This is a genomic window from Pseudomonas sp. MIL9, from assembly GCF_016887925.1.
Taxonomy (GTDB): domain Bacteria; phylum Pseudomonadota; class Gammaproteobacteria; order Pseudomonadales; family Pseudomonadaceae; genus Aquipseudomonas; species Aquipseudomonas mohnii.
Genome location: NZ_JAFEHE010000016.1, coordinates 1 through 115,343, shown reverse-complemented (window position 1 = coordinate 115,343; position 115,343 = coordinate 1). Strand labels below are relative to the sequence as shown.

Annotated in this window: 91 protein-coding genes, 2 tRNA genes, 1 pseudogene and 1 riboswitch (1 of these 95 running past the window's edge); of the genes and pseudogenes, 26 read left to right on the top strand and 68 right to left on the bottom strand. The window is 59.7% G+C overall.

Annotation, left to right across the window (positions count from 1 at the left end; all coding sequences use genetic code 11):
- The 9 genes from JQF37_RS18210 to rnr form a co-directional block, all read right to left on the bottom strand.
- On the bottom strand, positions 1 to 975 hold the 5' portion of the coding sequence (locus JQF37_RS18210; protein WP_130204913.1) for a transglutaminase family protein. 2,298 nt of this gene lie to the left of the window's left edge; 975 of the gene's 3,273 nt are visible here — the first part of the coding sequence; it begins with the start codon at positions 973 to 975; the stop codon falls past the left edge of the window.
- A 220-nt stretch (positions 976 to 1,195) separates the two neighbouring features.
- On the bottom strand, positions 1,196 to 3,496 hold the full coding sequence (locus tag JQF37_RS18205) for a YgiQ family radical SAM protein (protein ID WP_130204915.1): 2,301 nt from the start codon (positions 3,494 to 3,496) through the stop codon (positions 1,196 to 1,198).
- A gap of 191 nt (positions 3,497 to 3,687) precedes the next feature.
- Entirely contained in the window at positions 3,688 to 5,085 is a 1,398-nt protein-coding gene (gene dnaB / locus JQF37_RS18200; RefSeq protein ID WP_077045379.1) for a replicative DNA helicase, read from the bottom strand.
- Between the two features lie 134 nt (positions 5,086 to 5,219).
- Positions 5,220 to 5,666, bottom strand: a complete 447-nt coding sequence (gene rplI / locus JQF37_RS18195) for a 50S ribosomal protein L9 (protein ID WP_007939577.1) — start codon at positions 5,664 to 5,666, stop codon at positions 5,220 to 5,222.
- Positions 5,667 to 5,685: 19 nt separating this feature from the next.
- On the bottom strand, positions 5,686 to 6,579 hold the full coding sequence (locus JQF37_RS18190) for a hypothetical protein (protein WP_047536780.1): 894 nt from the start codon (positions 6,577 to 6,579) through the stop codon (positions 5,686 to 5,688).
- A gap of 36 nt (positions 6,580 to 6,615) precedes the next feature.
- Positions 6,616 to 6,846, bottom strand: a complete 231-nt coding sequence (rpsR, locus tag JQF37_RS18185; RefSeq protein WP_002551829.1) for a 30S ribosomal protein S18 — start codon at positions 6,844 to 6,846, stop codon at positions 6,616 to 6,618.
- 28 nt (positions 6,847 to 6,874) lie between these two features.
- Positions 6,875 to 7,297, bottom strand: coding sequence for a 30S ribosomal protein S6 (gene rpsF, locus JQF37_RS18180; protein WP_008035342.1), 423 nt, complete (start codon positions 7,295 to 7,297; stop codon positions 6,875 to 6,877).
- A gap of 314 nt (positions 7,298 to 7,611) precedes the next feature.
- Positions 7,612 to 8,379, bottom strand: coding sequence for a 23S rRNA (guanosine(2251)-2'-O)-methyltransferase RlmB (gene rlmB, locus JQF37_RS18175; protein WP_130204917.1), 768 nt, complete (start codon positions 8,377 to 8,379; stop codon positions 7,612 to 7,614).
- Positions 8,376 to 11,012, bottom strand: a complete 2,637-nt coding sequence (rnr, locus tag JQF37_RS18170; protein ID WP_130204919.1) for a ribonuclease R — start codon at positions 11,010 to 11,012, stop codon at positions 8,376 to 8,378. The genes rlmB and rnr overlap by 4 nt, the downstream gene beginning before the upstream one ends.
- A gap of 225 nt (positions 11,013 to 11,237) precedes the next feature.
- Here rnr and JQF37_RS18165 point away from each other — a divergent pair.
- The 5 genes from JQF37_RS18165 to JQF37_RS18145 all read left to right on the top strand — a co-directional run bounded on the left by JQF37_RS18165 (position 11,238) and on the right by JQF37_RS18145 (position 14,428).
- Positions 11,238 to 11,324: transfer RNA gene (locus JQF37_RS18165), tRNA-Leu, on the top strand.
- Between the two features lie 166 nt (positions 11,325 to 11,490).
- Positions 11,491 to 11,577, top strand: a tRNA-Leu gene (locus JQF37_RS18160).
- Positions 11,578 to 11,599: 22 nt separating this feature from the next.
- Positions 11,600 to 11,791 (top strand): hypothetical protein, encoded by a 192-nt coding sequence (locus JQF37_RS18155; RefSeq protein ID WP_130204921.1) that lies wholly within the window; start codon positions 11,600 to 11,602, stop codon positions 11,789 to 11,791.
- A gap of 61 nt (positions 11,792 to 11,852) precedes the next feature.
- Positions 11,853 to 12,863, top strand: a complete 1,011-nt coding sequence (locus JQF37_RS18150) for an extracellular solute-binding protein (RefSeq protein WP_130204923.1) — start codon at positions 11,853 to 11,855, stop codon at positions 12,861 to 12,863.
- The gene (locus JQF37_RS18145) at positions 12,863 to 14,428 is read left to right on the top strand and encodes an iron ABC transporter permease (RefSeq protein ID WP_130204925.1); all 1,566 of its coding nucleotides are present in this window, start codon (positions 12,863 to 12,865) and stop codon (positions 14,426 to 14,428) included. The genes JQF37_RS18150 and JQF37_RS18145 overlap by 1 nt, the downstream gene beginning before the upstream one ends.
- Before the next feature lie 46 nt (positions 14,429 to 14,474).
- Here the strand turns inward: JQF37_RS18145 and JQF37_RS18140 are convergent, their stop codons facing one another.
- From JQF37_RS18140 to JQF37_RS18085, 12 genes are all read right to left on the bottom strand, one after another.
- A complete protein-coding gene (locus JQF37_RS18140) occupies positions 14,475 to 16,409 on the bottom strand; it encodes a methyl-accepting chemotaxis protein (RefSeq protein WP_130204927.1) in 1,935 nt (644 codons plus the stop codon).
- Positions 16,410 to 16,559: 150 nt separating this feature from the next.
- Positions 16,560 to 17,852 carry an adenylosuccinate synthase gene (locus JQF37_RS18135; RefSeq protein WP_130204929.1) on the bottom strand — a complete coding sequence of 431 codons (1,293 nt, stop codon included), beginning with the start codon at positions 17,850 to 17,852 and terminating at the stop codon, positions 16,560 to 16,562.
- A 54-nt stretch (positions 17,853 to 17,906) separates the two neighbouring features.
- Positions 17,907 to 19,094 carry an ATP phosphoribosyltransferase regulatory subunit gene (locus JQF37_RS18130; protein ID WP_130204931.1) on the bottom strand — a complete coding sequence of 396 codons (1,188 nt, stop codon included), beginning with the start codon at positions 19,092 to 19,094 and terminating at the stop codon, positions 17,907 to 17,909.
- Positions 19,095 to 19,398: 304 nt separating this feature from the next.
- Positions 19,399 to 20,268, bottom strand: coding sequence for a protease modulator HflC (hflC, locus tag JQF37_RS18125; protein WP_090465431.1), 870 nt, complete (start codon positions 20,266 to 20,268; stop codon positions 19,399 to 19,401).
- On the bottom strand, positions 20,268 to 21,440 hold the full coding sequence (gene hflK, locus JQF37_RS18120; RefSeq protein ID WP_204149734.1) for an FtsH protease activity modulator HflK: 1,173 nt from the start codon (positions 21,438 to 21,440) through the stop codon (positions 20,268 to 20,270). Before hflK ends, hflC begins: the two co-directional genes overlap by 1 nt.
- A 96-nt stretch (positions 21,441 to 21,536) precedes the next feature.
- Positions 21,537 to 22,838, bottom strand: a complete 1,302-nt coding sequence (gene hflX / locus JQF37_RS18115) for a ribosome rescue GTPase HflX (RefSeq protein ID WP_130204935.1) — start codon at positions 22,836 to 22,838, stop codon at positions 21,537 to 21,539.
- Between the two features lie 12 nt (positions 22,839 to 22,850).
- A complete protein-coding gene (gene hfq, locus JQF37_RS18110; protein ID WP_007902656.1) occupies positions 22,851 to 23,111 on the bottom strand; it encodes an RNA chaperone Hfq in 261 nt (86 codons plus the stop codon).
- A gap of 94 nt (positions 23,112 to 23,205) precedes the next feature.
- Positions 23,206 to 24,177: a tRNA (adenosine(37)-N6)-dimethylallyltransferase MiaA gene (gene miaA, locus JQF37_RS18105; RefSeq protein ID WP_130204937.1), complete on the bottom strand. Its 972-nt coding sequence runs from the start codon at positions 24,175 to 24,177 to the stop codon at positions 23,206 to 23,208.
- Positions 24,177 to 26,075, bottom strand: coding sequence for a DNA mismatch repair endonuclease MutL (gene mutL / locus JQF37_RS18100; protein ID WP_189340289.1), 1,899 nt, complete (start codon positions 26,073 to 26,075; stop codon positions 24,177 to 24,179). The genes miaA and mutL overlap by 1 nt, the downstream gene beginning before the upstream one ends.
- Positions 26,076 to 26,083: 8 nt before the next feature.
- Positions 26,084 to 27,514, bottom strand: coding sequence for an N-acetylmuramoyl-L-alanine amidase (locus JQF37_RS18095; protein ID WP_130204941.1), 1,431 nt, complete (start codon positions 27,512 to 27,514; stop codon positions 26,084 to 26,086).
- Complete coding sequence (gene tsaE / locus JQF37_RS18090; RefSeq protein ID WP_047536712.1) at positions 27,515 to 27,985, bottom strand: tRNA (adenosine(37)-N6)-threonylcarbamoyltransferase complex ATPase subunit type 1 TsaE; 471 nt, start codon at positions 27,983 to 27,985, stop codon at positions 27,515 to 27,517.
- On the bottom strand, positions 27,973 to 29,472 hold the full coding sequence (locus JQF37_RS18085) for an NAD(P)H-hydrate dehydratase (RefSeq protein ID WP_130204943.1): 1,500 nt from the start codon (positions 29,470 to 29,472) through the stop codon (positions 27,973 to 27,975). The genes tsaE and JQF37_RS18085 overlap by 13 nt, the downstream gene beginning before the upstream one ends.
- A 63-nt stretch (positions 29,473 to 29,535) precedes the next feature.
- Between JQF37_RS18085 and queG the strand changes: the two genes are divergently transcribed.
- The gene (queG, locus tag JQF37_RS18080; protein ID WP_130204945.1) at positions 29,536 to 30,606 is read left to right on the top strand and encodes a tRNA epoxyqueuosine(34) reductase QueG; all 1,071 of its coding nucleotides are present in this window, start codon (positions 29,536 to 29,538) and stop codon (positions 30,604 to 30,606) included.
- Positions 30,607 to 30,680: 74 nt separating this feature from the next.
- Here queG and JQF37_RS18075 read toward each other — a convergent pair whose 3' ends face one another.
- The 5 genes from JQF37_RS18075 to orn all read right to left on the bottom strand — a co-directional run bounded on the left by JQF37_RS18075 (position 30,681) and on the right by orn (position 42,323).
- Positions 30,681 to 35,423, bottom strand: a complete 4,743-nt coding sequence (locus tag JQF37_RS18075) for an RHS repeat-associated core domain-containing protein (RefSeq protein WP_223272641.1) — start codon at positions 35,421 to 35,423, stop codon at positions 30,681 to 30,683.
- A gap of 91 nt (positions 35,424 to 35,514) precedes the next feature.
- Entirely contained in the window at positions 35,515 to 36,549 is a 1,035-nt protein-coding gene (locus JQF37_RS18070) for a hypothetical protein (protein ID WP_223272642.1), read from the bottom strand.
- Positions 36,550 to 36,906: 357 nt separating this feature from the next.
- Positions 36,907 to 40,695 (bottom strand): DUF6543 domain-containing protein, encoded by a 3,789-nt coding sequence (locus JQF37_RS18065; RefSeq protein ID WP_223272643.1) that lies wholly within the window; start codon positions 40,693 to 40,695, stop codon positions 36,907 to 36,909.
- Positions 40,696 to 41,024: 329 nt separating this feature from the next.
- The gene (locus tag JQF37_RS18060) at positions 41,025 to 41,636 is read right to left on the bottom strand and encodes a trimeric intracellular cation channel family protein (protein WP_130204948.1); all 612 of its coding nucleotides are present in this window, start codon (positions 41,634 to 41,636) and stop codon (positions 41,025 to 41,027) included.
- Positions 41,637 to 41,780: 144 nt separating this feature from the next.
- Positions 41,781 to 42,323 (bottom strand): oligoribonuclease, encoded by a 543-nt coding sequence (orn, locus tag JQF37_RS18055; protein WP_130204950.1) that lies wholly within the window; start codon positions 42,321 to 42,323, stop codon positions 41,781 to 41,783.
- A gap of 107 nt (positions 42,324 to 42,430) precedes the next feature.
- On the opposite strand from orn, the gene rsgA reads away from it, so the two are divergent.
- The 4 genes from rsgA (at position 42,431) to JQF37_RS18035 (ending at position 45,534) form a co-directional block, all read left to right on the top strand.
- Positions 42,431 to 43,462 carry a small ribosomal subunit biogenesis GTPase RsgA gene (gene rsgA / locus JQF37_RS18050; protein ID WP_047536692.1) on the top strand — a complete coding sequence of 344 codons (1,032 nt, stop codon included), beginning with the start codon at positions 42,431 to 42,433 and terminating at the stop codon, positions 43,460 to 43,462.
- A 211-nt stretch (positions 43,463 to 43,673) separates the two neighbouring features.
- Entirely contained in the window at positions 43,674 to 44,081 is a 408-nt protein-coding gene (locus tag JQF37_RS18045; protein ID WP_130204952.1) for a TIR domain-containing protein, read from the top strand.
- A 2-nt stretch (positions 44,082 to 44,083) separates the two neighbouring features.
- A complete protein-coding gene (locus JQF37_RS18040; RefSeq protein ID WP_130204954.1) occupies positions 44,084 to 45,043 on the top strand; it encodes a caspase family protein in 960 nt (319 codons plus the stop codon).
- The gene (locus JQF37_RS18035) at positions 45,043 to 45,534 is read left to right on the top strand and encodes a toll/interleukin-1 receptor domain-containing protein (RefSeq protein ID WP_130204956.1); all 492 of its coding nucleotides are present in this window, start codon (positions 45,043 to 45,045) and stop codon (positions 45,532 to 45,534) included. The genes JQF37_RS18040 and JQF37_RS18035 overlap by 1 nt, the downstream gene beginning before the upstream one ends.
- A 49-nt stretch (positions 45,535 to 45,583) precedes the next feature.
- On the opposite strand, the gene motB is transcribed toward JQF37_RS18035, so the two are convergent.
- Both motB and motA read right to left on the bottom strand, forming a co-directional pair.
- Complete coding sequence (gene motB, locus JQF37_RS18030) at positions 45,584 to 46,660, bottom strand: flagellar motor protein MotB (RefSeq protein ID WP_130204958.1); 1,077 nt, start codon at positions 46,658 to 46,660, stop codon at positions 45,584 to 45,586.
- A 2-nt stretch (positions 46,661 to 46,662) separates the two neighbouring features.
- A complete protein-coding gene (gene motA, locus JQF37_RS18025) occupies positions 46,663 to 47,514 on the bottom strand; it encodes a flagellar motor stator protein MotA (protein ID WP_130204960.1) in 852 nt (283 codons plus the stop codon).
- A gap of 165 nt (positions 47,515 to 47,679) precedes the next feature.
- On the opposite strand from motA, the gene JQF37_RS18020 reads away from it, so the two are divergent.
- Genes JQF37_RS18020 through asd form a run of 3 tightly spaced genes read left to right on the top strand, consistent with a single transcriptional unit; the run spans position 47,680 to position 50,955 of the window.
- Positions 47,680 to 49,218 carry an HDOD domain-containing protein gene (locus tag JQF37_RS18020; RefSeq protein WP_204149733.1) on the top strand — a complete coding sequence of 513 codons (1,539 nt, stop codon included), beginning with the start codon at positions 47,680 to 47,682 and terminating at the stop codon, positions 49,216 to 49,218.
- A 42-nt stretch (positions 49,219 to 49,260) separates the two neighbouring features.
- On the top strand, positions 49,261 to 50,076 hold the full coding sequence (locus JQF37_RS18015) for a rhodanese-like domain-containing protein (protein ID WP_130204964.1): 816 nt from the start codon (positions 49,261 to 49,263) through the stop codon (positions 50,074 to 50,076).
- 18 nt (positions 50,077 to 50,094) lie between these two features.
- Positions 50,095 to 50,955 (top strand): archaetidylserine decarboxylase, encoded by an 861-nt coding sequence (gene asd, locus JQF37_RS18010; RefSeq protein WP_047536672.1) that lies wholly within the window; start codon positions 50,095 to 50,097, stop codon positions 50,953 to 50,955.
- Positions 50,956 to 51,082: 127 nt separating this feature from the next.
- On the opposite strand, the gene serB is transcribed toward asd, so the two are convergent.
- Positions 51,083 to 52,297 (bottom strand): phosphoserine phosphatase SerB, encoded by a 1,215-nt coding sequence (gene serB, locus JQF37_RS18005; RefSeq protein WP_103403340.1) that lies wholly within the window; start codon positions 52,295 to 52,297, stop codon positions 51,083 to 51,085.
- A gap of 135 nt (positions 52,298 to 52,432) precedes the next feature.
- Here serB and JQF37_RS18000 point away from each other — a divergent pair, with 135 nt between their 5' ends.
- Positions 52,433 to 53,953: an AhpA/YtjB family protein gene (locus JQF37_RS18000; protein ID WP_130204966.1), complete on the top strand. Its 1,521-nt coding sequence runs from the start codon at positions 52,433 to 52,435 to the stop codon at positions 53,951 to 53,953.
- 273 nt (positions 53,954 to 54,226) lie between these two features.
- Here JQF37_RS18000 and JQF37_RS17995 read toward each other — a convergent pair whose 3' ends face one another.
- The 9 genes from JQF37_RS17995 to JQF37_RS17955 form a co-directional block, all read right to left on the bottom strand.
- Entirely contained in the window at positions 54,227 to 54,940 is a 714-nt protein-coding gene (locus JQF37_RS17995) for an ABC-type transport auxiliary lipoprotein family protein (RefSeq protein WP_130204968.1), read from the bottom strand.
- Between the two features lie 176 nt (positions 54,941 to 55,116).
- Complete coding sequence (gene parC, locus JQF37_RS17990) at positions 55,117 to 57,384, bottom strand: DNA topoisomerase IV subunit A (RefSeq protein ID WP_047536659.1); 2,268 nt, start codon at positions 57,382 to 57,384, stop codon at positions 55,117 to 55,119.
- A gap of 10 nt (positions 57,385 to 57,394) precedes the next feature.
- Positions 57,395 to 57,916, bottom strand: a complete 522-nt coding sequence (locus tag JQF37_RS17985; protein WP_047536656.1) for a TIGR02281 family clan AA aspartic protease — start codon at positions 57,914 to 57,916, stop codon at positions 57,395 to 57,397.
- Positions 57,913 to 58,902, bottom strand: coding sequence for an esterase-like activity of phytase family protein (locus tag JQF37_RS17980; RefSeq protein WP_130204970.1), 990 nt, complete (start codon positions 58,900 to 58,902; stop codon positions 57,913 to 57,915). Before JQF37_RS17980 ends, JQF37_RS17985 begins: the two co-directional genes overlap by 4 nt.
- Positions 58,902 to 60,806: a DNA topoisomerase IV subunit B gene (gene parE, locus JQF37_RS17975; RefSeq protein ID WP_130204972.1), complete on the bottom strand. Its 1,905-nt coding sequence runs from the start codon at positions 60,804 to 60,806 to the stop codon at positions 58,902 to 58,904. The genes JQF37_RS17980 and parE overlap by 1 nt, the downstream gene beginning before the upstream one ends.
- A 42-nt stretch (positions 60,807 to 60,848) precedes the next feature.
- Positions 60,849 to 61,457 (bottom strand): YqiA/YcfP family alpha/beta fold hydrolase, encoded by a 609-nt coding sequence (locus JQF37_RS17970; RefSeq protein WP_090465470.1) that lies wholly within the window; start codon positions 61,455 to 61,457, stop codon positions 60,849 to 60,851.
- Positions 61,458 to 61,637: 180 nt separating this feature from the next.
- On the bottom strand, positions 61,638 to 62,453 hold the full coding sequence (gene cpdA / locus JQF37_RS17965; RefSeq protein ID WP_130204974.1) for a 3',5'-cyclic-AMP phosphodiesterase: 816 nt from the start codon (positions 62,451 to 62,453) through the stop codon (positions 61,638 to 61,640).
- Positions 62,454 to 62,565: 112 nt separating this feature from the next.
- The gene (locus JQF37_RS17960) at positions 62,566 to 63,018 is read right to left on the bottom strand and encodes a DUF1249 domain-containing protein (protein WP_046819863.1); all 453 of its coding nucleotides are present in this window, start codon (positions 63,016 to 63,018) and stop codon (positions 62,566 to 62,568) included.
- Positions 63,009 to 63,626: an NUDIX domain-containing protein gene (locus tag JQF37_RS17955; RefSeq protein ID WP_130204976.1), complete on the bottom strand. Its 618-nt coding sequence runs from the start codon at positions 63,624 to 63,626 to the stop codon at positions 63,009 to 63,011. Before JQF37_RS17955 ends, JQF37_RS17960 begins: the two co-directional genes overlap by 10 nt.
- A 214-nt stretch (positions 63,627 to 63,840) precedes the next feature.
- Here JQF37_RS17955 and JQF37_RS17950 point away from each other — a divergent pair, with 214 nt between their 5' ends.
- A complete protein-coding gene (locus tag JQF37_RS17950) occupies positions 63,841 to 64,587 on the top strand; it encodes an RsiV family protein (RefSeq protein ID WP_130204978.1) in 747 nt (248 codons plus the stop codon).
- Here JQF37_RS17950 and cytX read toward each other — a convergent pair.
- Both cytX and thiC read right to left on the bottom strand, forming a co-directional pair.
- Positions 64,556 to 65,848 carry a putative hydroxymethylpyrimidine transporter CytX gene (gene cytX / locus JQF37_RS17945; protein ID WP_130204980.1) on the bottom strand — a complete coding sequence of 431 codons (1,293 nt, stop codon included), beginning with the start codon at positions 65,846 to 65,848 and terminating at the stop codon, positions 64,556 to 64,558. The genes JQF37_RS17950 and cytX overlap by 32 nt on opposite strands.
- A gap of 149 nt (positions 65,849 to 65,997) precedes the next feature.
- Positions 65,998 to 67,887, bottom strand: coding sequence for a phosphomethylpyrimidine synthase ThiC (gene thiC / locus JQF37_RS17940; RefSeq protein WP_047536631.1), 1,890 nt, complete (start codon positions 67,885 to 67,887; stop codon positions 65,998 to 66,000).
- A gap of 164 nt (positions 67,888 to 68,051) precedes the next feature.
- Positions 68,052 to 68,157: riboswitch (TPP riboswitch) on the bottom strand.
- Between the two features lie 195 nt (positions 68,158 to 68,352).
- Here thiC and JQF37_RS17935 point away from each other — a divergent pair.
- The gene (locus tag JQF37_RS17935) at positions 68,353 to 69,789 is read left to right on the top strand and encodes a TolC family outer membrane protein (RefSeq protein WP_103403348.1); all 1,437 of its coding nucleotides are present in this window, start codon (positions 68,353 to 68,355) and stop codon (positions 69,787 to 69,789) included.
- 72 nt (positions 69,790 to 69,861) lie between these two features.
- Here JQF37_RS17935 and waaA read toward each other — a convergent pair whose 3' ends face one another.
- Entirely contained in the window at positions 69,862 to 71,142 is a 1,281-nt protein-coding gene (gene waaA / locus JQF37_RS17930; RefSeq protein WP_130204982.1) for a lipid IV(A) 3-deoxy-D-manno-octulosonic acid transferase, read from the bottom strand.
- Positions 71,135 to 72,055, bottom strand: a complete 921-nt coding sequence (locus JQF37_RS17925; protein WP_130204984.1) for a LysR family transcriptional regulator — start codon at positions 72,053 to 72,055, stop codon at positions 71,135 to 71,137. Before JQF37_RS17925 ends, waaA begins: the two co-directional genes overlap by 8 nt.
- 103 nt (positions 72,056 to 72,158) lie before the next feature.
- Between JQF37_RS17925 and JQF37_RS17920 the strand changes: the two genes are divergently transcribed.
- The 4 genes from JQF37_RS17920 to JQF37_RS17905 all read left to right on the top strand — a co-directional run bounded on the left by JQF37_RS17920 (position 72,159) and on the right by JQF37_RS17905 (position 75,564).
- Positions 72,159 to 72,491 carry a multidrug efflux SMR transporter gene (locus JQF37_RS17920; protein ID WP_130204986.1) on the top strand — a complete coding sequence of 111 codons (333 nt, stop codon included), beginning with the start codon at positions 72,159 to 72,161 and terminating at the stop codon, positions 72,489 to 72,491.
- A gap of 90 nt (positions 72,492 to 72,581) precedes the next feature.
- On the top strand, positions 72,582 to 73,757 hold the full coding sequence (locus JQF37_RS17915) for an FAD-dependent oxidoreductase (RefSeq protein ID WP_130204988.1): 1,176 nt from the start codon (positions 72,582 to 72,584) through the stop codon (positions 73,755 to 73,757).
- A complete protein-coding gene (locus JQF37_RS17910; RefSeq protein WP_047536622.1) occupies positions 73,754 to 74,566 on the top strand; it encodes an aldo/keto reductase in 813 nt (270 codons plus the stop codon). The genes JQF37_RS17915 and JQF37_RS17910 overlap by 4 nt, the downstream gene beginning before the upstream one ends.
- 32 nt (positions 74,567 to 74,598) lie before the next feature.
- Positions 74,599 to 75,564, top strand: coding sequence for a metal ABC transporter ATPase (locus tag JQF37_RS17905; RefSeq protein ID WP_130204990.1), 966 nt, complete (start codon positions 74,599 to 74,601; stop codon positions 75,562 to 75,564).
- A gap of 57 nt (positions 75,565 to 75,621) precedes the next feature.
- On the opposite strand, the gene JQF37_RS17900 is transcribed toward JQF37_RS17905, so the two are convergent.
- The 7 genes from JQF37_RS17900 to msbA all read right to left on the bottom strand — a co-directional run bounded on the left by JQF37_RS17900 (position 75,622) and on the right by msbA (position 83,908).
- Entirely contained in the window at positions 75,622 to 76,422 is an 801-nt protein-coding gene (locus JQF37_RS17900) for a hypothetical protein (protein WP_130204992.1), read from the bottom strand.
- A gap of 73 nt (positions 76,423 to 76,495) precedes the next feature.
- Positions 76,496 to 77,200 carry a hypothetical protein gene (locus JQF37_RS17895; RefSeq protein ID WP_130205132.1) on the bottom strand — a complete coding sequence of 235 codons (705 nt, stop codon included), beginning with the start codon at positions 77,198 to 77,200 and terminating at the stop codon, positions 76,496 to 76,498.
- A 3-nt stretch (positions 77,201 to 77,203) separates the two neighbouring features.
- Entirely contained in the window at positions 77,204 to 78,178 is a 975-nt protein-coding gene (locus JQF37_RS17890; protein WP_130204994.1) for a glycosyltransferase, read from the bottom strand.
- Positions 78,179 to 78,306: 128 nt separating this feature from the next.
- Positions 78,307 to 79,728, bottom strand: a complete 1,422-nt coding sequence (hldE, locus tag JQF37_RS17885; protein WP_130204996.1) for a bifunctional D-glycero-beta-D-manno-heptose-7-phosphate kinase/D-glycero-beta-D-manno-heptose 1-phosphate adenylyltransferase HldE — start codon at positions 79,726 to 79,728, stop codon at positions 78,307 to 78,309.
- 64 nt (positions 79,729 to 79,792) lie between these two features.
- Complete coding sequence (locus JQF37_RS17880) at positions 79,793 to 81,193, bottom strand: PIG-L family deacetylase (protein ID WP_130204998.1); 1,401 nt, start codon at positions 81,191 to 81,193, stop codon at positions 79,793 to 79,795.
- A 4-nt stretch (positions 81,194 to 81,197) separates the two neighbouring features.
- Positions 81,198 to 82,094, bottom strand: coding sequence for a GNAT family N-acetyltransferase (locus JQF37_RS17875; protein WP_130205000.1), 897 nt, complete (start codon positions 82,092 to 82,094; stop codon positions 81,198 to 81,200).
- Entirely contained in the window at positions 82,088 to 83,908 is a 1,821-nt protein-coding gene (gene msbA, locus JQF37_RS17870; RefSeq protein WP_130205002.1) for a lipid A export permease/ATP-binding protein MsbA, read from the bottom strand. The genes JQF37_RS17875 and msbA overlap by 7 nt, the downstream gene beginning before the upstream one ends.
- Before the next feature lie 126 nt (positions 83,909 to 84,034).
- On the opposite strand from msbA, the gene JQF37_RS17865 reads away from it, so the two are divergent.
- A complete protein-coding gene (locus JQF37_RS17865; RefSeq protein ID WP_130205004.1) occupies positions 84,035 to 84,688 on the top strand; it encodes a phosphotransferase in 654 nt (217 codons plus the stop codon).
- A 3-nt stretch (positions 84,689 to 84,691) separates the two neighbouring features.
- Here the strand turns inward: JQF37_RS17865 and JQF37_RS17860 are convergent, their stop codons facing one another.
- From JQF37_RS17860 to JQF37_RS17800, 13 genes are all read right to left on the bottom strand, one after another.
- The gene (locus JQF37_RS17860) at positions 84,692 to 86,149 is read right to left on the bottom strand and encodes a hypothetical protein (protein ID WP_189340285.1); all 1,458 of its coding nucleotides are present in this window, start codon (positions 86,147 to 86,149) and stop codon (positions 84,692 to 84,694) included.
- 163 nt (positions 86,150 to 86,312) lie between these two features.
- Positions 86,313 to 87,218 carry a glycosyltransferase family 2 protein gene (locus tag JQF37_RS17855; RefSeq protein WP_130205005.1) on the bottom strand — a complete coding sequence of 302 codons (906 nt, stop codon included), beginning with the start codon at positions 87,216 to 87,218 and terminating at the stop codon, positions 86,313 to 86,315.
- Positions 87,211 to 88,965 carry a carbamoyltransferase gene (locus tag JQF37_RS17850; RefSeq protein WP_130205007.1) on the bottom strand — a complete coding sequence of 585 codons (1,755 nt, stop codon included), beginning with the start codon at positions 88,963 to 88,965 and terminating at the stop codon, positions 87,211 to 87,213. The genes JQF37_RS17855 and JQF37_RS17850 overlap by 8 nt, the downstream gene beginning before the upstream one ends.
- Before the next feature lie 144 nt (positions 88,966 to 89,109).
- Entirely contained in the window at positions 89,110 to 89,445 is a 336-nt protein-coding gene (locus JQF37_RS17845) for a YceK/YidQ family lipoprotein (RefSeq protein WP_189340292.1), read from the bottom strand.
- Positions 89,446 to 89,597: 152 nt separating this feature from the next.
- Positions 89,598 to 91,049 (bottom strand): lipopolysaccharide kinase InaA family protein, encoded by a 1,452-nt coding sequence (locus JQF37_RS17840; protein WP_130205011.1) that lies wholly within the window; start codon positions 91,047 to 91,049, stop codon positions 89,598 to 89,600.
- Positions 91,049 to 91,801, bottom strand: coding sequence for a lipopolysaccharide kinase InaA family protein (locus JQF37_RS17835; RefSeq protein ID WP_130205013.1), 753 nt, complete (start codon positions 91,799 to 91,801; stop codon positions 91,049 to 91,051). The genes JQF37_RS17840 and JQF37_RS17835 overlap by 1 nt, the downstream gene beginning before the upstream one ends.
- Positions 91,798 to 92,532, bottom strand: a complete 735-nt coding sequence (locus tag JQF37_RS17830) for a lipopolysaccharide kinase InaA family protein (RefSeq protein WP_130205015.1) — start codon at positions 92,530 to 92,532, stop codon at positions 91,798 to 91,800. Before JQF37_RS17830 ends, JQF37_RS17835 begins: the two co-directional genes overlap by 4 nt.
- Positions 92,532 to 93,338 carry a lipopolysaccharide core heptose(I) kinase RfaP gene (gene rfaP / locus JQF37_RS17825; RefSeq protein WP_130205017.1) on the bottom strand — a complete coding sequence of 269 codons (807 nt, stop codon included), beginning with the start codon at positions 93,336 to 93,338 and terminating at the stop codon, positions 92,532 to 92,534. The genes JQF37_RS17830 and rfaP overlap by 1 nt, the downstream gene beginning before the upstream one ends.
- Positions 93,335 to 94,459, bottom strand: coding sequence for a glycosyltransferase family 4 protein (locus JQF37_RS17820; RefSeq protein ID WP_130205019.1), 1,125 nt, complete (start codon positions 94,457 to 94,459; stop codon positions 93,335 to 93,337). The genes rfaP and JQF37_RS17820 overlap by 4 nt, the downstream gene beginning before the upstream one ends.
- Complete coding sequence (waaC, locus tag JQF37_RS17815; protein WP_103403361.1) at positions 94,459 to 95,520, bottom strand: lipopolysaccharide heptosyltransferase I; 1,062 nt, start codon at positions 95,518 to 95,520, stop codon at positions 94,459 to 94,461. Before waaC ends, JQF37_RS17820 begins: the two co-directional genes overlap by 1 nt.
- A 1-nt stretch (position 95,521) precedes the next feature.
- On the bottom strand, positions 95,522 to 96,556 hold the full coding sequence (waaF, locus tag JQF37_RS17810) for a lipopolysaccharide heptosyltransferase II (RefSeq protein WP_130205021.1): 1,035 nt from the start codon (positions 96,554 to 96,556) through the stop codon (positions 95,522 to 95,524).
- A gap of 202 nt (positions 96,557 to 96,758) precedes the next feature.
- Complete coding sequence (glnE, locus tag JQF37_RS17805; protein WP_130205023.1) at positions 96,759 to 99,695, bottom strand: bifunctional [glutamate--ammonia ligase]-adenylyl-L-tyrosine phosphorylase/[glutamate--ammonia-ligase] adenylyltransferase; 2,937 nt, start codon at positions 99,693 to 99,695, stop codon at positions 96,759 to 96,761.
- Positions 99,692 to 100,006 (bottom strand): hypothetical protein, encoded by a 315-nt coding sequence (locus tag JQF37_RS17800; RefSeq protein ID WP_130205025.1) that lies wholly within the window; start codon positions 100,004 to 100,006, stop codon positions 99,692 to 99,694. The genes glnE and JQF37_RS17800 overlap by 4 nt, the downstream gene beginning before the upstream one ends.
- A 72-nt stretch (positions 100,007 to 100,078) precedes the next feature.
- On the opposite strand from JQF37_RS17800, the gene aceE reads away from it, so the two are divergent.
- The 5 genes from aceE to msrA all read left to right on the top strand — a co-directional run bounded on the left by aceE (position 100,079) and on the right by msrA (position 110,036).
- Positions 100,079 to 102,724: a pyruvate dehydrogenase (acetyl-transferring), homodimeric type gene (gene aceE / locus JQF37_RS17795; RefSeq protein WP_047536585.1), complete on the top strand. Its 2,646-nt coding sequence runs from the start codon at positions 100,079 to 100,081 to the stop codon at positions 102,722 to 102,724.
- A gap of 11 nt (positions 102,725 to 102,735) precedes the next feature.
- Positions 102,736 to 104,637, top strand: coding sequence for a dihydrolipoyllysine-residue acetyltransferase (gene aceF, locus JQF37_RS17790; protein ID WP_204149731.1), 1,902 nt, complete (start codon positions 102,736 to 102,738; stop codon positions 104,635 to 104,637).
- 279 nt (positions 104,638 to 104,916) lie between these two features.
- Positions 104,917 to 106,311: an alkaline phosphatase D family protein gene (locus JQF37_RS17785; protein ID WP_130205029.1), complete on the top strand. Its 1,395-nt coding sequence runs from the start codon at positions 104,917 to 104,919 to the stop codon at positions 106,309 to 106,311.
- Between the two features lie 261 nt (positions 106,312 to 106,572).
- Positions 106,573 to 109,266, top strand: a complete 2,694-nt coding sequence (locus JQF37_RS17780; protein WP_130205031.1) for an EAL domain-containing protein — start codon at positions 106,573 to 106,575, stop codon at positions 109,264 to 109,266.
- A 122-nt stretch (positions 109,267 to 109,388) separates the two neighbouring features.
- Complete coding sequence (msrA, locus tag JQF37_RS17775; RefSeq protein WP_130205033.1) at positions 109,389 to 110,036, top strand: peptide-methionine (S)-S-oxide reductase MsrA; 648 nt, start codon at positions 109,389 to 109,391, stop codon at positions 110,034 to 110,036.
- 137 nt (positions 110,037 to 110,173) lie between these two features.
- On the opposite strand, the gene rlmJ is transcribed toward msrA, so the two are convergent.
- From rlmJ to JQF37_RS31450, 6 genes and pseudogenes are all read right to left on the bottom strand, one after another.
- Positions 110,174 to 111,013: a 23S rRNA (adenine(2030)-N(6))-methyltransferase RlmJ gene (gene rlmJ / locus JQF37_RS17770; protein WP_130205035.1), complete on the bottom strand. Its 840-nt coding sequence runs from the start codon at positions 111,011 to 111,013 to the stop codon at positions 110,174 to 110,176.
- 92 nt (positions 111,014 to 111,105) lie between these two features.
- The gene (locus JQF37_RS17765) at positions 111,106 to 111,429 is read right to left on the bottom strand and encodes a hypothetical protein (protein ID WP_130205037.1); all 324 of its coding nucleotides are present in this window, start codon (positions 111,427 to 111,429) and stop codon (positions 111,106 to 111,108) included.
- A gap of 524 nt (positions 111,430 to 111,953) precedes the next feature.
- Positions 111,954 to 112,901 (bottom strand): hypothetical protein, encoded by a 948-nt coding sequence (locus JQF37_RS17760; protein ID WP_130205039.1) that lies wholly within the window; start codon positions 112,899 to 112,901, stop codon positions 111,954 to 111,956.
- Positions 112,898 to 113,197 (bottom strand): hypothetical protein, encoded by a 300-nt coding sequence (locus JQF37_RS17755; protein WP_130205041.1) that lies wholly within the window; start codon positions 113,195 to 113,197, stop codon positions 112,898 to 112,900. The genes JQF37_RS17760 and JQF37_RS17755 overlap by 4 nt, the downstream gene beginning before the upstream one ends.
- Positions 113,194 to 114,135, bottom strand: coding sequence for a hypothetical protein (locus JQF37_RS17750; protein ID WP_130205043.1), 942 nt, complete (start codon positions 114,133 to 114,135; stop codon positions 113,194 to 113,196). Before JQF37_RS17750 ends, JQF37_RS17755 begins: the two co-directional genes overlap by 4 nt.
- Positions 114,132 to 115,343, bottom strand: a pseudogene (locus JQF37_RS31450) (hypothetical protein); the annotation flags it as partial. The gene JQF37_RS17750 and the pseudogene JQF37_RS31450, both read right to left, overlap by 4 nt.

Genomic DNA, 115,343 nt, shown 5'->3' with positions numbered 1-115,343 from the left:
GACATCGCCTTCCAGCAAGTCGGCATCGATCTGCCGGCCCAGGCTCTGAATCGCCAGCCACTGCTCTTCGGTGTAGGGCTTTGTGACCCGAGGCGCTTCCCAAATCCGCTCCACGGACATTTCGTGGCTGAATTGGCACTCGCACGGCTCCACCAGGCCACTGATCGGTGCCGCTGAGGACGGATCGGGACTACAAGCCAACGGAATATGGCCTTCACCGGCAAACAGCCCGGAGGTCGCATCCAGGCCGATCCAGCCGGCGCCGGGCAAGTACACCTCGCACCAGGCGTGCAGGTCAGTGAAATCCACATCCGTGCCCGAGGGTCCGTCCAGGCTTTTGACGTCGGCCGTCAGCTGGATCAGGTAGCCGGAGACAAAACGCGCGGCCAGTCCGAGGTTGCGCAGCAGTTGCACCAGCAACCACGCGGAATCGCGGCAAGACCCGGAAGCGTGCTCAAGGGTGTGCTCGGGCGTTTGCACGCCCGGTTCCATGCGGATCAGGTAGCCGATGTCTTCACTCAGTCGCTGATTGAGCGCGACGAGGAAATCCACAGCGGGTAACGGTGTGCGGTCGATACCCTCCAGGTACGCCTTGAACTTCGGCGTCAGCGGCAAGGTTTCCAGGTAGGGCGCCAGCTCCTTGCGCTCGTCGGCGGCATAGGCGAACGGAATTTTTTCCGCGTAGGGCTCAAGGAAGAAATCGAACGGATTGAACACCGCCATTTCTGCCACCAGGTCGACTTCGATCCGCAGCTCATCGGTTTTTTCCGGGAACACCAACCGCGCCAGGTAATTGCCCTGGGGGTCCTGCTGCCAGTTGATGAAGTGTTGCTCGGGCGAAACCTTCAGCGCATAGGACAGAATCCGCGTGCGACTGTGGGCGGCCGGGCGCAGGCGAACGATCTGCGGACCGAGCTCAACGGCTCGGTCGTAGCGGTAATGCGTAACGTGATGCAATGCGACATGAATCGACACGGCGTGCCTCCTGCGAGCCCTAAGCGTATGTGAAAGCGCGCAAGACTTATGCCACCCAGCCGTGCTGGCGCTTTCTCCGGTTACTGGAGGCAGTACAGCACCAAAATCGGGCGAGGCGGGAAATTGGTTTGGCGACGCTGCACATATTTGTGGCGTTACGCGGCCCGGAAATGCAAAACGCCAACCCGAAGGTTGGCGTTTTGTTCAGCCCAAGCGCGGTTTAGCGCGGTACGACCGGTTTGCGAGCCGGTTTCGGCCCTTTGCCTTTGGCCGCATCCTTGCGCTCCTTGGCCGCCTGCTGGTTACGGGCGAATGCCGCAGCCTTGGCTTGTTCACGCTTGTCCCACGGGTTGCCACCGTCGCTGGCGCGTGGCGGCAGGCCGGTGTGCTGGGTCAGGATCTTGGTCGTTTCCTTGGCCACTTTATGGCTGCCGGCCGGCGTCGAGTTCTTGCGACGGGCACTCTGGTAGCTGTCGGTGGACGGCTGGTGCAACGGGATCAACTGGTTCTTGCCCGGCCCGATCAGGTCGCTGCGGCCCATGCGGATCAACGCTTCACGCAGCATCGGCCAGCCTTTCGGGTCGTGATAACGCAAGAACGCCTTGTGCAGACGGCGCTGCTCTTCGCTCTTGACGATGGTCACCGCGTCAGACTTGTAGGTGACCTTGCGCAGCGGGTTCTTGCCCGAGTGGTACATCGCGGTGGCCGTGGCCATCGGCGACGGGTAGAACGCCTGCACCTGGTCGGCACGGAAACCATTGCCCTTGAGCCACAGGGCCAGGTTCATCATGTCTTCGTCGGTGGTGCCTGGGTGGGCAGCGATGAAGTAAGGAATCAGGTACTGCTCTTTGCCGGCTTCCTTGGAGTACTTCTCGAACATGCGCTTGAACTTGTCATAGCTGCCGATGCCCGGTTTCATCATCTGGTTGAGCGGACCTTCCTCGGTGTGTTCCGGGGCGATCTTCAGGTAACCGCCGACGTGGTGGGTCACCAGCTCTTTGACGTATTCCGGCGACTCGACCGCGAGGTCGTAACGCAGGCCGGAAGCGATCAGGATCTTCTTCACACCCGGCAAGGCACGGGCACTGCGATACAGCTGAATCAGCGACGAGTGATCGGTGTTCAGGTTCGGGCAGATACCCGGGAACACGCACGACGGCTTGCGGCACGCGGATTCAATTTCCGGGGTCTTGCAGGCGATGCGGTACATGTTCGCGGTCGGGCCGCCAAGGTCGGAGATGACGCCGGTAAAACCTGGAACCTTGTCACGAATTTCTTCGATTTCGCGAATGATCGACTCTTCGGAACGGTTCTGGATGATCCGGCCTTCATGCTCGGTGATCGAGCAGAAGGTGCAGCCGCCGAAGCAGCCACGCATGATGTTCACCGAGAAGCGGATCATCTCGTAGGCCGGGATTTTCTCCTTGCCATAGGCCGGGTGCGGAATGCGCTGATAAGGCATGCCGAACACGTAGTCCATTTCTTCGGTGGTCATCGGAATCGGTGGCGGGTTGAACCAGACGTCCACTTCGCCGTGCTTCTGGACCAGGGCACGGGCGTTGCCCGGGTTGGTTTCCAGGTGCAGCACGCGGTTGGCGTGAGCGTAGAGCACCGCGTCGTTACGGACCTTTTCCACCGACGGCAGACGGATCACGGTCTTGTCGCGGGTCATCTTGGGACTTGCCAGGATCTGCACGACCTTGGCTTCCTGCGGATCCTCAACCGGACCTTTTTCCTGCTCGATGGCGCAGGCAGAGGTGTCCTGGGTGTTGACGTACGGGTTGATGATCTTGTCGACCTTGCCCGGACGGTCAATGCGCGTGGAGTCGACTTCGTACCAGTCTTTCGGCGTGTCGCGACGGATGAACGCGGTGCCGCGCACGTCAGTGATGTCTTCGATCTTGTGACCGTAGGACAGGCGCTGGGCGACTTCGACAATGGCACGTTCGGCGTTGCCGTAGAGCAGGATGTCGGCGCTGGCGTCGATCAGGATCGAGTTGCGAACGCGGTCTTGCCAGTAATCGTAGTGAGCGATGCGGCGCAGGGACGCTTCGATGCCGCCGAGCACGATAGGCACGTGCTTGTAGGCTTCCTTGCAGCGCTGGCTGTAAACCAGGCTCGCGCGGTCCGGTCGCTTGCCCGCCAGGCCACCCGGCGTGTAGGCGTCATCGGAACGGATTTTCTTGTCGGCGGTGTAGCGGTTGATCATCGAGTCCATGTTGCCGGCCGCGACACCGAAGAACAGGTTCGGCTCGCCGAGCTTCATGAAGTCGTCTTTGGACTGCCAGTTTGGCTGGGCAATGATCCCGACGCGGAAGCCCTGGGACTCCAGCAGCCGGCCGATGATCGCCATGCCGAACGACGGGTGATCGACATAGGCATCACCGGTGACGATGATGATGTCGCAGGAATCCCAGCCAAGCTGATCCATCTCCTCCCTGCTCATCGGCAGGAATGGCGCTGGCCCGAAACATTCGGCCCAGTACTTGGGATAGTCAAATAACGGCTTGGCTGCTTGCATGTCGATAACCGGTGTTGGCTTTCATTGAATTTCGCGGGCGCGGAATATAGCACAAATTTTGACCAATTCCGACGGCTATGGTCGGAAATTGCGCCACGCCCATTCGCGAGCAGGCTCGCTCCCACAAAGGAACGCATTCCAGAGTGGGAGCGAGCCTGCTCGCGAAGGCGTCAGCTCAGACGATGAGAGATTTATTCATCATCATCGAAGTTATAGCTACCCGGTGCCAGGTTCTCGAACCGGGTGTACTTGCCGATGAACGCCAGGCGGATAAAGCCGATCGGCCCGTTCCGCTGCTTGCCGATGATGATTTCGGCGATGCCTTTGTGCTCGGTTTCCGGGTGGTACACCTCGTCGCGATACACGAACATGATGACGTCGGCGTCCTGCTCGATCGCTCCGGATTCCCGCAAGTCGGAGTTCACCGGGCGCTTGTTCGGCCGTTGTTCCAGGGAACGGTTGAGCTGGGACAACGCCACCACCGGGCAGTTGAATTCCTTGGCCAACGCCTTCAGGGACCGGGAGATCTCGGAAATCTCGTTGGTCCGGTTGTCGCCGCTGGAACCGGGGATCTGCATCAGTTGCAGGTAGTCGATCATGATCAGGCCGACATCACCGTGCTCACGCACCAGACGCCGGGTCCGGGCGCGCATTTCCGACGGGCTGATGCCGGCGGTATCGTCGATGAACAGCTTGCGGTCGTTGAGCAGGTTGACCGCCGAGGTCAGGCGCGGCCAATCGTCGTCTTCCAGCTGGCCGGAACGGACCTTGGTCTGGTCGATGCGCCCCAGGGACGACAACATACGCATGATCAGCGATTCACCTGGCATCTCCAGCGAGTAAACCAGAACCGCTTTCTCGCTGCGCAGCACGGCGTTTTCCACCAGGTTCATCGCAAAGGTGGTTTTACCCATGGATGGACGGCCGGCCACGATGATCAGGTCGGCCGGTTGCAGGCCGCTGGTTTTCTCGTCGAGGTCGGTGTAGCCGGTGGACAGGCCGGTGATGGCGTTGTCGGTGTTGAACAGGGTGTCAATGCGGTCGATGGCCTTGGTCAGCAGTTCATTCACACCCACCGGGCCACCGGTTTTAGGCCGGGCCTCGGCGATCTGGAAGATCTGCCGTTCAGCTTCATCGAGGATTTCTTCGGCTGTACGCCCTTCCGGATTGAAGGCGCTGTCGGCGATTTCGGTACTGATACCGATCAGTTGGCGCAGCGTCGCGCGTTGGCGAACGATCTGCGCATAGGCCTTGATGTTGGCGACGGACGGCGTGTTTTTCGCCAGTTCGCCGAGGTAGCCAAGGCCGCCAACTTGCGACGTCTGACCTTCCTTGTCCAATTGCTCGGCCAGGGTCACGACGTCGATCGGCGAGTTCTGATCGGCCAGTTTGGCGATCGCACGGAAGATCAGGCGGTGGTCATGTCGATAGAAATCACCGTCGGAGACTTGATCAAGCACGCGTTCCCAGGCGTTGTTGTCCAGCATCAGACCACCGAGTACAGCCTGTTCGGCTTCGATGGAGTGCGGCGGCACTTTTAGCGCGGCGGTTTGCAGATCGTATTGCTCGGGAGCGGAAATTTCGTTCATGGCCACTTGGTATTTTTTGGAGAAGCTGGGGTTAAAAAACGGAACTGCCAGAAAGACAAAGGGCACGACCTGTAAACAGGATCGTGCCCGATGTTACCGGCAAGCACCCGAGGGTGCCAGCCGACAAGTGCTGCTTAAGCTGCTACCACGACAACGCGTACGGTGGCTTCAACTTCGGCGTGCAGGTGCACGGCTACGTCGAATTCACCTACGTTGCGGATGGTGCCGTTCGGCAGACGAACTTCGCTTTTTGCAACTTCAACGCCAGAGGCGGTCAGTGCATCAGCGATGTCGTGAGTACCGATCGAACCGAACAGCTTGCCTTCGTCACCAGCGGTGGCAGTGATAGTCACTTCCAGCTCAGCCAGTTGGGCAGCGCGGCTTTCAGCCGATGCTTTACGGTCTGCTGCAGCTTTTTCCAGCTCAGCGCGACGCTCTTCGAACGCAGCCAGGTTGGCTGGGGTCGCAGCGGTAGCTTTGCCGTAAGGCAGCAGGTAGTTACGACCGTAACCAGCCTTAACGTTCACTTTGTCACCCAGGTTGCCCAGGTTGGTGACTTTTTCCAGAAGGATCAGTTGCATGTGAAAATCCTCTTAACTTTTAACCTTCACCGTTCGCGTTATCGGCGTCTTTCGGCGCCAGACGACCGCGAAAATCAATCAGGCTGTCGACGATGGCCAGGACCACCAGCAACGGATAGATCAGCTGCATGAACAGCAACAGCGTGACGTACAACCCCACCAGCCAGAATCTGGCCAGTCGCTTTTGCGCCACCAGCCCGTGAATCAGGGCCAGCCCGGCGAAAACCAGCGGTACGCTGCACAACGGCACGAGCATGGACATCTGGACACCGAAGTTCGGTGTCACAACCATGCCGGCCAGCAGCAACATCGCGGGACCCAGCGGGATTCGAATGGCGCGAAACTCGCGACCGAAACCACCCGGGTTGTACAACAACGCCTGCCAGTAGCGCCCGACAATCAGGCTCAGCACACTGACGATTTGCAACAAAGCCGCAATCAGGCCGGTCAGGATAGGTGCAATCAGGGACGCGAAACGCGCTTGCTCGTCTACCGACATCTTCTGGTAGACCTCACCGAGTAGCGACGGCATGACTTTTATCAAAGCCTGCGCCAGCATCTCGATCTGAGGACCAAAAGCCGTCCCCAGCACCACTGAAAACACCACTCCCATCGCTATGCTGACCAGCAGCACGCGGTTCCAGGACTCGCTTGCGCGCAAAACCAACGCAAGGCTCGCAGACCCCAGCAGCACCAGAAGTGCCCGTGGATCGTCGAATTTCAGCCACCAGATCAACGCCGGCAGCAGCCCCAGAGCAAGAACGCCCAGGGCGTCCCTCAATCCGCGCCGCAGGAGCACAAGGCATCCGGCGGCAGCACCCAACCAATACAACAACGGCAATGCCGCGCATCCGGCCACTACCAGAGTGGCCTGCATACGGCCCCGCATGATGAACTCAGCTAAGGCACGCATACATTCAATCCTTTGCTACGTGTCGACTGCCCGGTCTCAGCGGCCGTGGCTGTCGGTGTAGGCCAGCAGGGCCAGGAAGCGGGCGCGCTTGATAGCGGTGGCCAGCTGACGCTGATAACGAGCTTTGGTACCGGTGATGCGGCTTGGAACGATTTTGCCGGTCTCGGATACATAAGCTTTCAGAGTGTTGAGATCTTTGTAATCGATCTCTTTCACGTCTTCAGCGGTGAAGCGGCAGAATTTACGACGACGGAAGAAACGTGCCATGTAATTGGCTCCTCAAAAGGTCCGTGGATTACTCGTCAGCGTTATCGCTGTTGTCGCTGTCATCACCATCAACGCCTTCAGCGTCGGAGTGCTCAGGACGGTCGCGACGCTCACGGCGCTCACTGCGGTTTTCTTCAGCCTTGAGCATCTCGGATTGGCCGGTAACGGCTTCTTCGCGACGGATGACCAGGTTACGGATCACTGCATCGTTGTAGCGGAAGTTGTCTTCCAGCTCGGCCAGGGCCTTGCCAGTGCACTCAACGTTCAGCATCACGTAGTGAGCCTTGTGAACATTGTTGATTGCGTAGGCCAGTTGACGACGGCCCCAATCTTCCAGACGGTGGATTTTGCCGCCGTCTTCTTCGATCAGCTTGGTGTAACGCTCAACCATGCCGCCGACTTGCTCGCTTTGATCCGGGTGGACCAAAAAGATGATTTCGTAATGACGCATGAATGCTCCTTACGGGTTGTAGCCTGCCGCTCAAAAGCGGTCAGACAAGGAGTGAATGACACTTATGGACTTGTGGACGCTAGACACATGTGTGCCTGCCATCGCAGCAAGGGGCGCAATTGTAGAGAAGGGGCGAGAGAGGCGCAAGGTAATTGGTGATTATTTGAACAGTTCGTTTGCCCGCCATTCTTTGGCTGGGCACAAACCATTGCGGGAGCGAGCTTGCTCGCGATGAGGACGCAATATTCAACATTGATGCCGAATGTTACACCGCTATCGCGAGCAAGCTCGCTCCCACAGGGATTGCAGCCGGATCAGGCCTTCTTGGCGGCAGTCGCAGCCTTGACGCGGCGCTGACGCTGCGCCTCGAACAGACAGACGCCCGTCGCCACGGAAACGTTGAGACTGCTGACGCTACCCGCCATCGGCAAATTCACCAGGTAGTCGCAATGCTCGCGGGTCAGGCGGCGCATGCCCTTGCCTTCGGCGCCCATGATCAGGATGGTCGGGCCCGTCAGGTCCTGGTCATACAGACTGACTTCGGCCTCCCCTGCCGTACCGACAATCCACAAGCCACGCTGCTGGAGTTTCTCCAGGGTGCGCGCCAGGTTGGTCACGGCGACCAGCGGAATCACTTCCGCAGCACCGCAGGCGATTTTTCGCACAACCGGCGTCAGGGTCGCCGACTTGTCCTTCGGAACAATCACCGCCAGCGCGCCCGCCGCGTCGGCGGAACGCAGGCAGGCACCCAGGTTGTGCGGATCGGTCACGCCGTCGAGCACCAACAGCAACGGCGCACCTTCGGTACGGTCGAGCAGCTCGTCGAGCATCGCTTCGCCCCAGACCTGGCTCGGGCTCACATCCGCGACCACACCCTGGTGCACACCTTCGACCCAGGCGTCCATTTCACGGCGCTCAGCCTGGCCGACCTGGACACGATTCTCGTTGGCCAGTTCGATCAACGTCTGTACGCGCGGATCACTGCGGCCTTCGGCCAGCCAGATCTGCTTGACGCGTTTCGGGTGATGACGCAGCAATGCTTCTACAGCGTGCACGCCGTAGATTTTTTCCAACTGACTCATGGCTTGGCCTTAGGTTTACGCGCCCCGCCACTTTTGGCTGGGGCCGAGCCCGCTTTTGGCGGGCCTTTACGATGTTTGCTCGGTTTGGCAGGTTTGCCGCCGACGGCCTTTTCAGGCGTCGACCGTCCGGTCTTTCCCGCAGACGCCGCTTTACCGCCGCTTTTCGCATCGGCCAGCAAGGCCTTCTTCATTTCACGGCTTTTGCGCACTTCGGCGTTTTTCGCCGCGGCATCGCTTGGGCGATAGGCCTCTACAGCCTTTTCTCTGGCAGGACGACGACCGGCTTTCTCCGGCACCGGCTCTGCGGCTGTTTTTGCAGCAGATGCCGCTGGCGCCGCAGTTTCAGTACCGCGTTTTTTACGACCGATCGGCGCGCTGAGGGTTTTTTCGGCCATTTCGAAGTCGATCTTGCGTTCATCGAGATCGACGCGCATGACCCGCACTTCAACAGTGTCACCCAGACGGAAGCTGCGACCGGTACGCTCACCGGCCAGGCGGTGATGCACAGGATCGAAGTGGTAATAATCGCCCGGCAGCGCGGTGACGTGCACCAGGCCTTCGACGTAGATATCGGTCAGCTCGACGAACAGGCCAAAACCCGTCACTGCGGTGATCACACCCGGGAACGACTCGCCCACGCGGTCTTTCATGAACTCGCACTTGAGCCAGTTCACCACGTCGCGGGTCGCTTCGTCCGCACGGCGCTCGCTCATCGAGCACTGCTCGCCGAGTTGCTCCAGGGCCGCTTCGTCGTACGGATAGATACGCGCCTTCGGAATGGTCATCGCGCCAGCACGACGAACGTGCGGGGTGTCCTGTTTCGAATGGATGACGCTGCGGATTGCCCGGTGAGTCAGCAAGTCCGGGTAGCGGCGGATCGGCGAGGTGAAGTGGGTGTAAGCCTCGTAATTCAGGCCGAAGTGGCCCTGGTTATCAGCGCTATACACCGCCTGGCTCAACGAACGCAGCATGACGGTCTGGATCAGGTGGAAATCCGGACGATCCTTGATACCGGCCAACAGTGCCTGGTAATCCTTCGGCGACGGGCCGTCCTTGCCTTTATGCAGGGACAGGCCGAGCTCACCGAGGAAGGCACGCAGTTTTTCCAGGCGCTCCGGTGGCGGACCATCGTGGACGCGATACAGTGCCGGGATTTCGTGTTTTTTCAGGAATTCGGCAGTGGCCACGTTGGCCGCCAGCATGCATTCCTCGATCAGCTTGTGGGCATCGTTGCGCACGGTCGGGCGAATTTCCGCGATCTTGCGCTCGGAGCCGAAGATGATCCGGGTTTCCTGGGTTTCAAAATCGATCGCGCCACGCACATGACGGGCCGCCAGCAGAACCTTGTACAGCGAGTACAGCTGCTTGAGGTGCGGCACGACGTCGGTGTACTCGCCACGCAGCTTGCGCGCTTCGGTGGCTTTCGGCGTTTCGAGCATGGCGCTGACTTTGTTGTAAGTCAGGCGTGCATGGGAGTGGATCACCGCTTCGTAGAAGCAGTAGTCGGTCATTTCGCCGGTTTTGGAGATGGTCATCTCGCAAACCATGGCCAGACGATCGACCTGCGGGTTCAGCGAGCACAGACCGTTGGACAGCTGCTCAGGCAGCATCGGGATCACGCGCTCGGGGAAGTACACCGAGTTGCCGCGCACCTGGGCTTCAGCGTCCAGCGCCGAACCGAGCTTCACATAGCTGGATACGTCGGCAATCGCCACGTACAACTTCCAGCCACCCGAGAACAGTCGCAACTTGCCCTTACGGGCTTCGCAATAGACCGCGTCATCGAAGTCACGGGCGTCTTCGCCGTCGATGGTGACGAACGGCAGATGACGCAGGTCGATGCGCTTCTCTTTGTCTTTCTCTTCGACTTCGGGCTTGAGCTTGGCCGCTTCCTTGAGCACCGCCTCAGGCCAGACGTGAGGAATGTCGTAAGTGCGCAGGGCGACGTCGATTTCCATGCCCGGCGCCATGTAGTTACCCACGACTTCAACCACATCGCCCTGAGGCTGGAAGCGTGGCGTCGGCCAGTGAGTGATCTTCACTTCGACGAACTGACCGATCTGGGCGTTGGCGTTGCGACCCGGCGTCACCAGCACTTCTTGCTGGATCTTCGGATTGTCGGCAACCACGAAACCGATACCGCCCTCTTCGAAATAGCGCCCGACGATGCTCTCGTGAGCACGGGACACCACTTCGACGATCATGCCTTCGCGGCGACCGCGACGGTCGAGGCCGGAAACCCGCGCCAGGGCACGGTCGCCATCGAACACCAGACGCATTTGCGCCGGGCTCATGAACAGGTCGTCACTGCCATCGTCCGGAACCAGGAAACCGAAGCCGTCACGGTGACCGCTGATGCGGCCCAGGATCAGGTCGAGCTTGTCTACCGGTGCATAAGTGCCACGACGGGTATAGATGAGTTGAGCATCGCGCTCCATGGCGCGCAGGCGGCGGCGCAGGGCTTCGATCTGGTCCTCTGTGGTCAGACCAAACTCTTCGACCAACTGCTCGCGGTTAGCAGGCGAACCTCGATCAGCAAGGTGCTGAAGGATCAGTTCGCGGCTAGGAATAGGGTTTTCATATTTTTCCGCTTCACGAGCGGCCTCGGGATCGAGGGACTGCCAATCGGCCATTAGAGAGTTTTCACCTTGTCTATATACGGGTTAGTTTGGCATAGGCGTAATGAAACGGGAAATTTCAGGCTATGACAGCCCTTCTAAAGCCCTTTATCGACGTCACAAAGCTGATTTGAAGACCGCCGGTGAAATTTTTCAGGTTTTTTTGATGTCGGGGGTTTACAGTTAAAAAGACGCTCCGTATAGTGCGCGCCATCGACGACGGACAACGTTGCCGATACTGCCCAGATGGTGAAATTGGTAGACACGCCAGCTTCAGGTGCTGGTGGCCTTACGGCCGTGGAAGTTCGAGTCTTCTTCTGGGCACCAATTTCGAGCTTGAGATTAGATCAATTTCAAGGCTCACACAAAAACCCGCGAAAGCGGGTTTTTGCATTTAAGGCCGTTGATTTATTTATTTTAAATCAGGGGTTTACAGATCAAATTGCGCTCCGTATAGTGCGCCACATCAACAGCGGCAACGCTGAAGATGAATGCCCAGATGGTGAAATTGGTAGACACGCCAGCTTCAGGTGCTGGTGGCCTTACGGCCGTGGAAGTTCGAGTCTTCTTCTGGGCACCAATTCAAATTCAAGGTTACGACCTTGAATTTCACAGAAACCCGCGAAAGCGGGTTTTTGCGTTTCTGGCTTTCAAAAAATCAACACCCCCTTGTAGGAGCGAGCCCGCTCACGATGGACGCTAACGAAAACGCGGGGCAACTGAAGCACCGCGTTGTCCTGTCGTTTTTCGCGAGCAAGCCCGCCCTGCCACAAGAATCAGCAGTGCGCATTTGAGAAACAATATCGTTTATCATTGTTGCAAGTTTTTGCAATGCGACAGTGAGGAACCCTGCGAATGATGTTTCGAAATACCCTGCGCCGCAGCCTGACCCTCAGCCTGCTCGGCCTGGCACTCGCCACACCCCTCACCCAGGCCGCCGACCCGGTTTCCCTGACCCTCTATAACGGGCAACACAAGGAAGTCGGCGATGCCATCGCCAAAGCCTTCGAAACCAGGACCGGCATTCACGTCAACGTGCGCAAAGGCAGCAGCAACCAGCTGGCCAGCCAGGTCGTCGAAGAAGGTGATCGCTCCCCCGCCGACGTGATCTACACCGAAGAATCACCGCCACTGAACAAACTCGGCGAACAAGGCCTGCTGGCTCAGACCGACCCAGCCACGCTCGCCGTGCTGCCCAAAGAGTACGTCGCCGGCAATGGCACCTGGATCGGCATCACCGCCCGGGTCCGGGTCGTCGCCTACAACCCGACACTGATTGATGAAAAAGACCTGCCCAAGTCGGTGATGGGTTTCTCCGACCCGAAATGGCAAGGCAAGGTCGGCTTCGTGCCCTCCAGCGGCGCGTTTCAGGAGCAGGCGGTTGCGATCATCAAGGTTCACGGCATGGACGCCGCCGAAGAGTGGCTGACTGGCCTGCGCGCATTCGGCAAGACTTACAGCAACAACATGGTCGCGCTTAAAGCAGTAGAAAACGGCGAAGTCGCCACGGTACTGGTCAACAATTACTACTGGTTCGCCTTGCAGCGCGAAAAAGGCCAGCTCGACTCGAAACTGCACTACTTCACCGGAGGCGACGTCGGTGGGTTGATCACGGTGTCCAGCGCCGCTGTACTGAAATCCAGCAAGCATCCAAAAGAAGCCCAGCAATTGCTCGCCTACATGGCCAGCGAAGAAGGGCAGCGCGTGATCACCCAGACCACCGCCGAATACCCGCTGCACAAAGGCATGGAGTCCGATCGCGGCCTCAAGCCATTCAGCGAACTGGAGGCACCAAAAGTCACTCCGGCCGATCTCGGTAACGCCGAAGAAGCCCTGGACCTGGAACGCGACGTTGGCCTGAACTGATGAGCGCATCGCTTTCCGCTTCCGCCATGCGCAGTGCTTACAGACCTCGACGCAAGTGGCCTTCAATCTGGTTGCTGCTACCGGTCATGGTGCTGGTTGTGCTCAGCCTGCTGCCGCTGGCCTATGTCGGGCTCAAGACCTGGCAAGCGGGATGGGCCGAGGCAGTGCACCTGCTTTGGCGGCCCTACGTGTTCGGCTTGCTGCACAATACCCTGGCACTGATGCTCGGCGTGACGCTCGCCAGCGGCCTGATCGGCCTGTCGCTGGCCTGGCTGCTTGAACGCAGCAATCTGACGGGCCGGCGACTGTGGGGCGTGGTCCTGTGTCTGCCATTCGCCGTTCCGGCGTTTGTCAGCAGCTTCACCTGGGTTTCGCTGAGCGCCCACTTCGAAGGGCTGGGCGGGGCGATCCTGGTGATGACACTGTCCAAATACCCGCTGATATTTCTGCCCGTGGCGGCGACCCTGCGCAACCTCGATCCCTGCCTGGAAGAATCCGCCCGCACCCTGGGGCAGAATCGCTGGGGTGTGTTCCTCAAGATTACTCTCCCTCTGCTCTGGCCATCGCTGCTGGCCGGTTCATTGCTGATCGCCTTGCACATGCTGGTGGAATTTGGCGCACTGTCGATCATTGGCCTGCAAACCTTCACCACCGCGATCTATCAACAGTTTGAGCTGGAGTTCAGCAACGCCAATGCAGCGATGCTCTCGGCGATATTGCTGGCGTTGTGCCTGGCACTGCTGTGGCTGGAGCTGCGCGTGCGTGGCAAGGGCCGGCATGTGCGTACCGGCCAAGGCGCGGCACGACAGGCGGAACAGGTTCGTCTCGGTCAATGGGCGATGGCCGGACAACTTTACTGCGCGTTGCTCGCGATCATTGGCAGCGGCATCCCATTGGGCATGCTTGGCTACTGGCTGGCCGTGGGCTCCTCGGCGGCATTCCCGGCGGCGGCCATTGGCGAGGCATTGTTTTCATCCCTGGCACTGTCGCTGGGTGGCGCAGCGCTGTGCCTGGTGCTGGCGGTGCCGGTGGGCTTGCTGGTGGTGCGCTATAAAGGCCAACTGGCTATCTGGGCCGAACGCCTGCCCTATCTGCTGCATGCACTGCCTGGCCTGGTGATTGCGCTGGCCCTGGTGTATTTCGCCCTGCACTATGTGCCGATGCTGTATCAGACTTCGGCGCTGTTGCTGATCGCTTATGCGCTGCTGTTTCTGCCCTTGGCTCAGGCGCCGATTCGTACGGCACTGAACAAGGCAGCGCCACAACTGGAAGAGGCGGCACGCACGCTGGGATCGTCGTCATTCAGTGCGTTTTGCCGGGTGACCCTGCCGATCATCTTTCCAGCGCTGGGTGCGGCTTTTGCGCTGGTATTTCTTGATGCGATGAAGGAGCTGACGGCGACGTTGTTATTGAGTCCAACCGGGCTCAACACACTGGCAACGGAAGTCTGGGCGCATACCGCGAACGTGGAATTTGCGGCGGCGGCGCCTTATGCGGCGTTATTGATATTGGTGTCGGGGCTACCCGTTTATTTATTAACAACCCGGATGTATTTGAGCCGCTGATCAAGCAAAAGATCGCAGCCGCCCAAGGCTGCGATCTTTTGCTCATTCAAGCCCTGAACTGCCCCAGACTCGCCTTCAACTGCGCTGCCAAGCCGTCCAGCACCTTGCCACTGGCCGTGGTTTCCACCACTGCCTGAGCCGCTTTCTCGGCCTGCGCATGAATGGTCTCGACCCGACCACGCACCGCTTGCGCACCCTGAGCCTGTTGCGCAGCGGCCTGGGTCGCCAGACCGATCGCCGCATGCACTTGCTCCACCGAGGCCTGCACTGATTGCTGAAGACGCGCACTGTCCCGCAGCACCAACAAGCCTTCGTCCGCTTGGCGCCCAGCCTGGCCAATCGCCGCCACCGCCTCCCGTGCACCCTGCTGCAAGGCCACAATGTGCGCCTGAATATCGCCGGTAGAGCTCTGGGTCTTGCTCGCCAGTGCCCGCACTTCGTCCGCCACCACCGCGAACCCGCGCCCGGTCTCACCCGCGCGCGCCGCTTCAATGGCCGCATTCAGTGCCAGCAGGTTGGTCTGCTCGGCAATCCCGTGAATGACCGTCAGCACCACCTCAATCTGCTCGCTTTGTTGCGCAAGTCGCTCGATCACCTGTGCTCCGGTTTCGACTTGACCCGCCAACGCCTCGATCAGACTGCCGACTTTTGCGGAAGTCCGGGTGTTTTCGTCAGTGGCCTGACGGATATCCACGACCTGTTTCAAAGCCGCCTGCATGGCCTGGCTTTCAGATTGGGCTTCGTCTGCCATTTGCGACAAAGCACGCAGACTCTCGGCCACTTCATCGCGCTGCATACCCGCCGCGGCATCGGCTCCGGCATTGCGCAGGGTCATGGCGCCGATTTCCACGCCGGTCCGCTGGGCTACGTCGCCGGCTTCACGCACGATCGGCTGCAACTTATCCACAAACCGATTGACCGCCGACGCCATGTCGCCGATCTCGTCCTTGCTGTTGATTTGCACGCGCTTGGTCAGATCACCCTCGCCCGCCGCCAGGTCATCCATGGCGATAATCAGCATTCTCAAACGATTGACCACTCGACGCCCAAGCACCACCGCCAGCAACAGCAGGACACCAAAGCCCACGACCGCCAGACAGATACCGATACGCCAGCGCAGGGTGGCCGCGGCTTCCTGCACGGTACTGGTGGTATTGGCTTTCATTTCAGCCGCCGTGGACTGAGCCGACTGCAGTCGCGAACGCATGGCGGTCGCACTATCGGCCGCCGCGCCCTTCAGACTGTCACCCACCAATTGATCGCTGCTGGCGATCAAGGCGGAGAAACGCTTGTCCAGGGCCGCCAGATCAGCTTCCACCGACGCGGTCGATACGCCCATCAAGACCTTGCCGATTTCCACGCCATTGGGGTTGATCGAGGCTTCGATGTAGAAGACCGAAGGATCGTTCTTCGCCGCATCCAACACCTTGTCCAGCGCCCGCTCACCCTGACCCTTCTCCAGAAGCGCCTTGTTGATCGGGTTTTCCCGGTTGAGGTAGCGCGTCAGATGCTGACCCGTGGCGTCGTCATACACCACGAACAGTACATTGGGATTGCGCTGGGCCCTGCGCGCGAACTCGGACAAGGTTGGAATGTCGTTGTCCCACATGGCGCGCGGTGCAACCGATGCCAGGAGTTGCGCCATGTCGCCGGCGGAATCCTTCAGGTCCTTTTCCAGGGTTGCGCGCAGCTGTGCCTGCTCTTCCTCCAATCGCGAGGACAACCCGGCCGTGAGGCGTTGACGGGTACTGGTGGAGAGGCTATCGAGGCTCGACGTGACTTCTCGCCCCGCCTGCTCAAGCTCGCCGGAAAGTTTTTGACTGTCCGCGCCCAGGCGCATGCCCAAATCGGCTTCCAATGCGGTCACCGTGCTCCGTGTCAGAGCGACCGCCACGACCACTTGCACCAATAGAGCGATACCAAGCGTAACGAACACAGGCCTCAACAAACGGCTTTGTAACAATGAGAGAACGGCCGACACTAGAAATCCCTCTGCTTTGGCGCCATTAAATTGATAGCACACCTGAAAGGAGGCTCTTTTCAATGTTCACAGCAAAGGTCATGCCGTTCAGCAGGCAAAAACGACAAAGGGCCCGATTATGGGCCCTTTGTGTTTCACATCAATGTCTTATCAAGCAAACGGATGACGCAGAACGATGGTTTCGTTGCGGTCCGGGCCCGTCGAAATAATGTCAATCGGCGCGCCGACCAACTCTTCGACACGCTTGATGTAGTTGCGTGCAGCCTGAGGCAGCTCTTCCAGGGTCTTGGCACCCAGGGTCGATTCACTCCAGCCCGGCATTTCTTCGTACACCGGCTCCAGGCCGATGTAGCTGTCGGCGTCGGTCGGTGCGTCGATCACTGCGCCGTCCTGATTCTTGTAGCCAACACAGATGTTGATGGTTTCCAGGCCGTCCAGTACGTCCAGCTTGGTCAGGCACAGGCCCGAGATGCTGTTCACATCGATGGCGCGACGCAGGATAACGGCATCGAACCAGCCGCAACGACGGGCACGGCCGGTGGTTGCACCGAACTCGTGGCCACGCTTGGCCAGGAACGCGCCAACGTCGTCGAACAGTTCAGTCGGGAACGGACCCGAACCGACGCGCGTGGTGTAGGCCTTGGTGATGCCGAGGATGTAGTCCAGGAACATCGGACCAACACCCGAACCGGTCGCGATACCGCCAGCGGTGGTGTTGGAACTGGTGACGTACGGGTAGGTACCGTGGTCGATGTCCAGCAACGAACCCTGGGCGCCTTCGAACATGATGTCCTTGCCAGCGCGACGCAGCTGGTGCAGCTCGGCGGTGACGTCCAGCATCATCGGCTTGAGCAGCTCGGCGTATTCCATGCACTCGTCCAGTGTCTTCTGGAAGTCGATTGCAGGCTCTTTGTAGTAATTGACCAGTACGAAGTTGTGGTAGTCCAGCAACTCGCCCAGCTTGGCGGCAAAACGCTCGCGGTGGAACAGGTCACCGATGCGCAGGCCACGACGTGCAACCTTGTCTTCGTAAGCCGGGCCGATGCCGCGACCGGTGGTGCCGATCTTCAGCTCGCCACGCGCTTTTTCACGGGCCTGGTCCAGCGCGACGTGATAGGACAGGATCAGCGGGCAGGACGGGCTGATACGCAGGCGCTCACGCACCGGCACACCTTTCTCTTCCAGCTTGTTGATTTCCCGCAGCAGGGCGTCAGGTGCAACCACCACGCCGTTGCCGATCAGGCACTGCACGCCTTCGCGCAGCACGCCCGACGGGATCAGGTGCAAGACGGTTTTTTCGCCGTCGATCACCAGGGTGTGGCCAGCGTTGTGGCCACCCTGGTAGCGCACTACGGCGGCAGCATGTTCGGTCAGCAGATCAACGATCTTGCCTTTGCCCTCATCACCCCATTGGGTGCCCAGGACTACGACATTCTTACCCATAACACTTGTCCTCATTCGCGCAAACTTGGTGCCGGCGGTGGCCGGCAGGAAAACTCAAGAAGCCAGTGGCGATACTTGCCAAAGCCCGTTCTGCTGAATCAATTGCCGGTCGCAGTCCGCTTCACGGGCGGCGGCCAAAGGTTGTCCAGGCAAGGCCTGAACGACACGCTGACCCTCACTGCGCAACTGGCAAACCTGCTGCCAGAGTGCCGCATCCGTACTGTCAGGCATCCAGATACCGCCAGACGGTAGCTCGATTTCAGCACGCCCCAGGGTCACCAGGGTTTTCAAATCGGTGGAAAAGCCGGTTGCCGGACGGGCACGACCGAAATCGGCGCCGATGTCGTCGTAACGACCGCCCTGGGCAATGGACTGGCCAACACCCGGCACGAACACGGCGAACACCACACCCGTGTGGTAGTGATAGCCGCGCAATTCGCCCAGGTCGAAGTACAGCGGCAAATCCGGGAAACGCATGGACAAACGCTCGGCAATCGCCAGCAAATCGTTCAGCGCCGCCAGAACCGGGGCCGGTGCCCCCGCCAGACGCTCACGCGCAGCGGCCAGTACTTCGCGACCGCCGCACAGGTCGACCAACGCCCGCAGCATGCCCGACAAATCGGCAGGCAAACCCTCGGTCAAGGTAATGACCTCGTCGATGGCCTTGCGTTGCAATGCATCGAACAACTGCTGTTCGACTTCACCGGACAAACCGGCTGCGCGAGCCAGGCCGCGGTAGATGCCGACATGACCGAGGTCCATGTGCACGTCCGGCACATCGGCCAGTTGCAGCATCGCCAGCATCAGGCTGATGACTTCGACATCGCTGCCGGGGCTGCCATCGCCGTACAACTCGGCGCCCAGCTGGATCGGGCTGCGCGAGGACGACAAGGCGCGTGGCTGAGCATGCAGCACGCTGCCGGCATAGCACAGACGACTCGGGCCTTCGCGACGCAGGGTGTGCGCATCGATACGCGCCACCTGCGGCGTGATGTCCGCGCGAAAACCCATCTGCCGGCCCGACTGCGGGTCGATGACCTTGAAGGTACGCAGATCCAGGTCCTGGCCCGCGCCGGTCAGCAGGGATTCCAGGTACTCGATATGGGGAGTCACGACAAATTCGTAACCCCAGCTCTGGAACAGATCCAACACCTGGCGACGCGCAACTTCAATGCGCGCCGCTTCCGGTGGCAGTACTTCTTCGATGCCATCTGGCAGCAGCCAGCGGTCTACCGTTGCCATTACGCCATTCCCCTATATCCGGGCGGCCAGCCAGCCCTCGGCCGAGCCTTGAGTGAAGCAGAAAATGATTGTTCCGCGCATGAACAACGGAGCGAAAAGCCTTCAACCGGCTTCGCCAACCACTTTCCTCGAAAAACCTGTCGAGCCTTTAGACTCGTACGTTTGCACCAAAAACAGCAATCAAACGTGCAGACGCAAAAAAGCCGGGAATTTCCCGGCTGCCGCATCATACACACGTTTTGCCAAAGGATCACCCCGCCAGAGGCGTTAGCCGCCCGGCGGAATGATTCGGGTCAACGCCGTATCAAGGCTTGGCTTTTTCCAGGTAGTGGAAGAAGTCACTGCTTGGGTCGAGGACCATGACGTCGGATTTATTCGCAAAGCTTTCACGGTAGGCGCGCAGGCTACGGTAGAACGCGTAGAACTCCTGATCCTGACCATAGGCCTTGGAATAGATCGAAGCGGCCTGGGCATCACCGTCACCGCGAATCTCTTCAGATTCACGATAGGCTTCAGCCAGCAACACGCGGCGTTGACGATCGGCGTCGGCACGGATGCCTTCAGCCAGCTCGTTACCCTTGGCGCGGTGCTCGCGAGCTTCACGCTCACGCTCGGTGCTCATACGCTCGAACACGCTACGGTTCACTTCCTTCGGCAGATCGATGGTCTTGACCCGAACATCGACAACTTCGATGCCCAGCTCTTTTTCAGCCATCTTGTTCAGCGAAGCCGTGATATCCGCCATCAGCGCATCACGCTCACCCGACACCACTTCGTGCAAGGTGCGCTTACCGAACTGGTCACGCAGACCAGACTCCAGACGACGGGACAGGCGCTCGTCGGCAATTTGCTTGAGACCGGATGTCGCGGTGTAGAAACGCTCAGCGTCCTTCACCCGCCACTTGGCGTAGGCATCGACCATCACGGCTTTCTTTTCCAGCGTCAGGAAGCGTTGTGTCGGTGCATCCAGCGTCATCAGGCGTGCGTCAAATTTACGCACCTGGTTAACGTAGGGCACTTTCACATGCAGGCCAGGTTGTACATCGGCCTGAACCACACGACCGAACTGCAGCAACACCGCACGCTCGGTCTGAGCCACGATGTAGAAGCAGTTCCAGGCAGCGATCGCCACGACGACGCCGACAATAAGGGCGATCAGCGATTTATTGCTCATCAGCGACTCTCCCTGGTACGTGCTTGCTGTTGCTGCAGATCAGCTGCCGCACGCGCATTTGCTTCATTGCTGGTGGCTGCCGCACCGGTCACTGGAGTGCTGGTGTTGCGACCACTTTCGACCATTTTGTCCAGCGGCAAGTACAGCAGATTGCTCTGGCCATTCTTGTTGCCGGTCACCAGCACCTTGCTGGTTTTGCTGAAGACTTCCTGCATGGTGTCCAGGTACAGACGCTGACGGGTCACTTCAGGAGCCTTGCGGTACTCGGCAACGAGTTTGGTGAAGCGGTCAGCCTCACCCTTGGCGCGCGAGACGGTTTCGTCACGGTAGCCATTGGCGTCTTCGAGAATGCGCTGGGCCTGACCACGAGCTTCCGGCACGACGCCGTTGGCATAGGTTTCAGCCTGGTTGCGCGAACGCTGCTCGTCTTCACGGGCGCGGATCACGTCATCGAAGGCTTCCTGGACTTCGCGCGGTGCCGCTGCGCTCTGTACGTTGACCTGGGTGACGGTGATACCGGTGCGATAGGTGTCCATGAAGCGTTGCAGACGTTCCTTGATTTCGCTGGCCATCAATTCACGACCTTCAGTCAGCACCTGGTCCATCGCGGTGGAACCCACCACATGGCGCAAGGCGCTGTCGGTCGCGTGCTGCAGACTGATTTCCGGCTGATCGACGCTCAGCACGAAGTCCTGCAGGTTGCTGATCTTGTACTGCACGGTCAGCGGCACTTCGACGATGTTTTCGTCTTCGGTCAGCATTTGACCCTGCTTGGTGTACGCACGCTCACGCGTGACGTTTTCCATGTACTTCTTGTCGATCGGCGGGAAATAGATATTCAGGCCCGGGCCGACGGTTTCGTAGTACTTGCCGAAGCGCAGCACGACGGCCTGCTCCTGCTCGTCCACGACATAGACCGCGCTGTACAGCCACATGGCCGCCAGCACGACCAGGCCGATACCGAGCAGGCCGCCAAAGCCGCCACTCTTGCCCGGACCACCGCCGTCATCACCACGTTTCTTACCACCACCGAACAACCCGTTCAGGCTTTCCTGCAGCTTTCGGAAGGCCTCGTCGAGATCCGGTGGTCCCTTGCGGTCGCCATTGTTGCGACGCTTGCCACCCCAAGGATCCTGATTATTCGAGTTGCCACCCGGCTCATTCCAAGCCATAGCGCTCTCCATCTGATAAAGCAAAGACGCACCCACGGCGCGCCGACCAATGCTACAGAATGCCTGTCACCACGGCACAACCGCTTTCTCAGGCTTTTATTGCAAAGTGTGTTGCTCGATGAATTCCATCGGCTGCAATCCTTCGCGGCTTACCAGTCGATTCAACTCGACCCGGGGCAAACGAACGGCCAGCAAACTGATGCCTTCTTCGTCGTGTTCTTCTTTTTGCACCGCGCCGAGTTCGAAAAACTGCGCACGCAGTCGAGCGAATCGTTGCGGCAAGCGCAGGATACCGATAAACAAATCACTGCCAAGTAATTCGGCAATGGCTTGCTCAAGCAATTCCAGTCCAGTGCCATCACGCGCCGACAGCCAGACCCGCTGGGGCTTGCCGTTTTCGTCGCGCTGAATTTGTGGCTCAACGCCTTCAAGCAAATCGAGTTTGTTATAGACCTCGAGGATCGGCAAGTCCTGGGCACCAATCTCGCCCAGCACCACCATCACCTGCTCGATCTGCAACATGCGATCGGGTTCGGCCGCATCGATCACGTGCAACAACAGGTCGGAGTTGCTCGACTCCTCGAGGGTAGACCGAAATGCCTCGACCAGCTTGTGGGGCAAGTGCCGAATGAAACCTACAGTGTCCGCCAGGACAATCGGCCCCAGATCGTCCAGATCCAGACGACGCAAGGTAGGGTCCAGCGTGGCAAACAATTGGTCAGCCGCGTAGACGTCGGATTTCGTCACGTTATTGAACAGCGTGGACTTACCGGCGTTGGTATACCCCACCAGCGACACGGTAGGGATATCCGCACGCGAACGACCACGCCGCGACTGTTCGCGCTGGCTGCGCACTTTCTCCAGCCGGCCCTTGATCTGTCGCAGCCGAACCCGCAGCAAACGGCGGTCGGTTTCCAGTTGGGTTTCACCCGGGCCACGCATGCCGATACCGCCACCCTGGCGTTCAAGGTGAGTCCAGCCACGAACCAGCCGGGTGCTCATGTGGTCAAGCTGGGCCAGTTCTACCTGGAGCTTGCCTTCATGGGTACGGGCGCGTTGGGCGAAAATATCGAGAATCAGACCGGTACGGTCGATCACGCGACACTCGAAAACACGTTCGAGGTTGCGTTCCTGACTGGGCGTGAGGACGTGATTGAAAATTACCAGATCGGCCTCTTCGGCTTTGACCAGGTCGCGCAGTTCCTCGACCTTGCCACTGCCAATCAGGAATTTGGCGGTTGGCCGATGACGCGGCACGTTAAAAAACGCAACGGTCTCGGCGCCGGCCGAATTAGCCAACTCCTGAAACTCCTGCGGGTCTTCGCGCGCCTCAGGGTCCTGTCCATCCAAGTGAACGAGGATGACTCGCTCACCACCACCGTGGCGCTCAAAGAACAAAGGAGACTCCTATCAGGCGTTACCTGGCTCAGCATCACCTGCTTCGGATTCGGTTGCGCTAGGCAGACGAATTGGACGAACCGGCACTACTGTAGAGATAGCATGTTTGTAGACCATCTGGCTGACGGTGTTTTTCAGCAGGATGACGAACTGGTCGAAAGACTCGATCGTGCCTTGCAGCTTGATACCGTTGACCAGGTAGATGGAAACCCCAACTTTTTCTTTACGTAAAGTATTCAAGTAAGGGTCTTGTAGCGAATGCCCTTTTGACATGTGCCGCACTCCTTTAAGGATTCAATATAAAAAAATAGGTAAACAGATGAATTTGGCCGTCACACCCCCAAGGATAGACGGCAATTGCAAGGACTCAGCTCAATATGGAGATGGTCCCCAAGTATTTCAAGGCGCGCGGCAGATTGTCGCAATCGAGGCTGTCCAGCCAATGTAAATCAGCCCAACTGCGCAGCCAGGTGAACTGGCGCTTCGCCAATTGGCGCGTGGCGATGATTCCACGCTCCTGCATCTCGGCTGACGTCAGCTTGCCATCCAGGTAGTCCCAGACTTGTCGGTAACCTACCGCACGTATAGACGGCAACCCGGCATGCAGGTCACTTCGCTTACGCAGGGTTACGACCTCATCTATGAATCCCTGTTCCAACATTAAAGTGAATCTTTGTTTAATTCGGTCGTGCAATACCTGACGATTTGCCGGAGCAATGGCCAAGTTCGCGACAGTATAGGGCAATTGTTGCCGTCCCGAAGCGGCTGCGTCAGTACTTTGCGCAGATTGTTGCAAGCGCAGCTCGGTCATGCTTCGACCGCTGACGCGATAAACTTCCAGCGCTCGACTGAGTCGCTGTGGATCGTTCGGATGAATCCGCGCCGCAGAAACCGGATCAATGACTGCCAGTTGTTCGTGCAAGGCTTGCCAGCCAAGGCGTGCAGCTTCTTCTTCGATCTGCGCGCGAACGTCTGGATCGGCGGCCGGCATGTCCGCCAGTCCTTCGAGCAAGGCCTTGTAGTAGAGCATTGTGCCGCCGACCAGCAGCGGAATTTTTCCGCGCGCGGTGATCTCGGCCATGGCCTCGAGGGCGTCCCGGCGAAAATCCGCGGCGGAGTAGCTCTCGGCGGGGTCGAGGATATCGATCAAACGGTGGGGATATTGCGCCAGAAGTTCTTTCGACGGCTTCGCAGTACCGATGTCCATGCCACGGTAAACCAGTGCCGAATCGACACTGATCAGTTCGCAAGGCAGGACTTTGGTGAGTTCGATGGCCAGGTCGGTCTTGCCGGCGGCGGTCGGGCCCATCAGGAAAATCGCAGGTGGGAGCTGGCTCATCAACGACCGCGCAAGAACAGTTTGTCCAGATCGTCCAGGCCCAACTGGGTCCAGGTCGGTCGGCCATGGTTACATTGACCGCTGCGCTCGGTGTTTTCCATATCGCGCAACAGACCGTTCATTTCCGCCAGGGCCAGACGCCGGTTCGCCCGAATGGCGCCGTGGCAGGCCATGGTCCCAAGCAATTCGTTCAGGTGCGCCTGAATCCGGTCACTGGTGCCGTATTCCATCAGGTCGGCCAACACGTCGCCGACCAGTCGATTGGCTTCAGCCTGCTTGAGCAAGGCCGGAATCTGCCGGATGGCCAGTGTTTCCGGGCCAAGCCGCTGCAGTTCGAAGCCCAGACGCTGGAACCAGGCGACGTGCTCTTCGGCGCAATCGGCCTCGCGCTGGCTGACCGCCAGGGACTCCGGCACCAGCAGCGGCTGCCCGCTCAAGCCTTCGCTGGCCATGGCGACTTTCAGGCGCTCGTACATGATTCGCTCGTGAGCGGCGTGCATGTCCACCAGCACCAGCCCCTGGGCGTTTTCCGAAAGGATGTAGATGCCTTTGAGCTGCGCCAGCGCGTAACCCAGCGGCGGGATATCATCCTGACCGGCCGGCAGCGCTACGGCATTGGCCTCCGGCAGCGGCGCGAAGAATTCACGATAGGCAGCCTGGGCCTCAGCGGCGGGAACCGCGGACTGAGGTCGCGGGGTGTATTGATACTGATAGCCCGAACCAGATCCCGAGCCGGCCGGCGTATTGAGCGACGGTTGCGCTTGAGGCTGCTCCAGCAGCGCATTGGCGGCCAGGCGCATTTCGCCCTGCGGACCGAACTCGCCTGCCTCAAGCCCGACAGGACGGACAATGGCCGTCGCCACCGGTGCAGCCAGTTGATCTTCCGGTCGCACATCACCCAGGGCGCGGTGCAACGTACCGTAGAGGAAATCGTGGACCATGCGCCCGTCACGGAAGCGTACTTCGTGCTTGGTCGGGTGCACGTTGACGTCGACGCCCGCCGGATCAACTTCGAAAAACAGCACGAAGGTCGGATGCCGGCCATTGAATAGCACGTCGCGATAAGCCTGGCGCACCGCGTGGGCCACCAGTTTGTCGCGTACCGCACGGCCATTGACGAAAAAATACTGCAAATCCGCCTGACTACGGTTGAAGGTCGGCAACCCGACCCAGCCCCACAGATGCAGACCGTTGCGCTCGATTTCAATCGGCAGTGCCTGTTCCAGGAAGCCCGGACCGCAGATCGCTGCCACTCGCCGGGCGCGGGCCCCATCATCATGGGCCTCGTGCAGGCTGAGAATGGTCTTGCCGTTGTGGCGCAAATGGAACGCCACGTCGAAGCGCGCCAGGGCCAGACGCTTGATCACTTCCTGCAGATGATCGAATTCGGTTTTTTCGGTCTTGAGAAACTTGCGCCGCGCCGGTGTGTTGAAAAACAGGTCGCGGACCTCGACCGAGGTCCCCACCGGATGGGCGGCTGGCTGCACGCGGGGCGCCATGTCACGGCCTTCGGTTTCCACCTGCCAGGCCTGATCGGCATCGCGAGTGCGCGACGTCAGGGTCAGACGCGCCACAGAACTGATCGACGCCAGGGCTTCACCACGGAAGCCCAGGCTCATGACCTGCTCAAGGTCTTCCAGATTACGGATCTTGCTGGTGGCATGACGGGCCAGCGCCAGCGGCAGGTCATCGGCGGAAATGCCGCTGCCATCATCACGCACCCGCAGCAGTTTGACGCCGCCCTGCTCCACATCGACATCGATGCGTTTGGCGCCGGAGTCGAGGCTGTTTTCCAGCAACTCCTTGATCACCGACGCCGGGCGCTCAACCACCTCACCGGCGGCGATCTGGTTCGCCAGTCGCGGGCTGAGCAGCTCGATGCGGGCAGCGTTGGTCAGCACCTGATTCATTCTTTGGCCGCCAGTTCAGTGCCGGGAATGGTCAAATGCTGACCAATCTTGAGTTCGTCGCTCGACAGGTTGTTGGCACTGCGCAGCGTGGCCGGCGACACCTGGTAACGCACAGCGATCATCGCCAGCGTCTCGCCCGGGCTGACCCGGTGGTCACGCGGACCTTGGGCGATTTTGCCCGAGTCACGCAACCAGGCGATGTAGGTGCCAGGTGGCGGGTTTTGCTGGAAGAACTGACGCACGCCACTGCTGATAGAGCGCGCCAACGCCTGCTGATGGCTCGACGCCGCGAGTTTCGAGGCTTCATTGGCGTTGGAGATGAACCCGGTTTCCACCAGGATCGACGGAATATCCGGCGACTTCAGCACCATGAACCCGGCCTGCTCCACCCGCTGTTTGTGCAACGGCGTGACCCGGCCGATGTTGGTCAGGACTTTCTGACCGACGTTCAGGCTGGAAGTCAGCGACGCCGTCATCGACAGGTCGAGCAACACGCCTGCGAGCATGCGGTCCTTGTCGTCGAGGCTGACGTTGCCGGCACCGCCGATCAGGTCGGAGCGGTTTTCACTGTCAGCCAGCCAGCGCGCAGTTTCCGACGTGGCGCCGCGATCAGACAGGGCGAACACCGAGGCCCCGAATGCGGCAGCTGAAGGCGCGGCATCGGCGTGGATCGAAACGAACAGGTCAGCGCCTTTCTTGCGGGCGATTTCGGTGCGGCCGCGCAAGGGAATGAAGTAGTCACCGGTGCGAGTCAGCTCGGCGCGGAAACCTTTCATGCCGCTCACCTGGCGTTGCAGTTCGCGGGCGATGGCCAGCACCACGTCTTTTTCGCGCTGACCGCGAGAGCCCGAAGCACCCGGGTCTTCGCCACCGTGGCCGGCGTCGATCACGACAATGATGTCGCGCTTGCCGGCCGGTGCCGGCGGCAGCTTGATTGCAGGTTCCGCGGGAGTCACCGGCACTGCCGGCACGGTCGCGACCGAAGGCGTCGGCGCTGGAGGTGGCGCGGCGTCAGACGGACTATCGAACAGATCGACAACCAACCGGTTGCCATACTGCGCGTTCGGTGCCAGGGAGAAACTTTTCGGGGTCACAGCCTTTTTCAGGTCGATGACCACCCGCAGGTCGGTCGGCGTGCGTTGGGCCGAGCGCATGGCGGTGATCGGGGTATTCGAGGTGTTGACGTTCAACGGCGAACCCAGGGTCGCGCCATTGATGTCGATGACCAGGCGATCCGGGGATGTCAGGGTAAAGACACTGTGCTGCACCGGGCCCGTCAGATCAAACACCAGTCGCGTGTTGTCCGGCGCCCGCCACAGGCGAACACTGTTGACCTTCGTGTCGGCCACAGCGTCGACGGTTACCGCCAAAAACAACACCCCAACGGCAGCAACCAACGCGCGAAAGCGCATACCTAACCCCATCATTTATTTGGATTCCAATGCCAAAGCGGCACACCAGGACTCGCCACGCGAGCCTTGGGGCAAAATTTTCAGCGAACGCCCGCTGTCATGCGGGCTAATGGTAATGGTCAGGTCGGGCTTTGGCAAAAAGCCTGCACCCTTGTCAGGCCATTCGATCAGGCACAGCGCGTCATCTTCGAAATAGTCGCGGATGCCGAGGAACTCCAGCTCCTCCGGATCGACCAGGCGATACAGGTCGAAATGAAAGGCACGAATATCGCCGATCTCGTAAGGTTCGACCAAAGTGAAGGTCGGACTTTTTACCGCCCCGACATGCCCCAGGCCACGGATGATGCCCCGGGACAGCGTGGTTTTCCCCGCCCCCAGATCTCCCTCGAGAAAGATCAGACCGTGCCCTTTCGTGGTTTGGGCGATGCGTGTACCCAATTCAGTCATCGCCGCTTCATCAGCCAGATACAGGGTTACTTCAGACACGGTGCTTGCTCCTCCAACAACTGACGAATGGCTGGAATCAGATCACTGGCCGCCAGCCCACGGCCGAATTTACCTTGTTGCTCGCCGGCATTGGCATGCAGCCAGACCGCCAGGCACGCGGCGTCGAATGCCTCCATGCCCTGGGCCAGCAACGCGCCGACCACACCCGCCAGCACATCACCCAACCCGGCAGTGGCCATCGCCGGATGCCCTTGGTGACACACGGCCAGCCGCCCGTCGGGACTGGCGATCAAGCTGCCGGCGCCTTTGAGCACTACGACCGCTGTATATTTTTTGCTCAACGCATGGGCCGCGGCGGGCCGATCCGCCTGAACTTGCGCCGTGCTGATGCCTAACAAGCGAGCGGCTTCGCCCGGATGCGGGGTGATCACACAATCCCTGGGCAACCTCACCCGTTCCTCGGCCAGCATGTTCAGCGCGTCGGCATCCCAGACTTGCGGCACCGGCGCGTTGGCGGCAGCCGACAAAAGACTGCGTCCCCAAGCCGCCTGGCCCAAGCCTGGGCCAACCACCAACACGGAAACCTTTTGAAGCAATCCCATCAGTTGATTGGCTGACGAAGCGCCCACCACCATCGCCTCGGGGATCCTGGCCAATGCGGCAGGCACGTGTTCGCTGCGAGTGGCCACCGACACCATGCCGGCACCGCTGCGCAGCGCACTTTGCGCACTCAGCAGGATCGCACCACCGAAACCGCGATCGCCGCCCATCAGCAGCACATGGCCGAAATTGCCTTTATGGGAAGCAGGCGGACGCGCAGCCAGAAACGGCAGCTTGCCAGCCGTCAGACGACGGGCGCTGATCGGTGCGCTTTCAAGTAACTGAGGATCGGCGTGCAAGTCGTTGAACACCAGTTCGCCCACCACATCCGCCGCGTCACCGGTGAACAAACCCACTTTCAAACCGATGAACGTCACGGTCAGGTCCGCCCGGACCGCATGAGCGAGGATGCGCCCGGTATCGGCGCTCAGACCGGAAGGGATATCCACCGCCGCCACCGGCAGACCGCTTGCATTGATCGCAGCAATGGCACTGGCATACGGGTCGCGCACGTCACCGCTCAGCCCCGTGCCGAGCAAGGCGTCGAGCACGACACCACGCAATTGCGACTGCGCGCTCCACGCTTCGATAGAGACCTTTTCAGACACGGCCTCGGCATGGGCCAGGCCGGCATCGCCTTGCAACCGTTGCGGATCGCCGACCGCCAATACCCGCACCGTCCATCCGGCGCGCCGGGCCAGCACCGCCACCAGATAGCCATCACCGGCATTGTTGCCTTGCCCTGCCAACACGCTCAATTCGGTCGCCGACGGCCACTGACGAACCAGCGCTCGCCAAGTCGCCCGAGCCGCACGCTGCATCAATTCGAAGCCCTTTGTTCCGGCCGCGATCAGGCTCGCATCAAGTCCCCGGACCTGTGCAGCGCTGTACAGCGCGTCGGGTAAATCATCTTTAGTGTGCGGCATGCGTCTTCAGGCTCCGATGTCTGGCAGAATTATACGCACCTCAGCTCCGGTTTCTCTCGCCTCATGCCCGCTATTACTCCAGACCTGCCCACTCTCGCCCAATCCATCAAGGACTGGGGCCGCGAGCTGGGCTTTCAGCAAGTCGGCATCAGCGGTCTCGACCTGGGCGAGCATGAGCAGCACCTGGAGCGCTGGCTCGACGCCGGCTACCACGGCGAAATGGACTACATGGGCGCCCACGGCAGCAAACGCTCGCACCCGGAAGAACTGGTGCCGGGCACATTGAGAGTCGTTTCCCTGCGCATGGACTACCTGGCGGGCGACACGCAAATGGCGCAAATGCTCGCCCAGCCGGAAAAAGCCTACGTATCACGTTATGCCTTGGGCCGCGATTACCACAAATTGATCCGTAAACGCGTGCAACAACTGGCGGAAAAGATTCAAGCTGAAATCGGCCCGTTCGGCTATCGCGCCTTTGTCGACAGTGCGCCTGTTCTGGAAAAAGCCATCGCCGAACAGGCCGGCCTGGGCTGGATCGGCAAGAACACGCTGGTTTTGAATCGCAAGGCCGGCAGTTATTTCTTCCTGGCCGAGCTGTTTGTCGATTTGCCGTTGCCAGTGGACCCGCCCCACGCCACCGAGCATTGCGGCCGATGCAGTGCCTGCCTCGACATCTGTCCGACCAACGCCTTCGTCGGCCCCTATGTGCTGGACGCCCGGCGCTGCATTTCCTACCTGACCATCGAACTCAAAGGCGCGATCCCCGAAGACCTGCGTCCACTGATCGGCAATCGAGTGTTCGGTTGCGATGACTGCCAGATCGTCTGTCCGTGGAACCGCTTCGCCCGGCCGTCCGATGAAAGCGACTTCAAGCCGCGCCATAGCCTGGACAATGCCGAGTTGGCGGAGCTATTCATGTGGGACGAGGACAAGTTCCTGAGCAATACCGAAGGCTCGCCATTGCGGCGGGCAGGCTATCAGAGCTGGTTGCGAAATCTCGCCGTGGGGTTGGGAAACGCGCCCTCAACGATTCCGGTGCTGGAAGCGCTGAAGGCGCGACGGGAGTACCCGTCGGAACTGGTCAGAGAGCATGTGGAGTGGGCACTGAAGCAACACACCGATCGTCTCGAATGATTGAAGCGGCTATCGAGTGCAACAAGATCAAGTGAGGCTCAAGCAAAGTTGAAATGATCAGCGCCCGGTAACACTCAGGTATGCCCGCCAACCTGCAATATTTCGACAATGTGATCGGTGTCATGCACCAAAAAAGTCACCCTGTCCTTACCACCTATTCGCACTTCGAATCGGCCCAGCTTCTTCTCCAGAGCTGTGTATTTCGGATCTCCCATCCTCTTCGAGGCCTCTACTGGAGAAAGACCCTCGTCAGCTATGCCTCGTTTGAATACCTCGAATTCATCCAGTTGGGATCGACCCAGATCCGACTTTATGTTTTTTTCCTTGGGCCCCTTCAGGGTCCATTTTTTCGGTGTGTCATCCACTTTCCCACCTGCCTTCGCTGCTTTGGCGGCGGCTTTCGCCCCTTTGCCTTTGGCCATCGATGATCCCGCCCTCGACGCTCCGTTACTCATCCCCCTGGACATGGCCCTCGCTGCATCCGCGGGTTTTCCACTCAACCCGGGCTTGAAGGCATTCGCCAATTTACTCCCCCATTGAGCAGCACTTTTGCCGAGGGCGCCCAAACCGGCCCCTAACGACATCACACCAGTGGCCAGGCTGGCCCAGCCCAAAATCTCTCCGATCCCTGACTGCGGCGCCACTTCGTCGACAATGATGCCGGCAATCCCCAACGTTGTAGACGCAGCCGCCAGCGTCAGACCAATGATCGCGAGTGGCGTGGCGGCCCCCATTGTCACGACACTCAGGGCAAAACCGGCAATGGACAACGCTATCCCCAACAAGGCTTTCCAAAAATGCCCTGTCGGATCCACTCGATTGATGGGGTCGCCCCCACAATAGGCGTAGGGGTTCAATCCGCCGGCGCCGAACGGGCTCATGCTGTCCGGGCTGAGAAAGCGCATCAGCGCAGGGCTATAGGCACGGTAGCCATTGCCCAGCAAGTACAAGCCTGTCGAAGGGTCGAGTGCTTCGCCACTGAACCCCAGCACGGCAAATAGGCCGCCTTCCGCCGGACGATGTCCATATGGGCTGTAGGCAAAATCCTGGCGCCGCGACCCAGTGACCTCGGTCAACACACTCTGCTGCTGGTCGGCACCCAACAACCTGGTGCCGGCGTCCTGCCCTTGCCGGTTCTGCCCCAATAAAATGCCGGCGTTGCGCAAGCAGGTGCTCTTGTCCGGGCCGCACACTTCGTTCAGCACGCGGCCTTCGCGGTAATATCGCTGGGTCGGCGGGCCGACCGGCTGTGACAGTTCGACCAACCGATCCTGCGCGTCGTAGTGATAGCCGCGCACCACGTCCCCGACGGCGCTGGCCACTTGAGTCAGGCGTCCCAGCGCATCGTAAGTCAGCCTGCGGGCCTGTTCGTCCCTGATCAACTGACCGTTGGCGTCATACTCCAGCACGACCGGCGCCGGATAATCCTTGTGGCTGTGTCGGATGCCGATCAATTGAGTAGGATCGCTGGCACTGTAATCGAAGGACGCCAGGTTTTTACCGCCGGGAAATTCGGTTTCCAGGGAGACGATGTTGTCCATCGCATCAAACACGTAGGTTTGCTTGATGATCTCTTTGCCATACGGGTCGCGCGGTCGGTGGGTGCCACGGCTGCTGTACTGGCTCAGGCGGCCGCGCGAGTCGTACGTGAAGCGCTCGTCGCGTATGACGTCATCGCCGTTTTTCAATGTGCGTTGCGCCAACTTGCTGGTCGGTGTGTAACTTGAAGTCAGGGTTTGGCTGCCTGATCCAGCGGCCTCGAAACGGCGTGAGATTTCTCGCCCCAGATCATCGTAAGCCAGTCGGGTGACCAGCGAACTTTCCCCCTTCATGTCTTGGGCGTCGACCTCAGTCAACTGACCCAGCGCGTTGTAGGCAAATGCGGCTTTGAGTGCATGTTGTTCAAACGATTTTGGACGCCCCCATTCATCGTAATCAGTCGTGTGTCGGTGACCGAGCACATCGGTGCAGGTGAGGGGACGCCCCCCCAATGAATAGCTATAGAGGGCCTTCTCCTGCTGTTCGCCCACGATGGACAGCTCACGTTTGAGCCGCCCGGAGGGGTAATACTCGAAGCGCGTCTCGCGTCCTTGCTCCGTACACATCGTCGGCAGACCAAGCCTGGGATGGTAGGCATACCTGGCGAGTAATCCGTTGGCGTTGCGTTGAATCACTTGCCCGCCAAGGTTGCGTTCGTACTGGTATTCGATCCGTTCACCACCTGGCGCCTGCTCCCAGGCGGGCTTGCTGAAGCCCGACTCGAACCCCGCCCTGGTCACTCGACCGCCGACGTTGCTCTGGATCAACCGTCCGAGCCCATCAAAGGCCTGCTGACCCAGACTACGGCCCGCGACTTTGACCTCGACGGGCATTTGTCCGGGACTGTGGGATGCATACTCGGTTTCCACAGCATGGCCATCGGGCAATACACTGCGCCGGAGCCGATTGAATACGTCGTACTGATAACCCGTTGTATTCCCTGCCGGATCGGTCCGACTGACACCCCTTCCCAGGCCATCATATTCGTGAAGGGTCTTGCCCAGACTCCGTCCCTTCAGGTCGAACACCTCGATACTCTCGGGTTTGCCGAACCCCTGGTAGACCGTGACGGTCTTGCCCATGCCTTCTTGCCACTGCACTTCCCGAAGGGTCACTGGGTCGAATTCCACGTGCGCTTTTCGACCGTCGCCATGGAGCGTGGTTTTTACCTGCCCCCAATCATCAAGGATGAAGGTGGTTTTTATCGCCAGGGGAGCGCCCTGCAACCAGTCAGTGCCGGTTTCTTCGATGAGCTGGCCCGCCGCGTCGTATTGCGCCGAGTAAACCGGGCGTAGCGGCCCATCGGCCTGGTGGTCGCTGTCTTGCTCCTCGATACGAATCGTACGCCCGAGACCGTCAAGAGTGACGCGCTGCTGCTGGCCGTTTACGTCAGTGCTGACGATCGTCGCCGGTGTGCTATTGCCAACCGCCGGTTGATAGACATTGCTGCGCCTGGCGGTATACGCGGTGTCAGGCGCCACAGTCTCTGTCACCACGCGGCCAAGAGCGTCGTACTCGAAGACAACTGTCCCTTCATCCTCGTTCCGCTCGGATAATTTCACCCCATTGAGGGCTGAAAAGGCAGTGGTGACCGTTTTGCGGGTGCCATCAAACCCTTTCAGCGTGGTTTGCAGCGTACGGGTCGCGCCACCATGGCTGTACTGGAATTCAGATTGGGTCGATTGGCCATTACACGTGATGGTTTGCTTTTCCAGCAGACCGTGAACCAGGGGATCGGTGGGGCGATCGATATAAACCAGGTCAGTTTGAGAGCAGAGCGTCTCGCTGCCCTGTGCCAGTTCAAGAAATTGCTCGCGCACGCGGACAATGTTCTGCGCCGATGCGCCACTCATCCCACGTTGTAGCTGATAACGATAACGTGTGGTAGTGGTCTCGGCCGCAGCGAATCCAGGTGCTGGAAAGACTGTTCGCTGTTTCTCGAACCGCACGAAACCCAAGGGGTCCGCCGGACAACCATCGGCACCCGCCGCCGGGTAGAACTCGCAAACAGTGGTCACGCCACTCGGTTCGACCTGCTTGAGCAAATTGCCAAACGCATCGAATTCGGTACGCAACACCTCGTCCCGCGATGTGTTCGTCTCGCGGTCGTGGTAACGCAGGGTCTGAACTCTTGGCAATCTGAACTGTGCCGGCTGCTCTGAAAAATCTTTGCGCGGATCAAGGTGATACTCAATCAGTTGCGAGGTAGCCACCTTCTTGCAAGTCGCCACCTCCGAGACCTGCAGATGATATTTGTTGTAGGTACGGACCGTAGAGCGATGAACCTTCCCATCCAGCATCAAGCGCTCGGTCGAGGTATAGGAATAGTCGTCTGAGGCCTGATAAAGGTTATCTCCTTCCTCCGACCACTTGATGTCCTCGGCGTCGAAACCCAGAAAATTGTTGTCGGAATACTCGTAATTGGTGGTTATCGCCGGCTGATTGTGCCGGGGGAAAACCGTATGCGAGTTGACATAGGGAATGGATCGCAGGGGAGCTCCGCGCGGAAATCGATGCCCCTGCTGCTGATAACCAATGAACTCGCGTGCACCCAGCGGCGAGTCGACTTGCTTCAGATAACTTCGACCTTCGATATCCTCGTACGTCAGGATCCACGCATCGCCGGTCGGCAAATCAATGGATACAACCCGGTCATTGACGAGCGACAGAACAAAGCGCGCCTCACAGGGGGTGTCGGGGTATTGAACAAGGCTAACTGCACCACGGTTGCGCGAAACACTCAGTAAAATACGCTGATCGTCCCTCACTTCCCTGAGTATTGGCTGATCGTTTATAGCGGTGTAACCGAGCGTGATGCTGCCGCCATTTGGCGCAACAATTCGCTTCGGAACGGCTATGTCACTCGCACCGTAGACTTCGAGTTCTTCACGCAGACCGTCCTTATGCACAATGTCATAGCGATTGGGTGCAGGACGACTGGCCTTGATGGTTTCCAGCTTCAGTTCATCGAAGGTCAAGCGTGTGGCCGATGTCCTGGCCTTATAACTTTCACCACTGGACAGCGTCAGCGTCTGCGCCGCCGTGTCGTAGCGGGTCAATGCCAATGACCACCCCACTCCCAAACCAATATCAGCGCCGTTGAGCGGATTGAAGTACAGGTTGATCGGCAAGGAAGGGCCATTTAACCCACCGGACTTGATTTCACCCATCGTTATGGAGCAGGTATAAATTCCTGTACGTGGATCGACCCCCCCGGAAATGAAATCATGAAAGTTAAAAGCATTTGAATAAATATTTCTTGAGTTACTTATAGTCATTTGACGTCCCCATCAGCATGAACCCCAGTCTCTTTCATAGAGGCGAGGCTGGCGCCAAACTTTTCGAAAAAAGCCAAGCGCCAGGCGAGTATCAACCCCTGTGCAAACTAAACTTGAGATTACGCTCATCTATTTGGATCGACAGCGCATGATCATTACCGAATTCATCAATAACGATAAACGGGAACGTCTCTTTCCGAGCCTGAAAATCATCAGCGCGCCTTGGCGATAGACCTTTAACTAACGAGAGCTCTCCAGATCGTTTATGCACATCAATGTCGTACTGCCAGCCTGGCATATTGACTCGGACGCTCTTCTGAACAGCAGAAGGGAAAACGCCAGTAAAGAATCTTATCGCCCGCGCAGCACCCTCCAGGTTCATTCGACAAAAATTTATCGGATATTTGCTGTCCGGATTGTACTTCGCGCTTTCCCACGAAAAAAGTTCAACCTGTGTCGAACCAAGGTAGAGCCCTAGATGGTATAAGAAAAATTGTTCATCCACACTCTTAATATTTAGTCGTTCCAAATCCCAGCGAAACTGATCAATTGCATAAGTCGCCTTTCTCTCAGCATGGAGTACGACACTTTTGTTTATTTTCCTGCCATCCGGGTTAGTCGTATTGTTACTCCTGTAAACTTTCCCTTGCAGCGTCACCTCTACCGCGATTTGTGTCTGTCCGACGACAGAGGACGACACCCAAAACACCAGGGGTGCCTGTCGAAAGGCGGAAAGACGATCGCTGACCAAGGATGACAGCCCCCATCCCGGTACCTCATGGGAATACTTGTTCTCGATAGGGCTGGAGCTCCACCCCTGCAACGGGCTGCCAGTATAGACATCCACCTTCAAAGGCTCGCCAGTGTGATATTCGATCAACCTTGCCGAAAACAGGTCAGGAAAATATGGCAGCGAAACAGGATTACCATCTGCATCCTGGGCTTCTACAAAGACCCATACCCGCACCTGCATTCTGCCATTGGCATATAACCTTTTCGATTCAACGCCAGGCGCTTCGAATCTGACTTCAAGCCTGGTTACTTTATCGATCTGCACGGGTGCCTGCGCTTGCAACGCATTTTCAACAGAAACGATTTCAACACCAGGTTCTTTCGAGTCACTCATATCCATATTCCTTGCCATTTTTTAGTAGCAACCTTTTGGCTGCATTGAATGCTGTATCCGACAACTGGCAACTTCACCCACTGCCTGACTACACGCTCTTACCAAAAACAAATAACAAGAAAGACAGATCGCGACCATTCACAAGATTAACAGACTATTTCCACTCACCCATATAACCAATGAGAACACTCAGCCCTCGAAGAAACGGAAGAGCTGAAGACCGCGCGCCCTCTAGCTTAAGCACTTGACGCGCGACAACTTCAGCTCTTCTTGACTTGATATTTCTAAAACCAGACCGACTACAGCCCTCAGAAAAACACGCAGCAATCGCAACAACAATCAACACATCGATTTTGTTCAGTCGTCATCCACACTACTTTCATCACCCGTTTCCAGCCCACTTTCATCGGATTCGGTTTCGATACCAAGCTCCTGAATTTCGTCTACCAACTCGTCATCCACCTGAATCAGGATCTGCTTATCAATGCTGAAATTGTTTTTATATTCGGAAACACGTTGCTGACTCGCAGCACTCAGGGGGTTATCCGTAAAGTTGTAATTCACAGGGCGGGTATCAGGCACATCGAACAACTCATCAGGCATTTCTACAATTTCATTGAACGTCAAGTCGGCAAACGCCAATTTTTCCAACCCGAACAGTCCATCGGGCACTTCCCTCAATCCGGTGGACTTCAAGTGCAGCCGCTCAAGCTTCTTCATGTGGACCACCTGAGGGCTGAGACCCAACGGATTATTGTCCAGGTCCAACTCTTCAAGGTTCTCCATATGAGCCAACCCTTCTGCAGTGGCCTGCGTCAAACGAAGGTCGCAATTCTCGAGCGTCAGGCAGATGAGTGAGCGCATCTGAAAGGTCTCGACAGGGAAGGACTCCAGGCGAACGCCCCTCATCGTCAGGAACTGAAGATTGGGGAAGCGTTCAAGAAAGCGGCCTGCCCTTAGACAACCACTGCTGTTGACCAGCAAAAACTCGGACACATGACTGAAATCCGCCGACAGTTCAGGCAAGTCGCCAATGACGTCCAGTTTTGAAAAAAACCGGCGGGTGTCAAAGCGGTTTTCCGGGGTCAGTTGCCGGCGCCAACAGGCCTTCACCACCTCAATGAAAGCGGCGCGGTTACGCTTTTGCGCGGCGCTCACCTCGGCAGACAGCGCAACATCCGTCAGAGGGTGACGAGCGGGCACGTCGTCGGCCCAGATCTGCAGGTCATTGAGCAGTGTCAGGTGTTCATTTTCCAGGTGGACCAGGGCTGGCAACGGATCGGCACCCAGGCGGGTCTCTCGCAAGGCCTGTAAATCTTCTTCCGCCAACGTGGGAAACAGCCTGCGCAAGCGCGGCTCAATCGCGCCGGATGCCGTGGGCAAGCTGTCACCACCGCCCAGCAGATAACCGGCGCGACCTACCGCCAGTCCCATGGGAGAGCGCGCACCGGGTTCCAGAGACGGTTGTCCGAACAACGCTCGCAATTCGGACCGCGGCAACAATGGCCGACGCCTGATGGCCTGCTCCAACGCCCCCCCCTGCCCGACGTGAGGCAAACCAATGGCTTCGCGCTGCGCCTGGGGCAACGCATGCTGGACCGCACCGAACAGATTATCCAGGCCATGGAGCGCCTCGCCATGCTCATCAAAGGCCTCGTATCGCCCCTGTTGCCTGACCAGAACCTTGCGTATCGACGCATCGGGACGGCCGATGCTGTCATGCAGAGCGCCCGCCACATCGACGTCACGCACTTCGATGCGAATGTCCGCCGACCAGCCGTCGAGCGTTTCGAGCATATGCAGGGCCAGCATGTCTGTATCCGTGCTTGATTGCGCCTCCAGGTAGAGTCCCTCATAGGCGCGGTTCAGGCGCAATTCACGCAGGTAGTACAGCGCTTCGTGAGCCATTCGCCGCGGCATGCCATGCCTGTTGTGCAGGTGCAGGCGTTCGGCGGCTCCGGACTCGGCCCACAACTCCTGCGCGATCGTGCGCGGCAACCGTGGAAAAACCCGGCGCATCTGCCGGGTGTGGCTGTCCGCGCCTGACTCGAAAGCCTCCTCAAGGGCCCCGAACAACTGTTCGCGACAGGTTTGTGCCCATTGCGCCATGCGGCTGCGCAGCAGCGAGGCACGAACCGTCACTGACGGCAGCGCGTCACCCGGCGCGGTGCTTAACCCAAGGAGTCTTTTCAGGGCCCCCTCTTCCAGAGTGGTCACAACGGTTTGAATCACGTTGCCGTCGAGCAACTGCCCCTCGGACAACACCACCTCCTGCGTCTTCAGCAACTCCAATTGCAGAGACACGTCAGCCTTGGCGTAAATGCCAGGGTCCGGGCTGGCGACGTATTCACGAAACGCCCGAACCCGCTCATCGACCTTGAAACGTCGAATCGTATCCTCCAGCAAGGCCGGTGGACGCCGCGCGTGAACGTGCAGGTGCCGCAGCATCGCTTCATCGATCCCGCTGACCGCCAATATGCGTTGCGCGGTCTCGTCGGAAAACGCTGCAACCGAGTGCCCCAGGCGCCGGAACAGTTGCGCCCCCTGCCATTGCATCGGTCGCTCGATCTCGTGGGCCCAGGCGCCGGCGCCGTTGTGGGCGAGTCGCGGTCGGTAGGCGTCCGCCCGCTGCGGGTGGCGAATGCAATACGTACCGCTTTCAGCCTCGGCGCCCACTGCATAAGTGCGCCCCTGAAGCGTCAAAAAGGTTTTGCCGGCGTGATGCTGTAGCCCCTGCTCGTCCGGTAGGCCGCCGGTCGGCAGCGCGGCGGTTTGTTCGTAGGGTTGCAGGTCGGGATTCCATAAACGCATGCGACCGTCGGGCAGTGCTACCGGTTTAAGCCCCTCGATAAACGCCGATGGCTTGAGGGGGAGCACCTTTCCGGCCACAGCCCCCGCCACCCCGAAAGCACCGAGCTGCGCGAGGTTCTCGGCGATGACCAGCAGATGATCAGCGGCTTCGGACACTTGCCCTTCAGCCCAATCGAGAACACCGGTAAAGGTTTCCTCGAGCAATTGATAAGCGGTGTACGCCAGCATCACTTCACCCAGAAACGGCACGAAGGGCATTGCCACCAGGGTTGCGACCTGCACGACGATCGAAGCCACGTTTTCCAGGCTGTCCCACAGCGCCCAGCGCGACTGGCGATCCTGATCGGCCGTGGGCACCGCGATGATGCGCGCGTCATTGAGGATTTTGTCGAGCTTGTCCTGATACAGCCATTGCCATGGATCACCCTGAACCGGGTGCGCGTGGAAACGCAACTTGGGGTTGTCGACGGGCGTGCGTCGCCAGGCCGGCCGCGGGTCACCCGGCTTTACTGCATGCCAGGTCTCGGCATTCAAGTGCTGGTCAAGTTCGGCAAAAAAATAACCGCGCTGCTCATGGGCGATGAACCGGGCAAAAAACCGTTGATAGGCCGGTGAACGCAGTTGCTCCGTCAATGCCGTCTTGAACGCCAGGGCCGACGGGTACTCTTTGATCGGATGCTGTGGATCGTCAGGCACGTACACGATCAACGGTTCCACGCGGGATGAACGTTCCAGATCACCCGCCAGCACCATGATCCCGGTCAGCCGGGCCGTCATGATCTGCAACTGGTAGCAGCGCAACGCCAGACTCGACACGCCATCCAGCAGCCGCAGCAGCGACGCCTGGGAATCGGTACCGATGTCCCCTTTCATCCGCGCCAGGAGCACAGCCGCCCTGAACGCATCTTTTTGACTGGTCTTGACCCTGAACGCCAGTCCGACCTTGGCCACCGAATCCCTGGGTAACAGAATCGCCTCCAATTGTGATGCGTACTGACCGCCGATATCCAGTTCGCGGCACATTGAAGCAAAGGCGCCGATCGTTATTCGTTCGTTAATGGGCAATACATGAAAATGGCCTCGGCTATCAGGTTCGCTGATAAAACAGGATGCATTATCAAAGTACTGGTCAGCGGCTTCCTTCTTCTCAAAGTTATGCAAGGCCGCGTCTAACAGGGAAAGGGTTTTAACTTGATACCCCGGCAAAATGCCTTTGGGCAAATAGAGCCGCAAGTATGAGCGGGCAACATCGAGCTCAACGCCAAAACGATTCTTCAGCGCCTGGCGCAGCAAGGGCTCGGCAAACCGCCGGGCATCGGCCAACGACTCGAACACCCGGTCCAGCCTGGCCTGGGATATCCAGCTGGCTTTGACCGCCTGCGCCAATTCTGCGTGTGAAGCCGCCGATACCGTTCGGTACCATTCAGGAACGATGACAGGTGCTTGCCGCAAAGCCAAGCGTCTGTCGGGTGATGCCTGGGTTAACCAATCAGGAATTTTTTCTTCAATGAATCGCTTATGACCATCATCCGTGCAATGTTCAAAACATATATCAAACATACAAGCAGCCTATAAACCGAAGTTGAACTTCAGTTTATAAAAGCCAACCATCCACTATGCGTTAAATAATTACCGCATCTTCGCTTGAACGTTATGCAGATCCTTCACTGCTCATCGTTATAAACAAACTTTGGCATTTCCCAGTGAAAACGAATCGCCAACAAGCGCAACAGGAAACCGCCGAACAGGGTGATCAGGGTGGCCTGTTCGCCGGGCAAATTCAGGTACAGACAAAACATGTAGCACCACGCCGCGGCGAACGAGACGCTGGCGTAGAGCTCACGACGGAAGATCAGTGGAATATCGTTGCAGAAGATATCCCGCAGGATGCCGCCGAACACCCCGGTGATCACCCCGCTGACCGATGCGACCAGCATGCCGTGGCCCATTTCCAGGGCGGTCATGCAGCCGATCAGGGTAAACGCCACCAGACCGACGGCATCGAGCACCAGAAACAGCGAACGCAGGTGACGCATCCAGCGTGCCGTGAACACCGTCACCATGGCCGCAACAGAGGTCAGCACCAGGTATTCCGGGTGCTTGACCCACGTCAGGGGGTAATGCCCCAGCAGCACATCACGCACCGATCCCCCGCCCAGCGCCGTGACGCACGCAATCAGCACCACACCAAACCAGTCCATGCCGCGACGGCCCGCAGACAGGGCGCCAGTCATGGCTTCGGCGGTGATGGCGATCAGGTAGAGCATCAGCAACATGGTGGCGGTCCTTGCAGAAAGGCGCGCAGTCTACTCACTTCACCCAAGCACCAAAAGAGGGCAATCGGAAAACCCGAGGCGAGGGTGCTTGCCCCGCTGGAGTGCGAAGCGCTCCCTTGCCACAACAGCCCTCGCGGCGCCTGATCAGAACTTGATGAAATGCTTGCGGTAGTGCTGCAACTCGGCGATGGACTCGCGGATGTCGTCCAGGGCCAGGTGGGTGCTGCCTTTCTTGAAGCTGTCACGCACATCCGGCGCCCAGCGCGCGGCCAGTTCCTTGAGCGTGGACACGTCGAGGTTGCGGTAGTGGAAATAGCTTTCCAGGGATTTCATGTGGGTATAAAGGAAGCGCCGGTCCTGGCAGATGCTGTTGCCACAGATCGGCGACTTGCCCTTCGGCACCCACTTCTCGAGGAACGCGATGGTTTCGGCTTCGGCTTCGGCCATGCTGATGCGGCTCTCGCGCACACGTTGGGTCAGCCCGGAACCGCCGTGTTGACGGGTGTTCCACTCGTCCATGCCGGCGAGGATTTCGTCGCTGTGATGGATGGCGATCACCGGGCCTTCAGCCAAAGTGTTCAGGTCACTGTCGGTGACGATGGTGGCCATTTCGATGATGACGTCGGTATCAGGGTTCAGACCGGTCATTTCCAGGTCGATCCAGATCAGATTCTGCGGGTTTTGCATGTGTCGGCTCCTAGGCAATGCTGCGCAGTTTAGCCTAGGCCGGTGGCCGGGCGTGCTAAACTCGCGGCCGTTTTACCTAATCGCTGCATTCTTGATACGGAACACCCATGGCCAAACGCCAACTCAATCGTCGTCAAAACTGGCGCATCGAAAAGATTCAGGGCGAACGCGCTGCCCGCGCCGCCAAACGCGAGTCCTCGGCTGTCGAGGCACTTGAGGGCGGCGACCTGGGCCCGGAACAGCACGGTCTGGTGATCGCGCACTTCGGCGTGCAAGTCGAAGTCGAGGCCGTTGATGGCGAACAGGCCGGTGAGGTTTTCCGTTGCCACCTGCGCGCCAACCTGCCGGCGCTGGTGACCGGCGACCGAGTGGTCTGGCGTGCCGGCAACCAGGGCATCGGCGTGATCGTGGCCCAATTGCCACGCAACACCGAACTCTGCCGTCCGGACAGCCGTGGCCAGCTCAAGCCTGTTGCGGCCAACGTCGACATGATCGTGATCGTCTTCGCCCCGCTGCCCGAACCCCATGCCAATCTGATCGACCGTTATCTGGTCGCAGCCGAGCATGCCGGCATCAAGCCGCTGCTGTTGTTGAACAAATTCGATCTGATCGACGAAAACAACGCGCCGGCACTGAACGCTCTGCTCGCGGTTTACCGCACACTGGGTTACCCGGTGCTGGAAGTGTCGGCGCACCATGGCAACGGCATGGAGCAACTTCAACAGCAGCTGGACGGACGCATCAGCGTGTTCGTCGGCCAGTCCGGTGTCGGCAAGTCATCGCTGGTCAACAGCCTGTTGCCCAACGTCGAAACCCGCGTTGGGCCGTTGTCCGAGCTGTCCGGCCAGGGCACTCATACCACCACCACCGCGCGACTGTTCCACTTCCCCGGTGGCGGTGAGCTGATCGACTCACCGGGTATCCGGGAGTTCGGCCTTGGCCACGTCAGCCGTGCCGACGTCGAAGCCGGTTTCATCGAGTTCAACGACCTGCTCGGCACCTGCCGCTTCCGCGACTGCAAGCACGACCGCGAGCCTGGTTGCGCCCTGCTCAAGGCCCTGGAAGATGGCCGCGTGCAGCAACAACGAATGAACAGCTACCGCTCGATCATCGCCAGCCTGCCGGAAAACGGCTACTAAACAGACGCATCGACCGCCCTGCCCCCACGGGGGCGGGCGATCGCTCGTTCCTGCCTACAAATACCCTCCCGCCTTAAACATCAGACGCTTCTGTAAGACGTCCGCCCCCGCACTTGCAGGGCATTTCTGATTCGCCGCGCAAGCCTTGTCAGTGCCCCTCAATTGCATACATTCGAGCCCTCTTCGCATTCAGGCGACACCGAGGGCACCCATGCAAACCTATCACCTGTTCATCAGCCATTCGTGGAACTACTCCGATGCCCACGACAGACTGGTAAAACTGCTCACCGCGCACCCGACCTTCACCTTCAAGAACTTTTCAGTCCCCCCACACAATCCAATCGTTGGCGCACAAACCGACAAGCAACTTGAGCTGGCCATTGAAAACAAAATCCGCCCTTGTTCGGCGGTGCTGATCATGGCCGGGATGTATTCGGCCTACAGCAAGTGGATCAACAAGGAGATCGAAATCGCCAGGCGCATGGGCAAGGTGATCATCGCGATCAAACCGTTCGGCGCCGAGCGTATTTCCACGGCGGTACGGGACGCCGCACATGCCGAATGTGCGTGGAACACCAACAGCATCGTCAGTGCCATTCGCCAGCATACGGCGGTGTAACCATGCGCAAGGGATTGTTTATCGGCATTAACAACTACACCCATGTGTCCCAGTTGAGTGGCTGCAACAACGACGCGATGGCCATGGCCTCGGTATTGAAGACCGACGCCAATGGCGATCCGAACTTCAAGAACGTCGTGCTCACCTCCGCCGAAGACTACTTGAGTCGCGAAAAGCTCGAAGACCAGATCCGCGAACTGTTCTCCGGCGACTGCAATGTCGCGCTGCTGTATTTCGCCGGCCACGGCAGTTTCGACCTCGATACCGACGAAGGCATGCTGATCCCTCAGGATTACAAGTCCGCAAAGGACGGCATACGGATCAGCGATATCCTGAACTGGGCGAGCAAAGCCACGAAAATCAAAAACAAGGTGATCATTCTCGACTGCTGCCAGGGCGGGTCGGCTGGCGAAATACGCGCATTGCGCAGCGAAAGCAGCGTGATTGGCGAGGGCATGACCATTCTGACGGCATGTAAAAAAGAACAGCCGGCGATGGAAGGCGCCGGCCACGGAGTCTTTACCGGTTTGCTGCTTCAGGCTTTGCACGGCGGTGCCGCGAACATCCTCGGCAAAATCACCCCGGGCAGCCTCTATTCATTCGTCGACAACGCCCTCGACGCCTGGGAGCAGCGGCCGGTGTTCAAGACCAATGTGTCGCAGTTCATTTCCCTGCGCGAGGTCTCGCCGCTGATCCCCAAGGAAATCCTGCGCAAGCTGCCCGAGTGGTTTGCCGAAGCGGAGTCGGTCTACCCCCTCGCCCCCAGCTTTGAGCCCACCGAACCTGAATTCAACCCGGAGCACGGCGAAGTCTTCGCCCAACTGCAAAAGTGCAACCGCCACAGCCTGATCGAACCGGTGGATGCCGAACATATGTATTACGCCGCCATTCACTCCACCGGATGCCGCCTCACTGCCCTCGGCGCCTATTACCGCGAACTCGCGATCAAGGGACACTTCTGATGCCTGTGTTTATCAGCTACCGCCACATGGATCGCGCCTATGCGATGAACATCAACAGCCGCCTGATGCAGGCCAACATCAGAACTTACCTGGACGTGCTGGACCCAGAGTCCCAGACCACCGACGACATCACCGGCGTAATCACCCGCAATATCAGTGAGTGCACGCATTTGCTGGCGGTGGTGTCGGAAAAAACCGCGCTGTCCTGGTGGGTGCCGTTCGAAATCGGCGAGGCGACCATTACCAACCGACGCATCTGCTCGTTCAAGACCGGACCGACAGAACTGCCGCTGTACCTCGATAAATGGCCGAAACTGACGCGCGAAAAGGACATCGATTTTTTCATTGATGCCTATCGCAATGAAGCGACACTCAAACGCTCGATGTCACTGGAGTCGATCACCGGCAGCGAGTCCATGCGCAGCGTCAACAGAACGAACGCCGATCGGTTTCATATTGATCTCAAATCCAGAATCTCCCGCGGTTTCTGAAATCGCGCCCACAAAAAAGGCCGACTGCGATGTCGGCCTTTTTTGTGGGTCACTGCTTCGGCGTTGAGGCCGGTGCAGTGGCGGGAGCAGAGGCTGGTGCCGCACTCCCGGGCGCTGACGGTTTCGGCACCGGATCATCGAACAAATTCAGACGCTCGCGAAGCTCATGCGCCGGCAGCGGCTCCTTGTCCGCCGGCAACGCATTCGGATCGACGGGTGCAGCCGGCGCTGCTCCGGGCGTCCCGTTTTCTTTCGTGGCATCAGGGGCAGTTTCGGCCCCTTGCGAACCTTCGATGGCGCGCTGGGCTTTCTTGGTCAGCACGATGATGTCGATACGACGGTTGATCGGATTGAACGGATGTTCACGATCAAACAGCGCCGATGAGGCATACCCCACGACACGCGCCACTTGCTGATCCGGATAGCTGCCCGCGACCAGCGCACGGCGGGCGGCGTTGGCACGGTTGGCCGAAAGTTCCCAGTTGCCGAAATCACCGGTGCCGGTGTACGGCTTGGCATCGGTGTGGCCGCTGATGCTGATCTTGTTCGGCACCGCTTTGATGGTGTCGGCCATGGCCAGCAGGATGTCTTCGAAATACGGTTTCAAGCGGGCACTGCCGGAGTCGAACATCGGCCGGTTTTCGGCGTCCACGATCTGGATGCGCAAGCCGTCCGGGGTGATCTCGAACATGATCTGGTCTTTGAATTTCTGCAACTGCGGATTTTCTTCGACCTTGTTCTGCAACTCTTGCAGCAACAGTTCGAGACGCTCCTTCTCGACCATCTCGGCCATGCCTTCGACCTGTTCGGCGTCGACGGTTACCTTGTCCGGTTGTGGCTGGGACTTCACCTCGGGGTTGAGGGTGTTCTCCGGCGCCAGGGTCGGCGTGCCGCCCAGATCGATGATGTAAGGCGTGCCGCTTTCCGAGAAGCCGATCGGGTCCTTGAAGTAACCGGCGATGGCGATCTTCTGCTCCGGCGTCGCCGTGGACAACAGCCACAACACCAGGAAGAACGCCATCATCGCCGTGGCGAAGTCGGCGAAGGCGATTTTCCAGGCGCCCCCGTGATGCCCACCGGCGTAGCGCTTGACGCGCTTGATGATTATCGGCTGATTGTTCTCCATGCTTAACGACCGCGAACCGCTTGTTCCAGCTCGGCGAAGCTAGGACGGTGCGCCGGGTACAGAACCTTGCGTCCGAACTCCACGGCCAGCGATGGCGGCATGCCGGAAGCCGAGGCGACCAGCGAGGCCTTGATGGCTTCGTAGACGTTCAGTTCTTCCTTGGAATCGTGGGCCAGGGAAGTGGCCAGCGGACCGAAGAAGCCGTAGGCGGCGAGAATACCGAAGAACGTACCGACCAGTGCCGCACCCACGTGCAGGCCGATGGACTTCTGGTCACCTTCGCCCAGGGACGCCATGGTCACCACGATACCCAGTACCGCCGCGACGATACCGAAACCGGGCATGGCGTCGGCAATGCCGTTCACGGCGTGGGATGGATGCTCCAGGTCTTCCTTGAGGCTGAAGAGTTCCATGTCAAACAGCCCTTCAAGCTCATGAGGTGCCATGTTGCCGGAAGACATGATGCGCAGGTAATCGCAGATGAACGCCGTCATGCGCTCATCCTTCAGGACCGCCGGGTACTTGGCGAAGATCGGGCTCGCGGCGGCATCTTCGATGTCACCTTCGATCGCCATCATGCCTTCACGGCGGCTCTTGTTGAGAATTTCGTAGATCAGGCCCAGGACTTCAAGGTAGAAGCCGTGGCTGAAACGCGAGCTGAACATGCTCAGGGATTTCTTGAGCACGTGCATCGTCATGTAGCCGGGGTTGGCCTGCAGGAATGCGCCGAGGGCCGCGCCGCCGATGATCATCACCTCGAAAGGCTGGATCAGGGCCGCAATTTTGCCGTGGGAGAGCACGTATCCGCCGAGCACGCTCGCGAATACGACGATGATGCCGATAATTTTAGCCATAGGTAGGAGAGCACTTACTGAGTCGGGTTCAAGGTCATATTCGGAAGTTAAAAAATCTCTTCTTCTACTTATCGGCAAAACTGCGCCAGACTATAGCCAGTTCAGGCGAAAAGCCAATTTGACCCACTCCGGGCACAGTTAACGCTGACGATGATCGCCTCCAACATGGTTAACGAAACGAACGTTCCAACGCCAAAACCGACCACACTCGAAGGCTGGGTCAAGCTTCTGGATGATGTGCGCCTGCCGGTTCCCAAGGCCATTCATGACCGCGTCTGGCTGGCCATTCGCGACCATCGCAGCTCGTTGCGCGACATCGCCGAATTGATGCAGGAAAGCCCGCCCCTGGCCTTGAGCGTGATTCGCGAAGCCAACCGGCATACCCATGGCAGCATGACCGAGCCGGCGGAAAACCTTGAGGTCGCCATCAATCGTCTTGGCCTCAAACGCACCGAAGAACTGCTCGACCGGATGCCCGTACTGCCGCAAACCGACATCCCCAAAGCCCTGCGTCAATTGCAGATGATCAGCCAGCACGCCACGCAACAGGCCAATGGTTTTTTTGCCAGTCGCCTGGCGCGCCTGTGGCAGGACATCTACTGGGGCAGCCTGCTGTTTCTGTCGCCGCTCTGGCCACTGGCCCTGACTCACCCGCAATTGCTGGAGGACTGGGAACTGCGGGTCATTCATAAAGGCGAGTCGGCGCGCAAGGTCGAAAAGCAATTGTTTGGCGTACGCCTGCTGGACATCGGCCAGGCCCTGGCGGACATCTGGCGCCTGCCGATCTGGGTGCAGCAGGGCTACCGCCTGCTGCTCACCGAGCAACGGGAACTGGTGAAGGTTCTGCGCATTGCCCGCGACAGCGAGCATCCATTGCGCCAGCAGAACCGCCTCGATGACGATCCGACCCTGCGCCGCTGGCTCAATCAACCGGCCAACACCGTGTTGCTGGCCAACGGTCTGGCATTGTCGGCGCACCAGGCCTGGGACAGTCCGCACAGCCAGCGGTGGCAGTATCTGACCAGCCTTTACCTGCAAGTACCGATGGAAGACGTGCAACAGCAATTGCACCAACAGGCCGCCAACAGTGCGCGCCATCACGCCATGCCCGACCTTTGGCACCCCGCCGAAGCGTTGATCTGGCCGTGGGGCATGAATCGCGTCCATGCCGCTTTGCTGCCGGCACCGGCGCCCACCGCCGAGGACCTGGCGAAATGGCGCAAGCAATGCGCCGAGCTGTTGGTCGAACCGAGTCACTTCACCAATGCCATGCACTTGACCATCGCTGCCCGGGACGCCCTGGTCGCCTGCGGCATGCGCCGCGTGATGATCCTGATGGCCGACCGCACCCACGCCAACCTGCGAGTGCACCAAACGGCGGGGCTGCCCAAAGAAGTGGCGGCGATGAACTTTGCGGTCAGCCAAAGCACCGTGCTGCAACGCCTGCTTTCGCAACAGGCCCAGGTACGGATCAACCCGGCCAACAACGCACAATTTTCAGCCCTGCTGCCCAATGGCCTGCGTGCACAGTTCAGCGGCGAACACCTGCTGCTGCGCTCGCTGGTCAACAATGGCCGGGTGATCATGATTGTCGGGGCGGATCAGGGCGGCGGGCCGTTTTCGGAAATCACCGTGCAAGCCTTCGGCAAAACGGCGCAGTGCATCGAGAAAGCGCTGCATAACTTTAGCCGCCGCGGCCAATAGCGCTGCGCTACAATCCTCCCTTTTGTGCTCTGGAGACCTCACATGTCTGACTTCTCTGGCTTGCCGCTGGTGATCGAACCGAGCGACTTGCTCCCTCGCCTCGATGCCCGTGATCTGATTCTGGTGGACCTGACCAGCAGCGCCCGCTACACCGAAGGGCATATTCCCGGTGCGCGGTTTGTCGATCCGAAACGCACACAGCTCGGCCAGGCGCCCGCCCCAGGCCTGATGCCGCCGCAAGCCGCACTCGAAGCGTTGTTCGGTGAGCTGGGGCACAATCCCGATGCGGTCTACGTGGTTTATGACGACGAGGGCGGCGGTTGGGCCGGGCGTTTTATCTGGCTTCTGGACGTCATTGGTCACAGCAACTATCACTATGTCGACGGCGGCCTGACGGCCTGGCTGGCAGAAGGCTTGCCCATGTCGATCCAGGTCCCCGCTCCTGTGGGTGGCCCGGTTGCATTGACCCTGCATGACGAACCCACCGCGACCCGCGAATACCTGCAAAGCCGTCTCGGCGCCGCCGACCTGGCGATCTGGGACGCCCGCGGGCCGCTGGAGTACTCCGGCGAGAAAGTCCTGGCGGCCAAGGGCGGGCACATTCCTGGCGCGGTCAATTTCGAATGGACCGCCGGCATGGACAAGTCCCGGAACCTGCGTATCCGCACCGACATGCCGCAGATCCTCGAACAACTCGGGATCAGCAAAGACAAAGAAGTGATTACCCACTGCCAGACTCACCACCGTTCTGGCTTCACCTATCTGGTGGCCAAGTCCCTCGGTTATCCGCGAGTCAAAGGCTACGCCGGCTCCTGGGGCGAATGGGGCAACCACCCCGATACCCCTGTAGAGATTTAAGGTTTTTAAGGACAGTTAATGAATAAGCGTCTGTTTATCCTCAGCCAGTACCTGCTGCCCCACCATTTGCTCTCGCGACTGGCCGGCTGCATCGCCGAATGCCGCGTGCGCTGGTTCAAGAATGCATTCACCGCGTGGTTCGCCAAACGTTATCAGGTGGACATGTCCCAGGCGCTGGTCGAAGACCTGACGGCCTACGAGCACTTCAACGCCTTCTTCACCCGCGCCCTGAAGGACGGCGCGCGTCCTCTGGACCAGACACCGGGCGCGATCCTCAGCCCGGCCGACGGCGCGGTCAGCCAACTCGGCCCGATCGAACACGGCCGCGTGTTCCAGGCCAAGGGCCACAGCTTCAGCGTGCTGGAATTGCTGGGTGGTGATGCGGCAAACGCCGCGCCGTTCATGGGCGGTGATTTCGCGACCATTTACCTGTCGCCAAAGGACTACCACCGTGTGCACATGCCGCTGGCCGGCACCCTGCGCGAAATGGTCTACATCCCGGGCCGGATTTTCTCGGTGAATCAGACCACCGCCGAAAACGTCCCGGAACTGTTCGCCCGCAACGAGCGTGTGGCGTGCATCTTCGACACCGAACGCGGGCCGATGGCCGTCGTGCTGGTGGGCGCGATGATCGTGGCATCGATCGAAACCGTGTGGGCCGGGCTGGTGACGCCGCCGAAACGCGAGCTGAAAACCTTCCGCTACGACGAAGCCGCTCGTGCGCCGATCCATCTGGAAAAGGGCGCGGAACTGGGCCGCTTCAAACTGGGTTCGACCGCTATCGTGCTGTTCGGGCCGGATCAAGTGAAGTGGGCTGAAGAACTGGCGGCGGGTTCGCCGGTGCAGATGGGCCAGGGAATGGGCTCACCGAAAGCCTGATAGGGACCGACAGCGCAGGAGCGAGCCGGCTCGCGAAAAACGTGACGGCGCCGCGGGCATTCAGAATGCCCGCGTCATCGTTAACGTCCATCGCGAGCAGGCTCGCTCCTACAGGTGATTTGCGGCGTTACAGTTGTCCGTCGCGATCGCGGAAGCCCAGCAGATACAACACGCCATCGAGCCCCAGGGTGGAAATTGCCTGCTTCGCCGACTGTTTAACCAGCGGCTTGGCGCGAAACGCCACGCCCAACCCGGCAATTGCCAGCATCGGCAAGTCATTGGCGCCGTCGCCGACCGCAATGGTCTGCTCCAGACGCAAACCTTCCTTGTGCGCCAGCTCCTTGAGCAGATCAGCCTTGCGCTGCGCATCGACAATCGGCTCGATTGCCACGCCCGTCACCTTGCCATCCACCACTTCCAACTCGTTGGCGAAGACGTAGTCAATACCCAGCTTGGCCTGCAATTGCTTGGCGAAGTAGGTGAACCCGCCCGACAGAATGGCGGTTTTGTAGCCCAGGCGCTTGAGTTCGGCGAACAGGGTTTCAGCGCCTTCGGTCAGGCGCAGGGATGCACCGATGGAATCGAGTACGCCGACATCCAGCCCCTTGAGCAACGCCAGACGCTCCTTGAAGCTGGCGCGGAAGTCCAGCTCGCCGGCCATCGCCCGCTCGGTAATTTCAGAGACCTTGTCGCCTACACCGGCGGCCTTGGCCAGTTCGTCGATCACTTCGGCTTCGATCAGGGTCGAGTCCATGTCGAACACCGCCAGGCGACGGTTACGACGGAACAGCGAATCTTCCTGGAAGGCGATGTCGACGTTCAGCTCCTGGGCGACGCTGAGGAATTCGGCACGCAGCGCCTGCGGATCGGCCGCTTCGCCACGTACGGAAAACTCGATGCAGCCCTTGCCTTTATCCGCCGGCGTATCCAGCGGCATGCGCCCCGACAACCGATCGATGTGGTCGATGTTCAGGCCGTATTTGGCGGTGATCGAACTCACGGCCTGCAATTGCCCGGCCGTCACTTTGCGGGTCAGCAGGGTCACGATGTGGCGTTTTTTGCCCTGGTTGCCGACCCACTGCTGGTAATCCTCTTCGGACACTGGCGTGAAACGTACCTGTTGATCGAGCTCGTAGCCCTTGAACAGGATGTCCTTGAGCACCGACTTGCCTTGCTCGGTACCAGGAATTTCAACCAGGATGCCGAACGACAGGGTGTCGTGGATCACCGCCTGACCGATGTCTAGAATGTTCACACCACCCTGGGCCAGAACGCCGGTAATGGCCGCAGTCAGACCGGGACGGTCGACTCCCGTGATGTTTATCAGGACGATTTCGCGCAAGGCGCACCCCCGCAGGTGGAAAAAAACCGCATTCTACCCACTTTCAGTGACCATCGGGCACCGTGAGCGCTTTGCCGGTCTAGACCCTGTCGCTATACTGCGCGTCAACTTCACAGATAAAAGAGCCGAGCTCAAGTGAACCGGCCCACGCCAGTAAAAACCGACAACTTCTTCCTGCTGATCTTCCGGGCACTGCGCCACCGCCGTGTACCGATTGCATTGCGCATCGCCAGCCATAACGTGATCCTGGTCGCTCTGGCCCTGGTCATCTATGCCTGCGTGATGGGTTTGCAGTTCAAGCAGGCCATGCACGAACAAGCGGATGCGCTGGGCGAAAGCCTGACCACGCAGACGGCCACCTCGGCCACCGAGCTGCTGGTGTCCAACGACATCCTCAGCCTCAACGTACTGCTCAACAACCTGACCAAGAACAAGCTGGTGGCCCACGCTGCCATCTATAGCGTGGATAACCGCATCCTCGCCGAAGCCGGACAGCGTCCCAAGCATGGCCTGCTGGGTGAAGCCGAGGGCATGTACCAGAGCAAGATCACCTTCCAGGACGTGACCGCCGGTCAACTGCGCATCAGCCTGGACATGGACCAGTTCCAGCAACCGATGACCATCAGCCTGCAAAGCATGGGCATCCTGAGCGCGATTCTGCTGGCCCTGTCCCTGGCCTTGAGCCTGCGCCTGGGCCGACACATCTCCACGCCGCTCCTGCAATTGCGGGTGTGGCTGCGCAATATCGACGAATACACCCCGGCCACCGAGCGTCAGGACGAAATCGGTGACCTGGCTCGCCAGCTGCACGCCAACTTCGCGCCGGAACCTGCCGAGCCGGAGCCCGTGCCAGAGCCGGAATTCGATGACATCGACGACGCAGAGCCGGGTTTCGAAGTACGCAACCTGCGCGACCCAAGCTTCGACGAAAGCCGTCCGATGGCGGCGATGAAAGCAGCACCACGGCGCGCCATCAGCACCGTCGAAGACGATGACGATGACGAAGATGCCTTCGCCGATCTGCTCGATGATTCGACAGTCAACGCACCGATTCCGGCCGCTCGACCTGTCGTTTCGAACGTGCCGCAGCACAGCGCCGTACTGGCCGTGCAACTGGGCTCTCAGGAGCAGCTGCGTCGCCTGCCTCGCACACGCCTGGAAGAACTGCTCGAGCGCTACCGTGACTGCCTCGACCAGGCCGCCTCGCTCTATGAGAGCGAACTGCACACCCTGAACGACGGCAGCACGCTGATGCTGTTCCATACCGAAGACAGCGGCGACGATTACCTGACCAATGCCATCTGCTGCGGCGAGTTGCTGCGGGCGCTGGGCCATCAGCTGCAGATCGAAGTCGCCGACAGTGGCATCACCCTGCAATTGCAACTGGGCCTGACCCTGGGCGACGACCTGTTCGGCCTGAGCCAGATCGACCTGCTGCTGACCGACACCGCCCAGGATGCCCTGGCCTTGTCGCAACACAGCCGCAACCTGCTGCTGGTGGAACGCAAGATCAGCGACGACGCACTGATCCGCCAGCGCGCGCGGATCCGCCCGATTGCCAGCCCTGAAGGTGCCTGCTGTGTGGAGCGTTTGATGGAGCCTTATCCGTCGATGCTTGAACGACAGCTGGCGCGGATGCATGAGCGCCGGGCGTAAGCCGTAGCTGCCGAAGGCTGCGATCTTTCAGCCTTACCTATTGAAGCCCGCAGATGATCACTCGTCTGCGGGTTTTTTATTGCCTGTACAGTCGCTATCGCTGGCAAGCCAGCTCCCACAGTGGTTGATGTCGTACACACAATCTGCGCTCAACAGATACCCTTGTGGGAGCTGGCTTGCCAGCGATGAGGCCATCAGCCGCACTGGAAGTCTCCAATCAGCAGAAACAACAAAGCCCGCACAAGGCGGGCTTTGGTTTGACTCGATCCAGACTTAGAAGCGGAACACTTCCATATCCGTACGAATCGGTGCAGCCATCGGGATCTTCGGCTGTTTTTCCTGTTCTGCCGCCGGTGCCGCAGGTTTGGCGGCCGGTTTACGTGGCGCTTCGGCAATCGGTGGCTGGTTGGCCAATGGCTTGAGCGCGACAGACAACTGTTCGGCCAGTCGCTGCAGCAATACACCCTGAGCCTGGACCTGGGCCGCCGTATTACCGGCATGTTGCTCCTGCAGATGAATGATGCGGTTATCGCGCACCTGACCACGGCGGTCGATCAAGCGCCATTGCGCATCGAGGATCGCCGGTTGCTTTTCACCCGAGTCCAGGCGCGTGATGGTCAGCAGCACCTGCACATCCGGCGTGAAGCCTGCGTTGGCAGGCGCCAGCACGACACGCTGGCTGTCCAGATGACCGGCGACCTGACGCAGTAACAACTGGTCGATATCGGAAGACAAGCTACCGGCCCAGCGACCATCGAGCGAAGCTTGCAGGCTGCCATCGGGCTGACGCTGCAACAGGGTTTCGCGTTGCAGGTAGTCAGCGACGGTTACCGGACCCAGCAAAACCGCCATGCCCGCGCTTTGCGCAGGCTGAACCGGACTTCCGCTGTCCAGTTGATACAGCGACACCGGCTGGTGAACGCTGCAACCCGCCAGGCCAAGAACGCCAGCGAGCATCAAAATAAAAGGAAGGCGCAGAGCAGTCATCGTCCCATCCAGGTGATCGCCACAAGGCTGACCACAGTGAAAATACTCAATAAATATGAAGAACGCTCGGCCACGCCGGCGCTTGAAAGGCCATATCATCCGTGAATATGCGTTCCGACTCCAGCGCGAAAGCGCCGATCTACGGGTTAAATCGTAGATCGGAGCCTCTAGCACGCTTAATTGAGGTTTTCGACGAGCAGCGCATCTACCCTCTGGAAGCCACGTGGCAATTTGTTACCACGACGCCCACGCTCACCTTTGTAGTGTTCGAGGTCGTCCGCTTTCAGTGACAAGGTACGTTTTCCGGCCTGCAGCACCAGGGTGGCGCCCTCCGGCAGGACGGCGATGTCCGTCACATACTCTTCGCGACTGGCCACTCGCTCACCGGAAATACCGATGATCTTGTTGCCTTTGCCCTTACCTAATTGTGGCAGATCGCTGATTTTGAAGATCAGCAGGCGACCCTCGGTGGTCACCGAAGCCAGCCAGTTCTGCTCACGATCAGCCACCGGACGCGGCAGGATCACCTTGGCGTTGTTCGGCAGGCTCAACAGCGCCTTGCCGGCCTTGTTCTTGGCCTGCAGGTCTTCACCCTTGACCACGAAACCGTAACCGGCGTCGGAGGCAATGACATACAGCGCGTCGTCCTCGGGCATCAGCACGCATTCAAAACTGGCCCCCGGCGGTGGCGTCAGACGGCCGGTCAGCGGCTCGCCCTGGCCACGGGCCGATGGCAAGGTGTGCGCCGCCACCGAATAGCTGCGACCAGTGGAGTCGATAAACACCGCAAACTGGTTGGAGCGCCCCGCCGCCAGGGCCTTGAAGCCATCCCCGGCCTTGTAGGAAAGCCCGGTGGCGTCGATTTCGTGCCCTTTGGCGGAACGAACCCAGCCTTTTTCCGACAGCACGACAGTGACTTTCTCGTTCGGCAGCAGATCGTGCTCGGTCAGGGCCTTGGCCTCGGCACGCTCGACGATCGGCGAGCGACGGTCGTCGCCATAGGTTTCGGCGTCCTTGATCAATTCGGTGCGCACCAGCTTTTTCAGCTTGGCTTCACTGCTCAGCAAGGCTTGCAGCTTGGCTTGTTCCTTGAGCAGTTCATCCTGCTCGGCACGCAACTTCATCTCTTCCAGTCGCGCCAACTGACGCAAGCGGGTGTCGAGGATGTAGTCGGCCTGGATCTCGCTCAGGGCAAAGCGCTCGATCAGGGCGGCTTTCGGATGCTCCTCGGTACGGATGATGTGAATCACTTCATCCAGATTGAGGTAGGCAATCAGCAAACCGTCCAACAGGTGCAGGCGACGCTCGACCTTGTCGAGGCGGAATTGCAGGCGACGACGAACAGTCTGCACCCGGAACTCCAGCCATTCGACCAGCAGGGCCCGCAGGTTTTTCAGTTGCGGCTTGCCGTCCAGCCCGATGATGTTGATGTTGACCCGGTAGCTCGACTCCAGCTCGGTGCTGGCGAACAGGTGTTGCATCAATGCATCGTGGTCAAAGTTTTTGCGGGCGCCCGGAATGATCACGATCCGGCATGGGTTCTCGTGATCGGATTCGTCACGCAGGTCGGCAATCTGCGGGGCCTTGGACGGCTTGGCCTGCATCATCGCGGCGATCTGTTCCAGCACCTTGGCGCCGGAAACCTGATGCGGCAGCGCGGTGACGATGATGTCGCCGTCTTCGACGTGGTACACGGCGCGCATGCGCACGGAACCGCGACCGGTTTCGTAGATTTTCAGCAGATCGGCGCGCGGCGTGATGATTTCCGCTTCGGTCGGATAATCCGGGCCCTGAATGTGCTCGCAGAGCTGTTCGACCGTGGCCTTGGGCTCATCGAGCAAACGCACGCAGGCGCTGGCGACTTCGCGCAGGTTGTGCGGCGGAACGTCGGTGGCCATGCCCACCGCGATACCGGTGGTGCCGTTGAGCAGGATATTCGGCAAACGTGCCGGCAACACCAGAGGCTCGTCGAGAGTACCGTCGAAGTTCGGCCCCCAGTCCGCAGTGCCCTGGCCCAGTTCGCTGAGCAGCACTTCGGAGTAACGCGACAACCGCGCCTCGGTGTAACGCATGGCGGCGAAGGACTTGGGATCATCCGGCGCACCCCAGTTACCTTGACCGTCCACCAGCGTGTAGCGATAGCTGAACGGCTGGGCCATCAGGACCATGGCTTCGTAGCAGGCCGAATCGCCGTGGGGGTGGAATTTGCCGAGCACGTCACCGACGGTACGCGCCGACTTCTTGTGCTTGGAGTCGGCGTCCAGCCCCAACTCGCTCATGGCGTAGATGATGCGCCGCTGGACCGGTTTCAGGCCGTCGCCGATATGCGGCAAGGCACGGTCCATGATCACGTACATGGAGTAGTTGAGGTAGGCATTTTCGGTGAAGTCAGCCAGCGAACGGCGTTCTACGCCGTCCAAGCTGTCTGCAAGGATATCGCTCATGCGGGCCTCATCAATTCGTTGTCTGGCGCAGCAGCATGGTGCCACCGCGCTGGGTAAATTCAAGTTTGTTCAGTGCGCTCATGCCGAGCAGCACTTGGTCGCCATGCAAACCGGGTGCGACCAGTGCGCGTACATCACGCAACACGATATCGCCCAGTTGCAGCCGGTCGATGCGGGTTCGATACCCCTCGCTCAAACCGTTGGCCGTGCTCAGGGTCACCCCGAAGCCTTTCTCCAGCTTCAGCCGCTCGGCCAGGCTGGCCGGGATCGACACGTCGGTCGCGCCGGTATCGAGCATGAAATCCACCGGCTGACCGTTGATATGGCCGCTGGCGACGAAATGCCCCTGGCCATTGCTGACCAGTTTCACTTCGATAAAACCTTCGCCCTGCTCCGAGCTCACCGCCACGTTCGGGTTTTGCTGGCGCTCTTCCCACTGGCCAAAAAACCGCGTCGCCAGAAACAGCGCGGCGCACCAGGCCAGCACCATCAACACCCGGCCGGCGCGCTTGCCCGGTGGTTGCTGACTCATGGCTTGGCACTCCAGCCACCTTCTGGCGCGGCAAAGCGCCAGACGATCGGCCGTAACTCGCCATCGGCGCGGGCACCGAAATTGTTGTCGACACCGATCCACGCACCATCCGCATCCACGACCAATGCCTCTTCCAGCCCGTAGTCCTGTGGATAACGACGGTTTTCCTGCAACAACTCGTCAGCATAAGACCAGCAGCGCTCCACTTTGGCCGTTTGCGGGTCCCGGCGACAGATCTGATAGGCATTGCGCTCCAGGGTAAACAGCTTGCCGTTGAACAATGACAGATCGGAAAAATCCCGTGAAACCGCCTTGGCCCCGGAAAACTGCTTCGGCTGCATTTCCATGCCCGACTCACTCAACAGCACACAGCCACCGTCGCAATCCCACACCGTCTGCTTGCGCTTGATCAGCACCAGTCCGCGGCTTTGGCGCTCGGCGGCGAGCCACAACTGATCCCCCGTCGAATTGATCGCCAACCCTTCGAACAATGCATTGAATTGCAACAACATGCCGCTGGCCCGCGCTTCGCGCACCATCATCGGCGAGATTTTCAGCCAGGACGCGGGCCCCGTTGGCGGCACTTGCAGGACAGCCGCGTGGCCTTCGCTGACGATGTAGCGATTGCCGGCGCTGTCGCAGGTGATGCCTTCGAAATCCAGATCCCCGCCACGCACGAACGACGCCGCCCAGGTCCGCGAACGCAATCCCCAGGGCAAACCGCTGTCAGGCACCGGCGGAACGCCGATGCCCACGGCTTGCGCGCGCCAGACGCCCGCCTGGACATCGAGTCGGTAGATCTGATCGTCGTCGCGATCGGAGACCGCCCACAAGTCCTTGCCGCACAGGGCCAGCCCGGACAGGTTGCCCCCGCGCATGCCTTCGATGGCATGCTCGGACACCAGACGCAACGGCGGTGCCGGCTCGGCAGACACCGTGATCGAGGTCAGCAGCAATGCACACGCCAGGGCAAAGCCCAGACGCATCAGCCCAGAACCTCGGCCAGGTTGCCTTTGGATTCCAGCCAGGTCTTGCGGTCGCCGGCGCGTTTTTTCGCCAGCAACATGTCCATGATTTCCGACGTCGCTTCGAAATCATCCAGCGTCAGTTGCACCAGGCGCCGGGTGTTCGGATCCATGGTGGTTTCGCGCAACTGCGGCGGGTTCATTTCACCCAGGCCTTTGAATCGGGTGACCTGCGGCTTGCCACGCTTCTTCTCCGCCACCAGGCGATCGAGAATGCCATCGCGCTCGGCTTCGTCCAGGGCGTAGTAAATCTCTTTGCCCAGGTCGATCCGGTACAGCGGCGGCATGGCGACATAGACGTGGCCGGCATCGACCAGCGCCCGGAAGTGCTGGACGAACAATGCACAGAGCAGGGTCGCGATATGCAGACCGTCGGAGTCGGCGTCGGCGAGGATGCAGATCTTGCCGTAGCGCAGCTGGCTCATGTCCGCCGCGCCAGGATCGACGCCGATGGCCACGGCAATGTTGTGCACTTCCTGGCTGGCGAGTACTTCGCTGCCGTCCACTTCCCAGGTGTTGAGGATCTTGCCGCGCAACGGCAGGATCGCCTGGAACTCTTTGTCCCGCGCCTGCTTGGCCGAACCGCCGGCGGAATCACCCTCCACCAGGAACAGCTCGGAACGCATCGGGTCCTGTCCGGCGCAGTCGGCGAGCTTGCCCGGCAGGGCCGGACCCTGGGTGATGCGCTTGCGCTCGACTTTTTTGCTGGCCTTCAGGCGGCGGCCGGCGTTGTTGATCGCCAGTTCCGCCAGGAGCATGCCGGTTTCCGGGTTGGCGTTGAGCCACAGGCTGAAAGCGTCCTTGACCACACCGGAAACGAACGCCGCCGCTTCACGGGACGACAGACGCTCCTTGGTCTGACCGGAGAATTGCGGCTCCTGCATCTTCATCGACAGCACGAACGCAATGCGTTCCCAGACGTCTTCCGGCGCCAGCTTCACGCCGCGCGGCAACAGGCTGCGGAATTCGCAGAACTCGCGCATCGCGTCGAGCAGGCCCTGGCGCAGGCCGTTGACGTGGGTACCGCCCTGGGCGGTCGGGATCAGGTTGACGTAGCTTTCCTGCACCGCGTCGCCACCTTCCGGCAGCCACAGCAATGCCCAGTCCACGGCCTCTTTGTTACCGGCCAGGCTGCCGCAGAACGGCTCGTCCGGCAGGCGTTCGAATTCGCTGACCGCGTCGACCAGGTAGGAGCGCAGGCCATCTTCGTAATGCCATTCGACTTTCTCGCCGCTGGCCTTGTCTTCAAAACTGACCAGCAGCCCCGGGCACAGGACGGCCTTGGCCTTGAGCACGTGCTTGAGGCGACTGATGGAAAATTTCGGTGAATCGAAGTATTTCGGGTCCGGGGCGAAGAACACGCTGGTGCCGGTGTTGCGCTTGCCCACCGTCCCGATGATTTCCAGCTCGGTTTTCTTGTAACCGTCGGCGAAGGTCATCTGGTATTCGTTGCCGTCACGCTTTACGCGGACCCGGACTTCGGTCGACAAGGCGTTGACCACCGAAATACCGACCCCGTGCAGACCGCCGGAGAACTGGTAGTTCTTGTTGGAAAACTTGCCGCCCGCATGAAGTTTGGTGAGGATCAGCTCGACGCCGGAAACGCCTTCTTCCGGGTGAATGTCCACCGGCATGCCGCGACCGTCATCACTGACTTCCAGCGAGTGGTCGGCGTGCAGGATGACCTGCACCGATTTGGCATGCCCGGCCAAGGCTTCGTCGACGCTGTTGTCGATGACTTCCTGGGCGAGGTGGTTTGGCCGAGTGGTGTCGGTGTACATGCCGGGGCGCTTGCGCACCGGGTCGAGGCCCGAGAGGACTTCGATGGCGTCTGCGTTATAAGAGCTAGCGCTGGGAGTGGCCATAGGGTCTCGTCGTCAGTGATTCAATGAAAAAGGGGCAACGGTTCACAGTGCGCTGAAATCAATCGCCTGGTACAAATCTGCGCCTATGCCGGCAAAACTCAGCATGGCCGGAAGACGCTCGGCAAACCCTTGGAAACCGTGGTCGCCGCCCGCCTGAATACGCAAGGCACAAGCCCGGTAATACTGCTGGGCGAGGCGATAGTCCAGCGTTTCGTCACCGGTCTGCAACCACACCTGATAGCGCTGCGGGTCCTGCGGCGCCGGCACTTCCAGTTCGGCCAGGGCCGTCACATGGTCATGGGTCAGTTCCCAGGTCTCATCGGTATACAGGTTTTTCTGTGTCCCCAGAAACCCGTCGAACATCCGGTGCGGACTGACGGCAGGGTTGATCAACAGGGCTTTGAGGCCATGGCGTTCGGCCAAGTGAGTCGCATAGTAGCCGCCGAGTGAGCTGCCGACCAGCAGTGGCCGTCCGAGCGCCTCAATCGCTTGCTCCAGCTGACCGATGGCTTCACGGGGATGGTGATGCAAGGCCGGCACGCGCAATCGATCGCTCAAGCCCAGACGCTCCATCACTTCGCTCAACTGAGTGGCCTTTTTCGACGCAGGCGCGCTGTTGAACCCGTGGATATAAAGGATCGAGCCGGACATTTGAACTCCCTGTGCGTCGGATAAAGAGGCGGAGTTTACAGGGTGTCGGGGGAATCGGGGATACCCGTGAAATCGGGTCGCCCGGGCGGACGCCTTCGCGAGCGAGCTCGCTCCCACAATGGATCTGCACCGTTCACGAAGCCCTGCTCGCGAAGGCCGCAATGCAATCTTGGGGAATGACTAATAGCCGTTGGAGCTGTAATCGATCTGGAAGTCGAAACCGGTGACGCGCTCCACTCCGGTTTCGAGCTGGCCATCCGGCAACAGCCGCAGCCAGCGATACCCCGGCGCTTGCTCCCCGACCATGAAATCATCGCTGCCCGGCTCGAACTGAATGCAGGTCGAAGGCGAAGCGATCAAACGCACATCATTACGCCATTGATCGACTTCCTGATGCACGTGCCCCCAAAGTACGGCGCGCACCTGTGGAAAACGATCCAGCACAGCAAACAACGCCTCGGGATTACGCAGCCCGATCGGCTCCATCCAGGCACAATCGATCGATACTGGATGGTGGTGGAAGCACACCAGGTGATGACGCTCCGGCGTTTCACTCAACGAGCTCGCCAGCAGTTGCAACTGTTCGTCCTGCAAATACCCCGGCACCGAGCCCGGCACCGCTGAATCGAGCAGCGTGACCCGCCAATTGCCGATGTCGACCACCGATTCCAGCAACGCGCTCTGCACCGCCGCCTCGGCCATGATCAACGGCTCGTCGTGGTTGCCGGGAATCCAGCGGGCTGGCGCACCGAGTTGCCCGGTCAGGTCGCGAAACCGCTGGTAAGACTCCAGCGTGCCGTCCTGCGACAGATCACCCGTGGCCAGGATCAGGTCGATCTGCGGCTGTTGCTGGCGTACCAGCTCGATGACTCTTTGCAGGCTGTCGCGGGTATTCATGCCCAGCAGCGTGCCATCCGCCTCGGCGAACAGATGGCTGTCGGAAATTTGCACCAGCAACGCCGGATCGGCGGCACTCAATGTGGATACGCTCGGCAAGGTGTTCTCCCAGGGCGTGATCACGGGAATGGATGAATGGCGCAATTATGCTGGGGGACGACCTAAAGGGGAAACCTGTGAACCTGACGCAGTTCACAACTGCGGCTCACCATTAACGTACGACTTCGTACTCGTGCCCCAACGCCAGGCAATGGCTCAACCATTCGCCCAGAAACATGTTCAGTTGGGCTTTTTCATCCGGCTGGTGCATCGAGGCGTTCGGGTAAGGATAGATGCCACGAAAGCGCCGCGCATGTTCGGCGCTGACCACTTCGGCCATGCACGCGTCATGATAGACCTGCACTTCCAGTTGCGGCACCGGCAGCCACGGCAGGCTGTGTTCCTGGCGCACTTGCAGGGTCGTGGTGTACGGGCAGACTTGCAGCACTTCCAGCGCCAGCACCCCGAGCATCTGATCGCCATGGGTCACGGCGATGCGTCGCGCGGCCGGCTCGTTGCGCATGTCCGGCAGCAGTCGCATCAGTCGCGCGTAGTTCGCCTCGCAGGACGCTTGCAGCCCCACCAGGTCCACCCGATAGCGATCGCGCAGCTTGTTTACGACCATAACCCCCTCACTTCAACGCGATTCAAGGCCAGCCACTGCAAGGCAATGATGCTTGGTGCGTTGGCAATACGTCCGTCGCGTACGGCCTGCAGGGCATCTTCAAAGGCCCAGACCGAGACGCGGATATCTTCTGCTTCTTCCTCCAGCCCATGCAGGCCGCCGACCCCGGTTGTCTCGCAACGCCCCAGGTACAAATGCACGAATTCATTGCTGCCGCCCGGCGATGGAAAATATTTGGTCATCGGCCACAGCGCCCCGAATACAAGCCCAGCTTCCTCCTGCCCTTCGCGGTGAGCAACTTCTTCCGGTACTTCTTCCTTGTCGATCAGACCAGCGACCAGTTCGATCAACCAGGGATTGTCGGTCTTGCCCATGGCGCCGACGCGGAACTGCTCGATCAGCACCACTTCATCGCGCTGCGGATCGTATGGCAGCACGCACACCGCATCGTGGCGCACGAACACTTCACGATTGATCTCGCGGCTCATGCCACCGGCGAACAGTTCGTGGCGCAAGTGCACGCGATCGAGCTTGTAGAAGCCCTGATAGCACTGTTCGCGCCGAACGATATCAACGGCGGTCGGAATGGCGGTGGCAAAATCAGTCATGACTATCCTCGTTACTGCTAATCCTGTACGAGGCTCCCACCTCGACTTCGCGCCATCCTAACGCGCCGGTGACCTTTGATGCAGCCCCTTTCCCGTCAGCGGGATAGACGGTGAGGGCGAAACCCACTCTAATTAGCTTAGTGGCGAACTGACTGCTTCGTTGACAGTCGAAGCGGGTAACTTTTCGCCTTTCCCTGTTTTATGAAGGACAACCATGTCGCTTTTTAAAATCGCCTCCGTGGCCGCCATCGCCCTGACCCTGGGTGCCTGCCAGAGTCTGCTCCAACCCAACTATCGGGCGCCGCTGGAAACCACTCGCGACGCCTCCGAACAGCTCAAGCCTGGCTGCAAGGATCAGGATTGCGCGCTGGTGAATATTGATATCGTGCACTTCCCGGCCGAACCTACGCTTGACGGCATCATCGAAAAACGCCTGCTGCAAATGACCCGCACCTCGCCCGATGCCCCCGTGGCGCCGACACTGGCCGCGTATCGCGAACAGTTTTTGCGCACCGCCGGCCCGCGCAACAGCAGTTATTTGCAATCGAAAGTACGCGAGCAGCATGACGGCTTGGTGATTGTCGAACTGTCCAGCTACCTGGACAACGGCGGCGCCCATGGGATTCCGGGCCGCGGTTTCATCAACTACTCACGCCAGCAGCACAAGGTGCTGACGCTGTCGGACATGCTGGTACCGGGACAGGAAGACGCGTTCTGGAAGGCCGCGCAGGTGGCGCACAACAGCTGGCTGATCAGCACCAAGCTCGATCAGGAACCGGAATTCGTGAAGAGCTGGCCGTTCCAGAAAACCCAGAACGTGGCGCTGACCTACGGTGGGGTGATCCTCAAGTACGAAACCAGCAGCATCGCGCCTTACGCGCTGGGCCATGTCGAACTGAAGATCCCCTACCCTCGCCTGAATGGCATCATCAAGCCCGAGCTGTTTCCCGGCCGTAACTGAAGGCCCGGCCCAGCACGAGTTGCAGCAACCCTGCCAGCACCAGCGCCGGCAGGGTTGCGCCGATGTCCGGATACAGATTGGCCAGCAGATGGTAAGTGCTGATCCCGCCCAGCCAGGCCAGCAACGCCGGCCAGCGCAATGCGGCTGCCGCGACCTGGCCACTGCGTTTGCGCAGGATGAAGTGGTCCACCAGCACCACGCCGAACAGCGGCGCAAACACCGAACCGATCAACAGCAGGAAGTTCTGGTACTGAGCCAAGGGCGCCAGCAAGGCGATCAAGGTGCAGACCACACCGATGGCCAACGCCAGGTGCTCGACCTTCAGGCGCAGAAGAATCCCGCTGGACACCGCCGCCGAGTGAATGTCGGCGAAGGCGTTTTCCGACTCATCCAGCAAAATCAGCAGCAACGGAATCCCCAGGCCTGCACCGGCCAGAGCCAGCAGCAAGGCATTGACTTCACCGCTCGGCGCGAACGCCAGGGTGTAGGCCACGCCCAGGCTCATCAGCCAGAAATTGCCGATAAAGAAACCGATCGCGGTGCCACCGAATACGTTTTTCGCCCGTTTGCCGAAACGCGAGTAGTCGGCAATCAGCGGCAACCACGACAGCGGCATGGCAATCGCGATGTCGAAGCCCACGGCAAACGGCATCGAACCGTCACCGGCCTGCGCCCACAAGCCCGCCAGATCAGCCTTGGCGAACAGGTTCCAGGTCAGCCAGGTGCACGCGGCCAACAGCAGCCAGATGCCCCATTTGCGCAGGATCTGGCGCACGAACGTCAACGGACCGCTGACCGCCAGCAAGGTCGCCAGCGCGCCGAAGACCAGCGTCCACAGCATCGGATGGGACAGCAGGCTGCCTTCACTGAAGGCTCGTGCGCCCAACAGGCTGGCGGCATCGCGCATGACGATGATTTCGAACGAACCCCAACCGATCAGTTGCAGCAGGTTCAGCACCGCCGGCAGGCTCGCGCCTTTGGCGCCGAGGCTGAGTTTGAGCGCGGCCATCGACGACAGGCCGGTATCGCTACCGATCACGCCAACCGCGGCCAGCAGCAAAACACCGACCAGCGTGCCTAGAAAAATCGCCAGCAACGCGCCGGACAGCCCCAAACCCGGCGCCAACAGCGCTCCGGTCTGCAGCACCATCAGGCCGATGCCGAGGGAGAACCACAGGGAAAACAGATCCCGGCCGCCGAACACACGCCTGTCAGACGGCACCGCGATGTCGGGGGAGTAAGTACTGGGTTGAATGCTCAAGGGTGTTATCTCAGAAGGACATTTGTTGTTGTGTTGACCGCTATCGCCAGCAGGCTGGCTCCCACAGGGGACTTGTGGCGTTCACAAATCCAGTGTGGGAGCCAGCCTGCTGGCGATGGGGCCTATAGGCCCCATCCTTTCAGGTCAGATCAAACTTTCTGGTACAGCTGACTGCCTTCTTTCTTGAAGCGCTCGGCCTGCTCGGCCATGCCTTGGGCGACGTCCACGTCCAGCGCTTCGATCCGCTGGTTGGCCGCGTACTCGCGCACTTCCTGGGTGATTTTCATCGAGCAGAACTTCGGCCCGCACATCGAACAGAAATGCGCGACCTTGGCCGAATCCTTCGGCAGGGTTTCATCGTGATACGAGCGAGCGGTGTCCGGATCGAGGCCGAGGTTGAACTGATCTTCCCAACGGAACTCGAAACGCGCCTTGCTCAAGGCATTGTCCCGAATCTGCGCGCCTGGATGCCCCTTCGCAAGGTCGGCGGCATGAGCGGCGATCTTGTAGGTGATGATCCCGGTCTTCACGTCATCCTTGTTCGGCAGACCCAAATGCTCCTTCGGCGTCACGTAGCAAAGCATGGCGCAACCGAACCAGCCGATCATCGCCGCACCAATACCCGAGGTGATGTGGTCGTAGCCTGGTGCGATGTCGGTGGTCAGCGGGCCGAGGGTGTAGAACGGCGCCTCGTCGCAGCACTCGAGCTGCTTGTCCATGTTCTCTTTGATCAACTGCATCGGCACGTGGCCCGGGCCTTCGATCATGCATTGCACGTCGTGCTTCCAGGCGATCTTGGTCAGCTCACCGAGGGTTTCCAGCTCGCCGAACTGCGCTTCGTCGTTGGCGTCGGCAATCGAACCCGGACGCAGGCCATCGCCCAGCGAGAAGCTGACATCATAGGCCTTCATGATTTCGCAGATTTCGTCGAAATGGGTGTAGAGGAAGTTTTCCTTGTGGTGCGCCAGGCACCACTTGGCCATGATCGAACCGCCACGGGAAACGATGCCGGTCACTCGCTTGGCGGTCATCGGCACATAGCGCAACAGCACGCCGGCGTGGATGGTGAAGTAGTCGACGCCTTGCTCGGCCTGCTCGATCAGGGTGTCGCGGAACAGCTCCCAGGTCAGGTCTTCAGCGACGCCATTGACCTTCTCCAGCGCCTGGTAGATCGGCACGGTACCGATCGGCACCGGCGAGTTGCGGATGATCCACTCGCGGGTTTCGTGGATGTGCTTGCCGGTGGACAGGTCCATGACCGTGTCCGAACCCCAGCGAATACCCCAGGTCAGTTTCGCCACTTCTTCTTCGATGGACGAACCCAGGGCACTGTTGCCGATGTTGCCGTTGATCTTCACCAGGAAGTTACGGCCGATGATCATCGGTTCCAGTTCGGTGTGGTTGATGTTGGCTGGAATGATTGCGCGACCACGGGCGATTTCTTCGCGGACAAACTCCGGCGTGATTTCTTTCGGGATGCTGGCGCCGAAGCTGTGACCGGCGTGCTGCTGTTTCATCAGGCCGGCAGCGCGGGCCTCTTGCAGCTTCATGTTTTCGCGGATGGCGACGTATTCCATCTCGGCGGTGATGATGCCTTTGCGCGCGTAGTGCATCTGGCTGACGTTGGCCCCGGCCTTGGCGCGGCGCGGGTTGTTGACGTGAGCGAAACGCAGCTTGGTCAGTTCCGGATCGGCCAGGCGCTCCTGGCCGAAGTGCGAGCTCAGGCCAGGCAAGCGCTCGGTATCACCCCGGTCGTCGATCCAGGCCGAGCGCACATCGCCCAGACCCTTGCGCACGTCGATGATGACGTTGGGGTCGGTGTACGGGCCTGAAGTGTCATAGACAGTGACCGGGGCATTGATTTCGCCGCCGAAATCGGTGGGGGTCACGTCCAGGCTGATTTCGCGCATCGGCACGCGAATGTCCGGGCGAGAGCCCTGCACATAAATTTTTTGCGAGCGGGTAAAAGGCTGAACCGACTGCTCGTCGACCTTGGCCGATTCGCTCAGGTGGGTGTCGTTTTTTGCTTTTGTCGTCATCACGGGCTCTCCAGACAGCATCCAGGCAGTGGAATTTTGTCGGAGCGAACCTGTAAACGAATGGACGCACGGGCGCTGGGAATTCCAGCAGTGCTGTGCTCAGTGCTCGAGGGGTGTTCGATTGTCGAACAACATCCCGGACGAAGCACAAGAGGACTCGCCGGGTGACGAGAAATCTTGTTCCCTACGCAGGCGCTAACCTGATCAGGTTCAACGGGATCCGAAATTATTCGATCTCAGCCTCATAGCAAGGCACCCCGACAAGAACCCGGCCAGTCTAGACACAACTGGCAAAGAACGCCAACACTGCGGCAAATACCATGATGAATGGCGCAATTGCAGGATTGTTGGCGCCCCGATGCGCCACTACACTCGCTACGCCGTCGCGCGCATTGACGTTGCACGTGTCGCGCCTTAGCCTTGGCGCTCAAATTACTTGTGTAATATTAATTCTAGGGAACGCCTATGCTGCGCAAACTCTCACTGGCCCTGGCCGTGTCTTGTGCGTCCAATGGAATGGCCTGGGCAGAAGCGCCCTTATCCAACAAAACCGATCTGGTCAGCGTCTATCAGGAAGCGGTGAACAACAACGCCGACCTCGCCGCCGCCATGGCCCAATACGGCGCCCAGAAGGAAGTCGTGCCCCAGGCCCGCGCCGGCCTGCTGCCTAATCTCTCGGGTGGCGCGCAAGTGTCCAGCGCGCGCACCTCGCTCGATCAGCCGTCGACCACCGCCAACCGCAATGCTCATTCATACCAGGCCACGCTGGCGCAGCCGTTGTTCCGTGCCGATCGCTGGTTCCAGTTCCAGGCCGCCAAGGACGTCAATGAGCAGGCCGCGCTGCAACTCTCGGCAACCGAGCAGAACCTGATCCTGCAAACCGCCAACAGTTACTTCAACGTACTGCGCAGCCAGGACAACCTGGCCTCGACCAAGGCCGAGGAAGCCGCGTTCAAACGCCAGCTCGATCAGTCCAATGAGCGCTTCGATGTCGGCCTCTCGGACAAGACCGACGTGCTCAACTCACAAGCCAGCTACGACACCGCACGCGCCAACCGTATCGTCGCGCAGCGCCAGGTGGATGATGCATTTGAAGCGCTGATCACCCTGACCAACCGTCAGTACAACTCGATCCAGGGCATCAGCCACAACCTGCCGATCCTGCCGCCAGCGCCGAACGATGCCAAGGCCTGGGTCGAAACGGCGGCTAAACAGAACCTCAATCTGTTGGCCAGCAACTACGCCGTCAGCGCTGCCGAGCAAACCCTCAAGCAGCGCAAGGCCGGCCACGCGCCGACCATCGATGCCGTGGCGAAATACGAAAAAGGCGATAACGACGCCCTGGGCTTCAGCAACCCGAATGCCTTTCCCCAACCCTACGGTGGCAACGTCGAGCAAACCTCGGTGGGCCTGCAGCTGAACATCCCGATCTACAGCGGCGGCCTGATCAACTCCCAGGTGCGCCAATCCTATGCACAACTGGATCAGATCGAGCAGCAACGCGAATCCCTGCGCCGGCAAATCGTCGAAAACACCCGCGACCTGCACCGCGCGGTGAATACCGACGTCGAACAGGTACAGGCACGCAAGCAGTCGATCATTTCCAACCAGAGTGCGGTGGAAGCGACCGAAATCGGTTATCAGGTGGGAACACGAAACATCGTTGACGTGCTGGATGCGCAGCGCCAGCTGTACACCTCGGTGCGCAACTACAACAACACCCGCTACGACTACATCCTCGACAACCTGCGCCTCAAGCAACAGGCCGGCACGTTGAACCCCGGTGATTTGCAGGACCTGGCGCGGTGGCTCAAGCCCGACTACAACCCGGACAAGGACTTCCTGCCGCCGGATCTGGCCAAGGCGGCGGCTGACCAGTTGAATGCAAGACCGGGTCAGTAACAAACAAGTCCTGGTGAAAGACCTTTGTGGCGAGCGAGCGTGCTCCCTCGCCACTAAGGGTCAGTGACAGATTCAAGCCCGCTCGATCAACCGCCCCAACCCATCCAGCAACCGCTGCAATGCGCCCTGATTGGTGCGCATCACCTTCAACCCCGCCTCCGCCATCCGCTGCGCATCCCTGGGCAATTCGAACAGACGCTGCACCGCCAGTGCCAAGCCTTCGGCATCCTCCACTTCCTGCAACGCCCCGGCGCTGCGCAACTGCGCGGCGATTTCGAGGAAGTTGAACAGATGTGGACCGCTCAACACTGGCTTGGCCAGCGCCGCCGGTTCCAGCAGGTTGTGCCCGCCATTGGGCACCAGGCTGCCACCGACGAAGGCACTGTCGGCCAAGGCATAGAGAAACAGCAATTCGCCCATGGTGTCGCCCAGCAACACCGACGTCGAGGCAGTGACCGGCTCGCCCGTGGAACGACGGACCGTGGCAAAGCCCTGCTGTCGGCTCAACTCGAACACCGCATTGAAACGCTCGGGATGGCGCGGCACCAGAATCAGCAAGGCATCGGGATGGCTCGCCAGCAACTGACGATGGGCCGCCAACACCACCTCGTCTTCGCCCTCGTGGGTACTGGCCGCGATCCACACCGGGCGGTCCTGCGCCTGCCATTGGCCACGCAGTTCGGCGGCTCGCAGCAACAGCTGCGGGTCGATGGTCAGGTCGAACTTGATTGATCCAGTGACTTCAACGGTTTGCGCCCTAGCCCCCAGATCGCGGAAGCGCTGGGCCTCGGCTTCGGTCTGCACCGCGAACAGGCTCATTTCGGCGAGCATCGGCCCGGTCAGCTTGGTAAAGCGGCCATAGCCTTTCGCCGAGCGTTCGGACAGGCGCGCATTGGCCAACGCCACGGGAATCCCGCGCCTGGCGCATTCATGGATATGGTTGGGCCACAGTTCTGTCTCCATGATCACCGCCAGCCTTGGCTGGACCCGATCAAGGAAGCGCCGGGCGGCGCACGGCAAGTCGTACGGCAAATAGCAGTGCTGGATGCGCGGCTCATTGGCAAACATCGCCTGGATGCGCTCCGAGCCGGTCGGGGTCATGCAAGTGACGGTGATTGGCAGGTGGGGATAACGTTGCAGCAGCGCGCGAATCATCGGCGCGGCGGCAATGCTCTCGCCCACCGATACCGCGTGCACCCAGAGGCCACCCGGTTGCATCGCCGGCATCCCACAGGAGAAACGCTCGCCAATGCGCTTGGCATAGGCCGGCGCCTTGCGCGCCCGCAGCCACAGCCGAATCGCTACCAATGGCAGCCCCAGATAAAACAGCGCGGTATACAGAGTTCTATTCATGGCGGCGGAGTTTATCGGTTTTTTCGCCGATCGCCTGCAAGTGCACGGCAAAACGTTCCGCCAGCCAGCGAGCCGCCGGACCGAGGGGTTCATCGCGGCGCCAGACCAGTTCCACCACCAACGCCGGCGGGGTCCACTCGCTGCTCAACTCGACCATTTGCCCCTGATAGGTCGGGTACTGCACCACGTGGCGCGGCAGCCAGGCCCAGCCGAGGCCACGCACCAGCCATTCCGCCATCACGTAAAAGCTGTCGGCCCGCCAGACTTGCGGGCTGGCCGGCTCGCTGCCGGGATAGAGACTGGACTGGGTCGACATCAGCAGCTGGCGATGCCGGGCCAGCGCCTGGCGATCAACCTGGGCCTGCTTCGCCAGCGGGTGGTCGACGCCGCACACGGTGACCATTTCCACGCTGCCAAGCACTCGGCGTTCCAGCGCTTCGGGGATCTGGTCGTGAAAGAACAACAAACCCAGATCGGCACGACGCTCCACCAGTTTGCGCGCCACCTCACCCTGGGCCGCACTGGTCAATTGCACCTCCAGGCTGGGAAAGCGCTCAGCCAGCGCTTCGAAGCTTTCGATGACCGGCTGGTAAGGCATGGCCTCATCCTGAGCCAGGCGCAGACGCGCCTCCTGTCCACGCATCATCGCCAGCGCCCGGCCATTGAGGCGCTCACATTGACGCAGCACTTCCCGCGCTTCTTCCAGCAAGGTGTTGCCGGCTTCGGTGAGTTTCGGCTGTCGGCCACTGCTGCGATCGAACAGGCTGACGCCCAGGTCTTCCTCCAGCAGCGCGATCGAACTGCTGACCGCCGACTGCGCCTTGCGCTGATTCCGTGCCACGGCCGAAAACGAACGTTGCTCCGCCACGCTGACAAACAAACGCAGCTGCTCCAGGTTCCATTGCATGCTCATGCCCAAACCCATCTTATTAACAGATAGGTAATGACTTTACCGCATCTGACGAATCCCTAGAATGCCACCTCAGAAAGCAACACTTCATACGAGGATCGACCCCATGACCGCTTACTACTACCTGGCCATTGCCATCTGCGCCGAAGTGATTGCCACTGTTTCGATGAAAGCGGTCAAAGGCTTCAGCACCCCACTGCCGCTGCTGCTGGTGATTGTCGGTTACGGGATTGCCTTCTGGATGCTGACGCTGGTGGTGCGCAGCGTGCCGGTGGGCGTGGCTTACGCGGTCTGGGCCGGCATGGGGATCGTGATGGTCAGCGTGGCAGCGCTGTTTATCTACGGGCAGAAGCTGGATGTGCCGGCGATGCTGGGGATGGCGTTGATCGTGTTGGGCGTTGTTGTCATCCAGCTCTTCTCCAGGACTGCCGGGCATTAAGATCCGCGCACAATCCACTGTGGGTGCATCAGCCCCTCCAATCTTTGAGCCTGTATACTGCGCCCTCGTCTTGAACACTGAGGTCGCTGCATGCCATCCGTTATTTCCACCGACGTTCTGATTGTCGGCGCTGGTGTCGCCGGCCTCTGGCTGAATGCGCGCCTGCGCCGCCAGGGGTTTTCGACCGTGCTGGTGGAAAGCGCCAGTCTCGGTGGCGGGCAAAGCCTGAAGTCCCAGGGCATCATCCACGGCGGCGCCAAATACGCGCTGCATGGCGCCCTGACCGGCGCCTCGGAAGCCATCGCCGACATGCCGCGCCGCTGGCGTGAGGCCCTGGCCGGTGACGGCGAACTGGACCTGTCCGGCGTGCGCCTGCTGTCCGAAGCGCACTACCTGTGGTCTCCAGGCACGATCGCCGGCAACCTCACCAGTTTTTTCGCCAGTAAAGCCGTGCGTGGTCGCGTCGATCAGGTCAAGGGCGATCAACTGCCGCCCGCCCTTCAGGACAAGCGCTTCAAGGGCAAAGTCTATCGTCTGGCGGAACTGGTGGTCGATGTGCCGAGCCTGATCCGGCGCCTGGCCGATCTGGCGGGTGACGGGTTGCTCGCCGGCCAGAAGATCGAGCCGCTGCTTGAAGCTGGCGTGCTGGTCGGCCTGAAGGTGGACGAGCGCGAGATCCGCGCCCAACGCATCGTCTTGAGCGCCGGCGGCGGAACGGCTGCGCTGCTCGAAGCGCTGGGCCTGAGCCAGCCTGCCATGCAGCGGCGGCCGCTGCACATGATCATCGCCAAGGGCCCGAGCCTCAAACCGCTGTACGCCCACTGCCTGGGCGGCGGCACCAAACCGCGCCTTACCGTCACCACGCACCCGGCCGCCGATGGCCAATGGGTCTGGTATCTGGGCGGCGATATCGCCGAAACCGAAGGCGTCAACCGTGAGCCTGCGGAGCAAATCGCCACTGCGCAGAAAGAACTCGCCCAGTTGCTGCCATGGATCGACCTGAGCACCGTGCAATGGGCCACCTTGCGCGTGGATCGCGCCGAGCCGCTGCAATCGGGCCTGACTCGCCCTGACAACGCGTTTCTCGCCGAGGAGGGCCGGCTGCTGGTGGGCTGGCCAACCAAACTGGCGTTGGCGCCGGACTTCGCCGACCGGGTGATTGCGAGCCTTGCCCGCGATGGCATTCAACCGGGCCCGGTGGCGCCACTCCCCGAATTGCCAAAGCCGCCGATGGGCGTCCCGGCGTGGGAGCAACTGCTGCCATGAGCCAACCCACCCTGCATGACTTGCATCGTCCCCTGGGCAGCACCGGCCTGCTGGTGTCGCCGCTGGGCCTGGGTACGGTGAAACTCGGACGCGATCAAGGGGTGAAATACCCCAATGGCTTTCAGATCCCTGACGACGACGAAGCGCGCATGCTGCTCAAGCTGACCCGCGACCTGGGCATTAACCTGATCGACACCGCTCCGGCCTACGGTCGCAGCGAGGAGCGCCTCGGCCCTTTACTGCGCGGTCAGCGTCAGGATTGGGTGATTGTCAGCAAGGTCGGTGAAGAATTCGCCGACGGCCTGTCGCGGCATGACTTCAGCGCCGCGCATACCCGATTCTCGGTAGAACGCAGCCTGCAGCGTCTGGAAACGGATTTTATCGACCTGGTGCTGGTGCATTCCGATGGCAACGACCTGGCGATCCTCAATGACTGCGAAGTCTATGCGACCCTCGCCGAACTCAAGGCCGAGGGGAAAATTCGCGGGTTCGGCTTTTCCGGCAAAACCGTCGACGGCGGCTTGAAGGCCCTGGAGCAAGGTGATTGCGCGATGGTCACCTACAATCTGAACGAGCAAACCGAAAAGGCTGTCATTGACTATGCTGCTGCTCACGGCAAAGCCATTCTGGTCAAAAAAGCCCTCGCCAGCGGTCACGCATGCCTGAGCCCGGGCGTGGACCCGGTGCGCGCCAGTTTCGAATTGTTGTTTGAACATCCGGGTGTTGCCAGTGCTATTGTCGGGACCATCAATCCGCTGCACCTCGCCCACAACGTCGCGACCGTTGCCCAGGTCCTACGTAGCAACTGACGCCGCCCACGCGGCCTTAAGCAGGAGCCGACATGCCGCGTACGCTCATAAGAAAGAACCCGAGCAACTTCAAGACCCTGCCGTTATACGTCGAAGCGACTCCCGAAGGCCTGAGCTATCAGAGTGTCGGGAGGCCGCTGAATTTCTCCCAGATCCTGCAGCGTCGCCGTCCGGTGACGGTCGCCGACACGGAGCGGTTTTCACTTGAACTGGCCAATCTCGGCGTTTCGGTACGCCTGACGCTGCATTGGCAGAATCGCGATTACTGGGTGCTGGTGCGTCAACGCCGCCAGGACCGTGGCGACGTGGTGCTCAAGCTGATCTCCGGCTATGTCCCGGCCCACGAGTTGAACCTGCCGTTGCACACGGCCATCCAGGAGATTGCCGAAGAATGCCTGCTGGAAACCCCGGAAGGCTGGCTCGGCGGACGCTTCAACGACACCTGGCTGCCGGCGCCCTACTCGTCGGCCCTGCACTACCGCGAGGCCTTGCCGTTTCGCCTGACGCCGCTGTCCGGCTCGGCTCGGCCGGTGCGTTGCGCCAACCTGCAGTTGATCGAACGCCCACGCGCCTACGTGCATCTGCCGACGGCGTCGTTGCAATTGATCTACGACTTGCGCCTGGACGTGCCCAAGGAAGCCAAATCCTTGAGTTTGTTTCATGTTGATGAACGGCTGGAAGGCGATCAACTGGTCGCCCGACTCGATCGCAAGCGTCCCGATTTGTACCTGATGCCGCTTGAAGATGGCGTCCCGGTTCCCGAGCTGTTTACGCTTAAACGCGGCTCGCTGATTCCGGCCAGTACTCGCGGGCTCTACCTGGCAGAGAGTTTTGCGACCCAGGAAGGCTGGATTGTTCGCGAAGAACGCATCCGCTGGAAGGACTGGCTCACACAGCAAGGGCTTTGCACACCCAAAAATCAGCGACAAGGGCTCAAGCAGATGAGTGCCAAGGCTATGGGACTGATCCGGCTGGTAAAGGGAAGCCTGAACAAGTAAGGGGAAAACAACTACAGAAATGCAATCAAACGCATCTCTGATGGACTGAATCCAGTTCTAGCGCCGCTTATCCCTGAAAGTGCGTAGCCGTGCAAAAAAATGGAAATAGCGATTTTCACGCTTGCCCATGTTGCGCTTGGGAGAGAACGACTCTTCAGCAAACGCACCATTGATCCGCACGCGCGAAGCCGTGGTATCCACCGTACAGACCTTGGCACCTGCTTGCTGCAGTACGAATTTGAGCAGGCGCTCTGAATGCAGCTTGCGCCCGGTCGCCGTACAGAAATCGAAGATGCGCTCAATCCTTTTGCCATAGGCAACGTAAGTATCACGCCCACAAATGGCGAAACGATCATTCAACCCACCCCACCACTGCCAATCCGGAATGTAGATGTTGCGTCGCCTGGCTTCGGGGTGCTTGAACACATAAGCGGGAAGCGGGGTGTGATAGAAAGTGTCCGGTCGCACAAATACGACGAAATCAGGATTGAACGACTCCATCATCGTGGTGACAGCGTGCAGCGAATTCAGTTGATAGATCAGGTTGCGCAGTGACGCAAAGTCATCAGCCCAGGTGTCGCCAAGCGTTTTGACTCGATCAAAATCCCAACGATCCAATACGCCGTCCGTTGAAGCCAGCAGGCCCGTCATGGACTCGAAAACCTGATAATTATCGGCCTTCAACTCACCCCGCTCACCTGAGCGCGAGTTTTGCACTTCGTCAATTTTGTAGAGATGATAAAAGCACTTTACGTTGCTGTCCGGAGGAAGTTGCGCAAGGACATTTTCTTCAATGGAGGGAAAACAGATTTGCGAGTTTCTTGGAATACCGAAAAATGCGACTGCAATGTTCAACACTCACCAACACCTTTGAAAATTAATGTGAGCCCGCTTTTCAGCCCCCCACCTGCGACCGTATACGATGCGACTTTCATTTGCGACGAAGCAGTACTTGCCACCAGGGGCGACGCTGCAATGGAACGACGGTGACGTTCGACTTTTCCAGCCAATCCCGCTCATAAGCCCAGGCATGACCGCCCCAGAGTTTTCCTGCTTCATTGGAAAAACCCAATGTCATGAGCTGATAGGTATAACCGGCATGACCGCGTAACCAATCGAACAACACCAGGGCATTGAAGCCGGTGGAAGGGCCGACATAACGTTTTCCTCCCGGTCGGTCCACCGGGTAGTTCCACAGCGCAGGCAATGGAATACGCTCCCAGTAGAGGGCCACTCGCGGCAAGGGACAGATCTGCCCAGTACACCCCACCAGCATTGTGAAACAACGCTCACCCGACTGTTCGAAAAGCCGCTGCACCTGAGGCCCATAAGGAAGGCCGAAAAAGTACGCGTCCGGTGCATTGAACCCATGAACGAACACATTGACGCTTTGCGCAGATAGCAGCGGTGCCGGAATGCAGTTATTGAAGCTGACCACGATGTCATCGGCACCGATGTCCAGCGCCTGAAAGTCCGTCGCAGTAATGGCCGGATTGTTGGCGATCAGCACAACGCGGGCCGCTCGGCCCAGGCAATCCTTGAGCGGCTGCGGCATGCCATCGGCAACAATTTGATGACCACCGGGCAGAGCGTCCAGCATCATTTCCTTACCGGCTTCAGGCGTTTGAAGCTGCATCATTTATCCCTGAACCTTCATCCTGTAGCGTAGCTTTACCCACAGGCGAGTGAATGCAGAAGGCGGTGTCCATTCGCGCATTTCACGCTGGATTTCGGCAGCCAGGGTTTGACCCACACGGGCAAACGAGTAGCGGCTTTGCGCAAACTCTTGTCCGTTGCGAGCAATACGTTGCGCGAGTAATGGGTCGCTCTGCAGCAACTTGATCTTCTCCACAGCCTCATCTTCGCCGCGATAAAACACCGTGTTGTGCATATCCTCAAAGCCGAGCAACTCGTCCTCTTCCCCCTGACTCCAGGCCAGCAGCACGCAACCACAGGCCATCGCTTCAAAATTCTTGATCATGAATTCATTCATGCCGATGTCGGCGCTGACAAAAATCTTGATGCGATTGAGCGTTTCCAGGTACTCGGCACCTGACTTGGTTCGGGTCACGAGCATGCCAGTACGCTTTGAAAGCGACTCCAGTAGCGCCTTGCGCTGAGCGTACTCAGTACTTTTCAGGCTTCCCAGAAAGCCGATGGGGATGTCTCTTTCAATGCCGGTATTGCGCAGCATCTGTTCGTCATAGCCTTTTGAAACGAACACTGCGTCAATATTCTCTGCCTGCATTTGACGCGCAACGACCGCTCCCGATACCAGCGCACGGCAGCTCGGCAAACGACTGTACAGACGTGAGTACACATGGCGGTATTTGCTGGCGGGCATGTAGTTCTGATAAGCGTCGTGCTCAAGAAAGACCAAACCTCGAATACACTTCAACACCCTGAGTTGTCGGGTGAGGCGCTTGACCCTGGAGAAAATCACCACCCGGTCGAAGTTTTGATACTCGACAGAAGCAAGGAACGGCCCCAGGTTCATCTGCTGTTGTTTGCTCAGACGATAGACGATGCATTCATTGCAGTGTCGTTGAACGATTTCGTACAACCGGTCCAGGATGACTCGCTGTTCGTCCATTACCAGGAGCATGACTTTCATATAGCTATTTACCACGCGTCAATTGCAGGCAAGCGCATCAGGTTCAAACCAGAAAACACCTGCCGGACCGTTAAATCCTTGTGGCAGAACCCGCTGACGCGCAGTACATAATCTGAAAAAATCACGAATCAACGGCTGCGAATTTTCTCGACAATCGCCGTTGTCGAGCTGTTTTCCACCAGCCCCAGCACTTTCACGGCGCCGCCGTAAGCCGTCACGATGTCCGCGCCGACCACTTGGTCAATCCCGTAGTCCCCACCCTTGACCAGCACATCAGGTTTGACCTCGCGCAGCAGGTTTTCCGGCGTGCCTTCCGGGAAACTGATCACCCAGTCAACAGCACCCAGCCCCGCCAGTACCGCCATGCGTCGGTCAACACTGTTGATCGGACGACCCGGCCCCTTCAGGCGGCTCACCGACGCGTCGTCGTTGACCGCGACGATCAGACGATCACCCTGGGCCCGCGCCTGTTCCAGATACGTCACATGACCGGCATGCAGGATGTCGAAGCAGCCGTTGGTGAACACGATTTTCTCGTTGTGCGCACGGGCGTCGTCAACGGCGAGCAACAACTGCTCGAGACCCAGCACACCACGCTCGGAACCTTCTTCACGCTGAATGGCGCGGCGCAGTTCCGGTGCGCTAATGGCCGCCGTACCCAGCTTGCCGACCACGATGCCCGCGGCCAGGTTGGCCAGGGCAACCGCATGGGGTAACTCCTCACCGGCAGCAATGGCCGCCGCCAGGGTGGAAATCACTGTGTCGCCAGCACCGGTAACGTCAAACACCTCACGGGCACGGGCCGGCAGGTGCAACGCCGGATGATCCGGACGCAGCAGGGTCATGCCATGCTCGCCACGGGTCACCAGCAAGGCGCCGAGCTCGAGATCGTGCATCAGCTTCGCGCCCTTGCTCACCAGCTCGTGCTCATCGGCGCAGCCACCGACGATGGTTTCGAACTCGCTGAGGTTCGGCGTGATCAGGCTCGCACCCCGGTAAATCGAGAAATCCTTGCCCTTGGGATCAGCCAGCACCGGAATGCCACGGGCACGGGCCGCCTGGATCAGCACCTGATGATTCTTCAGCGCGCCTTTGCCGTAGTCGGACAGCACCAGCACCTTGATGCCTTCGAGCAATTCGTCGACTTGCACCGCCAGCGCCATGGCGTCGGTGGCGAACGGTTCTTCGAAATCGATACGCAGCAACTGCTGATGACGGCTCATGACCCGCAGCTTGACGATGGTCGGCTGGTGCGCGATACGCTGGAACAGCGCCCGCACACCTGCGCCCTTGAGGCTATTGACCAGGCTGTCGGCGGCTTCATCGTCGCCCGTCACGCCAACCAGCGAGGCCGGCGCGCCGAGTGCGGCAATGTTCAACGCAACGTTGGCGGCACCGCCCGGGCGGTCCTCGATGTTCTCGACCTTGACGACCGGTACGGGTGCCTCAGGGGAAATCCGTGAGGTGCCACCATGCCAGTAACGGTCGAGCATGACATCGCCGACCACCAAGACAGGGGCTTGATCGAATCGCGGCATGGACAACTTCATGGAGCAACCCACATACAAAATGAACAGGGGCGCGATATTAACACAGGGGCAAGCGCCGTCCGCTTCATTCTGAAACGTCGCGTACCCAGAACAATTCATGGCGCCGGACGGCCTTGCGGAAAAACTCGTTACTGCCCGTGACTGGCCAGCGCCGGCACGCCAAAACCTGCTGAATCCAGCGTCGCAATTGCCGTTTGAATACCGGCGCCCCTTGCAGGTCATGCTCCATCGCCAGGGCCATCGCCTTGTCCAATTGCACATCCCGGGACAGCAGCGGACTCCACAGCCTGTCGGCGGGCAGCGGCTCGACGGCGGGAGGCAAAGCGATGCCAGCCCCGGCAGGCCCCATTGGCCAGCGATCATTGTCATGCAGGTGGTTGGCGTACATCAGCAAAGTCTTCGGCTTCCAGGCGCTGGCAGCGATTGCCTCAAGAACAGCGCGAGTGGAGGCAACATGATCACCATGAGGGTCCAGTTCAGGATGGGGCGTCACGATCACCTCCGGGCGAAAGTGCTCCAGCAATGATTTCAGGTCGGCAACCAGGTTTTGCCAGGTCGGCGCACCGTCAACATCGGCGGGCAAACGCAACGAGTTGTGCCGACGCATACTTCGCACGTCACTGTCGCCGGACTCGCGCGAGCCAAAAGCCTTGGCCGGGTCCTGGGCCATCAAGGGCAATTGCAGGCAGTAATAACCCAACTGCAGACAATGATTGACGGGCACCCCGCCCCAAAGGGGGATGGCCTGACTGTCCCAACTACGCAGACGACCTTTCAATCGCGCGGCTTGAGCCGGGCTCAGGCCCAGGCGCTGATAGGTATCGGCTTCGATCTCACCCTGGGTCAGCGTGACGATGCTGACCTCTTCGGCGCGACTGTAAAGACCGAATGCCGCCAGCTCAGCGTCGTCGGCGTGCGGCGCCATGACCATCACGCGCTGGCGAGCGTAATCGGGATTGACCATGACCCACAGCTTGCCCTTGGCAGCCATGGAGCAATAACGCCCCCTGATCGTCAGCCAGTTCTCCCCAAGCGCATCGCCTTGCCCTGAAACGTTGAGGAAACGCCGCCCTTTGACGCCACGCTCAAAATCCTGGCGGTCATCACCGACCTCGATGTACGGATCAAGCCAGCGCCCCAGCCAGGAGCTCTTCAACTCAAGTTCGAGAATGAGCGTCTCGCCCTCGGCCAACGGCTCGCCCAAACGCACAACGCCGTTGTCCACGCTCACCGTCTGACACGGCGTACCTGGCGGGAATTCGTACTGATAATCGTCACTGGCCCGATAAAACAGATGATCGGCAAACCATGCCTCGTGCGCCACCCAAGCCAGGACGAGCAGGAGCGGCACCAACCACCATTTTAGCGAGAAACCGATGACCACCAGCGACAGCAGGAAAACGACGAGGAACAGGCGTTTGTTGCGTCGATGTGCCTTGAGAAGCCGTTGCTTGCGGGTGTTCATGAGTTCAAACCTGATAGACCGGCACAGTATGACACCAGCGATCCTTATACTCGCGGTCTGCACGACCGAATGAATACCGTAGAGTCTTGCCCAGTGCCTGGGCATCCGCCCAGGCCTGCTGGGTATTGACGAAGCTCAGCACACTGCCGGGGCTGAACTCACGACTCTGGGGGTCCACACCGCCGTTGATGTACTCCAGCGAAACCCACTGCGGCGCTTCGACGCGATAAAGAATCTGAATGGCAACAGGTGCCGAGTCCAGCATCACCACCGAGCCGGTCATGAACTCACGCAGTAAAGTGAAGACCTCTATCAAACCTGCCTTGCCGGGAACGGCAAATCCCCAGCGACGCTCAAACAGGTCGCTGTACGCTGCCGCCTGCTCCTGAGGCGTCAGCTCGGCCATCGGGATCAATGCGCCACCGGCCTCTTCCAGGAGGCGTTGTTCTCGACGCTGGTTGTAGCGAAACTTCTTCGAGTAGTCCTCCGGCGCTCGCGCCAGGGCGAGCCCCTCAGGTTGCGCACGCAATGTGCTGATCTGTGCGGCATTGAGCTGCGAGACATAAGCCATTCGCTGACGCACTGGCACTACAACGTCCGGGGCGATCGGCAGAATGATCTCTGCGTTCCCCATGTCGAGCAGCCCGCGCTTACCCTCTCGCTTGAGCACTTCCTTGGACAAGGCCACATGACGCCCCCAAGAGGCAACAGCTGCCACGACTGCACCGTCGACTAACCAACCCAGATAACGCAGCTCGACGCCAACGAACCCGGACAAACGCTCAACCACCACCGGGTGGGTGGCGAAACTGCCGCCAAAACGCTGCCACGCCTGCTCATAGGTTTCACGGTCGATTTCGGTCCAGCCACGCTCGCGCCAGCCGCGGAAAATCGTCAGCATATGCCGATCACATGTGTCGGTTGTGGTTCATCTCCTTCCTGGAACTCTTTGGAATGCAGGCGGGAGTAATAGCCATTGAGTTCCAAGAGCTGCGCATGCGTACCGCGCTCAACGATTCGACCGCTATCCATGACCAGAATCAGATCAGACCTTTCGATGGTGCTCAAGCGGTGAGCGATCACCAGCGTCGTGCGGTTCTTGACCACGTGATCCAGGGCTGCCTGGATATGTCGCTCGGACTCGGTATCCAGAGCCGAAGTCGCCTCGTCCAGGATCAACAACGGTGCGTCCTTGAGCAGCGCTCGAGCAATGGCGATGCGTTGACGTTGACCGCCGGACAGCAAGACACCATTCTCACCGACCATCGTTTCGTAGCCTTGCGGCATCTTGGCGATGAACTCGTCGGCATAGGCCTCAGTCGCCGCTTTCTTGACCTCTTCAAGCGGCGTACCTGCCAGATCACCGTAGGCGATATTGTTGGCAACAGTGTCGTTGAACAAGGTGACTTGCTGGGTCACCAAGGCAATTTGCCGACGCAGGCTGCGTAGCGTGAAATCCTCGACCTGCACATTATCGAGCAAAATCTGGCCCTGTTCGTGCTGATAAAAGCGTGGAATCAGACCGGCCAGGGTGGATTTGCCACTGCCTGAACGCCCGACCAACGCGACCATCTGACCAGGCTCGATAGTGAAACTGATGTCATCCAGAACCTGTTTGTCGCTGTCGGGGTAACTGAAGCTGAGATTGCGCACTTCCAGACGCCCCTCGAGACGATCTGGCTCAACGGTGCCCTGATCAACCTCTGCAGGCTCGTCCAGTTGCTCGAAAATACTCTCGGCACCCGCCACACCTTTCTGGATGGTCGAGCTGACTTCCGAAAGCTGGCGAATTGGCTTGGGCAGCAAACCCGCCATGGTGATGTAGGCCACCAGCTCGCCAGGAGACGAATCGCCACGCAGGTACAACACCAGGAACATGACCACGGCCATGGCGCTATAGGTCACCAGCTGGAGCACCGGCGTGTAAACCGCGCCTGTCTTGGTCATCGTCAGTTGCTTGTCGGTATTGCTCTGGCTGGCCTCTAAAAAGCGCTTCTTTTCATAGGTTTCGCCACCGAAGCTGCGCACCACGCGATAACCATGGATAGTCTCGGATGCAACGTGGGTGACATTGCCCATCGACAACTGGATCTTTTTGCTTTGCTTGCGGAATTTGCGGCTGGTGCTGTTCACCATCATGCCGATCACCGGCAAGATGGCCACCATGACAAGCGTGAGCTTCCAGTTCATCCACAACAGGGTGCAGAACAGAAAAATCACGGTCATGCCTTCGCGAATAACCACCTTGATCGCATCGGTCGCAGCACCGGTCACCATCGTCACGTTAAAGGTGATGCGGGAAATCAGGTGGCCGGAGTTGTTCTTGTCAAAGTAACCATTGGGCAGGTCCAGCAACTTGTTGAACAGAACCACCCGTAGATCATGCACAAGCCCAAGGGAAACCCGCGCGAGAAAGAAGTTTCCCAGATATGAACCAATCCCCTGCCAGATCGCGATCGCGATAATCATCAGCGGCACACTTTCCAGCAACTGCAACTTACCCAGATAAGGATTGCCCGGAAACAGGCTGATCTCGGGATTGGCCAGGCCGTCAACGAAATACTTGAGGATATAAGCGAGCATCGGCTGGGTCGATGCGAAGATCAAAAAGCCCACGATACTCAGCATGAACATGCCGACATAAGGCCGAACGTAAGTCAAAAGACGGAAATAGATCGCCAGCGTGGACTGGGCTTTCGGTTCAGGATTGCTCATGGTAATCCGCACAAATCAGTAAGGTGCCGATGATATCACACGCCCCAACGGCCCCAATAAACATGACAGGAAGCCACCTCCCGACCAAGTCGGTTAAGATAACCGCCTAATGATTGGGAGTCAGGCATGCAAGCGATTGATCACAGCACCTACGAGGCACTGCGCAAAGGTGCACACGTACTGGAAGCTGATGGTTCCGGCGACAAGGTACTCAGGCTGACTGACGGAAAGATGCTCAAACTGTTCCGTCGCAAGCGATTGCTCAGTTCGGCACTGCTCTTTCCTTATGCTCAACGCTTCGCAGACAACACTCGGGCCTTGAAGCAACGCGGCATTCTCTGCCCGACAGTTGTTGCGGTGTACCGCATCCCCAGCATTCAACGAGACTGCGTGTATTACAGCCCCCTGGAAGGCACGACAGTTCGTCAACTGCACAATAGCACCGAAGAGGCTGATGCATTGAGGTTCCAGCTCGGAGGCTTCATCGCCCAACTGCATGAAAAGGGCGTGTACTTTCGATCGCTGCACTTTGGCAATGTGGTTCTGACCCCGGAGAAAACGCTGGGCCTGATCGATATCGCTGACTTGCACTGCCAGAAACGCGCCATGAGCAACAGCAAACGCCTGCGCAACTTTGCTCACCTGCTGCGCTACAAGGAAGACCGGCAGTGGCTGCTGGGCCAAGACGCTGGCACCACCTTTCTTGAAGGCTACCGCCAGGCCCTGCCAAGCCAGCAGCAGGCTCCACTCATCAAGCGCCTGCGCCTGTTGATCGGTTAAGCCTTACCGGCCTATAACCAACACCGTGGCGCCCTTTCGATTGGCGAAATGGGCCAAGATCCGCAGATTGTGCTCCGCCAGCCATGCACTCAGCCATGGCTCGCCTTCCTTCGCATCAATGAGAAAGTACCGGTACTCCCCGGCATGCTGCGCAGACATCGCCTCCTCACGCGTCAGCAGCGGGAGAACGTAACCACGCCCAGCGTAATAGCTGATGCGCCCATCCTCAAAGTAGGCTGATTCACCAGACTCGGTATGGGCAGCCATCCAGTGTCCCGCCTCGATGTAATGGGTTTTACCGGCACCGAAGGAAAGGACGTTGGACAGCATCACCAAAAGCCCCAGCACCACCAGCGCTTTGCACCCGCGAGGAAATTGACGGGCAAAAGCCGACAAGCCCATCGCCAACACGGGCACAAACAGCAAATTCAAGAAGCTCACATAGCGCGTGTTCATGAACTGCTCCTTGATAAAGAACAGAACCAACACCACCGCGTACAGCAAGGCCGCCCAGGCAAACGGACGATAGTCACGCCAATAGGCGCTCAAAGCACCCCAATTGCGTCGCAGCACGAAAGGAACAGCAAAAGGCCCCATCAGCTTCACAAAGCTGATCGACAGGGACGCCAGAATGCCAAAGAAAATAATTCGCCCCGCTTCGTCCCGCGAGTACTTGTTGACCAGCGAATTGCCAAACTGCTCAGACAACATCTGGAATGACGCGAACACGTTACGAGGGGTGATCATCTCCAGATAGAGCATCAGGCGCGGAGCCAAAAACGCACCTGACACCAAGGCAGCGAACAACCCGATCACAGGCAAAAGAGCGAACTGCATGAACCGCGAGCGATGCGTGGGCGACCATAGATTCGGCAGCTGCCACAGACCCAGCGCAAGGAACAACAGCACCGCCTCAAGACGAAAGAAAAGTCCCGCCACAATGGCCAGGTGAATGAGCGCCGCACGCAGCCAACCGCCACGGTCCTGCCATCGAAGCGCGAGCCAGAGCGCCAGCGTGCAGAAAAACCAGAAACCGTATTCGCGGATGATGTCATTTCGAAAGCTATTGACCGCAGGCATCGCCAGGACCACCAGGCAGGCCCAACGAGCGGTATCCGGGGAGCGCCGACGAACACAATCGACCATCAATGCGCAGGTGCCGGCGAGAAACAGACCGCACCACAGATAGGCGCTCAACTCCAATGGCAAGCGCAGGACGAGGTGGGTACCGGCCAGCAAAAACGAAAACCACGGCCAGTCGAAATGCTTCCAGGCTACACTCGGCCCGTGCTCCGAAACTTGCTGGGCAATATCGATGTATAACGCGGCATCACGCCCCACCGTCGCAGTGCCCATCACCGCAATCAGGGACAACAGCAAACTGCCCCAGAACGCCAGTCGAACCGGGTATTTATCAACAATCCGGGCGACATAAGCCCCCGCTCTACCATCCCTGCCCATCACCCAACCCCTCACAACACGAGCAAAGTACGCCGTCAATCCAACGCCCGCAGAAGTAATGATGTCAGGCGATCAACCCCATCACTTCGCCCGATCATTGGCAATGCGACCAAATGAGACAAATAAAAAAAACGGTGCGCACTGTATCATCACCGCCGCCCATTCATCGAAACAGCAGACGTAAAGCCTTGCGGGTGTAGGACCAGCGAGCGAACGTTCGCCAGTCGGAGCGCAGAGCCTGAAAGTAGAATTTCCTGGCCAGCTTATATTCGCGCCGGGAGTAGCAATCGCGAAACAATGACAGGTAACGCTGCGCCAGAAACGCTTGGCGCAAGTCATGCAAGTCTTCAGGCATACGCTGACTGGAAAAAACGTCGTTGATCATTTCCGTACCCGCGGCAAGGCTTTGGGTCAGATCGTTGCGCATGCTGTCGTCATGCTTGTGAATGAGCGCCAAAGGCTGATTCAGCACACTGCAGGGGTAGCGAGCGAACACTTGGGCGAACACTGGAATGTCTTCAACGTTTCGCAAGTGTTCGGGATAATTTCCCGCGACGAAAACATCCCGATGCATCGCACAGGCGCCATTGGAAACCGATATGCTCTTGTACAGCAGATAGCCTTGCACCCGCTGCCGAGCCGTATCCGGTAAAGGCCTCACAACATGCAGGCTGCGTTTGCCATCAGCGAACACCGACCAGTGCCCACCAATGACCATCCGGCTTTGCGGGTTACTGGCGATGTGTTGAGTCAATGCAGCCAGCGCCCCGGGAGCCATCTCATCGTCTGCATCGAGAAAAATCAGATAGTGACCGCTGGTCTCCTCGATCCCGCGGTTGCGAACCGAAGACGCGCCACCGTTGGCTTTGCGCAAGGCACGAAAGCGCCCCGGGTGGTCGCGGAGAAGCTTCTCCAAGACCTGTGGCGTTTCATCGGTCGAACCATCATCGATAACCAACAAATCCGCGGCAGCCTCATCCAGCTGCGCCAGTACCGACTCCACTGCGCGTGGCAGGGTACGGGCGTAGTTGTAAGCAGGGATCACGATACTGATCAGTGTTTCAGTCAAGGCCGTACCCTTCAGCGCCCTCTTTGACCACCAGAATGTCTTCCATGATCAAGTACTGTAGATCGGAACCGAAGAACATGTTCAAGGCATCCGTCGGCGAGCAGATCATCGGTTCGCCGCGACGGTTGAGCGAGGTGTTCAGCGACACGCCGTTACCCGTCAGGACTTCCAGCGCCTTCATCATGTCGTAATAGCGCGGGTTGTATTCGCGCTTGAGCACCTGGGCACGGGAAGTGCCGTCTTCATGGACGACTTCCGGCACGCGGGTTTTCCACTCTTCAGCCACTTCGAAGGTGAAGGTCATGAACGGCGCCGGGTGATCGATCTTGATCATTTGCGGTGCCACGGTGTCGAGCATCGACGGGCAGAAAGGCCTCCAGCGCTCGCGGAACTTGATCTGGTGGTTGATGCGATCCGCCACACCAGGCACGCTCGGGCAACCGATGATCGAACGACCGCCCAAGGCACGCGGACCGAACTCCATGCGACCCTGGAACCACGCCACCGGGTTGCCATCGACCATGATTTTGGCGATCTGCTCCGGCATGTTGTCGAGCTTGCGCCATTTCGGCTTGTTCTCGTGACGGGCGCACGCGGCGATCACATCTTCGTTGCTGTACGACGGGCCGAGGTAGACGTGCTCCATCTTCTCGACCGGCACGCCACGGGCGTGGGACACATAGGCTGCGGCGCCGACTGCGGTGCCGGCATCGCCGGACGCCGGCTGCACGAACAGCTCCTTGATATCGTCGCGGGCGATGATTTTCTGGTTCAGCTTGACGTTCAGTGCGCAGCCGCCAGCGAAGGCCAGCTTGCCGGTCTGCTTGAGCACGTCACCCAGGTAGTAGTCGATCATCTGCAGCGAGATTTTTTCGAACAGCGCTTGCATGCTCGCGGCGTAGTGGATGTAAGGCTCGTCGGCGATGTCGCCTTCGCGCTTCGGACCCAGCCACTCGATCAGCTTCGGCGAGAAGTAGAAACCCTTGCCCTTCTCTTTATAGCGGCGCAGACCGATGACGTTGGCATAGTCGGTGTTGATCACCAGTTCGCCGTTTTCGAACGAGGCCAGGCGCGAGAAATCATACTTGCTGGCATCGCCGTACGGCGCCATGCCCATGACCTTGAACTCACCGTCCAGCATCTCGAAACCGAGGAACTCGGTGATCGCGCCGTACAGGCCGCCGAGGGAGTCAGGATCGAAGAACTCCTTGATCTTGTGGATCTTGCCGTTTTCACCGTAACCGAAGAAGGTCGTGGCGTATTCGCCCTTGCCATCGATCCCCAGAATCGCGGTTTTCTCTTTGAAACCGGAGCAATGGTAAGCGCTGGAAGCGTGGGCCAAGTGGTGCTCGACCGGCTCGATCTTGATTTTCTTCGGATCGAAGCCCAGCTGTTCCAGGCACCAGACGATCTTGTTGCGATAGCGCTTGTAGCGACGGTTGCCCATCAGGATCGCGTCGAGGGCGCGGTCCGGGGCGTACCAGTAACGCTTGGCGTAATGCCAGCGCGCCTTGCCGAACAGGCTGATGGGCGCGAACGGAATCGCTACCACGTCAACGTCGGAAGGCTTGATGCCGGCTTGTTCCAGGCAGAACTTCGCCGATTCGTAGGGCATGCGGTTCTTTGCATGTTTATCGCGCACAAAGCGCTCTTCTTCAGCCGCCGCGACCAGCTTGCCGTCGATGTACAAGGCTGCGGAAGGATCATGGCTAAGGGCGCCGGACAGGCCAAGAATCGTCAATGCCACAGGGGTCTAGCCTCTTTAGTCTGCATGCAGGCGCAACGCGCCTCAAAAAATAATGCGCCCTCGCAAGTGGCGAGAGACAGCTAAAGGGCGGGATTATAGCTTAAAAGCAGCGGCAAGCACTCACAGCGGTGACCGCATCACTGATTATCCGCTTGCAGGCCGCCAGTAAATGCGGACATTGCCCTCCATGCCTTGCTGGTAAATCGTGTACGGCAACACAACGGTGTCCAGTACCCCCGACAGGGCAAGGTCCAGCAGAATGAATGGAACGAGGATACCCGTGGGATCGGGCGGCGCATTCAATACACAAAAATCGTAGGCCAACCCGCTGTAGACCCGAGGAATGGACTGGCAATAGGTTTTTTGCCTTCGAAGCCCCCGAGCCGCGTCTGCATCATCCTGCAGCACCGTTGTGACGGTGCCGCAACCCACCAGCATCAGTGCGATGGCACCCCATGCAACCGCCATTTTCATTGTCAAAGTCTGCCCTCCGAGAACGTCAGGCAAACTAGCACCGTGGTAATTCTGGCCACAGTTCATGGCTTCTCAAGATCGCGTAGGACAATTCCCAGGGACTTGTCCCGATTTATTGCTGGCTGTTCAGGCCTCCTCAACTTGCTTACGAAGGCGATTCAGTCAGCGCTGATGATGTCTTTGGGCAAACGCTCATCGATGACTCGATAGAGGGCGCTGCTTTGCGGCCAGTTACGCATGAACCTCGCCCGATCCCGCGCATACGCCGGCGCGAAGCTGCCGAGCGAGCCGTGCTGACACATCGAGTCCAGGTCGATCAGCGCCCAGCGATCCTGTTGCCAGAACAGGTTGTGCCCCTTGAAATCGCCATGACTGATGCGCGCTCGAATCAATTCGGCGAACAGGTGATCCAGCGCCAACAGTTCGGCCTCTGGAGCGTCGCCATTTTCAACGTAAGGCGCAAAACGCTCGATGATGTCCGGCCCCGGCAGATACTCGGTGACCAGATAGGCACGACTGCGCAGCCAGAAAAAACGCTTCTCCAGCAACGCCAGGGGTTTGGGCGTAGCGATGCCAAGGAACGCCAGGCGATTGCCTTCGCGCCAGGAATGCCAGGCACGGCTCGGGCGCCAGAAGCGTTTGAGCCAATGGGCGAAACCCTTGATGTTATAGCGCTTGATGACCAGTGTACGACCGCCCGCCTCGACCTTACCGACGCTCGCCGCGCCGCCAGTCTTGTACAGATGGCCCTGATCGAGCAAGGCATCGGCCTGCGCCAGAACCGGCAGCATCGCCGCCTCTTCCTCGCGGCGAATGGCCTGCAAACCGAATGCGCCACGCCGGACACTGAACAGCGTGCAATCGCGACCGACCTTGATCAGGAAGTCTTTGAGGCGCCAGCTGCGGACCTTGTCGATCTGTTTCTGCAAGGCCTCCATGGGCAAGGCGTGCTCGCCGTTGCTCAGCAGGTAATAGACCAGCAACTCCTCGATGTACGGCTCCATCGACTTGGGCAACTGGGCAAAAAACACCCCGAGGTTTTCCAGGACTTTCTGGCGCGACAATGGCTGGCCAGGCGTTTCGCTGCGGATCCCGGCGCCATCGATCAAATAGAGGCGATTGCCCTGGCGCAAGAGGTTGTCCAGGTGCAAGTCTTCCTGCCAAAGGCCCTTGCGGTGCATTTGCCCGATCGCGCCCAGGGCTTCTGCGAGGACGGCTGATTGCTCATCGGCCAGCATTGGCAGGTGTTCAACCCGCTTCCAGGCATCATCGAGGCTTTCGGCGCCCTCAAGAAAATCGAACAGCAGCCAACCGCCCTCGCCATCCTTGAGGCCATCGGCCAACAACAGTGGCGTGGTCAGCCCTTGTTCGGCGAGTAAACGAACGCCAGCCAGCTCTCGCTGAAAATGTCGCGCCGCCTTGCTGCCCACCAACAGCTTGGCCAATACCGGGCGTCCGCGCCAGATACCGGCGCCCACATAACGCTGCCCCGGTAAAACCCGTAACAGGCTCAGCAACTGCAAATCGGCCGGCCCGGCGGCATCGGCCAACGAGAGGTTGAGCGGCAGGCTCGGGCTGCGGCCAGCGTTTTTCAGCTCGGACAAACGCATCAGCGTTGCTCCTTGTGGTCGCGGCGCGCGGTCAGCCGCTCTGCCCAGCTATCGACCAGCGAACTGTCCTGCGCTTGATCCAGGTACGCGGCCAACAGCTCGCGAACTTGCGCCGCACCCCACACAGACGCCCGACGCAGCAACGGCTCCAGATCCTTGATCCGGTCACGCTGACCAAACAGCAAGAGCCGGGTCTTTTCCAGGTCGATCAACTGGGCCTGATAGCCGTCACCGGTGGCGCGCAGAAATATGTGCTTGGGATAAAAACAGCCGTGCACCTGGCGCCGGCTGTGCACTAGCCGCGCCAATTGCCCGCAGGCCCGCAAGATGGCCGAATGCTGCGCCTCGCTCAGGTCCGACCAGCGCTGCAACAGCGAATCCAGGTCATCCCAGCCATCCAGCGCGCGCGTCAGCAAAATGGCCCGGACTTCGCCATCGACTTTGCGCTGACCGTAGAACACCGCTTCCAACGCCGGAATACCGAGCTTTTCGTAGCGGCTGATGTTGCGAAATTCGCGGGCAAAACTGGGCTCGCCAAAAGGTGCATGCAAAGTGCGCATCAGGTAGTTGCTCTGGCGCTTGAGGTAAAAACCATGACCTTCCAGGTTCAGTCGAAAAACGCTGCTCCAGCCGCCAGCAACGGAGTTGGGCTCGTCCACGGCATCCAACTGCCGGGTCCAGAGGGCCTCGAATGTGCCGAGACCGTGGCGCTCAAGCAGCGCACGGTCTTCAGCCGCCAGGAAATCAGTCATTCACGCCCCTCGAAAAATCTCACCACGTGCCGAATCCGTTTTTTGTCGGCCGCATTGAGCCGGGTCCGTTGACGGTATTGCAAGTAAAAGCGCAGGCGCTGGGTAGCCGACAAGTGATACTTGGCAACCTTGTCGAGACACGCCAGATCCTTGGTAATGCGGTACTTGAGCCAGAAACCGCGCCAAAAATCACCGTTGGGGCAATCGATCAGGAACAGCCTGGCCTGATCGTCGATCAGCAGGTTGCGCCATTTCAAATCGTTATGGGTAAAGCGGTGATCGTGCATGGTCCGGGTGTAGCCGGCCAACTGGCGGCTGACCGTGTCGACCCACGCCCGGTCGGCCAGTTTCAGGTCGTGCCGGCCGGCCAGCACCGACAAGTCTTCGGTATGCGGCAGCTCGCGGGTGATCATCGCCCCTCGATCGTAAGCCGCGCCGCGTCGCTCCAGGCCCCACGCGACTACCTCGGCGGTGGGAATGCCCCATTTGGCGAAGCGCTTGAGGTTCTGCCATTCCATTTTCACCCTCGGCTTGCCGAGGTAGCGGCGCAGGCCTTTGCCTGCCCCGACATAGCGTTTGACGTAATAATTGACGCCATTGCGCTGCACGCGGATGACCTCGGACAGCAGATCACGTGTCAGGCGTTCGCCCTCAAGCGCAAACACTGCCTCCAGACTGCCGAAGTCGTCTGCCAGATCGCTGTATGCCGGTTCCAGTGTCCAGCCCGACATCAGAGCGCATCCCCGTAGCGCTGTTTGCGGTCGTAGAGTTTTTTGGCCTTGCCTTCGAGCCAGGCCAGCAGCGACGCTTCTTCGGCGAGGATCCGGCGCAGTGGCTGCTGGAAGTAACCCTTGAGGAAACGCAACTTGTCGCGCCGGGTCAATCCGATATCCAGCGCCGAAAAGTACAGCGCCGCCAGATCCTTGTTGCGCCAGCGCCGGGTGATCGCCGGGCGGGTCTGGGCGCGGTGCAGATCGATCACCGAGAGCTTGAAGTCGTCTGCGGTGACCGGTTTGTCGGTGTGCAGCAGGAAGTGGCAGATGTAGCAGTCGCGATGGTTGACCCCGGCACGGTGCATCATGCCGGTCATGCGCGCCACTTCGGCGATCAGCGCACGCTTGAGCCTTGGCTCGGGCGGTTGCCTGACCCAATCGATGCTGAAATCTTCGAGGCTGACGGTCGGTGCCAGCTCTTCGGTGACGATGAACGAATGCTGATCCGCCGGGTTGCTGCCCTTTTCGCCGTAAGCCACGGCGGTCATGGTCGGCACGCCGACTTCCTGCAGGCGCTGGATGGCTTTCCACTCCTGGCCCGCGCCGAGCACCGGCAACTTGGCGGTGAGCAGGTTCTTGAAGATCTCACCCCAGCCGATGCCACGGTGAATCTTCACGAAAAACCCGTTGCCGTCCACTTCAGTGCGCAGGGTGCGGCGAGCTTCGAGCTCGCGGTACACCTCGCCCTGAAGCCCCTCGACTTCCGCGAACGGGTCGCGTCCGGCCCAGAGGCTCTTGAACGGTTCAGCCAGCATCAACTTCATTCAGCGTGCTCCGCCAGAATCACATCGGCCGCGTGCTGCGGCATGCTATAGAGGTCGGCCGTCTCGGCGAAGGCCACACCGTTGCGGCTCCAGGCCGCCCGTGCTTGAGCGTCGTTCAACATGCCCGTCAGATACTGCGTCAACTGCGCCTGCTCGAAGGGTTCGTCCAGCACCAGGCCGGCATCGGCCTCGGCAATGTAATGGGCGTAACCGCACACCGCACTCACCAGCACCGGCAACCCGGCCACCAGCGCTTCAAGCAGCACAGTGCCGGTGTTTTCGTTGTAGGCCGGGTGGATCAACACATCGGCACCCAGCAGAAAACGCGGAATATCGCTGCGACCCTTGAGGAACGTGACGTTATCGCCGAGCCCCAACGTGGCGCTCTGCATCTGGAATAACTTGGGGTCGTCCTGGCCAATTACAAACAGCCGGGTACGTTTCTTCAGATCGGCAGGCAATGCGGCCAGGGCCTTGAGGCTGCGATCCACGCCTTTGGTCTTGAATCCCGAGCCGATCTGGACCAACAGCAGCTCATCATCCTTCAAGCTGAATTCGGCGCGGAAGCCGGCGCGGATTTCGTCCGCATTCGCCGGGCGACGACGGTCCTGGGCAATGCCGGGAGGCAGCAGATGGAAACGCTTGAGCGGCGTGTCGTAATGCTTGATGAACAACGGCTGCTGCACTTCGGAAATCATCAGGATTTCGGTCCTGGAATCCCTGGCGAACACCGCGCGTTCGTACTCGGCGAAGTGACGGTACCGCCCCCAGCGCCGGTACAGCGAATTACGCAGGTTCTGCGCTTTGTCTTCGAAGCAGCCATCGGCGGCGTAGTAGACGTCCAGGCCCGGCATTTTGTTGAAGCCGATCAAGCGGTCGACCGGACGCTTGGCCAGGTCCGCCTCCATCCACGCGCTGAGTTTTTCGTTGCGCCGGTGGTTGAAGAACGCCTTGACCGGTGCGACCAGCACTTCAAAGCCCGGCGGCACGTCCCCCTCCCAGATCAGCGTGTAGACGCGAATCTGGTGGCCGCGCTTCTGGCACTCCAGGGCAATGCGCATGAAGTCACGCTGCAAGCCGCCAAAGGGGAAATATTTGTACAGGACAAATGCCAATTGCATCAGCGCAGCTCCTCAGCCAGTAACAACGTGCTCAGTCGGCTCGCGACACGCTCAGGATTCAGACGCGTGAAGCACAGCGGCCACTCGCGTTTCAGGTCGAACCGACGGGCATCTTCGGCCGTCGGTTGGTAGGTGCATTTCTTTTGCAGGCACGGCGCGCAAGGGAAGTCGCTGGCCAGGTGAATCTGCGACTTGCCATAGGCCCCGGTCAGGCCCGGATTGGTCGGGCCGAACAGCGACAGCGTCGGCACATCCAGTGCAGCGGCCAGATGACCCAGGCCGGTGTCCACTGCCACGCAGCCTTGCGCGCCGGCCAACACTTTGCCAACGCCGGCCAGATTCAGCCTGGGCAGCACTTCGACGTGCTTCATGTCTTTGGCAATGCGCTCGGCGCGGGCCTTTTCGACGGCATTGCCCCACGGCAACTTCACCCCGACACCCAGATACCCGACACGCTCGGCCAGCTCGCGCCAGTAGGCTTCGGGCCAGTGCTTGGTGTCCCAGGTGGTGCCGTGCAGAAACAGCACGTAGGGATTCTTGCGTGGCAATTCCACCAGGCGCTCGACGCTCAGACCGTAATCGCCCAGGCCCTTGGGCAGGTCGTAGCCGAGGGCGATGGCGAATAACTGACGGACCCGCTCCACCGCGTGCTGGCCACGGGCAACCGCCAGGCGCCGATCATAGAAACGCGCAGCGATCGGCTCGCGGGCCGAGCTTTTATCGAGGCCGGCCACCGGCGCCTTGACGTAACGGGTCAGCCAGGCGCTTTTCAGCAGGCCCTGGGCATCGATGACCAGATCGTATTTAGTCGCACGAACGCTTTGCTTGAAGCGCTTCCACTCCCCGCTCTTGATGGTTTGCCAGATGTTCTTGCGCCAGCGACGGATCGCCACCGGAATCACCTTGCCCACCGCCGGGTGCCAGGTCGGGATCTCGGCAAACCCCTCTTCCACCACCCAGTCGAACTTGATGCCGGGAATCGCCCGCGCAGCATCGGTCAATGCCGGTAACGCATGAATCACGTCGCCCAGCGATGAAGTCTTGATCAGCAGTACCCGCAAGCTATTGGACCTCGACCACAGTGCCCTGCAAACGCTGCAAGACTTCGTTCACCGCTTGCGGCATGAGCTGGCGCAGGCAGTTGTAATGACCGAAACGGCAGGTGCGGTCGAAGCAGGGACTGCATTCGATGCCCAGGCGCACGATCTCGACATGCTCGGCCAGCGGCGGCGTGAAACCCGGCGACGTCGAACCGTAGACCGCCACCAGGGGACGATTGAGGGCGGCGGCGACGTGCATCAGGCCGGAGTCGTTGGAGACTACCGAATCGGCGCAGGACAGCAGATCGATCGCCTCGGCCAGCGAAGTGCCACCACTGAGGTTCACCGATTCTTCGCGCAAACCGGGAATCAGGCGCGAACGAATGTCCTCGCCCACGGCGTGATCGTTTTTCGAACCGAACAGCCAGACTTGCCAGCCCTCGCGGATCTTCGCTTCGGCGACCTTGGCATAGTGCTCGGACGGCCAGCGTTTGGATTCGCCAAACTCGGCGCCGGGGCACAGCGCCAGCACCGGACGATCGAGGGCCAGACCGAACTTGGCCAGTGCCGCTTCGCGGGTCACCGGGTCGATCCGCAGGCTCGGCCGTGGGTAAGGCTTGGGCAATTCAACACCCGGCTCGTACGCCAGGGCCATGAAGCGCTCGATCATCAGCGGGTAACGTTCCTTATCCAGCGTGCGCACGTCATTGAGCAGGCCGTAACGGAACTCACCGCGCCAACCGGTGCGCTTGGGAATGCCGGCAAAGAACGGCACCAGCGCCGACTTCAGGGAATTGGGCAACAGGATCGCCTGGTCGTACGGGTCGGCCAGGGACTTCCCGATACGCCGACGCGTCGCCAGCTCCAGCGCGCCGTGACCGAGCGGAAAGCTCAAGGCCTGGCGGACTTCGGGCATGCGCTCAAGAATCGGCCGGCTCCACTCGGGGGCCAGCACGTCGATTTCGCATTGCGGGTGGCGCTGTTTGAGACACTGAAACAGTGTCTGCGCCATCACCATGTCACCGACCCAACTGGGCCCAACGATCAGAATTTTCATGTGGTTTCCAAAAACGATCCGGGGAGGCTTATGCCTCCCCGCCTCGAAAATTCTACAGAACAACGCAAATCCACTGTAGGAGCGAGCCTGCTCGCGATGGGCGTTAACGATAACGCGACAAGTCGGCACCCCGCGGCGCTCTCAAGTTCATCGCGAGCAAGCTCGCTCCCACAGGGGTATCGGGTGCATCAAATATCCCGCCTCAGCTTAGCCCCAACTCATGCCAGATTCGCATGACCTGTCGCCGTTCGTCCGCGAACTGGTCGCCGGGAATCACCCCCGGGTCCTTCTGCAAGGCCTGCCGGTGGGCGGCGGAGCGGTAAGCTTTATAGGCTTCACGCAACAGGCTGGCATCTTCGGCGGGCATCAGGCCTTCGTGCTCCAGCTCTTCCAGAATGCGGATATTGTCCGTCCAGCGCAGCAAGGGTGGATGTGTTTCAGACCACGCCAGGGCCGCGTATTGCACCATAAATTCAATATCGACGATACCTCCGGCGTCCTGCTTGAGATCGAACGGCGCCGTGGCCTCGAAGGCATTTGCCCCGGTGCCGGCGGCAGTGCTCTTGCTGCCGAGGTTGTCGCGCATCTTGGCGCGCATCTCGCTGACCTCCTGGCGCAAGGTCGGCAAATCACGCGCCTTGCCCAGGATCGACGCGCGAACCTGTTCAAACGCCCGACCAACATCCTCGCTGCCCACGAGCACCCGAGCCCGAACCAATGCCTGATGCTCCCAGGTCCAGGCCTCATTTTCCTGATAGCGGGCAAAGGCCCCCAGCGAACTCACCAGCAACCCTGCCGCACCGGACGGTCGCAGGCGCATATCCACTTCATAGAGCTGACCGGAGTTGGTCTGGGCCGTCAGCAAGTGAATGATCCGCTGCCCCAGGCGGGTAAAGAATTGCGCGCCATCGATAGGCTTCGGCCCGTCGGTTTCCGCTTGCGGATCGCCATCGTGGATGAACACCAGATCCAGGTCCGAACCATGCCCCAATTCCAGGCCGCCGACCTTTCCATAACCGACAATGATGAAGCCAGGATCGCACAGGGTCCCGTCGCTGCGCAGCGGCGTACCGTACTTAGCCACGGTCTGGCGCCAGGCCAGGGCCAGCACTTGCTCCAGAATCGCTTCGGCGAGCCAGGTCAGGTAATCACTGACTTTCATCAGCGGCAGGCTGCCGGCGATTTCCGACGCGGCAACCCGCAAGCGGTGCGCCAGCTTGAAATGACGCAAGGCCTCCATTTGCTGTTCGAGGTCGTCCTCGGGAATCCGCGTCAGGCGCTCGCGCAATTCGGCGGCCAGTTCCGGCGCCAGGGGCGGCTTGAACAGCCGGCCTTCGTTGAGCAGTTCGTCGAGCAGCAACGGGAAGCGGGTGATCTGTTCGGCGATCCACGGGCTCGCCGCGCATAAGGTCAGCAGGCGTCGCAAGGCACCGGGGTTTTCGGTCAGCAGCACCAGATACGCCGAACGGCGGGCCACGGCTTCCACCAGTGGCAGCACCCGTTCCAGCACCAGGTCCGGGTTGGCGTGCTCTACCGCTTGAGCCAGCAAGCGCGGGATAAACGCATCGAGGCGCTCGCGCCCCAGACGCTGCATGGCGCGCAACTGCGGGCTGCCACGCAGGCTGGCCAGGGCTTTCAGCGCCTTGGGCGCGTCAGTGAAACCGCCCTCCTGCAACTGGCGACAGGCCGCCTCTTCATCCTGAGCCTCTTCCCAAAGCGGCAGCCACTCACCACCGACCACCACTTCACTTTCAGCATCGTCTTCGTCGGGATCGGCGATCACCTGGGCGAAGTGCCAGGCAATGCGGCCGCGCCAGTACATCAGTTGCTCATGAAAAGCCGCCCAATCGGCGAAACCCAACATAAAGGCAATGCGCGCCTGATCCTGTTCGCCATCGGGCAGCATCTGCGTCTGGCGGTCGGCAATCGTCTGGATCGCATGTTCGGTGTATCGCAGGAATTCGTAGCCTTCACGCAGCTCGCTGATCACCGCCGGCGGCAGATAACCCTGACCTTCCAGGGTGTTCAGTACCTTTAATAGTGGACGCTGTTGCAGGCTCAAGTCGCGGCCACCGTGAATCAACTGGAAAGCCTGGGCGATGAACTCGACTTCCCGGATGCCGCCCGAGCCCAGCTTGATGTTGTCGGCCATGCCCTTGCGCCGCACTTCCTGCTGGATCAGCTGCTTCATGGTACGCAGCGCTTCGATGGCCGAAAAGTCCAGATAGCGTCGGTAAACGAAGGGGCGCAGCAGCTCTTGCAGTTGCGCACCGGCCACTTGATCGCCGGCCACCACCCGCGACTTGATCATCGCGTAGCGTTCCCAGTCGCGGCCCTGATCCTGATAGTACTGCTCCAGCGCGTTGAAACTCAGGACCAGGGCGCCCGCCGAACCGTAAGGCCGCAGGCGCATGTCGACACGGAACACAAAGCCGTCGACGGTCATCGGGTCCAGCGCCTTGATCAGGCGCTGGCCAAGACGGATGAAAAATTCCTGGTTATCCAGCGGACGTTTCACACCAACGGTTTCGCCGCCCTCGGGGTAAGCGAAAATCAGGTCGATGTCCGACGACAGATTGAGTTCCACCGCACCGAGCTTGCCCATGCCCAGGACAACCATTTGCTGCGGCTGGCCACTGCGTCGACCGGTCGGCACGCCGAACTGCTGGCAATGGCGCGCGTACAGCCACTGATAGGCCTGGTCGATACTGGCATCGGCCATGTCGGAAAGGTCGCGGCAGGTCTGCACCAGATCGGCCTGGCGGGTCAGGTCACGCCAGATAATCCGTACCTGATGACGCGCACGTTGACGGCGCAACGCGCGACCGAGCTGATCATCGGTCTCGGCGGCGCTCACCGCCGCGGCAATCTGCGCACATAACTCGCCGGGAGCAAAGCGGCGATCCAGTTCGCCGGAGCGCACCAGGTCCAGCAACATCAAAGGGTCACGAACACTCTGTTCAATCACGAAATCGCTGGCGGCGGTCACGCGGGCAAATTGCGCCCAGCGTTCAGGCGTCCAGGTGGACAGGCCATGGTCATCGTCCAAAGCACTGACGGCGGTACGGAACGACTGCTCTGCACGGGTGACAAACGGCAGCAGAATGGCGGGCAGTTCGGCGAGCGAAGGGAGGCTCATGGTCTATCCTTGATCGGCGTGTATTGGGCTGCATGTAGTGAGTCAGGCAAACACACTACCTGGAGGACTGTCGAACAAAAGTTAGAAATAGCTGAAAATTCTTTTTTCTTGGCAGCCAGCATCAAGCTTTCACCTTTTTCGGTTGGCAAAAGACCAACCTTGACGATTATTCTCACAACGCAGCCGGGGGCCACAAGCCGCTTATCTGTAGTTTTACTACTCGTATATACATTAACAAGGCTGAAATGCCGGATGATTTGTAGTAAAACTACACGCCGCCGGAACAACCTATCGGCAATCCAAGAATTCATAACGTCTGCCCACAAGGCCAGTCGCTAACTCAGGCAACCGATTCTGGTAGCCTTTCCGCCCTGGAGCAAGCCATGCAAGACCTCGATCCCGTCGAAACCCAGGAATGGCTGGACGCCCTGGAATCGGTTCTCGACAAAGAAGGCGAAGACCGTGCTCACTATCTGATGACCCGTATGGGTGAACTCGCGACCCGCAGCGGTTCGCAGTTGCCTTACGCCATCACCACGCCTTACCGCAACACGATCCCCGTTACCCACGAAGCACGCATGCCTGGCGACCTGTTCATGGAACGCCGCATTCGCTCGCTGGTACGCTGGAACGCGATGGCGATGGTAATGCGTACGAACCTGAAAGATTCTGACCTCGGCGGTCACATCTCCAGCTTCGCTTCCAGTGCGACCCTGTATGACATCGGCTTCAACTACTTCTTCCAGGCCCCGACCGACGAACACGGCGGCGACCTGATCTACTTCCAGGGCCACACTTCCCCAGGCGTTTACGCCCGTGCGTTCATGGAAGGCCGCATCACCGAAGACCAGATGAACAACTTCCGCCAGGAAGTCGACGGTCAGGGCCTGTCGTCCTACCCGCACCCTTGGCTGATGCCTGACTTCTGGCAGTTCCCGACCGTGTCCATGGGTCTGGGCCCGATCCAGGCGATCTACCAGGCACGTTTCATGAAGTACCTGGAAGCCCGTGGCTTCATTCCTGCCGGCAAGCAAAAAATCTGGTGCTTCCTGGGCGACGGCGAGTGCGACGAGCCGGAATCCCTGGGCGCGATCTCGCTGGCTGGCCGCGAGAAGCTCGACAACCTGATCTTTGTCATCAACTGCAACCTGCAGCGCCTCGACGGCCCGGTTCGCGGCAACGGCAAGATCATCCAGGAACTCGAAGGCGTGTTCCGCGGTGCTCAGTGGAACGTGACCAAAGTCATCTGGGGCCGTTTCTGGGACCCACTGCTGGCCAAGGACGTCGACGGCATCCTGCAACGTCGCATGGACGAAGTCATCGACGGCGAGTACCAGAACTACAAAGCCAAAGACGGCGCGTTCGTGCGTGAACACTTCTTCAACTCGCCAGAACTCAAGGCGATGGTTGCAGACCTGTCCGACGACGAGATCTGGAAGCTCAACCGTGGCGGCCACGACCCGTACAAGGTCTACGCGGCATACCACGAAGCGGTCAACCACAAAGAACAACCGACCGTCATCCTGGCCAAGACCATCAAGGGTTATGGCACCGGTGCCGGCGAAGCGAAAAACACCGCGCACAACACCAAGAAAGTCGATGTCGACAGCCTGAAGTTGTTCCGCGACCGCTTCGACATTCCGGTCAAGGACGAAGAACTGGAAAACCTGCCGTTCTTCCGGCCGGAGCCAAACAGCGCCGAAGCCCGCTACCTGAGCGAGCGCCGTACTGCACTGGGCGGTTTCGTACCACAGCGCCGCGCACAGAGCTTCAGCGTACCGACCCCGTCCCTCGATACCCTCAAGGCGATCCTCGACGGCTCGGGCGACCGTGAAATCTCCACCACCATGGCCTTCGTGCGCATCCTGGCGCAACTGGTCAAGGACAAGGAAATCGGCCCGCGCATCGTCCCGATCATCCCGGACGAAGCCCGTACTTTCGGTATGGAAGGCATGTTCCGTCAGTTGGGCATCTACTCCTCCGTCGGCCAGCTCTACGAGCCAGTCGATAAAGACCAGGTGATGTTCTACAAGGAAGACAAGAAGGGCCAGATCCTCGAAGAAGGCATCAACGAAGCGGGCGCCATGAGCTCCTTCATCGCTGCCGGTACTTCGTACTCCAACCACAACCAGCCAATGCTGCCGTTCTACATCTTCTATTCGATGTTCGGCTTCCAGCGCATCGGCGACCTGGCCTGGGCCGCTGGCGACAGCCGTACCCGTGGCTTCCTGATCGGCGGCACCGCCGGCCGCACCACGCTCAACGGCGAAGGCCTGCAACACGAAGACGGTCACAGCCACATCCTGGCTGCCACCATCCCGAACTGCCGCACCTTTGATCCGACCTACGGCTACGAGCTGGCGGTGATCATCCAGGACGGCATGAAGAAGATGACCGAAGAACAACAGGACATCTTCTACTACATCACCGTGATGAACGAATCCTACCAGCAGCCAGCCATGCCGGCCGGTGTCGAGGAAGGCATCGTCAAGGGCATGTACCTGCTCGAGGAAGACAACCGCGAAGCGGCGCACCACGTTCAGCTGATGGGCTCCGGCACCATCCTGCGTGAAGTCCGCGAAGCCGCGAAGATCCTGCGTGAAGAGTTCAACGTCGGCGCCGATGTGTGGAGCGTTACCAGCTTCAACGAACTGCGTCGCGACGGCCTGGCCGTTGAGCGCAGCAACCGTCTGCACCCTGGCCAGAAGCCTAAGCTGAGCTACGTGGAAGAGTGCCTGAACGGCCGCAAAGGTCCGGTCATCGCCTCTACCGACTACATGAAACTGTTCGCCGAGCAGATCCGTCAGTGGGTACCGTCCAAGGAATTCAAAGTCCTGGGCACCGACGGTTTCGGCCGCAGCGACAGCCGCAAGAAACTGCGTCATTTCTTCGAAGTCGACCGTCATTTCGTGGTGTTGGCAGCCCTGGAAGCCCTGGCTGACCGTGGTGACATCGAACCTAAAGTGGTGGCCGAGGCTATCGCCAAGTTCGGTATCAACCCGGAAAAACGCAACCCACTGGACTGCTGAGGAGAGATTCTGTGAGCGAACTCATTCGCGTACCTGACATCGGCAGCGGTGAAGGTGAAGTAATTGAACTGTTTGTGAAGGTCGGCGATCGTATCGAAGCCGATCAGAGCATCCTGACGCTGGAATCGGACAAGGCGAGCATGGAAGTCCCTGCTCCCAAGGCCGGCATCATCAAGAGCCTGAAAGTGAAGCTGGGCGATCGCCTGAAAGAAGGCGACGAGTTGCTCGAGCTGGAAGTCGAAGGTGCCGCTGCGCCTGCTGCAAAAGCGCCTGCCGCTGCACCTGCTGCTGCTTCGGTTCAGCAAGTGCACGTGCCGGACATCGGTTCGTCGGGCAAGGCCCAGATCATCGAGATCCAGGTCAAGGTCGGCGACACCGTCGAGGCTGATCAGTCGCTGATCACCCTGGAATCCGACAAGGCCAGCATGGAAATCCCGTCGCCTGCCGCTGGCGTGGTCAAAGCCATCAGCGTCAAGCTCAACGACGAAGTCGGCACCGGCGACCTGATCCTGGACCTGGAAGTGGCGGGTGCTGCGGCGCCGGCTGCGGCCGCTCCGGCCCAGGCTGCCGCACCTGCCGCCGCTGCTCCAGCGCCAGCCGCTGCTGCTCCGGCCGCACCGGTGGCCGACAGCGTTCAGGACATCCACGTTCCGGACATCGGTTCGTCGGGCAAGGCCAAGATCATCGAAGTCCTGGTCAAGGCCGGCGACAGCGTTGAAGCCGACCAGTCGCTGATCACCCTGGAATCCGACAAGGCGAGCATGGAAATCCCGTCGCCTGCCGCTGGCGTGGTGGAAAGCGTTTCGATCAAGCTGGACGACGAAGTCGGCACCGGCGACCTGATCCTGAAGCTGAAAGTCAAAGGTGCCGCCCCGGCTGCTGCTCCGGCACCGGCCGCCGCTGCGCCGAGCGCTCCAGCTCCAGCCGCCGCTGCTGCTCCTGCTGCGGCCGCACCGGTAGCTGCCCCGGCCGCTGCTCCAGCCAAGCCAGGCGCCAAGGTTCACGCCGGCCCTGCCGTGCGCCAACTGGCCCGCGAATTCGGTGTCGAGCTGAGCGCCGTGGGTGCCAGCGGTCCACACGGTCGCATCCTCAAGGAAGACGTGCAGGTCTACGTCAAAGCCATGATGCAGAAGGCCAAGGAAGCACCGGCCGCTGCTGCCGGCGCAACCGGTGGCGCGGGCATCCCGCCGATTCCGGTCGTGGACTTCAGCCGCTTCGGTGAAACCGAAGAAGTGCCGATGACCCGCCTGATGCAAATCGGCGCGTCGAGCCTGCATCGCAGCTGGCTGAACATCCCGCACGTGACTCAGTTCGATTCGGCTGATATCACTGAGCTGGAAGCGTTCCGTATCGCTCAAAAAGCCGTTGCAGAGAAGGCTGGCGTCAAGCTGACCATCCTGCCGCTGCTGCTCAAGTCCTGCGCCCACCTGCTCAAGGAACTGCCGGACTTCAACAGTTCGCTGGCTCCAAGCGGCAAGGCGATCATCCGCAAGAAGTACGTGAACATCGGCTTCGCGGTCGACACGCCAGAAGGCCTGCTGGTACCGGTCATCAAGAACGTCGACCAGAAGAGCCTGCTGCAGCTTGCGGCTGAAGCGGCTGCGCTGGCTGCCAAGGCCCGCGACAAGAAGCTTACCGCTGACGACATGCAAGGCGCCTGCTTCACCATTTCCAGCCTCGGCCACATTGGCGGCACCGGCTTCACGCCGATCGTCAACGCGCCGGAAGTGGCGATCCTCGGTGTTTCCAAGGCAACCATCCAGCCAGTCTGGGACGGCAAAGCCTTCCAGCCGAAACTGATGCTGCCACTGTCGCTGTCCTACGATCACCGCGTGATCAACGGCGCCGCTGCTGCACGCTTCACCAAGCGTCTGAGCGACCTGCTGGCGGACATCCGCACCATCCTGCTGTAACACCGGCCGGCCCTCCTTCACCGGAGGGCCTGTCGCGTTCCGTTTTCCGAGCGCCACGCTCGTACCTCAACCCCGCCAATTTGGCGGGGCTTTTTTTGCCTGCGATTTTTAATCGAAAAGAATGCCTTCCTACATTTGTGGCTGATATCGCCCACAACTCAAATCCATTTCGGCTCGATATTTTTCAGGGTTCAATAATTAGTCTTAGTTACACCGTTATTGCACACCCCCGAAATAACTTCACCTGACCGAATGGCAGAACGCCGAATGGAATCGAATATGTTCCAACCAACAGTGGGCCCGATTATTGGCCATACGACAACTCATCATGTCCGTATATTCTTGCGCGGAGATAAACATAAGGGCGCCCTGGTATTTGCCGGCATTCGCTATCGGCGACGCGGTGAAGAACGCTGGTCAAAAGGCACTTTCGCAAAACTCGACAGCCTGCGCGACATGTCCGAAGTCATCGCGCTCAACGATCTGGCTGCCGACACCGACCATGAATACCAGGCCGGCTGGTTCAGCCCGATGAACCCGGTGCACACCCTGGAGACGGTTCAGGAGCTGCCGCTGCAATGGCCGCGACAGATCCACCGCTTTCGCACTCGCTCCAGCCAGCAGACCCTGCCCAGAGCCTACATTGTGGGGTCTTGCCGCTATCTGCGCATCACCGCGGGCATTGCCTCCGCGCCTCATGTGGGCGACAGGATTTTTGCCTCGATATCCAATGTGGTGGAACAGGCCGAGCCGCCCGTCAGCGCCATGTTAATGACAGGTGATCAGATTTACGTCGATGATCTGAACTTCCTCGCCCCCGACCGGGAACTCGGGGAAATCCTTCACAAGTACAGGGTGGCATTCTCGCAACCGAACATCACAAAGTTAATGTCCAGCCTGCCAACTTATATGATCCTCGATGATCATGAAATCGAGGACAACTGGCCAGCCAACAAGAACAAATCCGACGACCACTTATATGCCAACGCAACAAAGGCCTACGAGTTATATCAAGCCAGCCACAGCCCTGCGCACGAACTTTCCGCGAGCGGGAAAATAAACAAAAAACTGGACAAATATTGGTATCAGTTCACAGAAGGCGATATCGAATGGTTTGTCACCGACAGCAGAACACGGCGCAATCTTTCGGCAGCCGACCGCCGCATCCTGGATGTCGAGCAGGAATACGCATTGTGCAAATGGCTGATCCACAGCCCGGCGCGGGTCAAATTCGTGGTCACCAGCGTGATGTTCTACCCTGACTGCAAGCGCTTGGGCGATGACACCTGGAAAGCCTTTCCCGAGCAACGGCTACGACTGCTGGAGACGATTCGTACTCACCGCATCAAGAATGTCGTCTTCGTTTCCGGTGACGTCCACGGCTCCCTGACCAGCCGCCTGACCCACAGTGAAGACCCTGACTTCGAACTCCACACCATCGTCTCCTCACCGCTGTGCAACAGCAAAATGCTGCCCTACGCCAAAGCCGAAACCTTCATCCTCGACCAGCCCTTGGCCCGAACCGCTGCGGGGGACTATCGCCAGCAACTGACCGGCAAAGTGATCAGCCAGGACAACTTCGCACACGTGATCGTCGATACGCAGCACATTCATGTGCGCTATCACGATCGGGATGGTAACCTTCTACAGGCGACCCGTATTTCGTTGCGTTAGGAGCAAAAGATCGCAGTCCGTGGCACTCTCAGAGAGGTCCGCCATTTCCATATAAAACGGCCAAAGGTTGCGATCTTTTCTGCCAACACCTTTAATCCTGACGCCGATTGAAGAAATCTTCACTTCGAAGGACATATTCTTATAGCACTTGGCCTTCATGTCTCTTGTCAGTCGGTATCGCAATGATGCAACCTTGCGGCAGGCAACAGTAAAGGGGCGAGAGCCCGGCGCATTCAGCAAATTCGAAGCGAGTTTCCCTCCATGAAAAGCCAACCCGATGCCGCCAGCCGTATGGTGGCCGAGGTAGTGACGCAGTTGCCTGTGCCCTCGCGGCTCGGCATGCTGCGTTTCGAACGGCTGAATGAAGCAAGCTGGGCGCTGCTGTTTCTTGATCCCAATTGCGAACGCCAGTTCGGCCTGCCGGCCATGGAGCTGTGCGCTCTGGTCGGCTCGCCCTACGCCAGCCTGATGGAGCCGGAAGCGCGCTATCAATTGCATGATGCGATCCAGCACCAACTGAGCGAACACTCGCACTACCTGATCCGCTACACCCTGCACACCGCCACCGGCTCGCTGAACCTGCTGGAAATGGGCGAACCCTACAAGCAACACAATCGACACCTGCTGCGCGGTTACCTGCTGGTGATCGACGGCCTGTTCGAAGACGACCCCTTGCTGCCGGCACTGGATCTGGAAAACCAGAACTCGCGCCTGCAAATTGCCCTGGAACTCAACCAGCGCGCCCAGCAGGAACAACTGCAGCATCTGGAACGGGCGCGCGCCCAGCAGGACCTGATCCTGCTGCTGACCCGCCAGCGCTACAGCAGCAACAATTCACTGCAGGAAGCCGCCGAGCTGATTACGCGCAGCGCCTGTGATGTCTACGAAATCGACTGCGCCAGCCTGTGGAACCTCGAAGGCTCGATGCTGGTGCCCATCTCGGCCTATCACCGCACCAGCGGGGAATACCTGCTGCCGGCGCCCATCGACGCCAGCCATTTCCCCGACTACCTTGAAGCCTTGCAAACCGGCCGCGCCATCGACGCCCACAACGCCATTCGCGACCCGCGCACCCGGGACATGGCCGAAAGCCTGCTCCCGCGCAATGTCAACGCGATGCTCGACGCCAGCATTCGGGTCGATGGCCAAGTGGTCGGCGTACTGTGCCTGGAGCAATCCGGTGCCACCCGCGTCTGGCAGTCGGACGAAATCGCCTTTGCCGGCGAACTGGCCGATCAGTTCGCCCAGGTCATCAGCAATCACAACCGGCGCACCGCCACCAGCGCCCTGCACCTGTTCCAGCGGGCGGTCGAGCAAAGTGCCAACGCCTTTTTGCTGGTCAATTGCGATGGGGTGGTGGAGTACGTCAACCCGAGCTTCACCGCGATCACCCAGTACAGCACCGAAGAAGTCCATGGCCAGCGACTGTCGGAACTGCCAGCCCTGGAAAACCTCAGCGAACTGCTGTTCGACGCGCCCTCGGCGCTGGCCAAGAGCAACAGCTGGCAAGGCGAGTTCAAGAGCCGGCGCAAAAACCTCGAACCGTACTGGGGCCAGCTGTCGATTTCCAAGGTCTACGGCGACAATCGCGAGCTGACCCATTACATCGGCATTTACGAAGACATCACCCAGACCAAGCTCGCCCAGCAACGCATCGAGCGCCTGGCCTACACCGACAACCTGACCAACCTGGGCAATCGCCCGGCGTTCATCCGCAACCTCGACGAACGCTTCGCCCGCGATGCCGACACCCCCATCAGCCTGTTGCTGGTGGACATCGATAACTTCAAGCGGATCAACGACAGCCTCGGTCACCAGACCGGCGACAAACTGCTGATCAGCCTGGCCCGACGCCTGCGCAACAGCCTTATCCCGAGTGGCAGCCTGGCGCGTTTTGCCAGTAACGAATTCGCCGTGTTGCTGGACAACAGCGACCTGGCGACAGGCCAACAAGTGGCCAATCAACTGCTGGCAACCCTCGACAAACCAATGTTCGTCGACAACCAGTTGATCAGCGTGACCGGCTCCGTAGGCCTGGCCTGCGCGCCACTGCACGGACGCGACCCGCAGACCCTGATGCGTAACGCCGGCCTGGCGCTGCACAAGGCCAAGGCCAACGGCAAACACCAGGTGCAAGTGTTCACCGAAGCCCTGAACGCCGAGGCCAGCTACAAGCTGTTCGTTGAAAACAACCTGCGCCGCGCCCTGACCCAGAACGAACTCGACGTGTTCTACCAGCCCAAGCTGTGCCTGCGCAGCGGTCGCCTGCTGGGGATGGAAGCGCTGCTGCGCTGGAATCATCCGGAAAAAGGCATGATCCGTCCGGACCAGTTCATCAGCGTGGCCGAGGAAACCGGCCTGATCATTCCCATCGGCAAATGGATCGCGCGCCAGGCCTGTCGCAAGAGCAAAGAGCTGACCGCCGCGGGCATGGGCAACCTTCAGGTGGCGATCAACCTGTCGCCCAAACAGTTCTCCGACCCGGACCTGGTGGCCTCCATCGCCAACATCCTCAAGGAAGAAGCGCTGCCCGCCAACTTGCTGGAACTGGAACTGACCGAAGGCCTGTTGCTGGAGGCCACCGAAGACACCCACCTGCAACTCGACCAGCTCAAGCGCCTGGGCCTGACCCTGGCCATGGACGACTTCGGCACCGGTTATTCGTCGCTTAGTTACTTGAAAAAATTCCCCATCGACATCATTAAGATCGATCGAAGCTTCATTCACGAAATCCCGGACAACCAGGACGACATGGAAATCACCTCCGCGGTGATCGCCATGGCCCATAACCTGAAACTCAAGGTCGTGGCTGAAGGCATCGAAACCGCCCAGCAACTGGCCTTCCTGCGTCGCCATCGCTGCGACGTTGGCCAGGGCTACCTGTTCGACAAACCGATCCCGGGCTCCGAGCTGATCGAAAAGCTCCAACGCTACCCGCGCGGCCCGATCGCCTGACCTGCAGACCCATGGACCTGTAGGCGCGAGCATTCTCGCACCCACAGGGTTAGTGCGTAACTGGACGGTATTGGGCACACTGGCGGTCTGACTACATTTCAACCTGACTGAGAGGACTGATAATGGTTCTGCGCTCGGAAATTCTGGTGAACAAAAACGTGCTCCCTACTAAAGAACAAGCTCTGCCCGGCCGCGAAACCCCGATCAAGGTGCCGGACGAACACTTCGTCAACCACAACCCGCTGCTGGGTCCGTTCCCCGGCAACGTCGAGTTCGCCATCTTCGGCCTGGGCTGCTTCTGGGGCGCGGAGCGTCGGTTCTGGCAGCGTGAAGGCGTGTACAGCACCGCCGTGGGTTATGCCGGCGGTTTCACGCCGAACCCGACGTATGAAGAAGTCTGCTCGGGCCTGACCGGCCACAGCGAAGTCGTGCTCGTGGTCTACGAGCCGGAAAAAGTCAGCTACGAAGAGCTGTTGAAGATGTTCTGGGAACTGCACAACCCGACCCAGGGCATGCGCCAGGGCAACGACATCGGCACCCAGTACCGCTCGGTGATCTACGCCACCAAACCCGAGCAACTGGAAGCGGCGAAGAAAAGCGCGCAAGTGTTCCAGGCCGAACTGACCAAGGCCGGCAAAGGCATCATCACCACTGAAATCGATGAAGCCCCGACCTTCTACTACGCCGAGGCGTATCACCAGCAATACCTGGCGAAAAACCCTGAAGGCTATTGCGGGATTGGCGGTACCGGCGTGACCTGCCCGATTTAATCGGCCAACACACCTGTAGGAGCGAGCCTGCTCGCGATGGTCGTTAACGATAACGCGTACTTTCTGATTTAACGCGTTGCCTTTGCGCCCATCGTCGGAACGCCGCCCGGAGCAAGCTCGCTCCTACAGGTACAGAATCAACTCTCGGCAATCAGCCAATCCATGCGCCACCCGCCCTGGGTCTGCCCGAGCTTCTCGGACAACCACGGCAGCAGCTCACGCAACTCTTCCTCCAGCCCCCACGGCGGATTGGCAATCGCCAACCCGGAACCGTTCAGGCTGTTCGGCGTATCCAGCGGATGCACCAGCAACTCCACCCGCAGCAACTTCGGCGCGCCCGTACCGGCCAGGTCCTGATAGAAGCGGCGTAACGCACGCTGATCCTTCACCGGGTACCAGATCGCCGCCACGGTTTGCCGCATCCGGCCAATCGCCTCTTTCAAGGCCGCCGCACAGCGCTGCATCTCGTCGAGCTTTTCGAACGGCGGGTCGATCAACATCACCGCTCGCTTCTCCGGCACCGGCAGCAAGGCACGCGGCACATGCCAGCCCTCGCCCAAGTGCACCTTGACCCGACGATCGCCGGCCATGTTGTCCTTGAGCAGCACACCGTCTTCCGGGTGCTTCTCATTGAGCAGCACGCGATCCTGAGGACGGGTCAGGCGCCGCGCCAACTCCGGCGAGCCCGGGTAATAGCGCAACTGGCCGTCCGGGTTCATTTCGTGCAGCACCTGCATGTAATCGGCGGTCAGGAGCGGCAGATCCGGCTGGTCCCACAAACGCGCGATGCCCTCCAGGTACTCACCGGTACGACTGGCCTGATCGCCCTGGAGGTCATACAGGCCAATGCCGGCGTGGGTGTCGAGATAGGCAAACGGCTGCTCCTTGCGCGACATCAGGGCGATGAGGCGGGTCAAGGTCAGGTGTTTGAACACATCGGCGTGATTGCCGGCATGGAAGGCGTGACGATAATTCATGGCTGCTCCTGCGAAGGCCGGGAAGTTTACCTTTTACCGGCCGGCAAGTCAGGGGTTGGCGACAGAGCGGCCAACCCAAACCGCCCTCTACGCTACAGCGATGACCGAGCCCGCAACCGCCGCCCAACCACATCCAGCACATCGCAGCCATCGCGCAACGAAATGGCGCAGAGCAAGGCGAAGTCGCTGAGGATAAAGGACTCGCATTCGATCGAACCGCGCATGGACAGGTTTTCAAGCACCTGGGTGACAGCGCGAATGCGGTGATTGGCCGCGTCATACAAGACATCGAGCGGCGCATGGGTGTCGACGAACAGGGTGGGCATGTCGCTGCAGTTGCTGGTCAATGCCATGAAACGGTTGTCGGGATGGGCGGTCGGTTTTTCGTAGGGGGGATCGGGATGTATGGGTTTCATTTTTTAACCTCTGGTAGAAGCGGGGCTACCATCGGCCTTCCTACGGGCTTGGGTGGCAGCCATACGCGGGGTAGGAATATCGAGACCAGGGAACTCGACCACGCCGAAGCGTGCCCGCGCACAGCCGCCGCAACAGATCTTACGGACGCACGTTAGTGGCCGCAAATCAGGTGTCGACGCCAAAGCGTTTCAACTGGTCTTGAAGGGTTCCTACACCCCATCACTGAATGGTCAGTGACCGCCAAAGACTACCCATGAAACCTACGCGCCAACAGTTCACGGAAACCGTTACGTTTTGAAGGAAATGTCCGAAGACCTTGCCCGGAAATTTCGCAGCGGCCCCCATCCACTAAAGAGATGTGAGACTGCCAGGTAGTCATTGCGCGAAAATATGCGTTTGTTCGTGGCGCCTGCCGGGGGGCGTGCCCATCGATTGTCCTTGGGTTACAGGTCAATTGCGCCGGGGCGGTCCACGCCGAGCGGGCTGTTTTTGATCAGGTCGCGGCAGCCATGGGCAGGCGCCGTCACGCCAACTCCCGCTCCGTCTGCGCGGCCAGCTCGGCCTCGCGCTGGGCGATGGCGGCCTCCAGTTCCGGGGAGCGTTTGGCCCATTGTTCGGGAGGCAAAGGTTTTGACCATTCGATGATGTCGGGATAGGGCAGGTCGGGGGGCGGATTCAGTTTCCAGCGTTCCAGCACGTCGATCAGCAGCGTGTTGAAAATGAAGATCCCGCAGAAACCTTCCCACAAGAGGGTTACAGGCCAGCCTCGCAATTTCGCGGCTTTTACAAGATCGTCCAGATAGGTCGCCCATATCCCTTTAGACCAGTCGAAACGTGCCGTCTGATCCTCGACAGCCTCCGGCCCGATCTCCATATAGCTGCGCATGCACTCCCACAACGCCATCGCCGTGGTCCCGCCGCCGCAGTTAAACCCCAGTGAATAGTGCTTGTTGTCCTCCCTCGCCTGCGGGTCCGGGTTTTCAAAACCAATGATCAACAAACCCATGGTGGCTCGACCAGCCTGACTGACCGACGACTGCTGGGTGGCGGCGGCGGTCACGGTTTCCCATGGGACGATCCAGTATTCGCCATCGTCGCGTGGGACACAGACTTCTCGGCGCTGGCGGTTGAAGCGCACGGGAAGAGGGACTTCGCGGAAGAGGCCATGGATCAAGATCAGTACCGGAATCCCCAAAATAATCGCCCCCAGGATCAAAATACCTAGGCTTAAATCAGGGTCGAGATTTCGCGTGAAGAACGACATGGCTAAAAACAGCATCACCGACGGCCACATCACCATCACCGCCGAGCCGATGTTGTAGCTGCCAACATCCAAAAACACCTCGTTTTTTCGCCAGATAACGTTAAGCACATCGGAGGGTTTTCGACCCGTAGGGATGGGCAATGGCGCCAAGTAGTCATTGCGCGAAAGCAGCCGCTTTTTCGTGGTACCTGCCGGGGGCGTGCTCATCGTTTGCCCTTGGGTTGCAGGTAAATCGCGCCGGGGTGGTCCTCGCCGAGCGGGTAGTTCGGTACCCGGTCCAGTTCCGGCGTTGGGTCCCCCCACAGGGCCGTCACGCCCGTTGAATCATTCAGGGTAAAGGCCAGCCCTCGCTCGCCGCCGATGAAGCGTTGGGCGCCGAGCATGGCGGTCAATGGCGTGCGATAGCGCACACGCAGGGAAACCGTGGCGGGTTGGGAGCTCAGGACATTGCTCAGTGTGTTGAACGGGCCGCTCAGGCGCAGGCCCTGGATATTCGCCGTCACGCCAACTCCCGCTCCGTCTGCGCGGCCAGTTCCGCCTCGCGCTGGGCGATGGCGGCCTCCAGTTCCGGGGAGCGTTTGGCCCATTGCTCGGGAGGCAAGGGTTTTGACCATTCGATGATGTCGGGATAAAGCAGGTCTGGCGGCGGGTACAGCTTTTTCCTTTGCAGGTAGGTGGCGAGTGGAGCATTGAAGATAAATACGCCAAATACACCTTCCCACAGCAGTGTTAAAAACCAGCCGCGCTCTTTGGCTTTTTCGTTCAGGTAATCGATGTAGTAGCGCAGGTCGGCACCAGAGTTAAGTGCTGCGGCCTCAGGCGCAGCTTCCGGACCAATTTCCATATAACTGCGCATGCACTCCCACAACGCCATCGCCGTTGTCCCGCCGCCGCAGTTGAAACCCAGTGAATAGTGCTTGTTGTCTTCCGGGGCCTGCGGGTCCGGATTTTCGAAACCGATGATCAACAAACCCATCGTGGCTCGACCAGCCTGACTGACCGACGACTGCTGGGTGGCGGCGGCGGTCACGGATTCCCACGGGACGATCCAGTACTCGCCATCGTCGCGTGGGACGCAGACCTCTCGGCGTTGGCGATTGAAGCGCACGGGGAGCGGGACTTCGCGGAAGAGGCCATGGATCAAGATCAATATCGGAATGCCCAAAATAACCGCCCCCAGGATCAAAATACCTTGGCTTAAATCAGGGTCGAGATTTCGCGTGAAGAACGACATGGCTAAAAACAGCATCACCGAAGGCCACATCACCATCACCGCCGAGCCGATACTGTAGTTGCCTACATCCAGAAACACCTCGTTCTTGCGCCAGATGACGTTAAGCACATCGGTGGGTTTTCTACCTGTGGGGATGGGCAATGGCGCCAGGTAGTCATTGCGCGAAAGCAGCCGCTTTTTCGTGGTACCTGCCGGGGGCGTGCTCATCGTTTGCCCTTGGGTTGCAGGTAAATCGCACCGGGGTGGCCCTCGCCGAGCGTGTAGTTCGGTACCCGGTCCAGTTCCGGCGTCGGGTCCCCCCACAGGGCCGTCACGCCCGTTGAATCATTCAGGGTGAAGGCCAGCCCCCGCTCGCCGCCGATGAAGTGTTGGGCGCCGAGCATGGCGGTCAGTGGCGTGCGATAGCGCACACGCAGGGAAACCGTGGCGGGTTGGGAGCTCAGGACATTGCTCAGTGTGTTGAACGGGCCGCTCAGGCGCAGGCCCTGGCCTTCCTTGAACGGTATCCACTGGCAGGCGCTGCTGGCCAGCCAGTGCGGCGTCAGATCGCGCCAGGGACGCAGTGGCTTGAAATGATCGCGCCGGCCGGTTTTGATCTGTTCACGGGAGTTCAGGCTGTCCACCGGGTCACCGACCATGCTCAGTTCCAGGTAGACACTGTCGGGCTCCGCACCTGGCAAATCGAGGGTCAGGCTATTGATGGAACTGAAATACTCGAGGCGGGATGGGCCATTGCCATGGTTGGACTTCAAGTTGCTTTGCATGCTGACCCGCGGCGCATACAGGATGAAATACAGCCGGTCGAGCTCATCCTGCTGGGCCTTGGGCGGGATAGGCTGCAAATTGTTAGCTCGCGCTTTCGACCAGCAGCAGTGGTTCAGGAAGTTTTGCAGCGGGGTTTTCTGCAGGACGCTGGTGATCAGGTGCAATACGCCCAATATGAGAATCAGCCAGTTCAACGGCCCCATGTACAGCGTGTAACGCAAGATGGCGACATCGACTGTAATTGAACCTGCCAGGGCACGAGCGGTGTAACCAACCCCTAACAGCGCCTGGGTGCCGAAGGTCGCTATTTGTCCACCAACCACGGTTTGGCGCATATCCAACCACGGATCGACTCGGCTTTGGGCGCTCTCCAACTGAATTTGTAAGGACTTGAACTCTGTGAATGCCGCAGCGGCTGACAATCCACCAATCACCCCACCAAACAAAGTTAGTGCAGGTGCCGCTGAGCCATAGAAGTGAAATCGATCCCTCCCCATCCCCTTCCGCACCTGATTATCAACCACCGCCACCAACGCCGCCCCCGCATACAACGTCGCCGAAACCGTGTCACGAACCCGCCGGCTGTCCATCCCCTCCAACACCCCGGCCTGACTCAAATAGTTATTCGCATTGACCACGTTCAACAACAA

Coding starts and splice junctions, on each gene's coding strand:
- rnr (WP_130204919.1), bottom strand. CDS start 11,012: ATGGCCGATTGGCAGTCCCTCGATCCCGAGGCCGCTCGTGAAGCGGAA.
- JQF37_RS17835 (WP_130205013.1), bottom strand. CDS start 91,801: ATGACTGATTTCCTGGCGGCTGAAGACCGTGCGCTGCTTGAGCGCCAC.
- JQF37_RS18045 (WP_130204952.1), top strand. CDS start 43,674: ATGCAAACCTATCACCTGTTCATCAGCCATTCGTGGAACTACTCCGAT.
- aceE (WP_047536585.1), top strand. CDS start 100,079: ATGCAAGACCTCGATCCCGTCGAAACCCAGGAATGGCTGGACGCCCTG.
- JQF37_RS17970 (WP_090465470.1), bottom strand. CDS start 61,457: ATGTCCGGCTCGATCCTTTATATCCACGGGTTCAACAGCGCGCCTGCG.
- JQF37_RS17820 (WP_130205019.1), bottom strand. CDS start 94,459: ATGCAATTGGCATTTGTCCTGTACAAATATTTCCCCTTTGGCGGCTTG.
- JQF37_RS17890 (WP_130204994.1), bottom strand. CDS start 78,178: ATGAAAGTCATGCTCCTGGTAATGGACGAACAGCGAGTCATCCTGGAC.
- JQF37_RS17950 (WP_130204978.1), top strand. CDS start 63,841: ATGTCGCTTTTTAAAATCGCCTCCGTGGCCGCCATCGCCCTGACCCTG.
- JQF37_RS18130 (WP_130204931.1), bottom strand. CDS start 19,094: ATGGCAACGGTAGACCGCTGGCTGCTGCCAGATGGCATCGAAGAAGTA.
- JQF37_RS17910 (WP_047536622.1), top strand. CDS start 73,754: ATGAGCCAACCCACCCTGCATGACTTGCATCGTCCCCTGGGCAGCACC.
- JQF37_RS17985 (WP_047536656.1), bottom strand. CDS start 57,916: ATGAGTCAGCAACCACCGGGCAAGCGCGCCGGCCGGGTGTTGATGGTG.
- rfaP (WP_130205017.1), bottom strand. CDS start 93,338: ATGAAGTTGATGCTGGCTGAACCGTTCAAGAGCCTCTGGGCCGGACGC.
- JQF37_RS17830 (WP_130205015.1), bottom strand. CDS start 92,532: ATGTCGGGCTGGACACTGGAACCGGCATACAGCGATCTGGCAGACGAC.
- msrA (WP_130205033.1), top strand. CDS start 109,389: ATGGTTCTGCGCTCGGAAATTCTGGTGAACAAAAACGTGCTCCCTACT.
- hflK (WP_204149734.1), bottom strand. CDS start 21,440: ATGGCTTGGAATGAGCCGGGTGGCAACTCGAATAATCAGGATCCTTGG.
- rpsR (WP_002551829.1), bottom strand. CDS start 6,846: ATGGCACGTTTCTTCCGTCGTCGTAAATTCTGCCGCTTCACCGCTGAA.
- rpsF (WP_008035342.1), bottom strand. CDS start 7,297: ATGCGTCATTACGAAATCATCTTTTTGGTCCACCCGGATCAAAGCGAG.
- JQF37_RS17840 (WP_130205011.1), bottom strand. CDS start 91,049: ATGCGTTTGTCCGAGCTGAAAAACGCTGGCCGCAGCCCGAGCCTGCCG.
- waaF (WP_130205021.1), bottom strand. CDS start 96,556: ATGAAAATTCTGATCGTTGGGCCCAGTTGGGTCGGTGACATGGTGATG.
- JQF37_RS17860 (WP_189340285.1), bottom strand. CDS start 86,149: ATGGGCAGGGATGGTAGAGCGGGGGCTTATGTCGCCCGGATTGTTGAT.
- glnE (WP_130205023.1), bottom strand. CDS start 99,695: ATGAGCCTCCCTTCGCTCGCCGAACTGCCCGCCATTCTGCTGCCGTTT.
- JQF37_RS17980 (WP_130204970.1), bottom strand. CDS start 58,902: ATGCGTCTGGGCTTTGCCCTGGCGTGTGCATTGCTGCTGACCTCGATC.
- hfq (WP_007902656.1), bottom strand. CDS start 23,111: ATGTCAAAAGGGCATTCGCTACAAGACCCTTACTTGAATACTTTACGT.
- queG (WP_130204945.1), top strand. CDS start 29,536: ATGCCCGCTATTACTCCAGACCTGCCCACTCTCGCCCAATCCATCAAG.
- JQF37_RS18095 (WP_130204941.1), bottom strand. CDS start 27,514: ATGATGGGGTTAGGTATGCGCTTTCGCGCGTTGGTTGCTGCCGTTGGG.
- JQF37_RS18190 (WP_047536780.1), bottom strand. CDS start 6,579: ATGCGTGCCTTAGCTGAGTTCATCATGCGGGGCCGTATGCAGGCCACT.
- orn (WP_130204950.1), bottom strand. CDS start 42,323: ATGCAAAACCCGCAGAATCTGATCTGGATCGACCTGGAAATGACCGGT.
- thiC (WP_047536631.1), bottom strand. CDS start 67,887: ATGACGACAAAAGCAAAAAACGACACCCACCTGAGCGAATCGGCCAAG.
- rplI (WP_007939577.1), bottom strand. CDS start 5,666: ATGCAACTGATCCTTCTGGAAAAAGTCACCAACCTGGGCAACCTGGGT.
- dnaB (WP_077045379.1), bottom strand. CDS start 5,085: ATGAACGAAATTTCCGCTCCCGAGCAATACGATCTGCAAACCGCCGCG.
- JQF37_RS17935 (WP_103403348.1), top strand. CDS start 68,353: ATGCTGCGCAAACTCTCACTGGCCCTGGCCGTGTCTTGTGCGTCCAAT.
- JQF37_RS18075 (WP_223272641.1), bottom strand. CDS start 35,423: ATGACTATAAGTAACTCAAGAAATATTTATTCAAATGCTTTTAACTTT.
- motA (WP_130204960.1), bottom strand. CDS start 47,514: ATGGCTAAAATTATCGGCATCATCGTCGTATTCGCGAGCGTGCTCGGC.
- motB (WP_130204958.1), bottom strand. CDS start 46,660: ATGGAGAACAATCAGCCGATAATCATCAAGCGCGTCAAGCGCTACGCC.
- JQF37_RS18020 (WP_204149733.1), top strand. CDS start 47,680: ATGGTTAACGAAACGAACGTTCCAACGCCAAAACCGACCACACTCGAA.
- JQF37_RS17760 (WP_130205039.1), bottom strand. CDS start 112,901: ATGAGCACGCCCCCGGCAGGTACCACGAAAAAGCGGCTGCTTTCGCGC.
- JQF37_RS17865 (WP_130205004.1), top strand. CDS start 84,035: ATGCAAGCGATTGATCACAGCACCTACGAGGCACTGCGCAAAGGTGCA.
- hflC (WP_090465431.1), bottom strand. CDS start 20,268: ATGAGCAATAAATCGCTGATCGCCCTTATTGTCGGCGTCGTCGTGGCG.
- JQF37_RS17955 (WP_130204976.1), bottom strand. CDS start 63,626: ATGACTGATTTTGCCACCGCCATTCCGACCGCCGTTGATATCGTTCGG.
- JQF37_RS18060 (WP_130204948.1), bottom strand. CDS start 41,636: ATGTTGCTGATGCTCTACCTGATCGCCATCACCGCCGAAGCCATGACT.
- JQF37_RS17780 (WP_130205031.1), top strand. CDS start 106,573: ATGAAAAGCCAACCCGATGCCGCCAGCCGTATGGTGGCCGAGGTAGTG.
- waaA (WP_130204982.1), bottom strand. CDS start 71,142: ATGAATAGAACTCTGTATACCGCGCTGTTTTATCTGGGGCTGCCATTG.
- JQF37_RS17750 (WP_130205043.1), bottom strand. CDS start 114,135: ATGAGCACGCCCCCGGCAGGTACCACGAAAAAGCGGCTGCTTTCGCGC.
- msbA (WP_130205002.1), bottom strand. CDS start 83,908: ATGAGCAATCCTGAACCGAAAGCCCAGTCCACGCTGGCGATCTATTTC.
- JQF37_RS17995 (WP_130204968.1), bottom strand. CDS start 54,940: ATGACTGCTCTGCGCCTTCCTTTTATTTTGATGCTCGCTGGCGTTCTT.
- JQF37_RS18070 (WP_223272642.1), bottom strand. CDS start 36,549: ATGAGTGACTCGAAAGAACCTGGTGTTGAAATCGTTTCTGTTGAAAAT.
- parE (WP_130204972.1), bottom strand. CDS start 60,806: ATGGCCACTCCCAGCGCTAGCTCTTATAACGCAGACGCCATCGAAGTC.
- JQF37_RS17765 (WP_130205037.1), bottom strand. CDS start 111,429: ATGAAACCCATACATCCCGATCCCCCCTACGAAAAACCGACCGCCCAT.
- rlmB (WP_130204917.1), bottom strand. CDS start 8,379: ATGAGTCAGTTGGAAAAAATCTACGGCGTGCACGCTGTAGAAGCATTG.
- rsgA (WP_047536692.1), top strand. CDS start 42,431: ATGGCCAAACGCCAACTCAATCGTCGTCAAAACTGGCGCATCGAAAAG.
- JQF37_RS18145 (WP_130204925.1), top strand. CDS start 12,863: ATGAGCGCATCGCTTTCCGCTTCCGCCATGCGCAGTGCTTACAGACCT.
- miaA (WP_130204937.1), bottom strand. CDS start 24,177: ATGAGCCAGCTCCCACCTGCGATTTTCCTGATGGGCCCGACCGCCGCC.
- JQF37_RS17875 (WP_130205000.1), bottom strand. CDS start 82,094: ATGCTGACGATTTTCCGCGGCTGGCGCGAGCGTGGCTGGACCGAAATC.
- JQF37_RS17960 (WP_046819863.1), bottom strand. CDS start 63,018: ATGGTCGTAAACAAGCTGCGCGATCGCTATCGGGTGGACCTGGTGGGG.
- JQF37_RS18085 (WP_130204943.1), bottom strand. CDS start 29,472: ATGCCGCACACTAAAGATGATTTACCCGACGCGCTGTACAGCGCTGCA.
- JQF37_RS18135 (WP_130204929.1), bottom strand. CDS start 17,852: ATGGGTAAGAATGTCGTAGTCCTGGGCACCCAATGGGGTGATGAGGGC.
- JQF37_RS17920 (WP_130204986.1), top strand. CDS start 72,159: ATGACCGCTTACTACTACCTGGCCATTGCCATCTGCGCCGAAGTGATT.
- hldE (WP_130204996.1), bottom strand. CDS start 79,728: ATGAAGTTGTCCATGCCGCGATTCGATCAAGCCCCTGTCTTGGTGGTC.
- JQF37_RS17925 (WP_130204984.1), bottom strand. CDS start 72,055: ATGAGCATGCAATGGAACCTGGAGCAGCTGCGTTTGTTTGTCAGCGTG.
- JQF37_RS18040 (WP_130204954.1), top strand. CDS start 44,084: ATGCGCAAGGGATTGTTTATCGGCATTAACAACTACACCCATGTGTCC.
- JQF37_RS18015 (WP_130204964.1), top strand. CDS start 49,261: ATGTCTGACTTCTCTGGCTTGCCGCTGGTGATCGAACCGAGCGACTTG.
- JQF37_RS17800 (WP_130205025.1), bottom strand. CDS start 100,006: ATGAATTCTTGGATTGCCGATAGGTTGTTCCGGCGGCGTGTAGTTTTA.
- JQF37_RS17785 (WP_130205029.1), top strand. CDS start 104,917: ATGTTCCAACCAACAGTGGGCCCGATTATTGGCCATACGACAACTCAT.
- JQF37_RS17880 (WP_130204998.1), bottom strand. CDS start 81,193: ATGAACACCCGCAAGCAACGGCTTCTCAAGGCACATCGACGCAACAAA.
- JQF37_RS17915 (WP_130204988.1), top strand. CDS start 72,582: ATGCCATCCGTTATTTCCACCGACGTTCTGATTGTCGGCGCTGGTGTC.
- JQF37_RS18150 (WP_130204923.1), top strand. CDS start 11,853: ATGATGTTTCGAAATACCCTGCGCCGCAGCCTGACCCTCAGCCTGCTC.
- JQF37_RS18035 (WP_130204956.1), top strand. CDS start 45,043: ATGCCTGTGTTTATCAGCTACCGCCACATGGATCGCGCCTATGCGATG.
- JQF37_RS17905 (WP_130204990.1), top strand. CDS start 74,599: ATGCCGCGTACGCTCATAAGAAAGAACCCGAGCAACTTCAAGACCCTG.
- JQF37_RS18205 (WP_130204915.1), bottom strand. CDS start 3,496: ATGCAAGCAGCCAAGCCGTTATTTGACTATCCCAAGTACTGGGCCGAA.
- JQF37_RS17895 (WP_130205132.1), bottom strand. CDS start 77,200: ATGCAGCTTCAAACGCCTGAAGCCGGTAAGGAAATGATGCTGGACGCT.
- parC (WP_047536659.1), bottom strand. CDS start 57,384: ATGAGCGATATCCTTGCAGACAGCTTGGACGGCGTAGAACGCCGTTCG.
- asd (WP_047536672.1), top strand. CDS start 50,095: ATGAATAAGCGTCTGTTTATCCTCAGCCAGTACCTGCTGCCCCACCAT.
- rlmJ (WP_130205035.1), bottom strand. CDS start 111,013: ATGAATTATCGTCACGCCTTCCATGCCGGCAATCACGCCGATGTGTTC.